Origin of the sequence: Sphingomonas sp. SFZ2018-12 (assembly GCF_022496715.1) — a bacterium.
Classification (GTDB): domain Bacteria; phylum Pseudomonadota; class Alphaproteobacteria; order Sphingomonadales; family Sphingomonadaceae; genus Sphingomonas.
Genome location: NZ_WTFM01000001.1, coordinates 1,251,810 through 1,364,218, shown reverse-complemented (window position 1 = coordinate 1,364,218; position 112,409 = coordinate 1,251,810). Strand labels below are relative to the sequence as shown.

The 112,409-nt window shown below is 67.5% G+C and carries 108 protein-coding genes, 3 tRNA genes and 1 pseudogene (2 of these 112 cut by a window edge); 59 read left to right on the top strand and 53 right to left on the bottom strand.

What is annotated here, in order from left to right:
- Positions 1 to 66, bottom strand: the beginning of a protein-coding gene (locus tag GO308_RS06325) for an aminotransferase (protein ID WP_240884626.1). 1,101 nt of this gene lie to the left of the window's left edge; only the first 66 of its 1,167 coding nucleotides appear in the window; it begins with the start codon at positions 64 to 66; the stop codon falls past the left edge of the window.
- The gene (locus tag GO308_RS06320) at positions 63 to 914 is read right to left on the bottom strand and encodes a class I SAM-dependent methyltransferase (RefSeq protein WP_240884624.1); all 852 of its coding nucleotides are present in this window, start codon (positions 912 to 914) and stop codon (positions 63 to 65) included. The genes GO308_RS06325 and GO308_RS06320 overlap by 4 nt, the downstream gene beginning before the upstream one ends.
- Before the next feature lie 42 nt (positions 915 to 956).
- Between GO308_RS06320 and GO308_RS06315 the strand changes: the two genes are divergently transcribed.
- From GO308_RS06315 to GO308_RS06285, 8 genes are all read left to right on the top strand, one after another.
- Positions 957 to 1,715, top strand: coding sequence for a ComF family protein (locus GO308_RS06315; protein WP_240884622.1), 759 nt, complete (start codon positions 957 to 959; stop codon positions 1,713 to 1,715).
- Between the two features lie 32 nt (positions 1,716 to 1,747).
- Positions 1,748 to 2,005 (top strand): glutaredoxin 3, encoded by a 258-nt coding sequence (gene grxC / locus GO308_RS06310; RefSeq protein WP_066479533.1) that lies wholly within the window; start codon positions 1,748 to 1,750, stop codon positions 2,003 to 2,005.
- Positions 2,002 to 2,826: a carbon-nitrogen hydrolase family protein gene (locus tag GO308_RS06305; RefSeq protein ID WP_066672825.1), complete on the top strand. Its 825-nt coding sequence runs from the start codon at positions 2,002 to 2,004 to the stop codon at positions 2,824 to 2,826. Before grxC ends, GO308_RS06305 begins: the two co-directional genes overlap by 4 nt.
- Positions 2,823 to 3,308, top strand: a complete 486-nt coding sequence (locus GO308_RS06300) for a DUF1178 family protein (RefSeq protein ID WP_066549776.1) — start codon at positions 2,823 to 2,825, stop codon at positions 3,306 to 3,308. Before GO308_RS06305 ends, GO308_RS06300 begins: the two co-directional genes overlap by 4 nt.
- Before the next feature lie 34 nt (positions 3,309 to 3,342).
- Positions 3,343 to 3,419 (top strand) — tRNA-Arg (locus tag GO308_RS06295).
- Positions 3,420 to 3,630: 211 nt separating this feature from the next.
- The gene (locus GO308_RS18600; protein WP_269450237.1) at positions 3,631 to 3,756 is read left to right on the top strand and encodes a hypothetical protein; all 126 of its coding nucleotides are present in this window, start codon (positions 3,631 to 3,633) and stop codon (positions 3,754 to 3,756) included.
- A 477-nt stretch (positions 3,757 to 4,233) separates the two neighbouring features.
- Complete coding sequence (dksA, locus tag GO308_RS06290) at positions 4,234 to 4,701, top strand: RNA polymerase-binding protein DksA (RefSeq protein WP_066479526.1); 468 nt, start codon at positions 4,234 to 4,236, stop codon at positions 4,699 to 4,701.
- Between the two features lie 66 nt (positions 4,702 to 4,767).
- The gene (locus GO308_RS06285; protein WP_066479520.1) at positions 4,768 to 5,139 is read left to right on the top strand and encodes a PilZ domain-containing protein; all 372 of its coding nucleotides are present in this window, start codon (positions 4,768 to 4,770) and stop codon (positions 5,137 to 5,139) included.
- Between the two features lie 130 nt (positions 5,140 to 5,269).
- Here the strand turns inward: GO308_RS06285 and GO308_RS06280 are convergent, their stop codons facing one another.
- Entirely contained in the window at positions 5,270 to 5,425 is a 156-nt protein-coding gene (locus tag GO308_RS06280; protein ID WP_082730952.1) for a YdcH family protein, read from the bottom strand.
- Between the two features lie 200 nt (positions 5,426 to 5,625).
- On the opposite strand from GO308_RS06280, the gene GO308_RS06275 reads away from it, so the two are divergent.
- Together GO308_RS06275 and GO308_RS06270 are read left to right on the top strand one after the other, a co-directional pair.
- Positions 5,626 to 5,823: a DUF465 domain-containing protein gene (locus GO308_RS06275; protein ID WP_066480109.1), complete on the top strand. Its 198-nt coding sequence runs from the start codon at positions 5,626 to 5,628 to the stop codon at positions 5,821 to 5,823.
- A 99-nt stretch (positions 5,824 to 5,922) separates the two neighbouring features.
- Positions 5,923 to 6,384 (top strand): DUF1465 family protein, encoded by a 462-nt coding sequence (locus GO308_RS06270; RefSeq protein WP_066479511.1) that lies wholly within the window; start codon positions 5,923 to 5,925, stop codon positions 6,382 to 6,384.
- A 21-nt stretch (positions 6,385 to 6,405) separates the two neighbouring features.
- Here GO308_RS06270 and GO308_RS06265 read toward each other — a convergent pair whose 3' ends face one another.
- From GO308_RS06265 to GO308_RS06220, 10 genes are all read right to left on the bottom strand, one after another.
- A complete protein-coding gene (locus tag GO308_RS06265; RefSeq protein ID WP_066480106.1) occupies positions 6,406 to 7,371 on the bottom strand; it encodes a nitronate monooxygenase family protein in 966 nt (321 codons plus the stop codon).
- A 70-nt stretch (positions 7,372 to 7,441) separates the two neighbouring features.
- Positions 7,442 to 7,966 carry a gamma carbonic anhydrase family protein gene (locus GO308_RS06260; protein ID WP_240884620.1) on the bottom strand — a complete coding sequence of 175 codons (525 nt, stop codon included), beginning with the start codon at positions 7,964 to 7,966 and terminating at the stop codon, positions 7,442 to 7,444.
- A gap of 3 nt (positions 7,967 to 7,969) precedes the next feature.
- A complete protein-coding gene (locus GO308_RS06255) occupies positions 7,970 to 8,821 on the bottom strand; it encodes a MoxR family ATPase (RefSeq protein WP_066480104.1) in 852 nt (283 codons plus the stop codon).
- A gap of 89 nt (positions 8,822 to 8,910) precedes the next feature.
- A complete protein-coding gene (locus tag GO308_RS06250) occupies positions 8,911 to 9,519 on the bottom strand; it encodes a hypothetical protein (protein ID WP_240884619.1) in 609 nt (202 codons plus the stop codon).
- 167 nt (positions 9,520 to 9,686) lie between these two features.
- Complete coding sequence (locus tag GO308_RS06245; protein ID WP_240884617.1) at positions 9,687 to 10,580, bottom strand: hypothetical protein; 894 nt, start codon at positions 10,578 to 10,580, stop codon at positions 9,687 to 9,689.
- Positions 10,581 to 10,622: 42 nt separating this feature from the next.
- Positions 10,623 to 10,865 carry a hypothetical protein gene (locus GO308_RS06240; RefSeq protein WP_240884615.1) on the bottom strand — a complete coding sequence of 81 codons (243 nt, stop codon included), beginning with the start codon at positions 10,863 to 10,865 and terminating at the stop codon, positions 10,623 to 10,625.
- 62 nt (positions 10,866 to 10,927) lie between these two features.
- A complete protein-coding gene (rpoD, locus tag GO308_RS06235) occupies positions 10,928 to 12,961 on the bottom strand; it encodes an RNA polymerase sigma factor RpoD (RefSeq protein ID WP_066673045.1) in 2,034 nt (677 codons plus the stop codon).
- 46 nt (positions 12,962 to 13,007) lie between these two features.
- Positions 13,008 to 14,891, bottom strand: coding sequence for a DNA primase (gene dnaG, locus GO308_RS06230; RefSeq protein WP_240884613.1), 1,884 nt, complete (start codon positions 14,889 to 14,891; stop codon positions 13,008 to 13,010).
- On the bottom strand, positions 14,888 to 15,241 hold the full coding sequence (locus GO308_RS06225; protein WP_240884611.1) for a hypothetical protein: 354 nt from the start codon (positions 15,239 to 15,241) through the stop codon (positions 14,888 to 14,890). Before GO308_RS06225 ends, dnaG begins: the two co-directional genes overlap by 4 nt.
- A 7-nt stretch (positions 15,242 to 15,248) precedes the next feature.
- Entirely contained in the window at positions 15,249 to 15,701 is a 453-nt protein-coding gene (locus tag GO308_RS06220; RefSeq protein ID WP_066546546.1) for a GatB/YqeY domain-containing protein, read from the bottom strand.
- A 124-nt stretch (positions 15,702 to 15,825) separates the two neighbouring features.
- Here GO308_RS06220 and carA point away from each other — a divergent pair, with 124 nt between their 5' ends.
- The 5 genes from carA to GO308_RS06195 all read left to right on the top strand — a co-directional run bounded on the left by carA (position 15,826) and on the right by GO308_RS06195 (position 21,839).
- The gene (carA, locus tag GO308_RS06215) at positions 15,826 to 17,082 is read left to right on the top strand and encodes a glutamine-hydrolyzing carbamoyl-phosphate synthase small subunit (RefSeq protein WP_240884609.1); all 1,257 of its coding nucleotides are present in this window, start codon (positions 15,826 to 15,828) and stop codon (positions 17,080 to 17,082) included.
- On the top strand, positions 17,082 to 17,306 hold the full coding sequence (locus tag GO308_RS06210) for a hypothetical protein (protein ID WP_066673051.1): 225 nt from the start codon (positions 17,082 to 17,084) through the stop codon (positions 17,304 to 17,306). Before carA ends, GO308_RS06210 begins: the two co-directional genes overlap by 1 nt.
- Complete coding sequence (gene carB, locus GO308_RS06205; RefSeq protein WP_066546539.1) at positions 17,306 to 20,641, top strand: carbamoyl-phosphate synthase large subunit; 3,336 nt, start codon at positions 17,306 to 17,308, stop codon at positions 20,639 to 20,641. The genes GO308_RS06210 and carB overlap by 1 nt, the downstream gene beginning before the upstream one ends.
- 83 nt (positions 20,642 to 20,724) lie before the next feature.
- Positions 20,725 to 21,201 carry a transcription elongation factor GreA gene (gene greA, locus GO308_RS06200; protein WP_066479483.1) on the top strand — a complete coding sequence of 159 codons (477 nt, stop codon included), beginning with the start codon at positions 20,725 to 20,727 and terminating at the stop codon, positions 21,199 to 21,201.
- An 11-nt stretch (positions 21,202 to 21,212) separates the two neighbouring features.
- Positions 21,213 to 21,839 carry a rhomboid family intramembrane serine protease gene (locus tag GO308_RS06195; protein ID WP_240884581.1) on the top strand — a complete coding sequence of 209 codons (627 nt, stop codon included), beginning with the start codon at positions 21,213 to 21,215 and terminating at the stop codon, positions 21,837 to 21,839.
- Positions 21,840 to 21,860: 21 nt separating this feature from the next.
- Here the strand turns inward: GO308_RS06195 and GO308_RS06190 are convergent, their stop codons facing one another.
- From GO308_RS06190 to GO308_RS06170, 5 genes are all read right to left on the bottom strand, one after another.
- A complete protein-coding gene (locus GO308_RS06190) occupies positions 21,861 to 22,088 on the bottom strand; it encodes a DUF4170 domain-containing protein (RefSeq protein WP_066479481.1) in 228 nt (75 codons plus the stop codon).
- A gap of 133 nt (positions 22,089 to 22,221) precedes the next feature.
- Positions 22,222 to 22,674: a hypothetical protein gene (locus tag GO308_RS06185; protein ID WP_066546537.1), complete on the bottom strand. Its 453-nt coding sequence runs from the start codon at positions 22,672 to 22,674 to the stop codon at positions 22,222 to 22,224.
- On the bottom strand, positions 22,671 to 23,021 hold the full coding sequence (locus GO308_RS06180; RefSeq protein WP_240884579.1) for a hypothetical protein: 351 nt from the start codon (positions 23,019 to 23,021) through the stop codon (positions 22,671 to 22,673). Before GO308_RS06180 ends, GO308_RS06185 begins: the two co-directional genes overlap by 4 nt.
- Complete coding sequence (locus tag GO308_RS06175) at positions 23,018 to 23,365, bottom strand: phage holin family protein (protein ID WP_066760200.1); 348 nt, start codon at positions 23,363 to 23,365, stop codon at positions 23,018 to 23,020. Before GO308_RS06175 ends, GO308_RS06180 begins: the two co-directional genes overlap by 4 nt.
- 28 nt (positions 23,366 to 23,393) lie before the next feature.
- Positions 23,394 to 23,960, bottom strand: coding sequence for a hypothetical protein (locus GO308_RS06170; protein ID WP_240884577.1), 567 nt, complete (start codon positions 23,958 to 23,960; stop codon positions 23,394 to 23,396).
- A gap of 167 nt (positions 23,961 to 24,127) precedes the next feature.
- Between GO308_RS06170 and eno the strand changes: the two genes are divergently transcribed.
- Entirely contained in the window at positions 24,128 to 25,405 is a 1,278-nt protein-coding gene (gene eno, locus GO308_RS06165) for a phosphopyruvate hydratase (RefSeq protein ID WP_066673057.1), read from the top strand.
- 203 nt (positions 25,406 to 25,608) lie between these two features.
- On the opposite strand, the gene GO308_RS06160 is transcribed toward eno, so the two are convergent.
- Entirely contained in the window at positions 25,609 to 26,076 is a 468-nt protein-coding gene (locus GO308_RS06160) for a DUF1203 domain-containing protein (RefSeq protein WP_240884575.1), read from the bottom strand.
- A 161-nt stretch (positions 26,077 to 26,237) separates the two neighbouring features.
- Here GO308_RS06160 and GO308_RS06155 point away from each other — a divergent pair, with 161 nt between their 5' ends.
- On the top strand, positions 26,238 to 27,200 hold the full coding sequence (locus GO308_RS06155) for a hypothetical protein (RefSeq protein ID WP_240884573.1): 963 nt from the start codon (positions 26,238 to 26,240) through the stop codon (positions 27,198 to 27,200).
- Positions 27,201 to 27,323: 123 nt separating this feature from the next.
- Here GO308_RS06155 and GO308_RS06150 read toward each other — a convergent pair whose 3' ends face one another.
- Complete coding sequence (locus GO308_RS06150; RefSeq protein ID WP_197417036.1) at positions 27,324 to 28,199, bottom strand: formate/nitrite transporter family protein; 876 nt, start codon at positions 28,197 to 28,199, stop codon at positions 27,324 to 27,326.
- Positions 28,200 to 28,398: 199 nt separating this feature from the next.
- On the opposite strand from GO308_RS06150, the gene GO308_RS06145 reads away from it, so the two are divergent.
- From GO308_RS06145 to GO308_RS06135, 3 genes are all read left to right on the top strand, one after another.
- Positions 28,399 to 28,710, top strand: coding sequence for a septum formation initiator family protein (locus GO308_RS06145; RefSeq protein WP_066479466.1), 312 nt, complete (start codon positions 28,399 to 28,401; stop codon positions 28,708 to 28,710).
- A 147-nt stretch (positions 28,711 to 28,857) separates the two neighbouring features.
- Positions 28,858 to 29,904, top strand: coding sequence for a pyruvate dehydrogenase (acetyl-transferring) E1 component subunit alpha (gene pdhA, locus GO308_RS06140; protein ID WP_066479463.1), 1,047 nt, complete (start codon positions 28,858 to 28,860; stop codon positions 29,902 to 29,904).
- A 1-nt stretch (position 29,905) separates the two neighbouring features.
- Positions 29,906 to 31,309 (top strand): pyruvate dehydrogenase complex E1 component subunit beta, encoded by a 1,404-nt coding sequence (locus tag GO308_RS06135; protein WP_240884571.1) that lies wholly within the window; start codon positions 29,906 to 29,908, stop codon positions 31,307 to 31,309.
- A 72-nt stretch (positions 31,310 to 31,381) separates the two neighbouring features.
- Here GO308_RS06135 and GO308_RS06130 read toward each other — a convergent pair whose 3' ends face one another.
- From GO308_RS06130 to GO308_RS06120, 3 genes are read right to left on the bottom strand one after another with little or no spacing between them, the layout of a single operon-like run.
- A complete protein-coding gene (locus tag GO308_RS06130) occupies positions 31,382 to 32,026 on the bottom strand; it encodes a TadE/TadG family type IV pilus assembly protein (RefSeq protein ID WP_066546675.1) in 645 nt (214 codons plus the stop codon).
- Entirely contained in the window at positions 32,023 to 32,742 is a 720-nt protein-coding gene (locus tag GO308_RS06125; protein ID WP_240884569.1) for a TadE family protein, read from the bottom strand. Before GO308_RS06125 ends, GO308_RS06130 begins: the two co-directional genes overlap by 4 nt.
- The gene (locus GO308_RS06120) at positions 32,739 to 34,736 is read right to left on the bottom strand and encodes a TadE/TadG family type IV pilus assembly protein (protein ID WP_240884563.1); all 1,998 of its coding nucleotides are present in this window, start codon (positions 34,734 to 34,736) and stop codon (positions 32,739 to 32,741) included. The genes GO308_RS06125 and GO308_RS06120 overlap by 4 nt, the downstream gene beginning before the upstream one ends.
- A 73-nt stretch (positions 34,737 to 34,809) precedes the next feature.
- Between GO308_RS06120 and GO308_RS06115 the strand changes: the two genes are divergently transcribed.
- The gene (locus tag GO308_RS06115) at positions 34,810 to 35,499 is read left to right on the top strand and encodes a squalene/phytoene synthase family protein (protein WP_240884561.1); all 690 of its coding nucleotides are present in this window, start codon (positions 34,810 to 34,812) and stop codon (positions 35,497 to 35,499) included.
- Between the two features lie 71 nt (positions 35,500 to 35,570).
- On the top strand, positions 35,571 to 36,044 hold the full coding sequence (locus tag GO308_RS06110) for a histidine kinase (protein ID WP_240884559.1): 474 nt from the start codon (positions 35,571 to 35,573) through the stop codon (positions 36,042 to 36,044).
- A gap of 3 nt (positions 36,045 to 36,047) precedes the next feature.
- Here GO308_RS06110 and trmFO read toward each other — a convergent pair whose 3' ends face one another.
- The 7 genes from trmFO to yaaA form a co-directional block, all read right to left on the bottom strand.
- Positions 36,048 to 37,364 carry a methylenetetrahydrofolate--tRNA-(uracil(54)-C(5))-methyltransferase (FADH(2)-oxidizing) TrmFO gene (gene trmFO / locus GO308_RS06105; RefSeq protein WP_240884557.1) on the bottom strand — a complete coding sequence of 439 codons (1,317 nt, stop codon included), beginning with the start codon at positions 37,362 to 37,364 and terminating at the stop codon, positions 36,048 to 36,050.
- A gap of 207 nt (positions 37,365 to 37,571) precedes the next feature.
- Positions 37,572 to 38,567 (bottom strand): SRPBCC family protein, encoded by a 996-nt coding sequence (locus tag GO308_RS06100; RefSeq protein ID WP_240884555.1) that lies wholly within the window; start codon positions 38,565 to 38,567, stop codon positions 37,572 to 37,574.
- A 74-nt stretch (positions 38,568 to 38,641) separates the two neighbouring features.
- The gene (locus GO308_RS06095) at positions 38,642 to 39,181 is read right to left on the bottom strand and encodes a MarR family transcriptional regulator (RefSeq protein ID WP_240884553.1); all 540 of its coding nucleotides are present in this window, start codon (positions 39,179 to 39,181) and stop codon (positions 38,642 to 38,644) included.
- Positions 39,182 to 39,625: 444 nt separating this feature from the next.
- Positions 39,626 to 39,967, bottom strand: coding sequence for a DUF952 domain-containing protein (locus tag GO308_RS06090; RefSeq protein ID WP_066672130.1), 342 nt, complete (start codon positions 39,965 to 39,967; stop codon positions 39,626 to 39,628).
- 399 nt (positions 39,968 to 40,366) lie between these two features.
- Positions 40,367 to 43,156, bottom strand: coding sequence for a DNA gyrase subunit A (gene gyrA / locus GO308_RS06085; RefSeq protein ID WP_240884551.1), 2,790 nt, complete (start codon positions 43,154 to 43,156; stop codon positions 40,367 to 40,369).
- A gap of 186 nt (positions 43,157 to 43,342) precedes the next feature.
- On the bottom strand, positions 43,343 to 44,041 hold the full coding sequence (locus GO308_RS06080) for an SDR family NAD(P)-dependent oxidoreductase (RefSeq protein WP_240884549.1): 699 nt from the start codon (positions 44,039 to 44,041) through the stop codon (positions 43,343 to 43,345).
- A complete protein-coding gene (gene yaaA / locus GO308_RS06075; RefSeq protein ID WP_240884547.1) occupies positions 44,038 to 44,805 on the bottom strand; it encodes a peroxide stress protein YaaA in 768 nt (255 codons plus the stop codon). Before yaaA ends, GO308_RS06080 begins: the two co-directional genes overlap by 4 nt.
- 206 nt (positions 44,806 to 45,011) lie before the next feature.
- Here yaaA and GO308_RS06070 point away from each other — a divergent pair, with 206 nt between their 5' ends.
- Positions 45,012 to 46,295 (top strand): hypothetical protein, encoded by a 1,284-nt coding sequence (locus GO308_RS06070; protein ID WP_156437609.1) that lies wholly within the window; start codon positions 45,012 to 45,014, stop codon positions 46,293 to 46,295.
- A 66-nt stretch (positions 46,296 to 46,361) separates the two neighbouring features.
- Here the strand turns inward: GO308_RS06070 and GO308_RS06065 are convergent, their stop codons facing one another.
- Positions 46,362 to 46,820, bottom strand: a complete 459-nt coding sequence (locus GO308_RS06065) for an Lrp/AsnC family transcriptional regulator (RefSeq protein WP_066476279.1) — start codon at positions 46,818 to 46,820, stop codon at positions 46,362 to 46,364.
- Positions 46,821 to 46,996: 176 nt separating this feature from the next.
- On the opposite strand from GO308_RS06065, the gene GO308_RS06060 reads away from it, so the two are divergent.
- The 4 genes from GO308_RS06060 (at position 46,997) to GO308_RS06045 (ending at position 50,076) form a co-directional block, all read left to right on the top strand.
- A complete protein-coding gene (locus GO308_RS06060; protein WP_240884545.1) occupies positions 46,997 to 48,769 on the top strand; it encodes a HAMP domain-containing histidine kinase in 1,773 nt (590 codons plus the stop codon).
- Positions 48,770 to 48,771: 2 nt separating this feature from the next.
- Positions 48,772 to 49,824 (top strand): WalW protein, encoded by a 1,053-nt coding sequence (locus GO308_RS06055; protein WP_240884543.1) that lies wholly within the window; start codon positions 48,772 to 48,774, stop codon positions 49,822 to 49,824.
- Positions 49,825 to 49,844: 20 nt separating this feature from the next.
- A tRNA-Ile gene (locus GO308_RS06050) sits at positions 49,845 to 49,919 on the top strand.
- Between the two features lie 80 nt (positions 49,920 to 49,999).
- Positions 50,000 to 50,076, top strand: a tRNA-Pro gene (locus GO308_RS06045).
- Positions 50,077 to 50,187: 111 nt separating this feature from the next.
- On the opposite strand, the gene GO308_RS06040 is transcribed toward GO308_RS06045, so the two are convergent.
- Positions 50,188 to 50,433: a hypothetical protein gene (locus GO308_RS06040; RefSeq protein ID WP_066480987.1), complete on the bottom strand. Its 246-nt coding sequence runs from the start codon at positions 50,431 to 50,433 to the stop codon at positions 50,188 to 50,190.
- Between the two features lie 156 nt (positions 50,434 to 50,589).
- Positions 50,590 to 51,978 carry a M28 family peptidase gene (locus GO308_RS06035; protein WP_066480985.1) on the bottom strand — a complete coding sequence of 463 codons (1,389 nt, stop codon included), beginning with the start codon at positions 51,976 to 51,978 and terminating at the stop codon, positions 50,590 to 50,592.
- A gap of 151 nt (positions 51,979 to 52,129) precedes the next feature.
- Here GO308_RS06035 and ettA point away from each other — a divergent pair, with 151 nt between their 5' ends.
- The gene (ettA, locus tag GO308_RS06030) at positions 52,130 to 53,809 is read left to right on the top strand and encodes an energy-dependent translational throttle protein EttA (RefSeq protein WP_066551028.1); all 1,680 of its coding nucleotides are present in this window, start codon (positions 52,130 to 52,132) and stop codon (positions 53,807 to 53,809) included.
- Between the two features lie 13 nt (positions 53,810 to 53,822).
- Here the strand turns inward: ettA and GO308_RS06025 are convergent, their stop codons facing one another.
- From GO308_RS06025 to GO308_RS05990, 8 genes are all read right to left on the bottom strand, one after another.
- Complete coding sequence (locus tag GO308_RS06025) at positions 53,823 to 54,536, bottom strand: Uma2 family endonuclease (RefSeq protein ID WP_240884542.1); 714 nt, start codon at positions 54,534 to 54,536, stop codon at positions 53,823 to 53,825.
- Between the two features lie 23 nt (positions 54,537 to 54,559).
- Positions 54,560 to 56,053, bottom strand: a complete 1,494-nt coding sequence (locus GO308_RS06020) for a M48 family metalloprotease (RefSeq protein WP_066551025.1) — start codon at positions 56,051 to 56,053, stop codon at positions 54,560 to 54,562.
- A 23-nt stretch (positions 56,054 to 56,076) separates the two neighbouring features.
- Positions 56,077 to 57,537 carry a sodium/proline symporter PutP gene (gene putP / locus GO308_RS06015; protein ID WP_240884540.1) on the bottom strand — a complete coding sequence of 487 codons (1,461 nt, stop codon included), beginning with the start codon at positions 57,535 to 57,537 and terminating at the stop codon, positions 56,077 to 56,079.
- A gap of 51 nt (positions 57,538 to 57,588) precedes the next feature.
- Positions 57,589 to 57,867 (bottom strand): acylphosphatase, encoded by a 279-nt coding sequence (locus GO308_RS06010; RefSeq protein ID WP_066480976.1) that lies wholly within the window; start codon positions 57,865 to 57,867, stop codon positions 57,589 to 57,591.
- Positions 57,867 to 58,625 carry an NYN domain-containing protein gene (locus GO308_RS06005; RefSeq protein ID WP_066480975.1) on the bottom strand — a complete coding sequence of 253 codons (759 nt, stop codon included), beginning with the start codon at positions 58,623 to 58,625 and terminating at the stop codon, positions 57,867 to 57,869. The genes GO308_RS06010 and GO308_RS06005 overlap by 1 nt, the downstream gene beginning before the upstream one ends.
- A 100-nt stretch (positions 58,626 to 58,725) precedes the next feature.
- The gene (gene greB, locus GO308_RS06000; protein WP_240884538.1) at positions 58,726 to 59,208 is read right to left on the bottom strand and encodes a transcription elongation factor GreB; all 483 of its coding nucleotides are present in this window, start codon (positions 59,206 to 59,208) and stop codon (positions 58,726 to 58,728) included.
- Positions 59,205 to 59,618 carry a GNAT family acetyltransferase gene (locus tag GO308_RS05995; protein WP_240884536.1) on the bottom strand — a complete coding sequence of 138 codons (414 nt, stop codon included), beginning with the start codon at positions 59,616 to 59,618 and terminating at the stop codon, positions 59,205 to 59,207. Before GO308_RS05995 ends, greB begins: the two co-directional genes overlap by 4 nt.
- A gap of 2 nt (positions 59,619 to 59,620) precedes the next feature.
- Entirely contained in the window at positions 59,621 to 61,681 is a 2,061-nt protein-coding gene (locus GO308_RS05990; RefSeq protein ID WP_240885203.1) for a lytic transglycosylase domain-containing protein, read from the bottom strand.
- Between the two features lie 74 nt (positions 61,682 to 61,755).
- On the opposite strand from GO308_RS05990, the gene dapA reads away from it, so the two are divergent.
- From dapA to GO308_RS05950, 8 genes are all read left to right on the top strand, one after another.
- A complete protein-coding gene (gene dapA / locus GO308_RS05985) occupies positions 61,756 to 62,634 on the top strand; it encodes a 4-hydroxy-tetrahydrodipicolinate synthase (RefSeq protein WP_066675099.1) in 879 nt (292 codons plus the stop codon).
- Between the two features lie 212 nt (positions 62,635 to 62,846).
- Positions 62,847 to 63,329 carry an SsrA-binding protein SmpB gene (gene smpB, locus GO308_RS05980; protein ID WP_066481008.1) on the top strand — a complete coding sequence of 161 codons (483 nt, stop codon included), beginning with the start codon at positions 62,847 to 62,849 and terminating at the stop codon, positions 63,327 to 63,329.
- Positions 63,330 to 63,333: 4 nt separating this feature from the next.
- Positions 63,334 to 63,897, top strand: a complete 564-nt coding sequence (locus GO308_RS05975) for a DUF2062 domain-containing protein (RefSeq protein WP_240884534.1) — start codon at positions 63,334 to 63,336, stop codon at positions 63,895 to 63,897.
- A gap of 57 nt (positions 63,898 to 63,954) precedes the next feature.
- The gene (locus GO308_RS05970; protein ID WP_240884532.1) at positions 63,955 to 66,018 is read left to right on the top strand and encodes a M13-type metalloendopeptidase; all 2,064 of its coding nucleotides are present in this window, start codon (positions 63,955 to 63,957) and stop codon (positions 66,016 to 66,018) included.
- Positions 66,019 to 66,116: 98 nt separating this feature from the next.
- Positions 66,117 to 68,510 (top strand): ATP-binding protein, encoded by a 2,394-nt coding sequence (locus GO308_RS05965; RefSeq protein ID WP_066480965.1) that lies wholly within the window; start codon positions 66,117 to 66,119, stop codon positions 68,508 to 68,510.
- Between the two features lie 39 nt (positions 68,511 to 68,549).
- Entirely contained in the window at positions 68,550 to 68,918 is a 369-nt protein-coding gene (locus GO308_RS05960) for a response regulator (protein WP_240884531.1), read from the top strand.
- Between the two features lie 128 nt (positions 68,919 to 69,046).
- Entirely contained in the window at positions 69,047 to 70,123 is a 1,077-nt protein-coding gene (recA, locus tag GO308_RS05955; RefSeq protein ID WP_066480960.1) for a recombinase RecA, read from the top strand.
- Between the two features lie 136 nt (positions 70,124 to 70,259).
- Positions 70,260 to 70,886, top strand: coding sequence for a glutathione S-transferase (locus GO308_RS05950; protein ID WP_240884528.1), 627 nt, complete (start codon positions 70,260 to 70,262; stop codon positions 70,884 to 70,886).
- Positions 70,887 to 71,278: 392 nt separating this feature from the next.
- Here GO308_RS05950 and GO308_RS05945 read toward each other — a convergent pair whose 3' ends face one another.
- Positions 71,279 to 72,607 (bottom strand): dicarboxylate/amino acid:cation symporter, encoded by a 1,329-nt coding sequence (locus GO308_RS05945; protein WP_240884527.1) that lies wholly within the window; start codon positions 72,605 to 72,607, stop codon positions 71,279 to 71,281.
- A gap of 177 nt (positions 72,608 to 72,784) precedes the next feature.
- Here GO308_RS05945 and alaS point away from each other — a divergent pair, with 177 nt between their 5' ends.
- Complete coding sequence (gene alaS, locus GO308_RS05940; protein ID WP_240884525.1) at positions 72,785 to 75,457, top strand: alanine--tRNA ligase; 2,673 nt, start codon at positions 72,785 to 72,787, stop codon at positions 75,455 to 75,457.
- 60 nt (positions 75,458 to 75,517) lie between these two features.
- The gene (locus GO308_RS05935; protein WP_240884523.1) at positions 75,518 to 75,997 is read left to right on the top strand and encodes a hypothetical protein; all 480 of its coding nucleotides are present in this window, start codon (positions 75,518 to 75,520) and stop codon (positions 75,995 to 75,997) included.
- Here the strand turns inward: GO308_RS05935 and GO308_RS05930 are convergent.
- Positions 75,994 to 77,826: a cation:proton antiporter gene (locus GO308_RS05930; RefSeq protein ID WP_240884521.1), complete on the bottom strand. Its 1,833-nt coding sequence runs from the start codon at positions 77,824 to 77,826 to the stop codon at positions 75,994 to 75,996. The two genes, GO308_RS05935 and GO308_RS05930, sit on opposite strands and share 4 nt — an antisense overlap.
- Before the next feature lie 143 nt (positions 77,827 to 77,969).
- Positions 77,970 to 79,193 (bottom strand): NADP-dependent isocitrate dehydrogenase, encoded by a 1,224-nt coding sequence (locus GO308_RS05925; protein ID WP_066480953.1) that lies wholly within the window; start codon positions 79,191 to 79,193, stop codon positions 77,970 to 77,972.
- Positions 79,194 to 79,382: 189 nt separating this feature from the next.
- Between GO308_RS05925 and GO308_RS05920 the strand changes: the two genes are divergently transcribed.
- Both GO308_RS05920 and pssA read left to right on the top strand, forming a co-directional pair.
- Entirely contained in the window at positions 79,383 to 80,111 is a 729-nt protein-coding gene (locus GO308_RS05920) for a phosphatidylserine decarboxylase (RefSeq protein ID WP_066480951.1), read from the top strand.
- A 10-nt stretch (positions 80,112 to 80,121) separates the two neighbouring features.
- Complete coding sequence (pssA, locus tag GO308_RS05915) at positions 80,122 to 80,910, top strand: CDP-diacylglycerol--serine O-phosphatidyltransferase (RefSeq protein ID WP_240884520.1); 789 nt, start codon at positions 80,122 to 80,124, stop codon at positions 80,908 to 80,910.
- Here pssA and GO308_RS05910 read toward each other — a convergent pair.
- Positions 80,852 to 81,082: a hypothetical protein gene (locus tag GO308_RS05910; RefSeq protein ID WP_066670554.1), complete on the bottom strand. Its 231-nt coding sequence runs from the start codon at positions 81,080 to 81,082 to the stop codon at positions 80,852 to 80,854. The two genes, pssA and GO308_RS05910, sit on opposite strands and share 59 nt — an antisense overlap.
- A 214-nt stretch (positions 81,083 to 81,296) precedes the next feature.
- On the opposite strand from GO308_RS05910, the gene rpsB reads away from it, so the two are divergent.
- The 12 genes from rpsB to rpmE all read left to right on the top strand — a co-directional run bounded on the left by rpsB (position 81,297) and on the right by rpmE (position 92,729).
- Complete coding sequence (gene rpsB / locus GO308_RS05905; protein WP_066480945.1) at positions 81,297 to 82,100, top strand: 30S ribosomal protein S2; 804 nt, start codon at positions 81,297 to 81,299, stop codon at positions 82,098 to 82,100.
- Positions 82,101 to 82,287: 187 nt separating this feature from the next.
- Positions 82,288 to 83,220 carry a translation elongation factor Ts gene (gene tsf, locus GO308_RS05900; protein WP_066481004.1) on the top strand — a complete coding sequence of 311 codons (933 nt, stop codon included), beginning with the start codon at positions 82,288 to 82,290 and terminating at the stop codon, positions 83,218 to 83,220.
- Positions 83,221 to 83,344: 124 nt separating this feature from the next.
- Complete coding sequence (pyrH, locus tag GO308_RS05895) at positions 83,345 to 84,070, top strand: UMP kinase (RefSeq protein WP_066480943.1); 726 nt, start codon at positions 83,345 to 83,347, stop codon at positions 84,068 to 84,070.
- A 25-nt stretch (positions 84,071 to 84,095) separates the two neighbouring features.
- Positions 84,096 to 84,653: a ribosome recycling factor gene (gene frr / locus GO308_RS05890; protein WP_066480942.1), complete on the top strand. Its 558-nt coding sequence runs from the start codon at positions 84,096 to 84,098 to the stop codon at positions 84,651 to 84,653.
- The gene (locus GO308_RS05885; RefSeq protein ID WP_082731050.1) at positions 84,650 to 85,390 is read left to right on the top strand and encodes an isoprenyl transferase; all 741 of its coding nucleotides are present in this window, start codon (positions 84,650 to 84,652) and stop codon (positions 85,388 to 85,390) included. The genes frr and GO308_RS05885 overlap by 4 nt, the downstream gene beginning before the upstream one ends.
- Positions 85,387 to 86,190, top strand: a complete 804-nt coding sequence (locus tag GO308_RS05880; RefSeq protein WP_346769010.1) for a phosphatidate cytidylyltransferase — start codon at positions 85,387 to 85,389, stop codon at positions 86,188 to 86,190. Before GO308_RS05885 ends, GO308_RS05880 begins: the two co-directional genes overlap by 4 nt.
- A complete protein-coding gene (gene dxr, locus GO308_RS05875) occupies positions 86,187 to 87,344 on the top strand; it encodes a 1-deoxy-D-xylulose-5-phosphate reductoisomerase (protein ID WP_240884518.1) in 1,158 nt (385 codons plus the stop codon). The genes GO308_RS05880 and dxr overlap by 4 nt, the downstream gene beginning before the upstream one ends.
- Positions 87,341 to 88,474 (top strand): M50 family metallopeptidase, encoded by a 1,134-nt coding sequence (locus tag GO308_RS05870; RefSeq protein ID WP_240884516.1) that lies wholly within the window; start codon positions 87,341 to 87,343, stop codon positions 88,472 to 88,474. Before dxr ends, GO308_RS05870 begins: the two co-directional genes overlap by 4 nt.
- A gap of 58 nt (positions 88,475 to 88,532) precedes the next feature.
- On the top strand, positions 88,533 to 91,196 hold the full coding sequence (gene bamA, locus GO308_RS05865; RefSeq protein WP_240884514.1) for an outer membrane protein assembly factor BamA: 2,664 nt from the start codon (positions 88,533 to 88,535) through the stop codon (positions 91,194 to 91,196).
- Positions 91,196 to 91,831, top strand: a complete 636-nt coding sequence (locus tag GO308_RS05860; protein WP_066480938.1) for an OmpH family outer membrane protein — start codon at positions 91,196 to 91,198, stop codon at positions 91,829 to 91,831. Before bamA ends, GO308_RS05860 begins: the two co-directional genes overlap by 1 nt.
- Positions 91,828 to 92,307, top strand: coding sequence for a 3-hydroxyacyl-ACP dehydratase FabZ (gene fabZ / locus GO308_RS05855; protein WP_066480936.1), 480 nt, complete (start codon positions 91,828 to 91,830; stop codon positions 92,305 to 92,307). The genes GO308_RS05860 and fabZ overlap by 4 nt, the downstream gene beginning before the upstream one ends.
- 191 nt (positions 92,308 to 92,498) lie before the next feature.
- On the top strand, positions 92,499 to 92,729 hold the full coding sequence (gene rpmE, locus GO308_RS05850) for a 50S ribosomal protein L31 (RefSeq protein WP_066480934.1): 231 nt from the start codon (positions 92,499 to 92,501) through the stop codon (positions 92,727 to 92,729).
- Positions 92,730 to 92,780: 51 nt separating this feature from the next.
- Here rpmE and GO308_RS18710 read toward each other — a convergent pair whose 3' ends face one another.
- Positions 92,781 to 93,842 carry a radical SAM/SPASM domain-containing protein gene (locus tag GO308_RS18710; protein ID WP_240884507.1) on the bottom strand — a complete coding sequence of 354 codons (1,062 nt, stop codon included), beginning with the start codon at positions 93,840 to 93,842 and terminating at the stop codon, positions 92,781 to 92,783.
- Between the two features lie 262 nt (positions 93,843 to 94,104).
- Between GO308_RS18710 and GO308_RS05840 the strand changes: the two genes are divergently transcribed.
- The 7 genes from GO308_RS05840 to GO308_RS05810 all read left to right on the top strand — a co-directional run bounded on the left by GO308_RS05840 (position 94,105) and on the right by GO308_RS05810 (position 103,475).
- On the top strand, positions 94,105 to 96,261 hold the full coding sequence (locus tag GO308_RS05840) for a bifunctional TVP38/TMEM64 family protein/FAD-dependent oxidoreductase (RefSeq protein ID WP_240884500.1): 2,157 nt from the start codon (positions 94,105 to 94,107) through the stop codon (positions 96,259 to 96,261).
- The gene (locus GO308_RS05835) at positions 96,258 to 97,061 is read left to right on the top strand and encodes a DUF547 domain-containing protein (protein ID WP_240884499.1); all 804 of its coding nucleotides are present in this window, start codon (positions 96,258 to 96,260) and stop codon (positions 97,059 to 97,061) included. Before GO308_RS05840 ends, GO308_RS05835 begins: the two co-directional genes overlap by 4 nt.
- 125 nt (positions 97,062 to 97,186) lie before the next feature.
- Positions 97,187 to 97,888 carry a DUF3047 domain-containing protein gene (locus GO308_RS05830; RefSeq protein ID WP_066480931.1) on the top strand — a complete coding sequence of 234 codons (702 nt, stop codon included), beginning with the start codon at positions 97,187 to 97,189 and terminating at the stop codon, positions 97,886 to 97,888.
- A 56-nt stretch (positions 97,889 to 97,944) separates the two neighbouring features.
- A complete protein-coding gene (locus GO308_RS05825) occupies positions 97,945 to 100,986 on the top strand; it encodes a TonB-dependent receptor (protein ID WP_240884498.1) in 3,042 nt (1,013 codons plus the stop codon).
- 12 nt (positions 100,987 to 100,998) lie between these two features.
- Positions 100,999 to 102,267 carry a nucleoside transporter C-terminal domain-containing protein gene (locus tag GO308_RS05820; RefSeq protein WP_240884491.1) on the top strand — a complete coding sequence of 423 codons (1,269 nt, stop codon included), beginning with the start codon at positions 100,999 to 101,001 and terminating at the stop codon, positions 102,265 to 102,267.
- Positions 102,268 to 102,276: 9 nt separating this feature from the next.
- Positions 102,277 to 102,888, top strand: coding sequence for a CDP-alcohol phosphatidyltransferase family protein (locus tag GO308_RS05815; protein WP_240884489.1), 612 nt, complete (start codon positions 102,277 to 102,279; stop codon positions 102,886 to 102,888).
- Entirely contained in the window at positions 102,885 to 103,475 is a 591-nt protein-coding gene (locus GO308_RS05810; protein ID WP_240884487.1) for a TIGR04282 family arsenosugar biosynthesis glycosyltransferase, read from the top strand. The genes GO308_RS05815 and GO308_RS05810 overlap by 4 nt, the downstream gene beginning before the upstream one ends.
- A gap of 298 nt (positions 103,476 to 103,773) precedes the next feature.
- On the opposite strand, the pseudogene GO308_RS05805 reads toward GO308_RS05810, so the two are convergent.
- The 7 genes and pseudogenes from GO308_RS05805 to cysS form a co-directional block, all read right to left on the bottom strand.
- Positions 103,774 to 104,148 (bottom strand): annotated as a pseudogene (locus tag GO308_RS05805) (glycosyltransferase family 2 protein); the annotation flags it as partial.
- Entirely contained in the window at positions 104,145 to 105,500 is a 1,356-nt protein-coding gene (locus tag GO308_RS05800) for a glycosyltransferase 87 family protein (protein ID WP_240884485.1), read from the bottom strand. The pseudogene GO308_RS05805 and the gene GO308_RS05800, both read right to left, overlap by 4 nt.
- 47 nt (positions 105,501 to 105,547) lie before the next feature.
- Positions 105,548 to 106,462, bottom strand: a complete 915-nt coding sequence (locus GO308_RS05795; protein WP_066480912.1) for a DUF547 domain-containing protein — start codon at positions 106,460 to 106,462, stop codon at positions 105,548 to 105,550.
- A 138-nt stretch (positions 106,463 to 106,600) separates the two neighbouring features.
- The gene (locus GO308_RS05790; protein WP_240884477.1) at positions 106,601 to 108,268 is read right to left on the bottom strand and encodes a formate--tetrahydrofolate ligase; all 1,668 of its coding nucleotides are present in this window, start codon (positions 108,266 to 108,268) and stop codon (positions 106,601 to 106,603) included.
- A gap of 430 nt (positions 108,269 to 108,698) precedes the next feature.
- Positions 108,699 to 110,288: a 3-deoxy-7-phosphoheptulonate synthase class II gene (locus GO308_RS05785; protein WP_066551315.1), complete on the bottom strand. Its 1,590-nt coding sequence runs from the start codon at positions 110,286 to 110,288 to the stop codon at positions 108,699 to 108,701.
- A gap of 169 nt (positions 110,289 to 110,457) precedes the next feature.
- Positions 110,458 to 111,393, bottom strand: a complete 936-nt coding sequence (locus GO308_RS05780) for a D-2-hydroxyacid dehydrogenase (protein WP_240884475.1) — start codon at positions 111,391 to 111,393, stop codon at positions 110,458 to 110,460.
- Positions 111,394 to 111,680: 287 nt separating this feature from the next.
- Positions 111,681 to 112,409: the 3' portion of a cysteine--tRNA ligase gene (gene cysS / locus GO308_RS05775; protein WP_240884474.1), read on the bottom strand. The gene runs 720 nt beyond the window's last position; the window shows 729 of its 1,449 coding nt (coding positions 721-1,449); its start codon lies beyond the right edge, outside the window; its stop codon occupies positions 111,681 to 111,683.

Below are 112,409 nucleotides of genomic sequence, written 5' to 3'. Positions count from 1 at the left end.
GGCACGCGCGCGGGCGGACATCGCCTCGAACACGGTCGTCGGCATAGCGGCATAGATCGGGTTCATTCGGTCGGTGCTCCGGGCGGGCGCAGCGCATCGGCGAGCGAGCGCGACGCGCTGCCCCGGCGCGCCGGACGCGGTTGCGAGGGATCGGGTGCCCAGCCGGTCAGATAGACGAGGTTGAAGGTTTCGGTCGTCCGCCCGTCCGCGTCGGCCGCCTGGGCAAAGGCGGCTGCGGCGCGGGCCAACGCGGCTGGCGCCAGCGCGCGCCGATCGCGCAGGATGTTGGTCGCGGCCATCGCGCGCAGATCGTCGAGCAAGCGGCCGAGGTCGCGATAGCGCACCGCCAGCGGCTCGACATCGGCGACCGGCAGCGCAAAGCCCGCGCGCATCAGCAAGTCGCCCGCCGCGCGCACCTCGACCTGCGGATGTAGGCGCGGCGCCGGGCGATCGGGTTCGGCGGCGCGCAGCGCGGCGCGCAATGCGGGCAGCGATCCCGCGCCGGTGAACGCGCCCAGGAACAGCCCGTCGGGTCGCAGCACGCGGCGGATCAGCGCGAGCGCACCGGGCAGGTCGTTGACGCTGTCGAGCACGCCCAGGCTGACCACAAGGTCGAAGCTCGCATCCGCAAAGGGCAGGCGATCCTCATCCGCCTGAACCGCGGGACCGCTTGCGCGTCGGGCAAATCCGAACCCCGCGTCGCAGCGGACGATGCGCGTGCCCGGCAGGTCGAAGTCCGCCGCGCCGCAACCGAGATCGAGAATGTCGGTGAAACGCCGGGCGACCGCGTCGAGCCGGTCGACAATTCCCTCGATCATCTGCGCGCGCAGAAAATCCCCACCCGGCGTCGCCGTTGCCGCACGGTCGCGTCGCAGGCGTCGTGCGCGCCGGTCGAAGATTTCCGCCTGGTCCATGCCGGCGCTTGTGCCGTTGCCGGCCGCGGGCGACAAGCGGGGATGTTGGTTCGCGCCCGCATCCTCGCCCGTCCGCTCCACCGCCTGGTCAACCTCGCGCTGCCGCCGCGCTGTCCCGGCTGCGGGGAGGTGGTCGAGGCGGATCACCGGCTGTGCGCGGCCTGCTGGCGTGACCTTGCGTTTCCCGGCGCACCTGCATGCGCGGGCTGCGGCACCCCCTTTGCCTTCGACCGTGGCGACGCTGCCCGTTGCGCGGCGTGCCTGTCGCACCCGCCCGCACATGACGGCGTGACCGCTGCGGTCGCCTATGGGCGGGTGGCGAGCATCCTCGCGCTCAAGCTCAAATATGGTCGCCGGCTGGGCGTGGCGGTGACGATGGCGCGGCTGATGGCCCGCCATCTCGATCGGTCGACCGAACATGGCCCGCTGCTGGTGCCGGTGCCGCTGCATCGCTGGCGGCTGTGGTCGCGGGGATTCAACCAGTCGCTGCTGATCGCGCGCGCGCTCGCCCAATCGACCGGGCTGAGCGTCGCGCCCGCGGCACTGGTCCGCACGCGATCCACCCGGGCGTTGCGCGGAATGGGACCAGGGCAGCGCGCGCGGACGCTGGCCGGGGCGTTTGCGGTCCCGGCGGCGGCGCGGGCGACGGTCCGGGGCCGCGACATCGTGCTGATCGACGATGTCTACACGACCGGCGCGACGGCCGACGGTTGTGTCCATGCGCTCAAGCGGGCGGGTGCCGCGCGCGTCCAGGTGCTGTGCTGGGCGCGCGTGCTCCGCGACGCAGAGGTCGGCGATTGACAAGCGGGGTGCGGCACCACAACTCTTGGCGGATGGCGCACATCGAAATCTATACCAAGGCATTCTGCCCCTATTGCAGTAGGGCGAAGAAGCTGCTCGGCGACAAGGGCGCGAGCTATGACGAGATCGACCTGACGATGGGCGGCCCGCGTCGCGCCGAGATGGTCGACCGCGCCGGCGGGCGGACAACCGTGCCGCAGATCTTCATCGACGGCCGTCACATCGGCGGCTCGGACGACCTCGCCGCACTCGACCGGCGCGGCCAGCTGGACGAACTGCTCGCGCAATGAAGATTGCGCTGGCCCAGCTGACCAGCGGGATCGATCCCGCCGCCAACGCGCATGCGCTCGCTGCCGCGGTCGCAGAGGCCGCCGCCAACGGCGCGACCCTGTTGTTCACGCCGGAAATGTCCAACCTGATCGACCGGGACCGCGCGCGCGCGTCGGCCAGCATCGTCGCGGAGGAAGCGGACGCGACGCTCGCGGCGGTGCGCGCGGCGGCGGCAACGCACGGTATCTGGGTACATCTCGGCTCGCTCGCGCTCCTGCGCGCAGACGGACGCTTCGCCAATCGCGCGTTCGTGATCGACGCGACGGGATCGATCCGCGCGCGCTATGACAAGCTGCACCTGTTCGACGTCGACCTGCCGACCGGGGAAAGCTGGCGCGAATCCGCGGTCTATGCCGCGGGGGAGGGGGCGACCGTGGTGGCAACGCCGCTCGGCCTGCTGGCGCCGACCATCTGCTACGACCTGCGCTTTCCCGACCTCTACCGGGCGCTCAGCGACGCGGGCGCGCAGATCATCGCGGTGCCGGCGGCATTCACCCGGCCGACTGGGGCGGCGCACTGGCATGTCCTGCTGCGCGCGCGTGCGATCGAGGCAGGGTGCTTCGTCGTCGCTGCCGCCCAGACCGGTGTCCATGCCGATGGCCGCGCCACCTATGGACACTCGCTGGTCATCGATCCCTGGGGCGAAGTGCTGCTCGACATGGGGGAAGAATCCGGCATCGGCTACGCCGACATCGACCTCGCGCGGCTGGAAGAGGTTCGTGCCCGCGTGCCGGCACTCCGGCATCGCCGGACCATCCCGCCCGTGGTGCAGGTGTCATGATCGTCTTCGATCTGCGGTGCGGCAACGCGCACGTGTTCGAAGCCTGGTTCGGATCGAGCGCGAGCTATGAGGCGCAGCGCGCCGAGGGCCTGCTGTCCTGCCCGATCTGCGGCGACGACCGCATCGCCAAGGCGGTGATGGCGCCCAATGTCGCCGCCAAGGGGAACCGCCGCAAAGAGGCAATGCCGGCGTCGGTTCCGGCGGTAACCGGGGCTTCCGGTTCCGCGGTGCCGACCACCGAAGACCAGGCGGCCAAGCTGGCGCTGGCCATGGTCGCCAGGGCGCAGGCCGCGCTGCTCGAACGCTCGCAATGGGTCGGCCGGTCATTTGCAGACAAGGCGCGCGCGATGCATCTGGGCGACGAACCCGAAGCGCCGATCCATGGCCAGACGACCGTCGAACAGGCTCGCGCGCTGATCGACGAAGGCGTGCCCGTCGCGCCGCTGATCATCCCCGTCGCCGCCCCCGACACGCTGAATTGACCCGACCGGGTGCACGCGATACCTGCGACCCGCCGCCCCGGTAGCTCAGCAGGACAGAGCAACGGTTTCCTAAACCGCAGGTCGGGAGTTCGAGTCTCTCCCGGGGCACCACATTCCCGAAATTTCCACTGCCAGTCGCAGCATCGGCAGCGTCATCGATAAGGCGATAGCCGCCGGGGATAGGCCAAACCAAAATTCAAACATCACGCGCCGCGCAGGATATTGGCTCGGTGAAAGAGACTCGGGTGTCCGGAAAGGCGTGAAAGATTGAGCTGGTTAGGAGAATGAAAGTCACGAATGTAAGGGTGAGGGTGGTAGAACCATGATCGCGAAGCAAGTTGCGCATATCATTGCAGATTATGTCGTATTTCTTGAACTGACCGATGAGGGCGAGCTCAATCTCGATACGGCCGTTCAAATGATGGAGGTCCTAGCCGGACAGCTCTAGGAGCTTGATAAGGGGTTTCTTCGGGAATTAGTCGACGCCTTTGCGGTGATCAGCGAAGAGTATAGCGGCGAAGCCAAAGAGGTGGTGCAGAACATTGCGCACAATTTCTACCTTGAGGAGGCGTTGGCAGCCGATGACCCCGTCAGGCTAGCCGAGTTGGACGCGTTACGCGAAGCGCGGGAGTGAGGGGCGCAGCGTCGGCAAGGCTAATGGGAGGGAAGCGCATACCCAGGGACCCATGCCTCCCTGACCGTGGCGCCTGACAGAAAGTAACCGACGAACCGATCGCGTCGTCTCCTGCCCACGGGAACACGACCGTGCCGACATCGCCATGTCCGCCGCGTCGGCACGGGTCGATAACGATCAACGTGCCGAAATTGCTCGCTTGTGGTGTGCTTTGCGCCGCTCTATAGGCCGCGGCGTGGAAAGGCGGTGTCCGCCGGCTCGGGTTGGCGGGGAACCGGGACGGAGAGTGGGATGGCGACGGCTTTGGATCATATGCAGCAATCTGAACGGGATCATGCGCCGGCGAATGACGCGGCGGCGCAGGGGTATCGGCCCAGCGCCGACGAGCCGTTCATGAACCCCCGGCAACTCGACTATTTCCGGCAGAAGCTGCTGGACTGGAAGGACGCCATTCACCGCGAGGCGCAGGGTACCCTGTCGCAGCTCCAGTCGGAGCCGCTGCGCGAGGCCGACCTGACCGATCGCGCGTCGAGCGAGACCGACTGGTCGATCGAACTGCGCACCCGCGACCGCCAGCGCAAGCTGATCTCAAAGATCGACGCGGCGCTGCGTCGCATCGACGACGGCGAATATGGCTATTGCGAAGTGACCGGCGAGCCGATCTCGCTGGCCAGGCTGGAGGCCCGTCCGATCGCAACGATGACGGTCGAAGCGCAGGAGCGCCATGAACGCAACGAGAAAATCTCGCGCGACGAATAGTCGTTTAACCGCTTGATGCGTTTGTGGTAGATATCCGCGGACTAGTCTCGGCAGGCAGAGCAGGCGATGGAACAGGACAAGACGCGCGCAAGGAGTGAGGCAGCGGCCTCCAGTCGCCAGGTGCGATCGGCGCCGCGCGAGACCGCTTCGCTCAGCGCGAAGTTGCGGGTCGAGGGCGGGCGCGCGGTCACGACCCGGGTCCGCAATCTTTCGACCGGCGGGATCATGGCCGATTATGCCGCGCCGCTGATCGCGGGTACGCCCGTTGAAATCGATCTGCGCGGGCTTGGCCTCGTCTCGGGGACGATCGCGTGGTCGACCGACGGCCGCATCGGAATTTCGTTCGATCGCCCGGTCGATCCCAGCCTCGCGCGGCGTCAGTCGTCGCGTCCGGCGCGCGGGTCGGCCTATGGCGAAGCAGGCGTCGCACACGGCTGAGCGACGTCGCGCGACCGTGAGATCCGCCGCTCATCGTGGATCCGGCGCTTAGCGAGCGAGCGATGCAAACCGCTCGATTTGAGAAATGTCCGGGCGAGCGCGTTTGCGGCCCGCCCGGTGTGGGTGTGGCTCAGCCGGCGGTCATCTCTTCCTTGACGCGGAGCTTGCGGCGCTTCAGATCGCGCAACACCGCCTGGTCGGGCAGCGGACGGAGCGATTCGTCCTGAATCCGACGGTCGAGTGTGGCGTGCTTGCTCTGCAAAGCCTCGAAATGGGCGTCCTGCATTGGCCTTTTCCTCCTTCGTTTTGGGGATGAGGGTCGGCAAGTAAATCATGAACGGGCGGGTTTGTCGCCCACCACTTTGCCGCTATTCGATGGGCGGAGCGGAATTTGCTGCGGCGCGTGGCGACTGCCGGTGTTTCGGCGCCGATGCGGGCACCGGTGGCAGCAGGGGCGGGGGCGCGGACGTCGTGGAGGTTCGATCATTGGACGATACGGAACTTCGCCAACGTCTTGAAATCCTTCGGGTCGAGCATCGTGACCTCGACGCGGCAATCGAGGCGCTGCGGGCCGCTGGCTCCCAGGACCAGCTCCAGCTCGCGCGGCTGAAAAAGCGCAAGCTTCGCCTGAAGGACGAAATCGCGCTGATCGAGGACTGGCTGCTGCCGGATATCATTGCCTGAACCCGGCGGCCCGCGAGGCGCTCCAGTTATGCACAGCTTGTTGATCCGGCCGCAAAAACGAATGTTCCGGCGAACGGCAAGCTGTGGCAATCATGCGCGATGGACGAAAGCCCCTATCCGGCCCGCCTCGAACCCAGGCTGATCGACGCGCTGTATGTCGAAGCGATGCTTCTTGCGGACGAAGCGCGCGGCTATTTCGACGAGGTCGGGCGGGGCCAGCGCGATACGCTCGATCCGCTGACCAAGGTTGCCTTTTCATGCGAGTCGCTCAAGGTGACGACGCGGCTGATGCACGTTATCGCCTGGCTGCTGACCCAGCGGGCGGTCATGGCCGGCGAAATCCCCCGCCGTGATGCGATGGACCCCTCGCGGCGGCTGGGTGAGGCCCCCACAAGCGATATGAGCGTCGTCGAGCGCATGCCCAGTGTGGCGCGCGACCTGATCGCGGCCAGCGCGGAGCTGCATCGTCGCGTCGCCCGGCTCGACGTCGCACAGGCCGAACCCGCGGTCGCGGGCAGCCCGGCACGGGCCATGATGGAAAGGTTGCGGCGCGCGATCTGATCGCGCGGCGTGCCGGCGGGGTCAGCCGCCGATCTGGAGCCGGGTGCGCGCCGCCTGGTATTCGCTGGCCAGTCGGTCGACACGATCCGCCACCGATTCGACCGCGGTGACCGCGCCGATTCCCTGGCCCGACCCCCAGATGTCGCGCCACGCCTTGACCTTCTGGTTGCCGCCCGATCCGAAGTTCATCGCACTCGGATCGCTCTCCGGCAGATTGTCCGGGTCGAGCCCTGCGGCCTCGATCGATCCGCGCAGATAATTGCCGTGCACGCCGGTGAACAGATTGGTGTAGACGATGTCGCTCGCCCCGCCCGCGACGATCGCATTCTTGTACGCGGCGTCGGCATTCGCCTCGACCGTCGCGATGAACGGCGACCCGATATAGGCGAGGTCGGCACCCGCCGCCTGCGCGGCCAGCACCGCGCCACCATTGGCGATCGCGCCCGATAGGGCGATCGGTCCGTCGAACCAGCCGCGAACCTCCTGGGTGAAGGCGAACGGGTTGAGCAGGCCGGCGTGACCGCCCGCACCCGCGCAGACGAGGATGAGGCCGTCCGCACCCTTTTCGACCGCCTTGCGGGCAAAGCGGTCGTTGATCACGTCGTGGAGCGTGATGCCGCCCCAGCCGTGGACGGCGGTGTTCAACTCTTCGCGCGCGCCGAGCGAGGTGATCACGATCGGCACCTGCCACTTGGCGCAGGTCATCAGGTCCGCTTCGAGCCGGTCGTTCGATTTGTGGACGATCTGGTTGACCGCAAAGGGGGCGGCGGGGCGGTCCGGATTGTCCCGGTTCCAGGCCGCCAGTTCCTCGGTGATCTGGTGCAGCCATTCGTCCAGCAGCGATTGCGGACGGGCGTTCAGCGCCGGAAAGGACCCGACGATCCCCGCCTTGCACTGCGCGATGACGAGCTCGGGAACCGAGATGATGAACAGCGGCGAGCCGATGACGGGAAGCCGGAGGCGATCGAAGAGCGGGGGAAGGGCCATCCCCGTTTCATAGCGCAACCGGAATAGCTGTCCAGTTCGCTACGGAAAGCACGATGTCCGGCGTCGCCCGTCAGTCGACTCGCTTCAACGTGCGGGCGTAGCTGGCGCTGCGGTGCGCATAATGCTGCGCGGAAAGGCGCAGCATCGCGCGTGCCCCGTCGTCCAGCGTGCGGATGGCACGGGCGGGGCTGCCGACGATCAGGCTGCCCGGCTCGAACGTCTTGCCCTCGGTGACCAGCGCGCCCGCGCCGACGATGCAGTCGTCCGGGATGATGGCATGATTGAGCACGATCGCGCCCATGCCGATGAGCACGCGGTCCCCGATGGTGCAGCCGTGCAGGATGGCGTGGTGGCCGATCGTGCACTCCGCGCCGACCGTGGCCGGCGCGCCGGGGTCGGAATGCAGCATCGCGCCTTCCTGCACATTGCTGCGTTCGCCGACGACGATGGCGGTATTGTCCGCGCGGATGACCGCACCGAACCACACGCTCGCCCCCGCACCCAGCACGACCTCGCCGATCAGGTCCGCGCTGGGCGCCACCCATGCATCGGTGGGAACGACCGGGCGCTTGCCGTCGATCTCATAAAGCGGCACGCGTCAGGCCTTGGGCGCCTGGCGCCGCGCCATGAAGGCAAGCCGCTCGAACAGCATCACGTCCTGCTCGTTCTTGAGCAGCGCGCCGTGCAGCGGCGGGATCGCCTTGGTCGGGTCGCGCGACTGGAGGACGTCGAGCGGCATGTCCTCGTGCAGCAGCAGCTTGAGCCAATCGAGCAGTTCGCTGGTCGACGGCTTCTTCTTGAGCCCCGGCACCTCGCGGACCTCGTAGAAAATGTCCATTGCCTTGCCGACCAGGATCTTCTGGATGCCCGGGAAATGAACGTCGATGATCGCCTGCATCGTGTCGCGGTCGGGAAACTTGATATAGTGGAAGAAGCAGCGGCGAAGGAATGCGTCGGGCAATTCCTTTTCGTTGTTGCTGGTAATCACGACGATCGGGCGCTCGACCGCCTTCACCGTCTCTCGGGTCTCGTAGACATGGAATTCCATGCGATCGAGCTCCTGGAGGAGGTCGTTGGGAAATTCGATGTCCGCCTTGTCGATCTCGTCGATCAGCAGCACGGGCAGGGTGGGGGAAGTGAACGCCTCCCACAGCTTGCCGCGCCGGATATAGTTGGCGATGTCATGGACGCGCGCGTCGCCGAGCTGGCCGTCGCGCAGGCGGGCGACCGCGTCATATTCGTAAAGGCCCTGCTGCGCCTTGGTGGTCGATTTGACATTCCATTCGATCAGCGGCGCGCCGACCGCGCGGGCGATTTCGTGCGCGAGCACCGTCTTGCCCGTGCCGGGTTCGCCCTTGACCAGCAGCGGGCGGCGCAGCGTCACCGCGGCGTTGACCGCAACCTTCAAATCCTCGGTTGCGACATAGCTGGACGTGCCCTCGAACCGCATCGACATCCTCGATCTCCGTACCGATTGTTCGAAGCCGATACCGGTCGGAGGTGGCAATGCGCAAGCGATGATCCGCGTGCGCCGCGGTTTCAGCTCCGGCCGCGCGCCTCGGCCCGGGCCTCGAGCAAGGTCCACAGGCCCTGATGCTGGAGCAGGAGCTGCTGCGCACCGAACAACACCGCGCGTTCGATCGCGGGGCGCGTGACGAGTTCGCTCACCACCGCGGCAGTCGCGGTCGACGCCGGCAGCATGGTGCCCGGCGGGTCGATCAGCCCCAGCCGGTCCGCCGTCGTGTCGAGCAGGCCCCGGATCTCCGCCCAGTCAAGGACGAGCGCCGCCGCCGCCCCCAGGGCGCAACCCGTGCGGTCCGATCGGCCGAGCATCTCGACGGCGTGGCGCTGGGCGATGACGGTCGCTTCGGATTCCGCCTGCCCCGGCGTGCTGGGCATCGGCCCGGCGGCAACCGCGATGCGGACGAGATAGGCCCGCTCGAACGCGAAGCCCGCGCGTGCATTCTGGACCCACGGATGATCGGCGGGAATGCCCGAATGCGATGCGACCAGATCGATGACGCCCGGAAACTGACCGTGGAGGATGCAGATCAGGTGGATAGCGTCGGCCAGGTCGCGCAGGACCGGCGCGCCCGCGACGAGCCGCTTGAAGGCGCGGTGACGACCGCTGCCCTCTGCCGCCGCCAAAGCGGTAAGGGCTTCCCAAGACGCGCCTGATACTACGCTTTCTGCGCGCTCCACCCATACCCCCAAATTCGTTCGTCCGGTCCGGCAAACCGCCGCACCGACGGGCTTGCCGAAACTCGGTAAACCAAAGGGCGTAAAGACGCGGTGTATTGCCCGTTAACCCCTGCTTAGCTGTGGATAAGCGCGGGTGGCGACTGACGCGCGATCACGACCTGCAACGCGGTGATCGCGGCCGCCTCACGGATCGGGGCGAGCCCGATCGAAACCGCGATCGGGTCGGCGCGATTGACCCGCAGATAGGCTTCGGCGCGTGCCGGGGTGCCGGTCCGAAACGTTTCGTCGATCAGGTCGCCGACGGTGACGCGACTGGCGATGTCGATCAGGCTGACAAACCGCATGTCGATCGTCGCGGCCAGCGCGATCCCAGTCATCGCGGCAAGCGCAGGTGAAGGGACCGACAGATAGCCGCGCGGGGTGAGGAGCGCGGACGCGACATCCGGCGCGACCTGGTCGATCGCACGCTGCATGGCGTCGAGCGCGCTGATGCGATCCTGCAGTTGTTGGCCGAGCGACGCATTGTCGATGCGGACCAGCACATGGTCGAGCCAGGGCTGGAGCGCGATTTCGAACGTGCCGTTCCCGTCCGCACCGCCACGCACGACGACCCGCTCGGCGATGCGGTGGCGCGCCACATCGGCGATCGTCGCCTGCAACGGCGCGAGCCAGGCGTCGGCGGGGGCCATCCACGATACCGCCGCCGCATTCTTTGCCACGATCGCGCCCATATGATCGAGAAGTAGCAACGGCGTCGCAAAGCCGTTGAGCAATGCCTCCACCGACGGCAGACCCGGTCCGGGCGACCGGCCGATCGCTTGCCACTGCCGGACCTGTTCCATGCTGGCCAGCACCAGCTTGGCACGCCCGCGGTGATGGATGAAGACCGGCGCGCGCCCCGCGCGCTCCTGCCATATGCCGAATTGCCGGACCAGTTGCGACGCCGTTACCTGCGCGTCCGCGAAGCCCGATCCCGCCGTTGATTCGATCGCCGATTCAAATCCCATGCCGCCCCCCGTTCGGTCGTGCGGGGACCACAAATGCGTAATTCACAGCCGCGCGTCGCGCGATCGGTCGAAACCGGCGAGATTGATCACGTTATTTGGTCCGGAACGGAGCGGATCATCGCGCGGAATACGCGATCGGCGCCCGCGCATGGCGTAGCGCGATCGCAAGCCCAGGTGGCGCAAAAGGGGCCGGCGCCACAGCGCCTGATCCCCGCTTTCCGGAAGGAACCCCGGTCCCTCCTTCTTCCGGAAACCCTGACGTCGGGCCATCCGGTCCAACGTCAACGCCCCGGGCGCCGCATCCAGCGCCCGGGGCGTTCAAGCGCGTCGCGGACCGACCAGCGACGCTATTGGTCGAGGAAGCTGCGCATCTTGCGGCTGCGGCTCGGGTGCTTGAGCTTCCGCAACGCCTTCGCCTCGATCTGGCGAATGCGCTCGCGCGTGACCGAGAATTGCTGCCCGACCTCCTCGAGCGTGTGATCGGTGTTCATGCCGATGCCGAACCGCATGCGCAGCACGCGCTCCTCGCGCGGGGTGAGGCTGGCGAGCACCCGCGTCACGGTTTCCTTCAGATTGGCCTGGATCGCCGCATCGACCGGAATGATCGCGTTCTTGTCCTCGATGAAGTCGCCGAGATGCGAATCCTCCTCGTCGCCAATCGGCGTTTCGAGGCTAATCGGTTCCTTGGCGATCTTCATCACCTTGCGGACCTTCTCCAGCGGCATCGACAGCCGCTCGGCCATTTCCTCGGGCGTCGGCTCGCGGCCCTGCTCGTGCAGGAACTGGCGACTGGTCCGAACCAGCTTGTTGATCGTCTCGATCATGTGGACCGGGATACGGATCGTGCGCGCCTGGTCGGCGATCGAGCGGGTGATCGCCTGACGGATCCACCAGGTCGCATAGGTGCTGAACTTGTAGCCGCGGCGATATTCGAATTTGTCGACCGCCTTCATCAGACCAATATTGCCCTCCTGGATCAGATCCAGGAACTGCAGCCCGCGATTGGTGTATTTCTTGGCGATCGAGATGACGAGGCGCAGGTTCGCCTCGACCATCTCCTTCTTCGCGATCCGTGCCTCGCGCTCGCCCTTCTGCACCATGTTGACGATGCGGCGGAACTCGGCGAGCGACATGCCCGTCGCCTGCGCGATCTCGGCGATTTCGGTGCGGATCCGGTCGACGGCATCCGCCTCGTTCTCCGCGAACGCCTTCCACTTCTTGTCGATGCCCTGGACCGACTGCAGCCAGTTTTCGTCGAGCTCATGGTCGACATAGCTGTCGAGGAAAGACTTGCGATTGACCTTGTGCCGCTCGGCGAGGCGCAGCATCTGGCCGCCCAGCGCGGTCAGGCGACGGTTGTAGCTGTAGAGCTGGTCGACCAGATATTCGATCTTGGCCTGGTGGAACTGGACGCTTTCGACCTCGGCAGTCAGCTCCTCGCGCAGCTTCTGGTATTTGCGTTCTTCGGCACCCGGAAACTCGTTGCCCGCCGACATCGATTCGATCCGCGCCGCCTGCACCTTGGCGAACTTCTTGTAGACCGACGTGATGTTGGCGAACTTCTCGAGCGCCTGCGGCTTCAGCTGCTCCTCCATCTGCGCGAGGCTGAGGGTATTGTCCTCCTCCTCGTCGTCGGACGGGCGCGGCGTGCGCCGCTCGGTCATCGATTCCTCGTCGTCGTCGTCGGCCGACGCTTCCTCGGGCTCTTCCTCTTCCTTGAAGGTCGGGCCGGCGTTCTTCTCGGAAATCTCGCCGTCGCCGCCATCGTCGTCGTCGCTCAGGCTCTCGGGCGCGGGATCCTTCGACAGCATCGCGTCGAGATCGAGGATCTCGCGCAGCTGCATCGTGCCTTCGTTGAGCGCGTTCGACCAGTTGATGATCGCGTTGAACGTGATCGGGCTCTCGCAGAGCCCCAGGATCATCGTGTCGCGCCCGGCCTCGATGCGCTTGGCGATCGCAATCTCGCCCTCGCGGCTGAGCAGTTCGACCGCGCCCATCTCGCGCAGGTACATCCGCACCGGATCATCGGTGCGGTCCATCGTTTCCTTTTTCTTGGTCGTCTCGAATGCAGGCGCGGCGTCGTCCTGACCTTCGGATGCCTCGATCTCGTCGGCACCGTCCTCGTCGGGCTCGGCATCCTCGCCGGCGTCCTCGTTCTCGACGACGTTGACGCCCATGTCGTTGAGCGCGGACATGATGTCCTCGATCTGCTCGGACGTCATCTGGTCCTGCGGCAGCATCTCGTTCAACTGGTCGACGGTGATGTAGCCGCGCTTCTTGGCGCGCGCGACCAGCTTCTTGATCGATCCCTCGTTCAGGTCGATCAGCGGCGCGTCACCCACTTCCATCGTTTCGTCGCCGCCACCATTCGTCTTCGCCATCAATTGCCCTTCGCATTCAGCCGCCTCGATCGAGGCGCGTGCAATTTTAATCGTCGAGTCGCGAACCGTCTTTGTCCGCCAGCACCAGATTTGCAAGACGCGCGTCCAGCGCCTGGCGTTCCTTCACCAGCGCGACCTGGCGCGCGAATGCCGCTTCGTCGAAATCGGCCTGCATTTCCGCCGTCGCGCGTGCCAGTGCCGCATCCACCCGGGGACGCGCCGCCAGCACCGCAATCGCCTCGCCCAGATCGGCGACCGCGCGCACGCGATCGTCCGCCGCATTCCGTGTGAACGAAAAGGGGAGCGAATCAGCCCGAAGCAACTCCGCCGCCATCTGATCGAAGCCCGACCGAGCCAATATGGTGCGCACGCCGTCGCTATCAAGCGCCTGATCCTCGACCGCCAGATCGATCACCGCCTCGAACAGCCGCCCGAGCGCACCGTTGGCGATGCGCAACGATGACAGCACCTCCAGGTGCCGGGCGATCTCGGCCGGGTGCCGGATCAGCCCGGCGAGCACCGCCTTTGCCAGCACCGGGTCGAGCCCGCCCGCCTGAACCGCGTGCGCGGCGGGCGAAGGCGGGGGGTCGGGGGGTGCCCAGCCGCTCCATTTCTGGCCGCGCCGTCCACCCGGCTTGCCCGGTGCGCGGGGCGTGAAGGGCGCGCGCGGCGGTGGCGCGAACGCGGCGCGGGCGCGCTCGCGAAATTCGTGCGCATATTCGTCGCGCACCATCGGATCGCCGATCGTGCTCGCCAGCTCGGCCAATCGTCGCTTCAGCCCGGCGCGCGCCTCGGGCGTGGTCAGCGGCTCGGCGGCGAATTCATGCGCCCACAGCCGGTCGACCAGCGGCTGGGGCGTGGCCAGCAGCGCCTCGAACGCCGCCGCCCCGGCCGTGCGCACGACGTCATCGGGGTCCTGGCCCGGGGGCAGGGTGACGAAAGCCAGGCTGCGTCCGGCGGGCAGCACCGGCAGCGCGCGGTGCGCGGCACGGATCGCGGCCTTCTGTCCCGCCGCGTCGCCGTCTAGGCACAGCAGCGGCACGTCGGCGAGCCGCCACAGCCGCTGCAGCTGCTCCTCGGTCATCGCGGTGCCGAGCGGCGCGACCGCTTCGTCGAACCCCGCCTGGGCGAGCGCGATCACGTCCATATAGCCTTCGACCGCGATCACGCGCCCCGCCTTGCGCGAGGCGGCGGCGGCGCGGTCGAGATTGTAGAGCTGACGCCCCTTGTCGAACAGCGGCGTCTCCGGCGAGTTCAGATATTTGGGCTCGCCATCCCCGATGATCCGGCCCCCGAATGCGATCACCCGCCCGCGCGGGTCGCGGATCGGGATCATCAGCCGGCCCCTGAAGCGGTCATAGGGTTCCTTGCCCTCGACCTGGATCAGCAACCCCGCCTCGATCAGCAGCGCGTCGCCATAGTCCTTGAGCGCATCGCGCAGCCCCCGCCGGCTATCGGGCGCGAAACCCAGGCCGAATGTGCGCGCGGTTTCCGGCCGAATGCCGCGGCGCTGCAGCAGCGCGCGCGCCTCCGCCCCCGCCACCCCGTCGAGCTGTTCGGTGAACCAGCGCGCGGCATCGGCACAGGCTTCGTGCAGCCCCTTGGCCTTTTCGGCGCGTTCGGCGGACCGCTTGTCGGGCGCGGGCACCTCCATGCCCGCCATCGCCGCCAGTTCCTTGACCGCATCCATGAAGGGCAGCCCGCGCTGATCGGTCATCCATCGGATCGCATCGCCATGCGCCCCGCAGCCGAAGCAGTGATAGAATCCCTTGTCGTCGTTGATCGTGAAGCTCGGCGTCTTCTCGTTATGGAAGGGACAGCACGCCTTGTACTCGCGCCCCGCGCGCTGGACCTTCACCGTGCGCCCGATCAGCGCGGACAGCGTGGTACGCGCGCGCAGCTCGTCGAGAAAGGCGGGGGTGAGGGTCATGCCGTCTGACGCCGCTCGAAGATCGTCTGCGGATTGGCAGCGAACGCCGGGAACATCACCGCCAGCTTCCATTCGGGCGTGATCGCCAAGGCGGTGTGCATCGTCGCATCGAACTGAGGATAGCCGGGCATCTCCCCCTCGACCTCGATGACCTGCCCGTCAGTGAACAGCGCGATGCAGATCAGATCGACCGTCCCCAGATCACGTTTGAACGCCGCGACGCGCTCGACGGCCTGCCAGCTCGCGCCCACCCGGACGCCGCGCCGGGTCACGCCGAACCCGTCCGCGTCGCAGTCGAGGACCGATATGTTCCGCAACCGCCACGCCAGATATCTGCGCCACAGGCCCATTGGCCCCTCAGCCCAACGCCGCCTTCACCGCGGCACTCGCCTTGCTCATGTCGAGCGTGGTCGCGTGGCGTGCCTTCAGCTCGGCCATCACCCGGCCCATGTCCTTCATCGAGGTCGCGCCAAGTTCCGCCTTGATCGCCTCGATCGCTGCGGCGGTCTCCGCCTCGCTCATCTGCTGGGGCAGGAAGCGTTCGATCACCGTCACTTCCGCCTGCTCGGCCGCCGCCAGCTCGGGCCTACCGCCCTTTTCATACATCTCGATCGATTCGCGGCGCTGCTTGACCATCTTCTGCAGCACCTCGACGACCAGCGCGTCGTCGTCCACGGGCGCGCTGCCGGTGCGCAGTTCGATGTCGCGATTCTTGATCGACGACTGGATGAGGCGCAGCGTCGCGGTCGTCTCCTTCTCGCCCGCTTTCATTGCAGTGACGAGCGCGGTCTTCAGGTCGTCTCGGATCATTCGGCTTCTTTCGGAAAATGAATCTTCGCCAATCCTGTTAGCGCGGTTGACGCGCAAAGGGCAGGGGTCTAGCGGGCGAGCCTTAGCGACATTGCCGGACCCCGTACGAGGAGCGACCACCCCCATGGCCGAAGCCAAGCCCCTGCCTGCGCCCGAAGGAGCGACGGGCGTGCTCGTCCTCGCCACTGGCGATGTGGTCTGGGGCCGGGGCTTCGGCGCGGAGGGATCGGCGGTGGGCGAGGTGTGCTTTCACACCGCGATGACCGGTTATCAGGAGATCATGACCGACCCGAGCTTCGCGGGTCAGCTCATCACCTTCACCTTCCCGCATATCGGCAATGTCGGCGCGAACCCTGAGGATATCGAAGCCGACGACCCCCATGCGCTCGGCATGATCGTGCGCCAGGACGTGACCGACCCCAGCAATTTCCGCAGCGTCGAGCGGCTGGACGACTGGATGCGCAAGCATGATCGCATCGGCCTGTCCGGCGTCGATACCCGCGCGCTGACCCGGCGAATCCGCACGGGCGGCGCGCCCAATGGCGTGATCGCGCATTCGGCGAACGGCGACTTCGACATTCCCGCCCTGTTGGACCGCGCCCGCGCCTGGCCGGGGCTGGAAGGCATGGACCTCGCCAAGTCGGTGACGCGCGAAACGCACGGGACGTGGGACGGCGGCGTGTGGCGGCTGGGGTTCGGGTACGAGGGTGAGGCGGGTTTCTCGACTTCGCTCGAAACCAACGGGGAAGCAGCCGTCTCCGCTCCTGAAGACTCACGTTTATCTCCACCGTTCGTTTCGAGCGAAGTCGAGAAACGCCCCCACGTCGTTGCCATCGATTACGGCGCCAAGCGCAACATCTACCGCAACCTGGTCCGCGCCGGCGCGAAGGTGAGCGTGCTGCCGGCCGATGCGACCTATGACCAGATCATGGCGCTGAAGCCCGACGGCGTATTCCTCTCCAACGGCCCCGGCGATCCCGCGGCGACGGGCGAATATGCGCTCGCGCCGATCAAGCGGCTGCTCGACGACAAGCTGCCGGTCTTCGGCATCTGCCTCGGCCACCAGCTCCTCGCCCTCGCGGCAGGCGCGCGCACGACCAAGATGTTCCAGGGCCATCGCGGCGCCAATCATCCGGTCAAGCGGCTGGACGACGGTGTGGTCGAGATCACCAGCATGAACCACGGCTTCGCGGTCGAACGTGACAGCCTGCCCGCCAACGCCCGCGAAACGCATGTGTCGCTGTTCGACGGCAGCAACTGCGGCCTCGAACTCACCGACCGCCCGGCATTCAGCGTGCAATATCACCCGGAAGCCAGCCCGGGGCCGCAGGACAGCTTCTATCTGTTCGAGCGGTTTGTGGGGATGCTTGGAGCGAAGTAATGGCAATAATTAGATCGTTTGAGGAGCTTGAGCTCAAAGCTCACGCCCGCCACACCGAGACAAAGGGCGGCTTTTCAATTCAGGGGCAGGATGGCGAGAAGTTCGTTCAGATCAACACATTTGGATCCGACGACCGCATGATGCCTGGAAAAGTCTCTCAGACGCTGCGCCTCAGCAAAGAAGCCATTGAGCAATTGGCCGAACTCGCTCGAAAGCACCTGTAATGCCCAAGCGCACCGACATCTCCTCCATCCTCGTGATCGGCGCGGGGCCGATCGTCATCGGCCAGGCGTGCGAGTTCGATTATTCGGGCACGCAGGCGATCAAGGCGCTGAAGGAGGAGGGCTATCGCATCGTCCTGGTCAACTCCAACCCGGCGACGATCATGACCGATCCCGAGCTGGCGGACGCGACCTATGTCGAGCCGATCACGCCCGGAATTGTCGCCAAGATCATCGAGAAGGAGCGCCCCGACGCGGTGTTGCCGACGATGGGCGGCCAGACCGCGCTCAACACCGCGCTCGCGCTGTTCAACGACGGCACATTGGCGAAATACGGCGTGCAGATGATCGGCGCGGATGCGGAGGCGATCGACAAAGCCGAGGACCGGATCAAGTTCCGCAACGCGATGGACCGGATCGGGCTCGAATCCGCGCGCTCGGCGATCGCGCATACGGTCGACGAGGCGCTGGCCGCGCTCGACCACACCGGGTTGCCCGCGATCATCCGGCCCAGCTTCACGCTCGGCGGCACCGGCGGCGGCGTCGCCTATAATCGCGAGGAGTTCATCCAGATCGTCACCGGCGGGCTGGATGCATCACCGACCACCGAAGTGCTGATCGAGGAATCGCTGCTCGGGTGGAAGGAATATGAGATGGAGGTCGTCCGCGACCGGAACGACAACTGCATCATCATCTGCTCGATCGAGAATGTCGATCCGATGGGCGTCCACACCGGCGATTCGATCACCGTCGCGCCCGCGCTGACGCTGACCGACAAGGAATATCAGATCATGCGCAACGCCAGCATCGCGGTGCTGCGCGAGATCGGTGTGGAAACCGGCGGATCGAACGTCCAGTTCGCGGTCAACCCGAAGGACGGCCGGCTGATCGTCATCGAGATGAACCCGCGCGTCAGCCGGTCATCGGCGCTGGCGTCGAAGGCGACGGGCTTTCCGATCGCCAAGGTCGCCGCCAAGCTGGCGGTCGGCTACACGCTGGACGAGATCACCAACGACATCACCGGCGTCACGCCCGCGTCGTTCGAACCGACGATCGACTATGTCGTCACCAAGATCCCGCGCTTCGCCTTCGAGAAGTTCAAGGGTGCCGAACCGCTGCTCTCCACCGCGATGAAGTCGGTCGGCGAAGTGATGGCGATCGGCCGGTCGATCCATGAATCGATGCAGAAGGCGCTGCGCGGGCTGGAAACCGGCCTGTCGGGCTTCAACGATGTCGACCGGCTGGTCGGCGCGCCGCGCGCCGAGATCGAGGCGGCGCTTTCGCAGGCGACGCCCGACCGCCTGCTCGTGGCGGCACAGGCGCTGCGCGAGGGCTTCACCGTCGAAGAGGTCCACGCGATCGCGAAATATGATCCCTGGTTTCTTGAGCGGATGAAGGAGATCGTCGAGGCCGAGGCGGAGGTAATCGCCAACGGCCTGCCACGCGATGCGGCGGGCATGCGGCGGTTGAAGGGGATGGGCTTCAGCGACAAGCGGCTCGCCTATCTCGCGCTCAAGTCCGCCAATCTGCGCGGCGGCATGGCGCGCGGCATCGCGCGCGGATCGGGGCTGGTGCGCGACGCGGTCGTGGCGATGACCGGCGGCATCACCGAGCGCGAGGTGCGCGCACTACGCCACCGGCTGGGCGTGCGCCCGGTCTTCAAGCGGATCGACACCTGCGCGGCGGAGTTCGACGCGAAGACGCCCTATATGTATTCGACCTACGAGGCGCCGAGCTTTGGCGCGCCCGAGAATGAGGCGATGCCGTCGGACGCGCGCAAGATCGTCATCCTGGGCGGCGGGCCGAACCGGATCGGGCAGGGGATCGAGTTCGACTATTGCTGCTGCCACGCCTGCTTCGCCCTGGCAGAAGCGGGGTATGAGACGATCATGGTCAACTGCAACCCGGAAACGGTCAGCACCGACTATGACACCTCCGACCGGCTTTATTTCGAGCCGCTGACCGCGGAGGACGTGCTCGAAATCCTCAATGTCGAGCAATCGAACGGCACGCTGGTCGGCGTCATCGTCCAGTTTGGCGGCCAGACGCCGCTCAATCTCGCCCAGGCGCTGGAGGATGCCGGCATTCCCATCCTGGGCACCAGCCCCGATGCGATCGATCTGGCCGAGGATCGCGAGCGGTTTGCAGCACTGGTCGCCAAGCTGGGCCTGAAGCAGCCCGCCAACGGCATTGCGCGCAGCCGTGACGAGGCGGTCGCCGTCGCCAACCGCATCGGCTATCCGGTGCTGATGCGCCCCAGCTATGTGCTAGGCGGCCGCGCGATGGAGATCGTCGACGGCCAGCAGCAGCTCGACGACTATATCCAGACCGCGGTTCAGGTGTCCGGCGACTCACCCGTGCTGATCGACCAGTATCTGCGCGACGCGATCGAGGTCGATGTCGATGCGATCTGCGACGGCGACGATGTCGTCGTCGCCGGCGTGCTCCAGCATATCGAGGAAGCCGGCGTCCATTCGGGCGACAGCGCCTGCTCGATTCCGCCGCACAGCCTTTCGCCCCAAATCGTCGCGGAGATCGAGCGCCAGGCCGATGCGCTCGCCCGCGCACTCTCGGTCCGCGGGCTGATGAACATCCAGTTCGCGGTCAAGGACGGCGAGGTCTATCTGATCGAGGTCAATCCGCGCGCCAGCCGCACGGTGCCCTTTGTCGCCAAGGCGATCGGCGCACCCATCGCCAAATATGCCAGCCGCGTGATGGCGGGCGAAAAGCTGCGCGACCTGCCGCCGATCGACCGGCACATCGATCATATCGCGGTCAAGGAAGCGGTGTTCCCCTGGGGCCGCTTCCCCGGCATCGATCCGGTGCTGAGCCCCGAGATGAAGTCGACGGGCGAGGTGATGGGGATCGACCGCGACTTTGCGACCGCGTTTGCCAAGGCGCAGCTCGGCGCGGGCGTCACGCTGCCGCAGTCGGGGACGCTGTTCGTCAGCGTCAAGAACAGCGACAAGGACGTGATCCTTCCGGGCGTGCGGCTGCTCGCCGATCACGGCTTCACGATCATCGCCACGTCGGGCACCGCCGACTTCCTCGCGGCACAGGGAATCGCGGTCGAACGCGTCAACAAGGTGGCACAGGGTCGCCCGCATATCGTCGATCGCATCCTCGACCGCGACGTGGCGCTGATCTTCAACACCACCGAAGGCTGGCAGTCGCTGAAGGACTCGGCATCGATCCGCCGCTCGGCACTGGCCCAGAAAGTGCCCTATTTCACCACCGCGCCTGCCAGCGTCGCGGCGGCGCGTGCGATTGTGGCGCTTTCGCGGCAGTCCCTTGAAGTGCGGCCGCTTCAATCCTATTATTCGCCGTCGCAGCATTGATCCCATCAAATCGGAGTTGATGTGCGGGCGGGCCTCTCCACCGGGTCCGCTTGATCGGGGCTTGTTCAGTGAGGGATACATAAATGGCGACCGTCGAAAAGCTGCCGATGCTGGCCGAGGGCTATGAAAAGCTGAGCGCGGAGCTGAAGCGGCTGCGTGCCGAGCGTCCGTTGATCGTCGATGCAATCGAGGAAGCGCGCGCGCATGGCGACCTGTCGGAAAACGCCGAATATCATGCGGCCAAGGAGCGTCAGGGCCAGATCGAAGCGTCGATCTCGGATATCGAGGACAAGCTGAGCCGCGCACAGGTGATCGATCCGCGTGACCTGTCGGGTGACAAGATCGTGTTCGGCGCGACCGTGACGCTGATCGACGAGGACGAAAAGCCCGTCACCTATCAGATCGTTGGACAGGCCGAGGCGGATGCGACCGCGGGCAAGATCAGCTACAACTCGCCGCTTGGCCGTGCGCTGATCGGCCGTCGCGTCGACGACGAGGTCGAGGTCACCGTGCCGTCGGGCGATCGCTACTATCTCATTTCGAAGATCGAGTTCATCTGATCCGAGAGCGCATGGCCGTGATGACGTGGGTGATCGTCGCGGTCACCTGCGCGGTCAGCCTCGCGCTGACCTTCTCCGGCAACGAAAATCTTGCGATCGCGGCCGGCGGCGTCATCCCGGCGCGGGTGAGCGGCCTGATCGTCATGCCGCCTTATCTGGCGGTGGTGCCGGCATGGCTGACCCCGCTCAGCGCGACGCTGGTCCATGCCGGTCCGGTGCATCTTGGCTTCAACATGCTGATGCTGGCCCAGACCGGGCGGCTGGTCGAACGGCTACTGGGGCCGGCATGCGTCGCGCTCATCTACCTGCTGGGCGCCTATGCTGCGGCGGCGGCGCAATGGGCGCTCGATCCGGCATCGATGTCGCCGATGGTCGGCGCGAGCGGGGCGGTTTCCGCCGTCCTCGGCAGCTATGCGATGTTCTTCAGCCGCCGGAAGGCGCGGGCAATCGGGCCGATCCCCGGACGCGTCGTCGACATCGCCTGGATCGCCGGCGGCTGGATCGTTCTCAACATCGTCGTCGCGCTCGTCAGCACCGCGGCCGGCTTTCCGATCGCGGGTGCCGCGCATATCGGCGGGTTCCTGCTCGGCATGATCCTCGCGTTTCCGCTCCTCCCGCGCCGGCGCCGCCCAAGCTGACCCGTTTTCGCGACCGGCGGATCAGGCGGCGGGCGGACCCTGATCGGGCTCGAGCAGCCGGTGAAGGTGGACGACGACATATTTCATCTCGGCGTCGTCGACGGTGCGTTGCGCGGCGGCGCGCCACGCCTTCTCGGCGCTGGCATAGTCGGGATAGAAGCCGACCACCTCGATCGCCGAAAGGTCGGCGAAATCGAGCGTCATCGGATTGGTGACCCGACCGCCGAAGACCAGATGCATCTTGCTCAAAACCGCTACTCCAACATGCCGGGTGGATGGCGGCGCGACCGGAATCGCGCCGCGTTTGCGTGAGGGAATAGCGGGATCGGCGCGCGGCTCAAGAGCGCGTCGCGCCGAAGCCGCGTCGCGAGCTGCGCTAAAATCAGGGCTGGGAGGTGCCGCCCGCCTTCGCGGCTTCGCGACCGCTTTCCTTTGCGGCCGTCACGACCTGGCCGATCGCGTCCGACAGCTTGTTGCGAATCGCATCCTTGGGGGCGAGTTCGTTGAGCTGCTCGCGTCCCGCATCGCGCGCCGCCGCCAGCGCGGCCGCGGTCGTTCCCGCGATTCGCTTGCCCACCGGGGCCAGCGCCTGGCGCTCGCGCTCGCTGCGCGGCAGCAGCGCGCCGACGAGCGCACCGACCGCCAATCCACCGACCAGTACCGCCATCGGCGCATTCTCGACGCTTTCGCCAGCGCGTTGCGCGACATCGCCCGCCCGCGCGCGGCTTTGCGAATAGGCCCCGCCGGCACGTTCCTTGATCGTACCGACCGCCTCCTTGATCCGCTCGGTGCGCGGGGTCCGGGTATCGCCGGTGGCGTTCACTTCCTCTGTCATCGCTCGGTTCCTTTCAGGATGTCGTCGTTGGATTCGGGTGGAAAGCGATCAACGCCGCTGTTGCGCCGTCGCTCCCACCAGTTGCGGGCCGCCGCGATCAGCGGTCGCCGCGCGATGATCACCACCGTTGCGACAAACCCCGCAGCGGTCAGCCCCGGCTGGCGCTTCATTGCCGCCAGCCCGTGTTCCGCAGTCGCCTCCGCCCGTGCGCGCAGGCCGGCGACCGCGTCGTCCCGAAGGCGGGCAGGCGCCACCCGCCCCCTGAGTTCCGTGATCGTCGCATTCATCCGCTGGCGCGCCAGATCGGCGGCGAGCCGTGCGGCGCGGGGGTTCGTTGGGGCGGTCATGTAATTTCCTTGGTAGGCAAAGTGACCCGCCGCGCGCGCTGGATGGCCGCACGACCCAGCAGCGCGACAATGACAAGCCCGACGACGAGTACGATCAGCGTCGCCCACGCCAGCCCGACCATCTGGGCGAGCAGCAGCAGCACCCCGACCAGCGTGGCCGTCACCACCGCCATCAAAAGGAACAGGGCCGCCGCCGCCAGTCCTGCCGCAATCCCCGCATGGGTTGCGCGCTCGGCGGCAAGCGCGCGGTAATAATCGCCTTCCGCTCGCGCATAGGCGCGTGCGTCGTGCAACAGTCTCGAGATCAACGTTCCGATGCCTGCCGCATCGTCTGGTTCGTCCACGGTCCCTGCCCCCTGTCGGCGATCTCGTTCAGGCGTCGCGGCGACCGTCCTCGCCGTCGAACCCCGAGCGCAGGATGCGCGCGAGAACGAATCCGACCGCAGCGGCGGTGCCGATTGCGACCGCCGGGCTCTTGCGCACGAATTCGCGCACATCGTCGACGATCTCGTCGACCTCCTTGCCGCGCAGATTTTCGGCAAAGCCGGACACCGCACCGGCGGCGGAGCGGGCATACCGCCCATATTGTTCGCCGACGCGCTCATCGACGGTGCCGGCCGCATCGTCGATCATCCGCGCCAGTTCATCGAGCACGCCGGTCGCGCGTTCCTTGCCCTGCGCGGCAAACCCCCGGGCCTGCTCGGTCGCCTTGCCGGTGAGTTTCTCCGCCTGCTCGCGCACGGCCTCGCGCGCCTTGCTGGTGCGGGTGCCGTCGCTCGTGCCCGCGTCGGCCATCGCCATGTCGCCACCGGCGGTATCCGCGGCCAGCGGGTCGATGGTCGGCTCGGCCGGGGGCGTCGCCAGCGCGGCATCATCGAAGGCCGGCGTGACGGGCAGGGGGACGGCGGGGGTTTCCTCGGGGGCGTTCTGATTGGCCATGACTTGGGTTTCCCTCAAAAGAATAAATTCGCGCTCGTTTCAGACAACATCGTCCGAAGGCGGGGGTTCCGTCCGGCACGGCGGCAATTGCTCCGCTCCGCGACAGCCGATACAGGCAGCGCCGGGTGGCCCGTCCGTCCACGGCCAATACCTAGGGAGATCATTCCATGACCGCAATCATCGACATCCACGCGCGCCAGATTCTGGACAGCCGCGGCAACCCGACGGTGGAGGTCGATGTGATGCTGGAGGACGGCAGCTTCGGCCGCGCCGCGGTCCCCTCCGGCGCGTCGACCGGCGCGCATGAGGCCGTCGAGCGGCGCGACGGCGACAAGAGCCGGTACCTGGGCAAGGGCGTGCTGGCGGCGGTCGAGGCAGTGAATGCCGACCTTGCGGAAGCAGTGCTGGGCATGGACGCCGAGGACCAGAGCGACATCGACATGGCGATGATCGAGGCGGACGGCACGGAGAACAAGGGCCGGCTGGGCGCCAACGCGATCCTGGGCGTCAGCCTGGCTGTGGCAAAGGCGGCGGCGGATGCGCGCGGCCTGCCGCTCTATCGCTATGTCGGCGGGGTGTCGGCGCATGTCCTGCCGGTGCCGATGATGAACATCATCAATGGCGGCGAACATGCCGACAATCCGATCGACTTCCAGGAATTCATGGTGATGCCGGTCGGCGCGCCCAGCCTGGCCGAGGCGGTGCGGTGCGGCGCGGAGATTTTCCACACGCTCAAGAAGAAGCTGCATGACAAGGGGCTGGCGACCGCGGTCGGCGACGAGGGCGGCTTCGCCCCCAACCTGGCGAGCACCACCGACGCGCTCGACTTCATCATGGCGAGCATCGAAGCGGCGGGCTACACGCCCGGCGACGACGTCATGCTGGCGCTCGACTGCGCGGCGACCGAGTTTTTCAAGAACGGCAAGTACGAGATGGTCGGCGAGGGCAAGTCGCTGACCCCGCACGAAATGGCCGATTACCTGGCCGATCTGGCGGCGCGTTATCCGATCCTGTCGATCGAGGACGGGATGGGCGAGGATGATTTCGAGGGCTGGAAGGCGCTGACCGACAAGATCGGCAACAAGGTCCAGCTGGTCGGCGACGATCTGTTCGTCACCAATCCCAAGCGGCTGGCGATGGGCATCGACAAGGGCCTGGCCAATTCGCTGCTGGTCAAGGTCAACCAGATCGGCACGCTGACCGAGACGCTGGCAGCGGTCAGCCTGGCGACGCGGTCGTCCTACACTGCGGTGATGTCGCATCGTTCGGGCGAGACCGAGGATGCGACGATCGCCGACCTGGCGGTCGCCACCAATTGCGGGCAGATCAAGACAGGCAGCCTCGCGCGCTCCGACCGGCTTGCCAAGTACAACCAGCTGATCCGCATCGAGGAAGAGCTGGGCGATGCCGGCGTCTATGCCGGGCGGAGCGTGCTGCGCGGGTGACGGGCTGACGCTGAGCCGCCACCGTCTCGGCAAACCCTCGCAAATCCGTCGAAGTTGCGGAAGTTGCGGGCTGTGCAAGGTCTCGCGCGGATGGGTGCGGCGGGACGATGATGCAGGGGTGACGGGAGAAGATGCGAACCGCGCCATGCGGGGCGGTTGGCATGGTAGTGCGGTGTAGGATAAGGTGCAAAGGGCCTCCGACCTCAAGTTGCGCGGGTGACCCGGGCGGCGAAGCATCCCCGCTTGGCGAAATGGATATGCAGATAGGCGGCACAGGGATCCGCGAACTGGCGCTCGATCAGATCGACCGCGCGCGTGCCGTCGATGACGTCGGCGTCGACCATCATCCCGCTCGTGTCGAACGCGCGGATCGACAGCAGCCGTGCGGCGATCACCGGGGGGATGGTATCCACGAACTGCGCCGCCGCTCGCGAGCCACTGGCGACATAGATGGCGTGGGCCGAGCGATAGGGTGACAATGCCGGCTGGTGCTCGAAATTGAGCAGCAGCAGCCGATCGCCCCTTGCCGCGCCGGCGAGGGATATGCGGCAGGGATAATCGTCATTGTCCGCGTAAGCCGCCACAATGCCGCCGCGTGCGAGCGCCGCGTCGCTCTTGGCAAAGAGTGGCGCAAACTGCGCCGGGGCGAGTCCCTCGATCCGAAACGACATCTGTGTCTCCTTTCGGACATGTCATTGGCATGGGGCGGGTGGCGGCGCGTCCCGGTTGTTGCGGCCAATGCACCGCGCGCCTGCTTCGGGCGCAAGGAACGGGATGTCATTGCGGGCAATGCTGCCAGCAAGAGCGCGTCACATCGTCCAACGGGGGAAGTATGCGCAGCACTGAAAAGGGGATGGCGTCCTCGCTCGGGATCGCCAGCCTGATCGGCTTCGTCGCGTCACAAGCGGTTCGTGATGTTTATCTCGGCCATCTTTTCGGTCAGCTTGGCTTGTTCGAAGTAGCCGCGCTCGCTTTCGGGACCGCCGCACTGGTGTTCGGGGCGGCGTTGCTGGTGTTCAGCCCGGATCAGCTTCGGTTGCTGATCCGTGGCTGGCGGACCGTGTTGCTCCTCAACCTGACAACGGCGATGGCCTGGCTAAGCTATTTCCAGGCACTGCGCTTGGTGGAACCGGCCGCAGTGAACCTGGCGTTCAGCGGAATTGCGCCGGTCGCCGTCATGGCGCTGGGTGCGCTCGGCCTGACCAGCCAAGGCGAGCGACGGCCGGGTAACGCCGAGCGGGCTATGCATTGGGGCCTGGCCTGCTGTGTATTGGAGCTTGCCTTGACCATCGGGGCGATCGGTGTGTCGCTCGCCGCGATGGCCGGGACTGCCATCGCCGCTGAAACCATTTACGCCAAGCGCTTCAATCATCTTGGCGTGTCGCCGCTCGCCATCGTGGGCTCCCGCTTTTTGTTGGTCGCGGTGATCGCCGGATCGGTTGCCGCGACGCTCCCCCAGCCGTTCAACGGCATGTCCGCAATCGAGATGGGGGGACAGGCGGTTATCTTTCTCGCGATCCTCATCGGCCCGATCTATCTGGCACAGGCCGGAGTGGCGCTGACGTCGCCCCTTGTGGCCGGCGCGATCTGCGCGCTCGGCCCGGTCGCCACGCTGGTGCTGCAGACGGCGTCGGGGGAGGCGGAGTTGTCCGCGACGATGCTGGCAATCACGGCGATTTACGCAATCCTGGCGGTCATTGGCTCGGTACTCGCGTCACGAGGCGCCGGTCGAGGCGGCGCTGCGTCGGCCGCTCGGACCGCGAGCGAGGCGCCGGGGTCAATGGCCGTAGAGTGAAGGGGGCGCAGGCCCCCCAGACCAACCACCCGCCAGCCTGTTTTCGGCTTTGCAGACTTCCGGGCCGCCAAGAACCTCGGCAAAGTCGCTCAGCGGTGCGGCCTGGGCTGAGCGGCTGAGCGGCTAAAGCTCCCGTCGGACCTGGGCGTAGGCGAAAAGCGCGAATAGGCCGGTCCCGCCGATGATGTTGCCGGCAAGGGCGGGCAGGATGAAGTCGCGGACCGCCCAGACGAAGGTCGCCTCGCCCGACCAGGCGAGCAGGAACGCCTCCGCCGCGCCGGCGACGACGTGGCTGAACCCGCCAAGTGCGATCACATAGGTGATGACGAGCACGAGCGCGAAATGGTCACTCTTGGTGCTCGCCAGCAGCCAGGCGATCGAAGCGATCAGAAAGCCCGCGGGTATCCCCTGCAGCAGCACGTCGCCCGGCGACTTGCCCAGCAGGCTCATCGAAATCTCGACCATCGCCTGTTGCAGCGGCGGGGCGGCCAGCCCGCCGGCCGCTGCCACCCCGGCGACGGCGAAGGCCCCGATCATGTTGGCCCCGAACACGATCGCCCACAGCCGCCCGAGCCGCGCGAGGTTGGATCGCGTGGGGCGACGCGCGACCGACAGGACGGGAACGACCGTCTGTTCGGTGAACAGCTGCATTCGCCCCAGGATCACGATCAGGAAGCCGACCGAATAGCCGAGATCCGCGATCGCCTCGCGCCCGACCATTTCGGGCAGCTTCTCATGCAGCGCGCCCTCCGCGATCACCGATGCGAAAATCGCGACGCCTGCCGCCAGGCCCGACCAGAACAGCGATCCGGACGGCCGTCGCATCTCCTCGTCGCCCGCCTGGCTGATCGACGCGAACAGGGCAGGGGAACGCAGCGGGGCCTGATCATCGATCTTTTCCTGCTCGGCTTCCGACAGGCCGGAATCGTCCTTCGCCGCGTCGCCCGCGACCAACGCGTTTCGGGCGACGGGTGATTTGCCGGTTTTCTGCTCGTCCACGACATCCCCCCAAAATAGCTGAAGCCGTAACGTTTGGCCGGGCGGTCGGTTGCGGTGGCCCCTTGTCGATTGCGCGCGGGCCATTGGCCAAGCCGCAGATCCGCTCAAGGGTGCAGCCTCTGCGCTCGAAGCGCGGGCGCATCGCGTCATGGTTACCAAAAGCTGTTGATCGCGGGCGCGGCTTGCGTAATGACGGGACATGGCACGATCAGCAAATATTCGATCCCTGGTCAGCCGGGCCGGCGTGCCCGCGCTGTCGATGATCTTCATGCTGTTCTTCGGCTATTATGCGGTGCTCGGGCCCAATGGCGTGTTGCGCTATGGCGACTATGTCCGCCAGCGCGAGGTCAAGGCCGCGCAGTTTGCCGAGCTGCAACAGGCCCGCGCCGAACTTCGCAATCGCGTCCGCCTGCTCGACCAGAAGCGCGCCGATCCCGACATGGTCGACGAGCTGGTTCGCACCAAGCTGAACGTCGTGCATCCCAACGAAGTCATCATCCCGCTCGAATAGCCGCGCTGCGGCGGTCCGGATCGCGTCGCATACGAATGGATCGCGATGCGGCGAGGGTGACGTTTGCGTGAACATTGCACGCGGCCGCGCTTCGCGCTTATAGGCGGGCACATCTTTCCCTTCCCCAGGAACGAGGACCCTCGACACGTGGCCAAGGCACCGGCGCAGCGCGCGAAAAGTGAACCCGCCATCCCCAATCGCGAGCGCCCCGACGAACCGGTGCGGTTCGAGGCGAGCAAGGACCAGCTGCTCGACTTCTACAAGCAGATGCTGCTCATCCGCCGGTTCGAGGAAAAGGCCGGTCAGCTTTACGGGCTCGGCCTGATCGGCGGCTTCTGCCACCTCTATATCGGCCAGGAGGCGGTCGCGGTCGGCCTGCAATCGGCGCTGACCGACAAGGATAGCGTCATCACCGGCTATCGCGACCACGGCCATATGCTGTTGTGCGGCATTCCGCCGCGCGACGTGATGGCCGAACTGACCGGGCGCCAGGCGGGCATTTCGAAGGGCAAGGGCGGCTCGATGCACATGTTCAGCGTCGAGCATAAATTCTATGGCGGCCACGGCATCGTCGGCGCGCAGGTGTCGCTGGGCGCGGGCCTGGCGTTCAGCCACAAGTACAACGACGACGGTGGCGTGTGCCTTGCCTATTTCGGCGACGGCGCGGCCAATCAGGGTCAGGTGTACGAAAGCCTGAACATGGCCGAGCTGTGGAAGCTGCCGATCATCTTCGTCATTGAAAACAACCAGTATGCGATGGGCACCAGCGTCAATCGCGCGTCGGCCGAGGACCAGCTCTATCGCCGTGGCGAGAGCTTTCGCGTGCCGGGACTCCAGGTCGACGGCATGGACGTGCTGGCCGCGCGCGGTGCTGCCGAGACCGCGCTCGCCTGGGTCCGCGCGGGCAAGGGGCCGATCATCCTGGAGATGAAGACCTATCGCTATCGCGGCCATTCGATGTCCGATCCGGCCAAATACCGCTCGCGCGACGAAGTGCAGTCGGTGCGCGAAAAATCCGACCCGATCGAACAGTGCAAGCGCGAGCTGGAAGCGATCGGCGTCAAGGAAGACGAGCTGAAGGCGATCGAGGCGGAGATCCGCAAGGTGGTGAACGACGCCGCTGACTTCGCCGAAACCACGCCCGAGCCGGATGCGGCCGAATTGTACACCGATGTGCTGGTGGAGACCTATTAAGATGGCGATCGAACTGAAGATGCCGGCGCTGTCGCCCACGATGGAAGAAGGCACGCTGGCCAAGTGGCTGGTCAAGGAAGGCGACACGGTCAAGTCGGGCGACATCCTGGCCGAGATCGAGACCGACAAGGCGACGATGGAATTCGAAGCGGTCGACGAAGGCACGATCGCGCAAATCCTCGTTGCCGAGGGCACCGACGGGGTGAAGGTCGGCGCGGTGATCGCGACGATGGCGGGCGAGGGCGAGGATGCCGCTCCCGTCGCCCCGGCGCAGGCCGGGGCCGATGGGGACGGCGCGCAACAGCCAGCGGCCCCGGCCTCCGCCGGGGCGACGGAAGGGGCGGGCGAGAACGGCGCACGCACGCCCGAGCCGCTCAAATCGACCGCGCGCACGCCCGACCCGGAGGTCCCCACCGGCACCGAAATGGTCAAGCAGACCGTGCGCGAGGCGCTGCGCGATGCGATGGCCGAGGAGATGCGTGCCGACCCGCGCGTGTTCGTGATGGGTGAGGAAGTCGCCGAATATCAGGGCGCGTACAAGGTGACCCAGGGCCTGCTCGACGAATTCGGGCCAAAGCGGGTGATCGACACGCCGATCACCGAATATGGTTTTGCCGGCGTCGGCACCGGCGCGGCGATGGGCGGCCTGCGCCCGATCGTCGAGTTCATGACCTTCAACTTCGCGATGCAGGCGATCGACCACATCATCAATTCGGCGGCCAAGACCAATTACATGTCGGGTGGCCAGATGCGCTGCCCGATCGTGTTCCGCGGCCCCAATGGCGCGGCGAGCCGGGTGGCTGCGCAGCACAGCCAGAATTACGGGCCGTGGTATGCCAGCGTTCCTGGCCTGATCGTGATCGCGCCTTATGACGCCGCCGATGCCAAGGGGCTGATGAAGGCGGCGATCCGCACCGACGATCCGGTCGTTTTCCTGGAAAACGAGCTGCTCTACGGCCGCAGCTTCGAAGTGCCCAACATCGACGATTATGTCCTGCCGATCGGCAAGGCGCGGATCATGCGCGCGGGCAAGGATGTCACGATCGTCAGCTACTCGATCGGCGTCGGCCTCGCGCTCGAAGCCGCGGAGAAGCTGGCGGGCGAGGGGATTGACGCCGAAGTCATCGACCTGCGCACGCTGCGCCCGCTCGACACGCAGACGGTGCTCGACAGCCTGAGGAAGACCAACCGCATGGTCGTGGTCGAGGAAGGCTGGCCGACCTGCTCGATCGCGTCCGAGCTTGCCGCGGTGGCGATGGAACAGGGCTTCGACGATCTCGACGCCCCGGTGCTGCGCGTGACGAACGAGGACGTGCCGCTACCCTATGCCGCCAATCTGGAAAAGCTGGCGCTGGTCAGCGCCGACCGCGTGGTCGCGGCGGTGAAGAAGGTGACCTATCGCTGATCCGGTTGACGTGTTCGGAGAAGGCGGGGCGGCGGTGTCGCCCCGCCTCGCCCCAGTCATCCGGTCGAAGCGTCAGCAGGTCGACGGCGTGAGGCCGGAAACCGGATAGACCTGGGACAGGTCGCGGCGGTCGCGAACCATCATCGCCGCATATTCCATCATCAGCGAATCCGGCGCGAATTCCGTCTCGATCAGCGGCTGATATTCGTAAAAGATCTGCACGAACATCGTTGCGTTGTTGTCCGTCACGGTCGCCTGTCGGCCGATGGGTCCAATTCCGTCGAGGTTGGCGTCGCCCTCGTCACCGAAGGTCGAGGCATGCTCGACCTTGGCACCGGTGCAGCGTTGCCAGCGGATGCGGTATTTGCCCGCATTGGCGGGATCGTTCTCCAGGCTGGACAGGATGATGCGGCCATTATTCGCGATGTCGAGCGTGCCCGACTGCAGAGCCGCGCCAATGAATAGATCGTTGATGTCGCCCTCGTTGATCTGCTTGGCCTGGAGCTGCGTGCCGCGGCCGATCCGCGCGGCATTGTCGACGACCTGAAGGGCGAGCTGGCTCACCCGCATCCGCGTCGTGATGTAGTTGGTCAGCTCCGCGCCGCTCAGCGACAGCAGCAGCATGAAGGGCAGAGTATAGGCGAACTCGATCAGCGCCACGCCGCTCCGGTCGCGGCGCAGCGTCGACAGCCGACGGAACATGACAGCGCGGCTCATGTGCAATATCTCGTCTGCGGGGTGGCGAAGGCTTCCTGGTCACCATAGGGCTGGTTGCGCAGCACCGTCGTGGCGGTCACGGTCTTCGATTCCGATCCACCGACAAAGGCGTAGAATGGAAATACCGACGGATAGGTGACCCTGACGCTGTAGATCACGGCGTCCTTGGCGCCGCCCTGGCCGTCGCGGCCCAGATTGGCTTCCCAAGTGCCGTTGCTATTCTCGTCGGTATAGGCCTCGCCATTGTTGCAGGCCCCATTCGGCTCCGACAACGTGTCTTCATAGGGTTCGCCGGTATTCCACTCACCGTCGCCGTTCGAGTCGGTGAATACCTCGCCATAGGTATAGCGCCCGTTGGCACCGCCCTCGGGCATGTCGGTGAAGGGCTCGTAGCGACGCTGTGCCTGCTCGTAGGTCGTGAAGAATTGACGCGAGATTTGCACGACCGCCCGGTTGTTGAGCTTGCCGATTTCGGTGCGGACCAGCCCGTCGAGCACGGTTTGCCGCGCATCGAGCTGGCCGCCCTCAAGCGTCCCGTCGCGCGCGGTCTTCTGGACGATCCCCTGCGTCATCGACGTCATGTACAGCGTGTGCGCAATGTCCATGCCGCCGAGCAGCAGCACGGTCATCACCGGTGCGATCATCGCGAATTCGACCAGCGTCGTTCCCCGCTCGTCGCGGACCAGCGCTGTGCCGAGGCGATCGGACCACGTCATTGCGTCAGCCTCAGCTGCGAGATCTGGTTGGCGATGTCGTTGAACGTCTGCTGGAGCTGCGTCGAATTACGCGCGCTGAAGAAGCGGCTCGGGCTGGCGCAGCTCGTCATCTGGCCCTCGATCGTCGGGTTCGACGTCCCGAACCAGATCACCCACAGCGTGATGTTCTTGTTCTTGATCGCCGAACAGATTGCCTGGGTGCGCGCGTTGACCTGCTGGGTCAGCGTGCCGGTAGTGCTGCAGCCTTCGGTCGGCTCGACGGCCGGATCGGTCTGGCGGCGATCGTACCAGGACAGACCATAGGCCTGGTAATTGGCCACCGAGGTGCACGCGTCGCCGTCGGTCATGAACACCAGGTGCCGTTCGATTTCACCGCCTTCGGGCGTGAAGCGGTTGTCGTCGGCGAACAGGCCGGTCGGCGACATCAGTCGTCCGCCCCAGATCAGCCCGATGTCGTGATAGGTATTGCCGCCCGCCGTCAGCGAATCGACATAGCCCTCAAATGCCGATGCCGTCGTCCATTCAGTCAACCGGGTCGCGGGCGTGCTGCAGGCGAAACTCCCCGCGCTGAAATTGTTGAAGCTGCGGATTTCATTCAGCGACCGCGCGCTTGTGTTGTCGTAGTTTTCCTTGCGCTGATAAGTCACGGGAAGCGCCGGACGCCACCGAGTCGAGGGGCTGGTCAGCTCTGGAACACGATCGATATCGAGGTCGAGCGCGTTTGGATCGATCGGATAATAGCTCGTCGCGCGCACCGTGTCGCGTTCCTCGATACACCCTGCCCAGCTGATCGCGCTTGTGCTGAGCGGCAACGTGATAGAGTCGTTCCACCCGGTGCCGTTTTTCAGCCCCGACACGTCGAACTCGACCGGCTTGTACATCCATGCGTTCAACGTGACCGACGACGGCGTGCCGACCGGAACCTCTGTCAGCGTGAACGTACGGTCATAGCTGCGTGTGCGCGTGCGGTATTTGCACCCGTTGTTGCCCACCGCGTAGGAGACGAATTGATACTCGCGGTCGCGCCATTGCCGCTTTGATTTGAAGGTGCCGACAGGCAGGTTGGCTTCGGAATCCTCGAAGCCGGCGCCCCAGTTATTGTTCCGTGGCTCGTCCCGCACCGCCGGGTTAAGGAATGCATCGCACAATTCCCTGGTGGCGGTGGTGGTGCTCTGGTTGTTGGACCAGTTGCTCCAATTGCCCTTGGTTCCGTCGACATAGCCGCCAGGCATCCCGCCAACGTTCACCCGCTCGCGCGATTGGTAGGTCCAGCGGTCGACCAGCCACTCCGGCCGGAGCAGCTTTCCGACATTGGCGTTCGTCGAATAGGGGACAAAGCCGAACCGGATCTGTGTTTCCCCGCCCGTGCCGCCGCTCGGGTCGCCCGCGACGCAGGCGGCGGCAGTGTTGAGTCGCGCCAGCGTCTCATAGAAGCACTTCACTGCGACCTTCAGCCCGGTCAGCTTGCTTTCGCTGTCGCCGGGGAGCGTCGAGTCCATCGACCCGGTGACGTCGAGCACGAACATCACATCGGTGTTCGGCAGACGCATTTCGGCGTCGCAGCTGACCGACAGCGAGCGCTGTTCGCTGCCGAAGACGCGCATGAGCGTCATCGGCACCTGGGCGGTGGCGACGCCCGTTACCTTGCCTGCCGATTCAGTATAAGTCGCCGCGATGTTCGACGCGCCATAGGCGCTGGTGCCGATGTTCGACGAGAAGAAGCGCTGGGCGACCCCGTTCGGCATGTTGTTGCTCTGGGTCCACAGGCCGCCGCCCATCGCCTTGCGCCCCGCCAGCGCACCGGCGTCGCAGGCATGCTGAAGCCGCGTCTTGACGAGGTAGAGGCGGCTGAGGTCGAGCCCGCCACCGATCATGCCGGCCATCGGAAAGATCGCCGCCGCCATGATCGCCATGGTGTTGCCGCGCGTGTCGCGCGCCAGCCTGACGAGGAAGGGGCGCGACGCATCCGTGCTTGCAATAGCGCGCTTTTTCATTCCTGTGCCTAATCCAATTCCCGGTTCAACGACCTTCTGTGGCACGCCAATGGATAAGTACGGTTGAAGACGCGTGGTTAATCCCGAGGAAAGCTTTGCGGGGCGCGATCCGGAGCGCGCGATCGTGCTCGCCTATGCACCGTCGGCGGCGCGGGCGGGTTTCGCGGCGTTGCTGGACCTCGATGACACACTGGCCGCGGTCCTGCGCGGCAAGGGCGAACCGATGCTGGCGCAGATGCGGCTGACCTGGTGGCATGACGCCATCAGCAAGCTCGACTCCGCGCCGCCGCCCGCACAGCCCGTGCTGCAGGCGCTGGCCGCAGCCTGCGTCGCACGCGGCGTGCCGGGCGGCAACATGGCGGGGATGATCGAGGGGTGGGAGACGCTGCTCGATGCCCCCGTGCTCGATGACGTCACGCTGTCCGCCTATGCCGAGAAGCGGGGCGCGGTCCTGTTCGACTGCGCGGCGCGGCTGGCGGGGGCGGAGGCGCGCGCTCCGACCGCGGCGGGCGGGCGGGGATGGGCGCTTGCCGACCTGTCCCGGCACACGACAGATCCCGCCCAGCGCGCCAGCGCGGCCGCCCTGGCGCGCGCCGAGCTGGACGAGGCGTTTGCCCGACCCTGGCCAGCGCCGCTGCGCGGGCTGGGCGCGCTGGCGCTGCGGGCGCGCATGGACCTGGCGGTGCCGCACGACCAACCGGTGCCGCACGGCGCGCCGCGAAGGGTCGCGCGGCTGTTGTGGCATCGCATGTCAGGGCGATAAAGCCGATTGCCGCCACGCGATCGTCGCGCCACAGTGACGCCAAGCGGTCACGATCGGGAGAGGGGACGCCAATGCTACGCTGGATCGCGGGTATCGGCGCGCTCGTCCTGCTGGGCATTGGCGGGGGGCTGTTGTTCTTCAGCGGCGCGAACAGCCAGACCCCGGCGCTGCCGCCACCGCCGGCCCCGGCAGCGGCGGAGGCACCCGTTGCGCCGATGCCCGAGAGCGTCCCCGCCGCGCCGGCCGCATCGCGCGAGGAGCGGCGCTTCAAGCGCTATGACAAGGACCGTGACGAGGCGATCACGCGCGCCGAATATCTCGCCAGCCGGCGCAAGGCGTTCGCGCGGCTGGACGTCAATGGCGACGGGCGGCTGAGCTTCGAGGAATGGGCGGTCAAGACGACCGAACGCTTTGCGAAGGCCGACGCCAACCGCGACGGCGCGATGAGCCGGGCGGAGTTCGCCACCACCGCGGTCAAGCGCAAGCCGGCGGCGGCGCGCTGCGCGTGCCCGCCCGCAGCGGCTACGGACGCCGACGGCGAGTGAGCTTCACGCTGCGGCCCAGGCGCTGAACGCGTCGCGGGCGCGGGCGGTGTAGAGCAGCTTGCGATCGGCCTTCTTGCTGCGCACCGTGATCGGCGGCATCAGCCCGAAATTGACGTTCATCGGCTGGTAGCTTTCGACCGCCGCGCCGCCGGTGATGTGGCCGAGCAGCGCGCCCAGCGCGGTTTCGACGGGCGGCGGCGTCAAGACCTCGCCCTTCAGCTCGGCGGCGGCGAAGCGCCCGGCAATCAGGCCGATCGCCGCGCTTTCGACATAGCCCTCGCACCCCGTGATCTGGCCGGCGAAGCGGACGTTGGGCCGCGATTTCAGCCGCAGCGTCGGATCGAGCAGTTCGGGCGAGCGGATGAAGGTGTTGCGGTGCAACCCGCCCAGCCGTGCGAACTCCGCCTGCTCGAGTCCCGGAATGGTGCGGAAGATGCGCACCTGTTCGGCATATTTGAGCTTGGTCTGAAAACCGACCATGTTCCACAGCGTGCCGGTCGCATTGTCCTGGCGCAGCTGGACGACGGCGTGCGGCCAGCGCCCGGTGCGCGGATCGTCGAGCCCGACCGGCTTCATCGGGCCGTAGCGCAGCGTGTCGAGCCCGCGCTCGGCCATCACCTCGATCGGCATGCAGCCCTCGAAATAGGGGACATCCTCCCACTCGCGGAACTCGGTCTTCTCGCCGTCGAGCAGCGCCTGGTGAAAGGCGCGATACTGGTCCTGGTTCATCGGGCAGTTGATGTAATCGCGCCCCTCGCCCTTGTTCCAGCGCGACTGGAACCAGGCGGTATCCATGTCGATCGTGTCGAAATGGACGATCGGCGCGATCGCGTCGAAGAAGGCGAGCGAGTCCTTGCCCGTCTCAGCACCGATCGCATCGGCGAGCGCGGGGGCGGTGAGGGGGCCGGTGGCGACGATCGCGGGGCCGTGTGGCAGCGCATCGACGCGTTCGCGCACCACCGTGATGTTGGGATGTTGGGCCAGCGCCGCCGTCACCGCATCGGCAAAGCCGTCGCGATCGACCGCGAGCGCCGAGCCGGCCGGCACCTTGTGCGCGTCGCCCATCGCCATGATGAGCGAACCGAGCGCGCGCATCTCCGCATGGAGCAGCCCGACCGCGTTGCGCTCCGCATCGTCGGAGCGGAAGCTGTTCGAGCAGACGAGTTCGGCGAGCCGGTCGCTCTGGTGCGCCGGCGTCATCTCCCCCGAACCGCGCATTTCCGACAGCCGGACCTTGAGCCCCGCGCTGGCGAGCTGCCAAGCCGCCTCCGACCCGGCGAGGCCGCCGCCGATGATGTGGATGTCGTGGGTGTGGGTCATGCGTTCGTTTCGGGTGGAAGTTGACACTAGGTTGACACTGTGGGGGTCGCTTCGATGGGGCCGAAGCGCGTCCGGGTGGGATGCGTCGTCGCGATCTCCCACCCGGCAGGTTTCGGACTGCCCCCGCGATGCGCGCCACCCGGTCAGGGACGAGCGACCGGCAATAGCGACCCGCACGCGTGTAGGAAAGGGCAGGGCAGGGCCGCGTCAGTCCGGGGCCTTGCCTTCGGCGCGCTGCTTGACCAGCGCGAGCAGATTATTCTCGACATCGCCGAGCAGGAATTCACCCCAGAAGCTGGAATAATCGTTGACCGCGGTCTGCATCCAGTAGCGGGTGGTCAGCGTCACGCGCGTCCGTCCGGGTGCCACCGGGTCGAGGCGATAGCCGCCAGTGGTGATCCGAAAATAGGGGCTTTTCGGCATCAGATGACGGTCGGTGAAGGCCCAGCCGTTCAAATCGTCGAACACGAAACGCCACGACAGGCGACGGCCCGGCTGCCATTCGGTCACGATCTCACGAAACCTGATCTGGTTTTCCCACCGCGCGATGCGCTGCGCACCGACACCGGCCCCGAGCAGTTGCGCGCCGACCGGACGCGGAATGCCGATCACGTCCTGCGACAGATTCCAGCCGCCTTCATCGGGGCGGACGTCGGGAATGCCCTCCAGCAAGGGCCAGATCTGCGCCGGCGTCGCCGAGACGACGATCGACCGGGTTACCGCGCGCTCGGTCTGCGGAAGAGGAATATATGGCTCGACCTGCATTGCGACCAAAGGCAGCGCCAGCATGGCGACCGAGTAGGTTCGGGCATCACCGTGCCGATGGCGATGACGGTACATGCGCGTCGCAGTCGCCCCGACAAAGCTGCTGGTCATCCATAATGGCGAGAGCATCAGGATGCAGATGGTGCCTTCGTGGAGGATGAAGATGCTCGCGAGCACCACCAGTCCCATCAGGATCAGCGGGACGCTGTGATAATATTTGCGCGGGCGCGTGTTCAGCGGATCACCGACATAGCAGATGAACGACGTCACCGCCGCCGGCAGGATGAGAAGAAAGGTGAAGCTGACGACGCCGAACCCCGGCTGAACCGCCTGGACCAGGACATAGACGCCCAAAAGGAAGGCAGCGGCGACGGCGAAAGCGACCAGGACGCGCCCGATGGCATGTTCATGTGGCGGCGTTGGCGGCTCGACGTCCATGATTTATCTCCATTACCGTTGTTTCTGTAATCACCGAAAATACGAGATATGGCTGTGCGTCATTCCGCGTCGCGCTAGCCCTTGCTGCCGGGAATGAACCGCGCGACGCGGGCGCCCATTTTCATGAGAGCGACCAGCGTCGGCTTGGGCAGGCCGCGGACCTGATCATACCAGCCCGACAGGGTGCCGATGAATTCGTGCATCCGCATCACCCGCTCGCGCAGGTGCGGCGGGGCGGTCTTGTCCTCCCCGAGCCGGGCCGAGAGTTCAGCGAGCAGCTGGATCGTCGGATCGATCTCGCGCCGTTTGCGCTCGCTGCTAATCCGCATCAGCATTTCCCACAGATCGGTTTCCGCGACGAAATGATCGCGACGATCGCCCTCCACATGGACGCGGCGGATGATCGAATAGCTCTGAAGCTCCTTGAGCGCCGTCGAAACGTTGGAGCGCGCAAGCCCCAGCGTGTCACAGATGTCCTCGGCCGTGATCGGTAACGCGGAAAGATAGAGCAGGGCATGGACCTGGGCGACCGAGCGGTTGACCCCCCAGTGCACGCCCATCTCCCCCCAATGGAGGATGAACGCCTTGGCATCGGGATGGTCGAACAACGACACTGTCTTCTCCGATTTCTGTGAAAACAGAAATGTCGGAAATTGACGTGCATGTCAAGCGGGAGGATTTCGCACCTCCGGCTTGGTCCCGATCGGCTCGGTTGGCGAGCAGATCGTTTTCGTTGTGCTTGCGGACAGGCCCCGCACCCTCTCCGCTGAAGGGCGCATGAGAATTCTCGTCCCTCGATACGCGCCTTCGCATTCGCTCAGTCGCACCTCAGAATGAGCGATAACGGAAACTTTCACAAAGGTCGGCCATCTTTCCCTCGTCGCCCCGGCCTTGAGCCGGGGGCCGCTGCCTGATCCGGCGCGCGAGAAAGCGGGACCCCGGTTCAAGCCCGGGGTGACGGGAAGAGTCCTGCCGCGCAGCGATCAACATGCGCTTTCTGACTCAGACGCTCAGGATGAGCGGTGCCTACGGACGTTATCTGGTGATCAATCCCGGGCTCATCCGGGAAGCTGGACCGTGCCGTCGCCATCCCGGCTGAGCGGGGCGTGGACGGTGATGCTGGCCATGGTCAGGCGGCCGTAGAGATGCGGGAACAGGGCGCCGCCGCGCGAGGCTTCCCAGCGGATGGCGTCGCCCAGGGGCACCAGGTCGACCGCGGCGATCCAGAGGTCGGACTGGCCGGCGAAATGCCGGTCCACCGTCTCGGTCACCTGATCTGCGGTGGAGAGGTGGATGTAGCCGTCGGCGAGGTCGACCGGCGCGCCGTCGAAGCGGTCTTCGCGCAGTGCCGCCATCTGGTCGGCAGTCAGGATCTTGTAGGCGGTGGCGGGGTGGGTCATCGCGCGGTCATGCCCACCCCCGGCCCCTCCCGCAAGCGGGAGGGGTGGATTCGGGGTGGCGCGTCCCGGAAGCGGGAGGGGGGGGTCGGGGCGGCCCGGTTCCGGAAGGGGGCTATGGGGCGGCCTACGCCTATTTCTCGTGTTCCGTTCGTTTCGAGCGCAGTCGAGAAACGTCTCGGTGCGCGTGCCATTCGCGTTTCTCGACTTCGCTCGAAACGAGCGGGGTTTGGTGCGAAACAAACGAGGGTCCGCTCGAACCAGCGGGGAGTGACGGGAAACAAGCAGCGGTTTGCTCGAAACCACCGGGTAGCAATGCGGCGTGATGTCGTGCGCGGTGGACAGGCCCCACCCCAACCCCTCCCCTGAGCCGAAGGCGAGCGCAGCTCAACGGGAGGGGCTCTACTCCGCCTCTTCCTCGTCCGCCGGATCTTCCGTCCCGGTGCCGTCGTCGACCTGGACCGACTTGGCGGGATCGGTGTCGATCGCGACGTCCTGGGCGACCATCGCCTCGGCCTCGTTCTCGGGCTCCTGATCCTCGTCGATGCGGGCGACGCCGACGACATGCTCGCCGGGCGCGACGTCGAAGAGGCGCACGCCGGCGGTGCCGCGGCCGATGACGCGCAGCGACGCGAGCGGGATGCGGATCAGCTTGGCCTGATCGGTGACGAGCATCAGCTGGTCGGCGACGCGCGCGGGGAAGCTGGCGACGACGCGGCCGTTGCGGGCGATGTTGTCGATGTTGACGATCCCCTGGCCCCCGCGCCCGGTGCGGCGATATTCATAGGCCGAGCTCAGCTTGCCATAGCCATTGGCGCAGACGGTCAGGATGAACTGCTCGCGCTCGACCATCGCGGCGAAGCGGTCGGGGGCGAGCGCGCATTCGCCCTCGCGCTCGCCCTTCCACGGGGCGAAACGCAGATACTCCTCGCGCTCCTCCGCGCTCGCGCCCGAGCGGTGGAGGATCGACAGCGAAATGACCTCGTCTCCGTCGCGGAGCGTCATGCCGCGCACGCCGGTCGACGCGCGGCTCTGGAACGCGCGGACATCGTCGCCGGGGAAGCGGATCGCCTTGCCGTCGCGCGATGCGAGCAGCACGTCGTCATTCTCGTCGAGCAACGCGACGCCGATCAGGCGGTCGTCGGCGTCGTCGCCCTCGAACTTCATCGCGATCTTGCCGTTCGAGGGCACGTTGGTGAACGCGTCCATCGAATTGCGCCGCACCGAGCCCCGGGCGGTGGCGAACATGACGTGGAGCTTGCCCCACTCCGCCTCGTCCTCGGGCAGCGGCAGCACGGTCGAAATCGTCTCGCCATTGGCGAGCGGCAGCAGGTTGATCATCGGCCGTCCGCGCGTGGCCGGGCCGCCCTCGGGCAGCTTCCACACCTTCATCCGATAGACCTTGCCCAGCGTCGAGAAGAACAGGACGGGGGTGTGCGTCGAGGTGACGAACAGGTTGGTGACCGCGTCCTCGTCCTTGGTCGCCATGCCGGCGCGGCCCTTGCCCCCGCGCGCCTGGGCGCGGAAGGTGTCGAGCGGGGTGCGCTTGATATAGCCTTCGAGCGTGACGGTGACGACCATCTCCTCGCGCTCGATCAGATCCTCGTCCTCGATCCCGTCGGCAGCGGCGGCAATCTCGGTGCGGCGGGGGGTGGCGTACTGATCGCGCACCGCGCGCAGCTCGTCGGTGAGCACCGCATAGAGGCGGGCACGGTTGGCGAGGATCTCGAGCAGCTCGGCGATCGATTCGGCCAGCGTCTTCAGTTCGTCGCCGATCTCGTCGCGGCCGAGCGCGGTCAGCCGGTGAAGGCGCAGGTCGAGGATGGCGCGGACCTGGGCATCGGAGAGGCGGTAGACGTCGCCCTCGACCTCATGCTCGACCGCCTCGACCAGGCGGATATAGGGCGCGATTTCCGCCACCGGCCATTCGCGCATCAGCAGCTTCGTGCGTGCCTCCACCGGCGAGGCGGAGCCGCGGATGATCCTGACCACCTCGTCGAGATTGGTGACCGCGATGACGAGGCCGAGCAACAGATGCGCCCGCTCGCGCGCTTTCGCGAGCTCGAACTTCGAGCGGCGGGTGATGACCTCCTCGCGGAACTTGACGAACGCCTCGATGATGTCGCGCAGGTTGAGCAGCTCAGGCCGGCCGCCGCGGATCGCCAGCATGTTGGCGGGGAAGCTCGACTGGGCGGGCGTGTGCCGCCACAGCTGGTTGAGCACGACGTCGGGGGTCGCGTCGCGCTTGAGGTCGATGACGATGCGGACGCCCTCGCGGTTCGATTCGTCGCGGATGTCGCTGACGCCCTCGATCCGCTTGTCCTTGGCGGCCTCGGCGATCTTTTCGACGAGGCCCGACTTGCCGGTCTGGAACGGGATTTCGGTGAGCACGATCGAACGGCGCTCGCCGCGCGTCTCGGTGATGTGGCGCGAGCGCACGATGATCGAGCCGCGCCCGGTTTCATAGGCCGAACGGCAGCCCGAGCGACCGAGGATCACCGCACCGGTCGGAAAGTCGGGGCCGGGCACGATCTCCATCAGCTCCTCGAGCGAGATCGGGCCGTCGCCGTCGAGCATCCGCTGGATATGCGCCAGGCACGCGTCGATCACCTCGCCCAGATTGTGCGGCGGAATGTTGGTCGCCATGCCGACCGCGATGCCGCCGGCGCCGTTGACGAGCAGGTTGGGAAAGCGCGCGGGCAGGACCGACGGCTCGCTCTCCGACCCGTCATAATTGGGGACGAAGTCGACCGTATCCTTGTCGAGATCGTCGAGCAGCGCGTTGGCGATCCGGGCGAGGCGCGATTCGGTGTAGCGCATCGCGGCGGGCCGGTCGGGGTCCATCGACCCGAAATTCCCCTGGCCGTCGATCAGCGGGACGCGCATCGACCAGTCCTGGGCCATGCGGGCCAGCGCCTCGTAGATCGAGCTGTCGCCGTGCGGGTGGTATTTACCCATCACGTCGCCGACGATGCGCGCCGATTTGCGATACGGCTTGCCCGCGACATAGCCGCTTTCATAGGCCGAATAGAGGATGCGGCGGTGCACGGGTTTCAGCCCGTCGCGGACATCGGGCAGCGCGCGCGCGACGATGACCGACATCGCATAGTCGAGATAGCTCGACCGCATTTCGTCGACGATCGAGATGGGCGTGATGTCGGAGGGGTCGGCGAGGAGCGTCTCGTCGGTCAAATGCTGGCGCTTTCGGAAGAGTGTGTCAGTTCTGGGTCGGTCTTAGACCCTGGCGACGTGACTGCCAAGTCTCGCGCGTGCGCGCGTGCGCGTGAGAAGCCGTCGCCCCGGCGGAGGCCGGGGCCGCTGGCCAGTAGAGCTCTTCTTTCTGCCAGAGGCCCCGGCCTCCGCCGGGGCGACGCCTCGTCAGAACGGGACTTCCTCGCCGTCCCAGGCGAAGAGCTTGCCGCTGTCCTGGGGTTTGAGCCCCTCGATCACGTCGAGCAGTTGCAGCGCGGCGCGCTCCGCATCGAACAGCTTGCCCGGCGCGACATTGCCCTGGAACGGCCGGCTGAGCGCGGTGTCGACGGTGCCGGGATGGAGCGCGACGACGATCGAACGGTCGCTGCGCCGCTTCGATTCGATCGCGAAATTGCGGATCAGCATGTTGAGCGCGGCCTTCGACGCGCGATAGCCGTGCCAGCCGCCGAGCCGGTTGTCGGCGATGCTGCCGACGCGCGCGGAGAGGGCGGCGAACACCGGCTTGCCCTCGCGCGGGAGCAGCGGGAGGAAATACTTGGCGACCAGCGCGGGGCCGATCGCATTGATCGCGTAGACCCGCGCCAGCCAGTCGCCGTCGAGATCGCGCAGCGCCTTTTCCGGGCCGCGCGCATCGTCGTGGAGGATGCCGGTCGCGACGAACACCAGCGTCGGCGCGGGCCCGGTGGCGACGCGGGCCGCGGCGGCGGCGATGCTCGCCTCGTCGGTCAGGTCGAGGTGGCGATCGCCGTCGAAGCTGCGGGCGAAGCGCCAGACGCGGGCGAACGTCCCCTCGGCCTCGATCGCGTCGGCAAAGGCACCGCCGATCCCGCCCGACGCGCCGATCACCACCGCGCTGCCGGTCATGCGCCGGCCCCGCGCACGAAGCGCCACGCATCGTCGGTGCTGGCGGCGGTGTCGAAGCGATAGCCGTCGCTGTCGAATCCGCGCATCGCGTCGACATCGGTGACGCGATGCTCGCACATCCAGCGCGCCATCATGCCGCGCGCGCGCTTGGCGTCGAAGCTGACGAACTGCGGGCCGTCCGGGGTGGCGCGGCGGAAATCGACCTCGATCACGCGCAGGCGGGCGGGGAGCCTGCCGGCGACGGCGCCCCAATATTCCTGGCTGGCGAGGTTGAGGATCGTGTCGGTACCCGCCGCGTCGGCGTCCGCGGCGATTTCCCGCGCGATGCGGTCCTGCCAATAGGCATAGAGATCCCTGGCCCTGCCGGGTGCCCAGCGCGTGCCCATTTCGAGGCGATAGGGCCGCATCGCGTCCAGCGGGCGCAGCAGGCCGTAGAGGCCGGACAGGATGCGGACATGATCCTGGGCGAAGGCGATCGCTTCCGGCTCGAGGCTCGCGGCCTCGAACCCGCGATAGACGTCGCCGGCAAAGGCGAACAGTGCCGGGCGCGAAGGCGCGTCGTCAAAGCCGCGAAAGCGACCGGCGTTGAGCGCGGCCAGCTTGTCGGAAATGTGCATCAGCTTCGACAGCCGGGCGACCGAGAGGCGGGCGGCACCGCGCGCGATCGTCGCCGCATCCTCCGCGAAGCGGGGCGTGGAGGCCGGCCGGTCGGGGAGCGGCCCGGAATAGTCGAGCGTCTTGGCAGGGGACAGAATGGCGATCATGCCGCCGCAGCTAGCGGGTGCGGGTGCGCCGGTCAAAACGGCCAAGGGGTCAGGGTTGCCCCGCCAATCCGGCGTCCGGTCATTCAACCACGGTTCAGTGGTGGGAACCGAAAGGCGGTGCGAGCGTCGATCGCTTGAAAGCCCCCGTTGCGCGAATTACAGCGGCGTCAACGGGTGACCGCATGCAGGAACTGGAGATATCGAAAATGAAGTTGCTTTCGTCAGCCGCGATCGCGTCGGCCCTGGTGCTCGGTGCGGCTTCCGTCGTCGCGACCGCGCCCGCCGAAGCGCAGAAAAAGAAAAAGGAAGAAGCGCCCAAGGTCGAGATCAGCAAGGAATTCCGTGACGCGATCGTCGCCGGCGACACCGCCGCCAAGGCGGGCGACATCGCCACCGCCGAGACGCAGCTCGCCGCCGCGGAGGCGGTGATGAAGAGCGAAGACGAAAAATACTTCGCCGCGCAGCTGCGCCTGCAGATCGCCAACAAGAAGAACGACACGCCCGGCATGGTGCGCGCGCTCGACACGCTGATCGCCAGCCCCAAGACGCCGGCGACCGACCTTGCCCGTTTCAACTATGTCCGCGGGGTCACGACGCTGGAGGGCAAGCAGCCCGCACAGGCGCTGCCCTATCTGATCAAGGCGCGCGAGCTGGGTTTCCAGGATCCCGACCTGAACCTGCGCATCGCAGGCGCAAAGGTCGACAGCGGGGACCTGAACGGCGGGATCGCCGACCTGGAGCGCGCGATCGCCGAGCGCGAGGCCGGCGGCGCGGCCAAGGCCCCCGAACAATGGTATCGCTATGCCGCGAGCAAGCTGCAGGCGGCGAAGGACGAAGCGCAGCTCGCCGAATGGCTGCGGCGGCTGGTCCGCGCCTATCCCACCGCCGAAAACTGGCGCACCGCGATCAACATCTATCGCACCAGCGGCTCGCGCGGGGTCGACGATCTCGACCGCGAGGGCCGGATCGAGCTGTATCGCCTGATGCGCGCGACCAACGCGCTCGCCGACCAGAACGACTATATCCTCTATGCCGACGCCGCCAACAACGCGGGTCTGCGCTATGAGACGGTCGCGGTGATCGACGAGGGTCGCGCGTCGGGCAAGGTCCCGGCGTCGAGCAACCTGAACGGGCTCTACACCGCCGCCAAGCAGGCGATTTCGCGCGAGGGATCGCTCGCCACGCTGGAGAAGGAGGCGATGGCGGCCAAGGACGGCAAGCTCGCGCTGCTGGCGGCCAATTCCTATCTGGGCACCAAGCAGTTCGCCAAGGCGGTGCCGCTGTATCGCGCCGCGCTCCAGAAGGGCGGGGTGAACACGGCGGCCGCGACGGTGAGCCTGGGCGCCGCGCTCGCCCAGTCGGGCCAGCAGGCCGAGGCGAAGCAGATCCTGGCGGGGGTCAGCGACCCGCTGCGCAAGGAGCTTGCAGCATTCTGGACGCTCTATGCGGATACCCGCGCGGCCGCGCCGGCGCCGGCGGCCGCATCCTGAGCCCAACGTAAACGACCGGCCGGCGGAACCCATGTTCCCCGGCCGGTGATCGTTCCGCCGGGCAGTCTAGACCGGAATCCCCGGCAGCTGCTTGGCCGTGCGGATGGTCAGCGACGTCTTGACGCTGGCGACATTGTCCGCGGTCAGCAGCTGGGTGGTCAGCATTTCCTGGAAGCTGCGCAGGTCGGTCGCGACGATCTTCAGGATGAAATCGATCTCGCCGTTGAGCATGTGGCATTCCCGGACCTCGGGGATCTGGCCGACATGCGCTTCGAACGCCGCCAGATCGGCCTCCGCCTGGCTTTTCAGGCTGACCATTGCGAACACGGTGATCGAATAGCCGAGCTGGGTGGGATCGAGCGCGGCGTGATAGCCCTTGATCGCGCCCGCCTCTTCCAGCGCGCGCACGCGGCGCAGGCAGGGCGGGGCGGTGAGCCCAACCCGTTCGGCCAGATCGACGTTCGTCATCCGGCCATCGTCCTGCAACAGGGCCATGATCTGGCGGTCGATCCGGTCGAAGGCCATGTGTCGTAACTCCGAAATCGTCGAACAGCGGGGGATGCCGTTCCTATAAGATAATTGCGCGCCAACGCAATTGTCCCACTATGCGACGTGCCAAAAATGAGTGGTTCCGTCATCGGACCGGCGTCGTTAAGGATTCGTCACGCCCCGAATCAACGGCGCGGCTCCGGGCTCCAAGCGTGCGCTTCGACGACACTTTCGCCACCGTTCTCGCGACCGATCTGAGCCATTCGCTCGCGCGCGAAACCGCGTGGCGCCAGCTCGTCGATCTGATCGCACGGGGCCGTGCGCCGCTCGATGACGGGACGCTGGGCCTGTTGCACGACCTGCATCGCGAAATGCCCGAATCGGTTCGGGCCGCGGGCGGTCGCATGCTCCAGCTTGCCCGCCCGCCCGCCCCGCTGGTCCGATTGTTCGCCGCCGATGTCGCCACCGTGTCGACGCCGGTGCTGCGCGCGGTCACGCTCGACGCGGCGGACTGGCTGGACCTGCTGCCGCATCTGTCGCCGGTCGGGCGCGCGGTGCTGCGCCATCGCACCGACCTGCCCGCCGCGGTCGGCCGGGCGCTCGAAGCGTTCGGGGCCACCGATTTCGTGCTGTCGGACGACCGTGACGGCATCGACGATCCCGGTGCGGAAGCGGTTGCCGCCGCGCCCGCGCCACCCCCGGCCACGCTGTCGTCCTTTGCAACGATCGGATCGATCGCACGCGGCCTGCCCTTTGTCGCGCAGGCACCCGCGGCAGAAGCGTCCGCGCGCGAGCAGGCCGAGGCCGCGCCCGGCACGGGCGAGGCGCGCGCGGCCGGCCCGTTCCGGATCGCCGACATCGTCGCGCGGATCGACGCCTATCACCAGCGGCGCGCGCGTGCGCGCGATGCGGGCGAGCCGGTGGTCGCCGATCCGGCGCCTGCGACCCCGGCGGCCGCCGCCGCCCCGCCGCCGGGCACGTTCCGGTTCGAGGCCGACGCCAACGGTGTCATCCGCTGGGCCGACGGGATCGAGCGGGCGATGCTGATCGGCCTGTCGCTGCATCATCCCGCACCCGCCAACGGCACCGGGGTCGACGGCGTCGCCGCCGGTGCGGTGCAGCGCCGGGCCGGGTTCGACGATGCGCGGCTGCAGATCGCCGGCCGGACCGCGGATGCGGGCGACTGGCTGATTTCGGGCGTCCCCGTGTTCGAGCGGCAATCGGGACGCTTCACCGGCTATCGCGGCACCGCGCGCCGGCCGCGCGCCGACGAGCGCGCCGATCATGCGCGGCGATCGGGCGATTCGCGGCGGATGGAGACGCTGCGCGAGCTGGTCCACGAGCTGCGCACGCCGATCGGGGCGATTTCGGGCTTTGCCGAGATGATCGCGGGCGAGATCCTGGGGCCGGTGCCGCCGATCTATCGCGAGCGCGCCCAGACGATCCGGGCCAATGCCCGCGAATTGCTGGCGATCATCGACGATATCGACCTGGCCGCGCGGATGGACGCGCATGCGCTCGACCTGCGGCCCGGCCGCGTCGCGATGCAGCCGGTGCTTGCGGGCATCGTCCGCGACCTGAGCCAGCTGATCGCGCTGCGCGCCGCCGAGATCGTCATGCCCGAAACCGACGCGGCGGTGCGCGGCGACCGGCGGGCGGTCGAGCGGCTGCTCGCGCGGCTGATCGCGACGGTGGTCGCGGTGACGGAGGCGGGCGAGCGCATCGCGATCCGGCTGGTGCGCGACGGCGACCGCGAAGTGGTGGTCGCGATCGATTGTCCGCGCGAGCTGCGGCTCAGTACCGGGGAGGCGCGCGCGACGATCGACCTGGAGGACGAGGGCCTGGTCAGCACCGGATTTTCGATGCGGCTGGTCACCAACCTCGCCCGCGAGCTGGGCGGGGCGCTGGCGATCGACGCGGATCGCTTGACCTTGCGCCTGCCCGCCGCCGATGATCCCGACATGGAGAAGGTCATCCGTTCCTGACGATGGCGTCGCCGCCGCCTCCCGCCGCCGCGCCGGGGCAGGCGCGCGCGCGACCGTCGTCGCTGTGGCCCGACGAGCTGGGGTGGCGCTTCGCGGTCACCGTCGACACCGAGGAGGAGTTCGACTGGCACGCACCGTTCAGCCGCAGCGCGACCGCGACCACCGCGATCGCCGCGCTGCCCGCCGCGCACGCACGCTTCGCGGCGGCGGGCGTCCCGATCATCCTGCTGGTCGACTATCCGGTCGCCGCTGATCCGCACGCGGTCGACACGCTGCGCGGCCTGATCACGCCGGGCGGATCGGCGATCGGCGCGCAGCTTCACCCCTGGGTCAATCCGCCGTTCGAGGAAGCGGTGACGGCGCGCAACAGCTTTCTCGGCAACCTGCCCGTCGCGCTGCAGCGCGCCAAGCTGGCGGCGCTGACCGACCGCATCACCCTGAGCTTCGGCGCGCCGCCGCGCATGTTCCGCGCCGGGCGCTACGGGCTGGGGCCGGACACGATGCGGTTGCTGGCCGAGCACGGCTATCTGATCGACACGTCGGAGCGCCCCGGGTTCGATTATCGCAAGTTGGGGGGCCCCGACTTTTCCGACCGACCGACCGAGCCGCGCCGGCCGCTGGCCGACCATCCGCTGGTCGAGCTGCCGCTGTCGACGGTCTATATCGGGCGGTGGCGGCGGCACGGGGCGGCGCGATACCGCAGGATCGTCGGCTGGCCGGGCGCGCGATCGATCGCCGCGCGGCTGGGCCTGCTGTCGCGCGTGTCGCTCAGCCCCGAGGCGATGCCGATCGCCGACGCGCGCGAGGCGGTGCAGCGCGCGGTGGCGGACGCGCCGGCGGGCCTGCTCAACTTCTCGTTCCATTCGCCGTCGCTGGTGCCCGGCCACACCCCCTATGTCCGCAATGCCGGCGACCTGAAGCGGTTCGACGCGTGGTGGGACGCGATGCTGGCGCTGCTCGACCGGCTGGGCGTGCGGGCGATCGGCGAGGCCGAGCTGATCGCGCAGCTGGTGGGGAATGCAAAGGACTTGCCGGGTTCCGCCCGCCTCCGCTAGGTGGGCCGGGCAGCGACAGGGGGCCTGTAGCTCAATGGTAGAGCCGGCCGCTCATAACGGCTAGGTTGCGGGTTCGAATCCTGCCGGGCCCACCACGCGGCGCGGCGCTGCGCCGATCGCGCCGCAGGAAAGATTTGCCTTTTCGTCCGCCGAACGGCTAGAGCGCGGCTCCGGTCGGGGAGTGGCGCAGTCCGGTAGCGCGCCTGCTTTGGGAGCAGGATGTCGCAGGTTCGAATCCTGTCTCCCCGACCAACACGCCGCACCGCCGCGTCGATCCGACGACAAAAAGGGCGCCCCGAACCGGTCGGGACGCCCTTTCGTGCAGTTGCGATCCGCCACCCGCCGGGGCGGGGGCGAAAGCGATTACATCGCCGCGTTTTCGGCGGTCGCTTCCATCGCGTCGGCGGCATTCTCGGTCGCGTCGGCGGCGTTCTCGAGCGCCATCGCGGCGTCGTTGGTGGCGCCGTCGGCCATCGCGTCGAAGTTTTCAGCCATCGCGTCCAGGTTTTCCGCGGTCGCTTCGGCAGCGTTTTCCGCCGGCGTTTCGGAGTTGCACGCCGCCAGGGACATCAGGCCGGCGGCAGCAGCGACAAGAACGATCTTCTTCATTCGGTTGCTCCCAAGCAATATCAGTTTCGCGTCCGACCCGAACGCCGGTGCGAAGCTGCCCCATTAGCGGGACTTCGCATCGCGTCAATCGGTAATTCATATTCCCGTAATCTGAAATGGGATGAACGACCGCCCCGCATCCACGCCGGAGTCGCGTCAGGGGCGCGGCGTCACCCGCCCGATATCCTCGGGCGCATTCGCCGCTACCGCAATCACCGTCGTCCATGCCGCCACGTTCTGGCGCAGCTGATCGGGGTCGATCTTGTCCAGCGTGTCGTCGGGGGTGTGGTGGAGGTCGAAATAGCGTGTGCCGTCCTGGGCCAGATCGACCGCGGGCACGCCGGTTTTCAGGATCGCCTGAATATCCGCGCCGTCGCCCGCGACCTCATTGCCCCGGATGATCCCGAGCGGCGCGAGCAGCTGGCCGAGCCGGGTGCCGATCGCTTCGGCACCCGCGGGCAGGTTGACGTCGAAACGGTAGATGCGATCGGCCCCGAAGTCCGATTCCGCGGCAAGGTCATGGCGTTCGTCCTTGTGCGCGGCACCATAGGCCGCGCCGCCGAACAGCCCGACTTCCTCCGCGCCGGCCCACAGCACGCGGATGGTGCGGCGCGGCTGGCCGGCGTCCATCACCCGCTTGGCCGCCGCCGCGACGATGCCGCAGCCCGCCGCGTCGTCGAACGCGCCGGTCGCCAGATCCCAGCTGTCGAGGTGGCAGGCGACGAGCACCATGCCCGCTTGCGGGTCGCTGCCCGGCACCTCGGCAATGACGTTGCCGGATTGATGCGTCCCCGTCTGGCGCGGCGTCATCACCAGCTTGAGCGACACGGGCTTGCCGCGGCTGAAGATGCGCTCGAGCTGATCGGCATCGGGGAGCGACAGCGCACCCGCGGGAATCGGCGTCACGCCCTTGGGGAAACTGGTGCCGCCCGTGTGCGGATTGCGATGATAATCGGTGCCTATCGCGCGGATCAGGATCGCGGCCGCACCCTTGCGCGCGGCGATCGCCGGGCCGGCGCGGCGGACCTGGCCAACCGGGCCGTAGTGCGAGCCGTCCTGCGTCGCTTTCATCGCATGGCTGACAAAGGCGATCTTGCCCTTCAGGCTGCCGTCGGGCGCGGCCTGGAGATCGGCGAGCGTGGGGAAATAGACGACTTCGGCGGTCAGCCCGGCGGCGGGCGTCGCGCCCGAATTGCCGAGCGCGGTAACCGCGAGCCGCTGCGGGAAGGGCGCAATCACTTCGGCGCGTTCCTCGCCGCGCACCCACACCGCCATGTCGAAGGGCTCGACCCGCACGTTGCGGAAGCCGAGCTGGTTGAGGCGGACGACCGCCCAGTCGCGCGCGCGCTTCTCCGCTTCGGTGCCAGCCAGGCGGGCGCCGACCTCGGTCGTCAGCCCTTCGACGATCGAATAGGCGACATCGTCCCGGAGCGCGGCGTCGCGCAATGCGACGACGGGGTCGGCGGCATCGGCGGCCGACTGCGCGGCGGCGGGAAAGGGCAGGGCGAGGGCGGCAGCAGCCGCGCACAGGGCATATCGGTTCATGGAAAGAGACTGCTACCGGCAAATCGCCGGGGGGCAACCCCGCACGTGGATTTCAAGCGCAAGCGCGCCACCCATGGTTTGCGTTCGGCCATGCGCGTCGCTATGTCCCCGCGCGACTTTCCATCCCTTTCCTGGCAAGAGGTTCACGGCAATGGCCGCGCAATACGCCTTCGTGATGAAGGACATGACCAAGACGTTCCCCGGTGCGCCCAAGCCGGTGCTGAACAACATCAACCTGCAATTCTATCAGGGTGCGAAGATCGGCATCGTCGGCCCCAACGGCGCGGGCAAGTCGACGCTGATGAAGATCATGGCTGGCGTCGACAAGGAGTTCACCGGGGAAGCCTGGCCGGGCGAGAACATCACCGTCGGCTATCTGGAGCAGGAGCCGCAGCTGGACCCGAGCAAGACGGTGCTGGAGAACGTCAAGGACGGCGCGCGCGAGACGGCCGACCTGGTCGAGCGTTTCAACGCGATTTCGGCGGAGATGGGCGATCCCCAGGAAGATACCGATTTCGACGCGCTGATGGAGGAGATGGGCGACCTTCAGGCGAGGATAGATGCGGTCGACGGCTGGACGCTCGACAACCAGCTCGAAGTCGCGATGGAGGCGCTGCGCTGTCCGCCCGGCGACTGGTCGGTCGAAAACCTGTCGGGCGGCGAGAAGCGCCGCGTCGCGCTGACCCGGCTGCTGATCCAGAAGCCGTCGATCCTGCTGCTCGACGAACCGACCAACCACCTGGATGCCGAAAGCGTCAACTGGCTGGAGCACCACCTGAAGGAATATCCGGGCGCGGTGCTGATGATCACCCACGACCGCTATTTCCTCGACAACGTCGTGGGCTGGATCCTGGAAATCGATCGCGGCAAATATTTCCCCTATGAGGGCAATTATTCGACCTATCTGGAAAAGAAGGCCAAGCGCCTGGAGCAGGAAGAGCGCGAGGAATCGGGTCGGCAAAAGGCGATCCGCGACGAGCTGGAGTGGATTCGCCAGGGCCCCAAGGGCCGCCAGACCAAGTCCAAGGCGCGTATCGCCAAGTTCGACCAGCTGGTCGAGGCGCAGCAGAACCGCACGCCCGGCAAGGCGCAGATCGTCATCCAGGTGCCCGAGCGGCTGGGCGGCAAGGTTATCGAGGTCGAGAACATCTCGAAAGCCTATGGCGACAAGCTGCTGTTCGAAAACCTGTCCTTCACGCTGCCCGCCGGCGGGATCGTGGGCGTGATCGGGCCGAACGGCGCGGGCAAATCGACGCTGTTCAAGCTGATCACCGGCCAGGAACAGCCCGACACCGGCACGATCGAGATCGGCAGCACGGTGCGGCTGGGCTATGTCGACCAGAGCCGCGACCATCTCGACCCCGCCAAGAATGTCTGGGAAGAGATTTCGGACGGGCTCGACTATATGAAGGTCAACGGGCACGACCAGTCGACGCGCGCCTATGTCGGCGCGTTCAACTTCAAGGGCCAGGACCAGCAGAAGAATGTCGGCAAGCTGTCCGGCGGCGAGCGCAACCGCGTGAACATCGCCAAGATGCTGAAAAAGGGCGGGAACGTCCTGCTGCTCGACGAACCGACCAACGACCTGGACGTCGAGACGCTGGGCGCGCTGGAGGAAGCGATCGAGAATTTCGCGGGCTGCGCGGTGGTGATCAGCCACGACCGCTTCTTCCTCGACCGGCTGGCGACCCACATCCTGGCGTTCGAGGGCAACAGCCATGTCGAATGGTTCGAGGGCAATTTCGAGGCGTATGAAGAGGACAAGCGCCGCCGCCTGGGCGACGCCGCCGATCGCCCGACCGCGCTGGCGTACAAGAAACTGACGCGCTGACCCGCGCGCGCGATCAAAGGGCTGAGGTGTCGATCCTCAGCCCGGCGATCGTCGAGGCTTCTATTGCGTCGCCGAAGGGATGGGTGGTGGTGACGCCATAGGTTTCGCCGGTGGGCGTGGTCATCCGGTAAATGATCCGCGCGTTGACATCGACAACCCAATATTCGGCAACGCCGGCCATGGCATAGACCCCGGCTTTCGCATCAAGGTCGAACCGGACCGTCATGTCGGAGACTTCCACGATCAGCCGGACGGTACCGCCGGGAATCGGCCCCTCGCCCCGTGGCTCGGTGGTCAAAATGATGTCGGGCTGCGGTTCGCTATGGGCCGACAGGGTTATCGATTGGTCCGTCGCTACATGTACGTCGAGCGCCAATTTCTCCAACGCTCGACGCATTCGATATGCGAGCTCATCCTTGGCATAACCGTGCGGCCGATATTGCGGGCTCATCGCATAGATATCGCCGTCGATGAGTTCGGTTCGGCCATAGGGTTCCAATTCGTGCGATCGTTGAAGCAGCCCGTAATCTTCCACCCGCAGCTTGATTGGAACGGATGCATCCGATTCGGGTTCGTCGGGTTCCTGTCGAGGCACGCCGCTAATTTCGCCGTCCAGAAGTTCGGACTTTTCATACGCAGCGAAGGCGCCCGAACGCTTCAACGTCAGGAATGCGGAGCAGGTCAGCTTGACCGGCAGTCGCTTCTCGAATTGAACATGTGCGTTCATGCGGTGAAGGTACCGCGTCCGGGTCAATAAGTCACGATCTTGACCCGCTGGCCCGGCGTCAGCGCGGCGTTGGCCTGCAGCCCGTTGAGCACCAGGAAGCGTTCGAGGCGATTGTCGTCGAACACCATCCGGCCGGCGAGCGACTGGACGGTGTCGCCGCGCCGAACGGTGACGACGCGCAGATATTTGGCGCGGACCTGTGCCGCCTGCGCCGGGGTGAGCGTGCGGAACGAGCCGACCAGCGATTCGAGCGCGCCCAGCCCCCGCCCGGCGGGGGTGATGAGCGTGAAGTGGAAGGCCTGACGCTGGCCGGTCGCATAGGCGAAAACGGTCGCGTCGACGGGCGTGCGGCCGCTCGATGCGCGGATCGTCGCATAGGCGGCGGGAATGCCGTTGACGGTGGTGCGCGCGACGCGGACGTCGGGCAGGCGCGCGTTGCCGCCCCCCAGCGACTGCATGACCGCGCGGACATAGCCGTCGAGATCGCCCGAATAGGGCGCGGTGGTGAACTCGGCCTGGCCCTGCTGGCCGGTGATCGTCACCGACCAGCTGCCGTTCTGCATCTGATAGCCCTGGGGGACGGTGAAGCCGATGCGGAAGACGGGGTGAAGGAACTCGCGGCCCTGAATGATCCCCTGCTTGGGATTGTCGCCATAGACCATGCCATCGATCGCGTTCAGATAGGCATCGCGGTTGCGCGGCAGGGTGGTGCCGCCGACACGTGCGGCGTCGGCAAGCGCGGCGCGAACGCGCGACTGGGGATCGGGGTGCGTGCTCGCCCAGGCGGGTGCCGAGCGGACATTGCCGGCTATGCGCTGGTTGAGGGTCGATTGCGCCGACAGGCTGCCGAGCATCGAGGCGAGCGAATCGGTGTCATAGTCCGCGCCGGCGAGGTAGCGCACGGCAAGCCGGTCGGATTCGGTTTCCTGGCTGCGCGAATAGCCGAGCGTGTCGAGTTGCGCGCCGGCGCCGACCGCGCGGGTGGCGAGGTTGCCGATCGTCGAATCGCCGAGCACCGCGCCCGTCACCATCTGGCCCAGCACGCCGAGGATCGTGTTGCGCGTGGCGCGCTGCTGCCGGCGCTGGCCGTGGCGGGCGGCGACATGGCCGACCTCATGGCCGAGCACGGCGGCGAGCTCGGCCTCGTCGTTCATCAGCGCCATCAGGCCGCGGGTGACGTAGACATAGCCGCCGGGCGTGGCGAAGGCGTTGTCGATCGGGCTGTCGAGCAGAGTCACGGTGAACTGGCGCGGATCGGCGGAGAGGCCGCTTTCGACTGCAACGCGACGCGCGATGGTTTCGACATAGCGCGCCTGGGGTCCATCATAGCTGCCGCCGAACTGCGCGATCAGCTGGGCGCTGGCCTGTTCGCCCTGCTGGCGCTCCTGCGCGCTGATCGGGGCGACGCGCAGCGGCAGATCCTGCTGGCGCTGGGCGCGGGCGGTGCCGTCGTCGAGATTGGCGGCCAGCAATGCGGCCGGCGCGATCCCCGCGGCGAACAGCCATTTGCGCATCATGTCGTTTCCTCCCGAAATCCCGTTCAATCGGTGGCAGGAATGGCCGATGACCGGGATCGTTCCACTGGCGACGCGATTCCGGCCCGGCTGACGAGCAGGATCGCGACCGTGCTGGCGACGAAGCCGGGCACGATTTCATAGAGCCAGCCGCTCCACCCGAGCGCGATCCAGCCGATCACGACGAGCGCGCCGACGACGATGCCGGCGAGCGCGCCGTTGCGCGTCATCCGGGGCCAGGTCAGGCTGAGCAGGATCGCGGGGCCGAATGCCGCACCGAAACCCGCCCAGGCGTTGGCGACGATGTCGAGCACCGAGCTCGACGGGTCGATCGCCAGCGCGATGGCGACGAGCGCGACGGCAAGCACCGACAGGCGACCGGCGCGAACCAGTTCGCGCTGGCTCGCGTCGCGGCGCAGGAAGCGGCGGTAATAATCCTCGGTAATCGAGCTGGAGACGACGAGCAGCTGCGACGAGATGGTCGACATGATCGCCGCGAGGATAGCCGCGAGCAGGAACCCGGCGATCCACGAACTGAACAACAGCCGCGACAACAGGATGAAGATGGTTTCGGGATCGGCGACCGCGATGCCGTTGCGCGTCGCATAGGCGAGGCCCGCAAAGCCGACGCCGAGCGCACCGATCAGGCTGACGATCATCCAGCCCATGCCGATGCGCCGCGCGACGGGCAGGTCGTCGACCGAGCGGATCGCCATGAAGCGCACGATGATGTGCGGCTGACCGAAATAGCCGAGCCCCCACGCGAGCGCCGAGATCACGCCCAGCAGGCTCGCATCGCGGAACAGGTCGAGCCGGGCGGGGTCGACCGAGCGGACGGCGGCGACCGAGGCGTCCCAGCCGCCGGCCAGGTCGAGCGCGACGACGGGCACCAGGATCATGGCGACGAACATGATGATGCCCTGGACGAAATCGGTCAGGCTCACCGCCAGGAAGCCGCCGAACAGCGTGTAGGCGACGACGACGCCCGCGGTCAGCCACACGCCGAACGCATAGGGCTGGCCAAACGCGCTTTCGAACAGCTTGCCGCCGGCGACCAGCCCCGAGGCGGTATAGACGGTGAAGAACAGGATGATGACCGCCGACGCGATCACGCGCAGCGGATCGCCACCCGCGCCGAACCGCTTGCCGAGGAAATCGGGGATGGTCAGCGCATCACCGACGCTGACCGTCTGGGCGCGCAGCCGCGGCGCGACGATCCGCCAGTTGAGATAGGCGCCGACCGTCAGTCCGACCGCGATCCACGTCGCCGACAGGCCGGTCGCGAACATCGCGCCGGGCAAGCCCAGCATCAGCCAGCCCGACATGTCGGAGGCCCCCGCCGACAGCGCGGTCACCGCCGGGCCGAGCGAGCGCCCGCCCAGCATATAGCCGTCGATGTCCGACGTCGATTTGCGCCATGCATAGACGCCGATGCCCAGCATCAGCGCGAAATAGACGGCAATGGTGACGATTTCCCCGGTGCGCATGGCCACGGGCTAGCAGCATTCGGCCCCGCCGCGCCAGAGCGCGAGCGGAACTCACGCAGTGAAGCGTTTGGTGAATCCCTTTGCCCCGTTGAGCTCGCCCGGCGCGGTTTCGACATTGTCGACCTCCGCACTCGCCGGGCCGGTGCGGCAGGCGTCGACCAGCGCCGCCAGCGCCGCATCCTCGCCCGACGCCAGGATCTCGACCCGCCCGTCGCGCAGGTTGCGGACCCAGCCGATCAGGCCCAGCCGCTTGGCGGTGCGCACCGTCCAGTCGCGAAAGCCGATCCCCTGAACCCTGCCGGACACGTAAATCAGCTGTGTTGACGCCATCACCTTACTCTCTTCACGAACACGCGGCCCCCCTCGCGCCGCTCGGTCTGGAAATTGGGGACGGCTTCGATCAGGTCGGATAGCCGCGCATAGCCGTAATTGCGGGTGTCGAAGCTGGAGCGATTGCCCGCGCGCTGGCCGACTTCGGACAGGCTGGCGAAACCGCGCTCGTCACGCCGGGCCGCATTATAGGCATCGACGATCAGCTTCACCAGTTCGGCATCGATCGGCGTCGGCTGCGCCTTCGCGCCTTCGACCGGGGCGGGCGCGGCCGTCCCGGGGACGGCGGGCGCGGCGTTGTCGATGAGCGCGGACACGTCGATGAAGCGGGTGCATGCCTCGCGAAAGCCTTCAGGCGTCTGCGCGCTGCCGAAGCCGTAGACCGGCAGCCCTTCCTGCTTGATGCGCAGCGCCAGCGGCATGAAGTCGCTGTCCGACGACATGATGCCGAAGCCGGTTACCCGGCCGCGCCACAACAGGTCCATCGCATCGATCGTCATGCGCATGTCGGTCGCGTTCTTGCCCTTCGTCACGTCGAACTGCTGGAAGGGTTCGAGCCCGTGGCGCAGGGTGAGTGCGGCCCAGCCCTTGAGCGCGGCCTTGCTCCAGTTGCCATAGACGCGCCGGATGTTGACGGTGCCCAGTTCCGCCAGGACATTGAGCACCGGGTCGATATAGGCGGGCGATGCGTTGTCCGCGTCGATCAGCAACACGATGTTGCCGCCCGGGGTCGTGCCGTTGCGTGTGCCCTGTTCCATCCCGTCCGCTGTAGGGCAGGGCGCGCAAAGCACAAGCAGCGCACGGCCACGTCCGCCGATGCTTTGGCACGGCCAGCCGAGCGCGCGGTCGCCCGGCGGCTCAGGGATAGCGGATGTCGATCACCTCATATTCGCGCTCGCCCGCGGGCAGGGTGACGCGGCGCAGGTCGCCCACCGCGGCACCGCGCAGCGCGCGCGCGATCGGCGCGTTCCAGCCGACCTGGCCGGCGCTCGTGTCGGCCTCGTCATCGCCGACGAGCGTGAGGACGCGGCGGGCGTCGTCCTCGTCCGCGATGGTCACGGTTGCGCCGAACCAGACGCGGGTGCGGTCGGGCTGCTGTGCCGGATCGACGACGCGCGCCGCCTTCATCCGGCGGGCGAGCCAGCCCAGCCGCCGATCGATCTCGCGCAGGCGCTTTCGCCCATAGATATAGTCGCCATTCTCCGAGCGGTCGCCATTGCCCGCCGCCCAGGAAATGGTCTCGACCAGCTGCGGGCGTTCGGTGGCCAACAGCGTGTCATATTCGGCCTTGAGCCGTGCATAGCCCGCCGGCGTGATATAGTTGGGCGGCGCGTCGCTCATGCGATCCGCTTGCCGAAGCTGATCCGCGGCTCCTCGCCATAGCCCAGCCGTTGCCAGAAGCCGGCGGCGGGATTGCCGGCGCGCACCTGAAGATTGACCTTGGCGCAGCCGAGCGACGCCAGCCTCGCCTCCGCTGCGCGGACCAGGGCCGCGCCGATGCCCCGGCCGCGATGTGCGGGGGCGACGGCGAGCTTGTAGAGCCAGCCGCGATGCCCGTCCCAGCCCGCCAGCACGGTGCCGGCGAGATGCCCGTCGACCACCGCGATCAGGAACAGCTCGGGATGCACGCCGGCCTTCGCCGCGATAACGGGCGCAGCCGCACTGTAGGGCGGATCGTCGGGGAACACCTGTCGCCACAGCGCCTCGACATCGTCGAAACGGTCGGGGGTATAGACCTGAATGTCGATCAAGCTCAGCCCGGACGCTGCTTGCCGAGGTACCAGGACAGTTGCGCGGTCCCGCGCGACCGCGCGTACGCCGGGTGCATCAGGTCGTAGACGACCGCGTTTTCCAGCACGCGCTGGACATAGTTGCGCGTTTCGAAAATCGGAATTGCCTCGATCCAGTCGATCATGTCGACGCCGGGCATGCGCGGATCGCCGTTCGCCTTGATCCATTTGTTCACGTTACCCGGCCCGGCGTTGTACGCGGCGACGGCGAGCGGGTAGCTGCCGCCGTAATAATCCAGCATCCGCTGGATATAGCTGGAGCCGAGCTGGATATTATAGTCGGGGTTGCTGGTCAGCGCGCCGACATCATAGCCGAGCCCCAGCTTGCCCGCGGTCTCACGCGCAGTGCCGGGCATCAGCTGCATCAGGCCCCGGGCACCGGCGCGGCTGACGGCGGCGCGGTCGAACTGGCTTTCCTGACGCGCAATGGCGTGGATGATCGTGAAATAATCGCGCTGGCTGTCGGGCAGCTTGACCGACGGGAAACCGGCGGCGCTGTGCGCGGCGAGCCCGTTCAGCTGGGCGGAACGCCCGACCATCACGCCCAGGTCGAGCCGGTCGATGCGCCGGGCAAATTCGGCGGCGAGCGCATGATCGGCGGGCGTGGTTGCATCCTGCGCGATCTGGCGGACGAACAGGCTCTGGTCCTGGCGGTTGCCGGTGCGCCCGAGATATTCGGTGGCGCGCACGATTTCCCGATTGAGGAACGCGGTCCGCGTCGCCGCGTCGATGCCCGCCGTGCTGCTGGGCGGCGGCGCCTTGAGCGGCATGCCGGTGCGTTCGGCAGCGAGCTGGCCGTAAAAGAGATCGGAATAGGCCGCCGCCTGGGCGTAATAGCCATTCGCGGTGGCGCGATCGCCCGCCGCCTCGGCCGCGCGCCCGGCCCAGTAAAAGCCCTTTGACCGCGTTTGCGGCGTGCGCGAACCGCCGGCATAGCGCGCGAACATGCCGATCGCGTCATTTGGCCGGCCAAGCGATTTCATCGCGGTCTGCCCGGCCAGCCAGACCAGGCTGGTATAGTCGTCGCGCACGCCCAGCGACTGGGCGCTGACATCGGTGCCGGCGGCGAAGGCGTCGTCGACCTGGCGCGCAATGTCGTAGGCAACCGTGTATTGCCGATCGGCCGCCGCCGCGCGCGCCTGGGTCAGCAGGACCTCGTACCATTTCTCGATATTGCCGGGCAGCGCGGTCAGGCGGCGCGGCTGCGCAAGATAGGCGCGCGCCGCCGCGCTCTGGCCGGCGTTGCGCAGCCAGGTCGCGCGATCCGCGATATAACCCGCCTCATTGCGCCCGGCATTGTCGACGGCATCGCCCAGCACCGCGGCATCGGCGGCGTTGGTACGGAAGGCGAGCCGCGCGGCAAAGGTGGCGCGGCGTGCGGGCGAGGTGAGGGCAAGCTGACGCTGCCCGGCGCTGGTCGCGCCCTGCCACAGCAGCGCATCCATGCGGGCGTCGTGGTCGGCGGGTCCGATCGCGCCGGCAAAGCCGCCGATCAGCCGCGCCTCGTCCGCCGTGCGCAGCACGCCCAATCGCCACGCCTGTCGTGCCTGATCGCGCGCGGCATCGCTGCGCCCGCCGGCCTGCAAGGCTTCGGCGTAGCGCAGATGCCCGGCTGCGGTCAGCGGCGGAAAGCGTTCAAAGAAGCGCGTGACGAGCTGGGGCATTTCCGCCCCCGAGCCCAGGATCGTCTCCGCCGCGGCACGCCGGCTGCGCTCGCCCGGCCAGCCGGGGTGCGCGAGCAGGAAATTGGCATAGTCGCTGAACGGCCAGTTGTCGGATTGCTGAAGCCGCTTCCACTCCCCGATCGGCGCGGCGATCGGGTCGCTCGCGATCGGCTGGACGACCTCACGGCTGGCGGCGGGGACCGGCGCCGGCACCATTTGCGGGGGCAGCAGCAGCTCCTGCATCCCGGTGGCGATCGGTGCCACCACCGGGGCGACCGCGCGCTCCATCGCCTGCCCGCTGAGCGCGAGCCCCGAAATGCCTGCGGCCACGATGCCGCCCTTGATCACCAACGCCACCATACTGGACATGATACGTCATCTCCGACTATCTGCCAGCCCTCTTTTCCGCTTTTGTTCGGAGTTTGATCGCCCCCATGTTCACCGGCTCGATCCCGGCGTTGGTCACGCCCTTCCGCGACGGCGCGTTCGACGAGCCCGGCTATCGCGACCTGGTCGACTGGCAGATCGAAAGCGGGTCGTCGGCGCTGGTGCCGTGCGGCACCACGGGCGAGGCGGCGACGCTGACGATGGCGGAGCATTTCCACATCGTGCGCGTCTGCGTTGATCAAGCCGCCGGCCGGGTGCCCGTGATCGCGGGCGCGGGATCGAACGACACGCGCGTGGCGATCGGCAACATCCTGGCGGCGCGCGAGGCGGGGGCGGACGCGGCGCTGATGGTGCCGCCTTATTACAACCGCCCCAACCAGGAAGGGATTTTCCGGCATTTCGAGGCGATCGTCGCGGCATGCGACCTGCCGATCGTGCTTTACAACGTCCCCGGGCGGACGGTGACCGATTTCGCGGTCGAGACGATCGCGCAGCTGGCGCACAGCTTTCCCAGCATCGTCGGGATCAAGGACGCGACCGGGGCGATCGCGCGTGTTTCAGCGCAGCGTGCGGCGTGCGGGCCGGAATTCTGCCAGTTGTCGGGCAATGACGACATGGCGCTCGCGTTCAACGCGATGGGCGGGGTGGGGTGCATCTCCGTCACTGCCAATGTCGCGCCCGCGATGTGCGCGGCATTCCAGACCGCGTGCCAGGCGGGCAATTATGCCCAGGCGCTGACGCTGCACGACCGGCTGTTCGCGCTGCACACCGCGCTGTTCAGCGACGCGTCGCCCGGCCCGGTCAAATATGCGCTCGGCCGCGTGCGTCCGGGCTTTCCGACCGAGCTGCGCCTGCCGATGACCGAGCCGGGCGAGGCGAGCCGCGCGGCGGTGGACGCGGCGCTGGTGCTGGCGGGGCTGGTCTAGGCCCCCAATAGCCCCCCCGAGAGACCCGTTCGTGTCGAGCGAAGTCGAGACACGTTTCCGAGCGAGCGTGCGTTTCTCGACTTCGCTCGAAACGAACGGAGAGGCTTCTTCCAGATCGGCGAGGAAGTTGGTCTGAAATAGCCGGGGTGGGTGCGAGGCCGCGCATAACCCCGCTTTCAATCCGCTGCGGCAGCGCCTATGTCGCGCCTCCCATGGCTCGCCCGCGTCCCGCCACGTTCGACAAGGTCAAGACCGTCGCCGAGAACCGGCGCGCGCGGTTCGATTATGCGATCGAGACGGTCTATGAGGCCGGCATCGCGCTGACCGGAACCGAGGTGAAGTCGCTGCGCTTCGGGAGCGGATCGATCGCCGAATCCTATGCCGAGGTGAACGACGAGCAGGTGTGGCTGGTCAATTCCAACATCCCGGAGTTCAGCCATGGCAACCGGTTCAACCATGAGCCGCGCCGGCCGCGCAAATTGCTCCTCCACGAGCGCGAGATCAACAAGCTGCACGGCGCGGTCGCGCGCGAGGGGATGACGCTCGTTCCGCTGTCGATCTATTTCAACAGCCAAGGGCGCGCCAAGGTCGAGCTGGCGCTCGCCAAGGGCAAGAAGGCGCACGACAAGCGCGACGCGATCAAGGAACGCGACTGGAAGCGCGAGCAGCAGCGGCTGCTCCGCGACCGGGGTTGAGCCGATGACCGCGCCCGCGCGGCCGGGCTGGTTCGCCCGGCTGAAATCGCTGCTGCCCACCCGCGAACAGATCGAGGCGGTGCGCTGGCTGCGCCCGGTGTCGCATCGCGTGCTCGCGCCCGTCCTGTGGCGCTTCACCCGCCGGTCGGTCCCGCGCGGCGTGGCACTGGGCGTGATCGTCGGCATCCTGGTGCCGGTGGCGCAGACGCCGATCTCGGCGCTGTTCGCCTTTCCGTTCCGCGCCAACATTCCGGTCGCCGCGGCGACGACGTTCCTGACCAATCCGCTGACCACGCCGCCGATCTGGGTCGCGGCCTACTGGGTCGGCCGCTGGATCCTGCGCCTCGACGCGCAGGTGCCGGGCAATCCGATCTCGACCAGCATGGCGGCGGATGCGAGCTTTCTCGACTGGCTGCTGGTCGAGGCGGGGCCGGCGACCGCGACGGGGCTGGTCGCGCTGGCGCTGGGCGGGGCGATCGTCGGCTACGGGCTGGCGGTGCTCGGCTGGCGGTGGTGGATCGTCCGCAAGTGGCGGCGCAGCCGGCGGCAGGCCCCCCGGCGCGATTGACTGAGCGTATCAGTGGGCTAAGACAGCGGCATTCAAACCAGATGGGGATGCCAATCCATGCGTTTCACCTGTTCGTTGCTCGCGCTTGCCTCCACTGCCGCGCTGGTCGCGGGCTGCAGCACCGGGGGCGTGACGACGCTGGGTGCGGCGGCGCCCGCCCCGGTCGCGCCGGGCGCACCCGCCGCCGAAATCGGCACCTTCGGATTCGATGCTGCCGGCATGGACCGCAGCGTCGCGCCCGGTGACGACTTCTATGCCTATGCCAACGGCAACTGGGCGAAGAACACGCCGATCCCCGCCGACAAGTCCAATTACGGCATGTTCACCGTGCTCGACGAGCTGTCGAAGACGCGCACGCGCGCGATCCTCGAGGAGAGCAAGGGCGACGCCAATTCACGGATCGGCATGGCCTATGCCGGTTTCCTCGACCGCGCGGCGATCGATGCCAAGGGGCTGGCCCCGATCAAGCCGTGGCTCGACAAGATCAAGGCGCTGAAGGACAACAAGGCGGGCTATGCCGCGCTGGTCGCCGAAGCGCAGCGCAACGGCGCGGGCGGGCCATTCAGCGGCTATGTCGGCCCCGACGACAAGCAGCCCGACATCTATGCCGCCAATCTGGGCCAGTCGGGCCTGGGGATGCCCGACCGCGATTATTACCTGTCGACCGACGCCAAGCTGGTCGAGACGCGCAATGCGTATCTGGCGCACCTGACCAAGGTGCTGACGCTGGCGGGCGAGGCCAACGCCGCCGCACGCGCCAAGGCGATCCTGGACCACGAGACGAAGATCGCGACCGCGCACTGGACCCGGATCGAGAGCCGCGACGCCGACAAGACGTACAACAAGCTTTCGCTGGCCGAGCTGGCCAAGCTGGCCCCGGGCTTCGACTTCCCGACCTATCTGAAGGCCGCGGGCACCAATGTCGACAGCGTCATCGTCGCCCAGCCGAGCGCGGTCGCCGGCATCGCCAAGGCGATTTCGGAGGCGCCGGTAACGGTGCTGCAGGACCAGCTGATCGTCCGGTCGCTCGACAATTTCGCCGCGGTGCTGCCGAGCGCGTTCGATGCGGAAGCATTCAACTTCTATGGCACCACCCTGTCGGGCACGCCGCAGCAGGAGGAACGGTGGAAGCGCGCGGTCGATTTCGCCACCGGCGCGCTGAGCGACGAGGTCAGCCAGGTCTATGTCGCGCGTTATTTCCCGGCGTCGACCAAGGCGGCGGCGGACCAGCTGGTCAAGAACGTGACCGAGGCGATGGGCAAGCGCATCGACGCGCTCGAGTGGATGGCGCCGGAAACCAAGGTCAAGGCGCGCCAGAAGCTCGCCGCCTTCACCCCCAAGATCGGCTATCCCGACAAGTGGCGCGACATGTCGGGGCTGAAGATCGTCGCGGGCGACGCGTTCGGCAACGCGCTGCGCGCCAACCAGTGGGAATATGACTACAACATCCAGAAGCTGGGCCAGACGATCTACAAATGGGAATGGTTCATGACCCCCATGACGGTCAACGCCTATGCCAATCCGGTGATGAACGAGATCGTGTTCCCGGCCGCGATCCTGCAGCCGCCCTTTTTCGACCCCGACGCGGACCCCGCGGTCAATTACGGCGGCATCGGCGCGGTGATCGGACACGAGATCAGCCATCACTTCGACGACCAGGGCCGCAAATACGATCCCAACGGCGCGCTGACCGACTGGTGGACCGAGCAGGACGTCGCGCGCTTCACCGCGCTGACCGATCAGCTGGTCAAGCAGTATGACGCCTATGAGCCGCTTCCCGGCAAGCGGGTGCAGGGCAAGTTGACGCTGGGCGAGAACATCGCCGACCTGGCGGGACTGACGGTGGCGTATCAGGCGTACCAGGCGTCGCTGGGCGGCAAGCCCGCGCCGGTGATCGACGGCTTCACCGGCGACCAGCGTTTCTACCTGGGCTGGGCGCAGATCTGGCGGCGCAACTATCGCGAGCAGAATCTCGCGCAGCGGCTGCTGACCGATCCGCATTCGCCGTCGGAACAGCGGGTTGCGGTCGTGCGCAACCTGGAGCCGTGGTATGACGCGTACAAGCCCGCGGCGGCGAACAAGCTGTACCTCGCGCCCGCGCAGCGCGTGCGGATCTGGTAGCCCGCGAGATCGGCCCACCCCGATCGGATCAGCGGTGATCCGGGCGGGGTGAAGCCGCTTGACCCGCGATGCCGGGCGCAAGACAAGCGTCCGGTATCATGGCATCGCTTCCCGAACCTTCCCCCCCGATATCGTCGCGCGGTGCGTGGCTGATCGCGCTGATCGGTGCGCTGCTGGCGGCGGCGATCGTCCTGTTCGCGCTGCGCAACCCGTTGATCGCGGCCGGTTTCGGCGCGGCCGGCGTCTGTGTCGGTGCGATCGCGCTGGCCATCGCCAACCATGCCCGCCGCACGCCCGCCGCGCCGACCGCGATCACCGACTGGTCGATCGTCCGCACCATCGCCGACGCGAGCGACCACGCCATTGCCGTGACCGACCGCAGCGGCACGCTCGTTTGCGCCAATCCCCGCTTCGCCGACCTGTTCGACAGCTATGCCGCCCCGCCCGAGCTGCCCGTCGACGGGGAAGGGCGCGCGGCGCTGCGCGAAGCGGTGCGGACCGCGTGGCGCGACGGGGTGGCCGAACCCGTCGCGATCGAGCGCGAGGGGCGCCGGTTCCAGGTCAGCCTGTTCCGCGCGGGCGACCATGCGCTGGTGTGGCGCTTCGTCGGCACCGCCGCCGCCGACCTGGCCAGCCAGTTCGCCGCCCTTGTCAGCGGGCCGATGGGCGATCGCCTGGGCGCGGCGGGCATCATGGTCGTGCTGATCGAGCCCAATGGCCGGATCCGCGCCGCCAACCGCGTGTTCGGGACACGCGCGACGGGAAGTGCCGAGACATCCGCCGAAGGCCGCGACTTCGCCCGGTTCCTGACCGCCGATTCGCGCGGGCTGGTGCGGTTCGAGCGCGAGGGGATGGAGGGCAACCCGCTGCGCGTCGTGCAGCTGCCGCTGCTCGAGGGCGACAACATGCCGATGCCGGTCGCCATCCTGGACGACGAGGAGCCCGGCCCGACGGTGCCCGCCAGCGGATCGGCGGCGGTCGGGCAGCTGCGATCGCTGATCGCGATGCTGCCGATCGCGATCGCGCTGATCGACCGCGATGGGCGCTTCGTCCACATGAACGAGGGGTTCATGCGGGTCGCGTCGATCAACCCCGACGCGCCGCCCCTGTACCCCAGCGACCTGGTCGTGCGCGACGACAAGGCGGCATTGTCCGACGCGGTGCGGCGCTTTGCCAACGGGGCGGCCTATTCCACCGACATGGCGGTGCGGCTGAAGGACCGGCCCGACGATCCGGTGGCGGTGATGCTGGCGGGGGCGCGCGGGCTGGGCGATGCGGCGGTGGTGCTCGCGGTCCGCGACAGCGGCGAGGAATCGACGCTCAAGCGCCAGATCGCCCAGGCCAACAAGATGCAGGGCATCGGCCAGCTCGCCGGGGGCATCGCGCACGATTTCAACAACATCCTGACCGCGATCATCGGCCATTGCGACCTGATGCTGATGCGCCACACGCCGGGCGACAGCGACTATGACGACATCCAGCAGATCCGCGCCAATTCCAACCGTGCCGCGAGCCTGACCCGCCAGCTGCTCGCCTTTTCGCGCCAGCAGACGCTGCGCCCGCAGGTGTTGCAGCTGCCCGACATCATTTCGGAGGTGTCGAACCTGCTCAAGCGGCTGCTGGGCGAGACGGTCGACATGGTCGTCCAGCACGGCCGCAACCTGGGCCTGGTGCGCGCCGACCCGGGCCAGCTGGAGCAGGTGGTCGTCAACCTGGCGGTCAATGCGCGCGACGCTATGCTGGCGAAGAACCCGCAGGGCGGGGGCACGCTGACCATCGAAACGATGGGCGTGCCCGCATCGCAGGTGCGCGCGATGGACGAGGATGTCCTGCCGATCGGCGACTATACGGCGCTGCGCATCTCCGACACCGGCACCGGCATCCCCCCCGACGTGATGCCCAAGATCTTCGAGCCGTTCTTTACGACCAAGGAGGTCGGCAAGGGCACCGGACTGGGGCTGTCGACGGTCTATGGCATCGTCAAGCAGTCGGGCGGCTACATCTTTGCCGAATCGGTGCCGGGCGAGGGTTCCGCCTTCACCATTTATCTGCCCGTCCACGCCGCCGACACGCCGGGCAAGATCAGCGCCGCCGTGCGCGGCCGCGAAAAGGCCGCCGACATGTGGGGCACCGAGACGATCCTGCTGGTCGAGGACGACAGCATGGTGCGTGTCGTCGCGCAGCGCGGCCTGGGCCGACAGGGCTATACCGTACTGGTCGCCGAAAATGGCGAGGCTGCGCTCGAATTGCTGGAAACATGTCCGCGCCCGGACCTTTTGATCTCCGATGTGGTAATGCCGTCGATGGACGGGCCGACGATGGCCCGGCATGTGCGTGAGCGATATCCCGACCTGCCGATCCTGTTCATGTCGGGTTATGCGGAGGAGCAGCTGCGGCGTTCGATCGACCTTGACAACGTAACGTTTCTGCCGAAACCCTTTTCGGTACAACAGCTTGGCGAGGCGGCACGCGACGTGTTGCGCGGCAGCTAGAACAGATCGGGCATCGCCCGCGGTGGAGAAGGCGGGAAGATGACGAAACTGGAGCGCATATTGATCGTGGAGGATGAGCCGCTCATCGCCATGATGCTCGAGGATTTCATCGACGTGCTCGGCAAGCAGGTCGCCGGCGTGGCCGACACCGTCGAGGACGCGATCGCGCGGATCGATGCGGGCGACATCGACGCGGCAATCCTCGACCTCCATCTGCGCGGCGGCGAGCATAGTACGCCCGTGGCCGAGCGGCTGACCCGCGCGGGCATCCCGTTCATCGTCTCGACGGGCGGCAGCGGCGAAATGATCGGCGGCGGCCGGCACCCGGTGCTGGCCAAGCCGTTCACGCTCGACGCGGTCGGCGCGGCGTTCGATCGCCTGACCGAGAACATGACCGCCGGAAGCTGAATTCGGCGCATCGCCGGGGGGATCGCGAAGACCATAAGTTCCCCACTTGTTCTCACGGAACAAAGCATATACAACGTCGCCAGCGCATTGAACGTTTCGCGCGCTTGCTCTAGCGACGGAGGCTCCGCATGGCGGCTCAGCTCAAGGTGATTGATAGCAAGATGGCAGTCTCCAACGACAGGCAGAAGGCGCTCGACGCCGCGCTCGCCCAGATCGACCGCGCGTTCGGCAAGGGTTCGGCGATGAAGCTGGGCAGCCGGGAGAAGATCGAGATCGAGGCGATCTCAACCGGCTCGCTCGGGCTCGACATCGCGCTCGGCATCGGCGGGCTGCCGCGCGGGCGCGTGGTCGAGGTGTATGGTCCGGAAAGCTCGGGCAAGACGACGCTGGCGCTGCACGTGATCGCCGAAGCGCAAAAGATGGGCGGTACCGCCGCGTTCGTCGATGCCGAGCACGCGCTCGACCCGGTCTATGCCAAGAAACTGGGCGTCAATATCGACGAGCTGATCGTCTCGCAGCCCGATACCGGCGAACAGGCGCTGGAGATCACCGACACGCTGGTGCGATCGAACGCGATCGACGTGCTGGTCGTCGATTCGGTCGCGGCGCTGGTGCCGCGTGCGGAAATCGAGGGCGAGATGGGCGACAGCCATGTCGGGCTGCAGGCGCGGCTGATGTCGCAGTCGCTGCGCAAGCTGACCGGATCGATCAGCCGATCGCGCTGCATCGTCATCTTCATCAATCAGCTGCGCATGAAGATCGGCGTGATGTACGGCAATCCCGAGACAACGACGGGGGGCAATGCGCTCAAATTCTACGCCTCGGTCCGGCTCGACATCCGCCGCACCGGCCAGATCAAGGATCGCGACGAGATCATCGGCAACACGACGCGGGTGAAGGTGGTCAAGAACAAGGTGGCGCCGCCGTTCAAGCAGGTCGAGTTCGACATCATGTATGGCGAGGGCGTGTCGAAGATCGGCGAGATCCTCGACCTGGGCGTCAAGGCCGGGCTGGTCGAGAAATCGGGCGCATGGTTCAGCTATGACAGCATCCGCATCGGCCAGGGACGCGAGAACGCCAAGAATTTCCTCAAGGAGAATGCCGAGGTCTGTGCCCGGCTGGAAGCCGCGATCCGCGCGCGTACCGACAAGGTCGCCGAGGAATTGATGGTCGGCGGACCCGAAGACGAGATGGAAGACGCCTGATCACGCGCGCCCGGCCGTGAAGGGACGGGCGCACGCGACGCTGGGGTCAGCAAAGGACAGTCGGCATTTCCGGCTGTCCTTTCGCTTTGGGGCGAACCCGGTTAGCAGGTCGGGGCCGTCATCACCGGGGAACGCCATGACCATCGTCGTCCATCACCTCGAAAATTCGCGCTCGCAGCGCGTGCTCTGGCTGCTCGAGGAGCTCGGGCTGCCCTATGAGGTGCAGCGTTATGCACGCGATGCCGCGACGATGCTGGCACCGCCCGCGCTGCGCCGGGTCCACCCGCTGGGCAAGTCGCCGGTCATCCAGGACGGCGACACGGTGGTCGCGGAAACCGGCTCGATCGTCGAATATCTGGTCGACCGCGCCGATGGCCGGCTGGGCGCGCCCGCGCATCGCGACTCCGCGCTGCGCTACCGCTATTTCCTGCATTATGCGGAGGGGTCGCTGATGCCGCCGCTGCTGGTCAAGCTGGTGCTGAGCCGGGTGCCGCTGATGGGCAAGCCGGCGATGAAGCGTATCCAGCCGATGATCGACGTCCATCTCGACTATGTCGAGACCGAGCTGGCGGCGCGGCCCTATTTTGCCGGCGACCAGTTCACCGCCGCCGACGTGATGATGAGTTTTCCGCTCGAGGCGGCGCGCAGCCGTGCCGGGCTCGACGCGTCGCGCCCGGCGACGATTGCGTGGCTGGACACGATCCACGCCCGCCCGGCCTATCAGGCGGCACTGGCACGCGGCGGCCCCTATGCCTATGCGTGAGGGGTTAAGGCACTCCACCTGAGTGCATTTTACCGAAGCTCGCGTGTCGTGGCGGGGCTTTAGAGCAAGATGACTTTGCTCGGAATCAACGTTCGTCACCCCGGCCTTGTGCGGGGTCCAGCGAGCCGCGCAGTCCCGACGGTTGTGACGTGTCGCCCCGTGGCCCCCGGCACAAGGCTGGAGTGACGAGGAAGTCGCTAGAGAGGCGGGTCGATCTAACGTCATCAGGCTTTAGGGTCGGCAGCGTCTCGCGGTTTCCCGGCGGCCTTTGCGCGCCCTCCGATGCCCCCTGCACGGCGGCGCGGGCGACACGCAAACCGCGCGCGCGTGGGAATGCCGGCCAAGCGGGCAGTCACGATCCAGATCCCGCCCAGAAAGCGGGCGAGCCTGGGTCAGCCGCCGATCTGGCGGAAGCTGTCGGGGGCGTCGGGGCGGGGTTGTCCGTGCGGGGTCGGCAGCGGCTCGATCGTCGGCGATTCGGGTGCGTCCAGCCCGCCCTCCCACTTGGCGATGACGCTGGCGGCGATCGCGTTGCCGATGACGTTGGTCGCGGTGCGCCCCATGTCGAGGAAGTGATCGACCGCGAGGATCAGGAGCAGGCCGGCTTCGGGAATGTCGAACAGCGCGAGCGTCGCGGAGATGACCACCAGGCTGGCGCGCGGGACGCCCGCCACGCCCTTTGACGTGATCATCAGCACCAGCAGCATCGTGATCATCTGGCCCCAGCTCAAGTCGATGCCATAGGCCTGGGCGATGAAGATCGACGCGAAGGTCATGTACATCATCGACCCGTCGAGATTGAACGAATAGCCGAGCGGCAGCACGAAGCTGGCGATGCGCGGCGGCACCCCGAAGCGGTCGAGCGCCTCCAGCGTGCGCGGATACGCGGCCTCCGACGAGGCGGTCGAGAAACCGAGCAGGATCGGATCGCGCAGATAGCGGATCAGCTGGCCGACGCGCGGGCCGATGATCGCGAAGGCCACGCCGAGCAGGATCGTCCACAGCAGGATGAGGCCGATATAGAAGCTGGCCATGAAATAGGCGAGGTCGCCGATCACGCCCGGGCCGCGCTCCGCCAGCGTGCCCGCGACCGCGGCGAACACCGCGAAGGGGGCGAAACGCATCACATAGTCGGTGATCTGGAGCATCACTGCGACCAGCCCCTCGAGCGCGCGGACGAGCGGCGCGCCTTTCTCGCCCACCGCGGTGAGTGCCACGCCGACGAACACCGAGAAGACGACGATCTGAAGGATCTCGTTGCTCGCCATCGCCTCGATCATCGAGGCGGGGACGAGGTGCGCGACGAAATCCTTGAGGTTGAAGCCCGCCTGGGCGACCCCCGATGCGGCATCGGTGGGGGGCAGCGGCAGGTTGAGCCCGACGCCCGGCTGGAGCAGGTTGACGAGGACCAGGCCCAGCGACAGCGAGATGAGGCTGGCGCACACGAACCAGGCGAGCGAGCGGAAGCCGACGCGGCCCAGAGTCGAGCTGTCGCCCATATGTGCGATGCCGACCACCAGCGTGGAGAAGACGAGCGGCGCGATGATCATCTTGATCAGGCGCAGGAACACCGTGGTGATGATCGACAGATAGCCGGCAATCTCCTTGAGCTGCGCGGTGCCCGCGCCGCCGCCGTCGTCGATCGCCGCATTCAGCCCCCAGCCGACGATCAGCCCGAGCACCAGCGCGATCAGGATGTAATAGGTCAGCCGCTTGGCCATGCGTCGTCGTTCCTCTGGTCAATCATGCGTGGCGCGTTGCGGCCCTGTCAGTTCAAGGGGTGCCGCCCCGGGGCGCGAATGGCAACCCCCGGCGCGCCGCTCCGTCGGGACGGGGCGTAACGAAGGCGGCATTTCTGTCGCTTGAGGTGTGACGCGCCACCGCCTAGATCAGCGGGCATGACATCGACCAACGACATCCGCCGCACGTTCCTCGACTATTTCGAGCGGGAGGGGCATGCCCGCGTGCCGAGCGCACCGCTGGTCCCGCACAATGACCCGACGCTCATGTTCGTGAACGCGGGCATGGTGCCGTTCAAGAACGTCTTCACCGGGCTGGAAAGCCGGCCTTATTCGACTGCGGTGAGCAGCCAGAAATGCGTGCGCGCCGGCGGCAAGCACAACGACCTCGACAATGTCGGCTATACCGCGCGCCACCACACATTGTTCGAGATGCTCGGCAATTTTTCGTTCGGCGACTATTTCAAGGATCGCGCGATCGAGCTCGCGTGGAACCTGATCACCCGCGAATGGGGGATCGCGAAGGACCGGCTGACCGTCACCGTCTATCATACCGACGACCAGGCGTTCGATCTGTGGAAGAAGATCGCGGGATTGCCCGACGACCGCATCATCCGCATCGCGACCAAGGACAATTTCTGGGCGATGGGCGACGATGGCCCGTGCGGCCCATGCTCGGAAATCTTCTTCGACCATGGCGATCACATCCCCGGGGGGCCGCCCGGCAGCCCGGACGAGGACGGCGATCGCTTTGTCGAGGTGTGGAACCTGGTCTTCATGCAATATGTCCAGGCGGCGAACGAGATCGTCGGCGACCTGCCGCGCCCGTCGATCGACACCGGCATGGGGCTGGAGCGCATCGCCGCGGTGCTGCAGGGGGTGCACGACAATTACGACACCGACACGTTCCGCGCGCTGATCGACGAATCGGGCGCGCTGTCGGGCGCGGCGATCGACGGCGCGCACCGCGCCAGCCACCGGGTGATCGCCGACCATCTGCGCGCGTCGGGGTTCCTGGTCGCCGACGGGGTGCTGCCCGCCAATGAAGGGCGCGGCTATGTGCTGCGCCGGATCATGCGCCGGGCGATGCGCCACGCGCACCTGATTGGTGCCAAGGACCCGCTGATGCACCGGCTGGTGCCCGCGCTGGTGGCGGAGATGGGCGGCGCCTATCCCGAGCTGCTGCGCGCCCAGCCGCTGATCGAGGCGACGCTGTTGCAGGAAGAAACGCGGTTCCGCCAGACGCTGACCAACGGCCTGCGGCTGCTGGACGATGCGACGCGCGGACTGGGTGCGGGCGACACGCTGCCTGGCGAGACCGCGTTCAAGCTCTATGACACCTACGGCTTTCCCTATGACCTGACCGAAGATGCGTTGCGTGCGGCGTCGATCAGCGTCGACCGCGCCGGGTTCGATGCCGCGATGGCCGAGCAGAAGCGCGCCGCGCGCGCCGCCTGGAAGGGATCGGGCGCGAAGGCGAGCGACGAGGTTTGGTTCGACATCGCCGACGAGGTCGGGTCGAGCGAGTTCATCGGCTACACCGCGGATGCGGGCGAGGGCCAGGTGGTGGCGCTGGTCCGCGACGGCGTGCGCGTCGAGCGGGCGGGGGCGGGGGAGGCGGTGACGATCGTCACCAACCAGACGCCCTTTTACGGCGAAAGCGGCGGTCAGATGGGCGACGCTGGCACGATCGGCAACGACCGGGGCCTGTCCGCGGTTGTCGAGGACACGTCGAAGCCGCTGGGCCGGCTGCACGCGCATCATGCCCGGATCGACAGCGGCGAGATCGCGGTCGGCGATACGGTGCATCTGGCGATCGACGCCGATCGCCGCGCGCGGCTGCGCGCCAATCATTCGGCGACCCACCTGCTGCATGCGGCGCTGCGCCACCGGCTGGGCGGGCATGTGACGCAGAAGGGCAGCCTGGTCGCGCCCGACCGGCTGCGCTTCGACTTTTCGCAACCGACCGCGCTGAGCGCGGACGACATTGCGGCGATCGAGGCGGAGGTGAACGCCCAGATCCGGGGCAACGACGCGGTGACGACGCGGCTGATGACCCCCGACGACGCGGTGGCGGCGGGCGCGCTGGCGCTGTTCGGCGAGAAATATGGCGACGAGGTGCGCGTGCTGTCGATGGGACGCGGCACCGATGCGAGCTATTCGGTCGAGCTGTGCGGCGGGACGCATGTCAACGCGCTGGGCGACATCGCGCTGTTCAAGATCATCGGCGAAAGCGCGGTGTCGAGCGGGGTGCGGCGCATCGAGGCGCTGACCGGCGAGGCGGCGCGCCAGTGGCTGACCGCACGCGAGGACCGGCTGCGCGAGGCGGCAAGCGTGCTGAAGGCCGCGCCCGACGAGGTGCCGGCGCGCGTCGTCGCGCTGGTCGAGGAACGCCGGCGGCTGGAGCGCGAGCTGGCCGAGGCGAAGAAGGCGCTCGCCCTGGGCGGTGGCGCGGGCGGCGGCGCGGCTGCCGCGCCCGCCGGTGCCGAGGACATCGCCGGCACGCCGTTCCTGGGCCAGGTGGTCGACGGGCTCGACCCCAAGGCGCTGCGCGGCGCGATCGACGAGGCCAAGCAGCGGCTGGGTTCGGCGGTGATCGCAATGATCACGCTGAACGACGGTCGCGCATCGATCGCGGTCGGTGTGACCGACGACCTGGTCGCGCGGGTGAGCGCGGTCGAACTGGTGCGCGGGGCCGTGGCGGTGCTGGGCGGGCAGGGCGGCGGCGGCCGTCCCGACATGGCGCAGGGCGGCGGCCCCGACGGTGCGCGCGCGGCCGATGCCATCGACGCGATCCGCGCCGCGCTGGGCGAGGTGAAGGCGGCGGCCTGAACGATTCACGAGACGTTGACACTGCGCGGATAGGCCCGGGGTTTCAAAGGAGCCGATGCGATGATTGCCACCCTGCTCGCCATATCCATTCAGTTTGCCGCCGCCGTACCGGCGCAGTCTTCACCGCCGCCGGTCCGGATTGAGTCGATCTCGCCCGGCGCGCGCGAGATCGCGCCCTATGAGGTCGAGATCGACGTGCGCGGCGGCGACGCGCCGCTATGGTCGGGCACGCTTTTTGTTACGGGACGGACGCCCGCGAGCTATTCGTCCGAGCTTCGCGAGGCCGACCGTGCGTGTGGGGGCGAGGCCGCCGGGCGGGATGCACAGACGCAGAAGTCGTTGCGCGTGATGGTGCGCAACCTCGTGTTCGGCGAGTCCAAGGACCGGATTCAGGTGGATGTCACCTGGACACGTCCGGGAACGAGCTGCCCCGCCGTAAGGCAGACGGTGACCATTGGGGGGCAGGTCGACCTGCCGCCGCAAAGCGTGCGCGAATTGCGCGGCGACGGCGGCCTGCGCGTCACGATCCGCCGCCGCTAGCCCGGCGCTTCGGGTTTCGCGCCGGCATCGGGCATCTCGCCCAGCCGGGTGCGGCGCAGGCGCGGTTCGCGCTGCAGTTCGGACGCTTCCTTGATCGCCTGTCGCATCTCGTCGCGCTTTTCGTGGATGCTGGCGATGACCGGGCCGACCGCGACGCCCAGGTCGGTCAGCACGGTTTCGGACAGCTGGAGCGAGCTTTCCAGCGTTTCCGGCACCGCATCGGTGACGCCAGCGCGATAGAGCTCGGCGGCATGCGCGGCATCACGCGCGCGCGCGATGATCGGCAGATGGGGGACCCAGCCGCGCACGCGCCGCGCCAGCCGCGCGGTCAGCACCGGATCGTCCATCGTCAGGATGAGCGCATCGGCACGGCCGAGATTGAGACGATCGACCAGTTCGGGCCGCGACACGTCGCCGAAAATCATCGGATAGCCCGCGCGGCGGGCGTCGTTGACCGTATCAATGTCGGCATCGACCGCGACAAAGGTCTTGCCATGGACGCGCAGCATGTCGGCGACGGTGCGGCCGACACGACCGAAGCCGATGATGACGCTGCCCGGCCCCGCCATGCCGACATCGGCCTCGGGCGGGAGCTCGCCCGAGCGGTTCTCGATCGCGCGCGCGACCACACGGCCGGCAGCGGCGAGCAACGGGGTGATCGTCAGCCCGATCGCGGTTACCGTCGTCCAGAAGGCGGCGGTCGACGGCAGGATCAGCCCCGCCGCGCTCGCCACGCCGAGCACGATCAGCGTCGTTTCCGACGGGCTGGCCATCATCAGCCCGGTTTCCGCCGCCGTCGCGCGCCGCGCCCCGGACAGGCGCAGCAAGGTCGCGGTGACCAGCGTCTTGACCAGCATGACGCCGACGATCGCGGCGAGCAGCGCCATCCAGTCGGCCAGGATCAATCGCAGGTCGAGCTGCATCCCGATCGTGATCAGGAAGACGCCGAGCGCCAGGCCCTTGAAGGGCGCGGTGATCACCTCGACCTCGCTGTGATAGGGCGTTTCCGCGATCAGCAGCCCCGCGAGCAGCGCGCCGACGATCGGCGACAGGCCGGTTGCCCCGGTCGCGAGGCTGGCGACGATGACGACGAGCAGGCTGGCGGCGAGGAACAGTTCGGGGCTCTTGGTCCGCGCGGCCTGGGCGAACAGGCGCGGCAGCAGCAGCCGGCCGCCGATGAACAGCCCGGCGACGGTCAGCGCGCCGACCCCGAACACATTGGCCAAGCCCAGCCAGCCGGCCGCGCTGGCCATCGGTCCGGTCGCCGCCAGCATGAAGATGATCGGGACGAGCGCCAGATCCTCGAACAGCAGCATGGCAAAGGCGGCGCGACCCGCGGGGCGCTCCGTCCCGGCGATCGGCAGCACCAGCGCGGTCGACGACAGGGCGAGCGCGATCCCCAGCCCAAACGCGCCCGCCCATGCCTGGCCCATCAGGTTGAGCGCGATCGCAAGCAGCACGCCCGAGCCGAGCAGTTCGGCGGCGCCCAGCCCGAACACCTGCGTGCGCATCGCCCACAGTCGCTTGAACGACAGTTCGAGCCCAATCGAGAAGAGCAGCAGAATGATGCCGAATTCGGCATAGGGCTCGATCGCCTCGCCGTCGGTGATGGTGATATGATAGAGCCACGGATAACGGTCGACGAGCGTGCCGAGCCCGCCGGGACCGGCAAGCATGCCGACCAGGATGAACCCGATCACCGGGCTGATCCGGAATCGCGCAAAGGCCGGGATGATCAGCCCCGCCGCGCCGAGAATGACGAGCGCGTCGCTGAGTGCCGGGTTCTGCAGGTTGAACATCAGCGACTTTCGGTTGGTTCGTGCCGCCATGATGGCGGTCGAATGCGCGCACGGCAACCGCAGCGCCCGCGCACAGCCGCGTGATCACGCAAGGACGGACGCGCGCGCCCGACGACAGGCTGCCGCGACATCGCGCCGTTCGATCCGGATGGCGCGCGGCCACCCGGCGGACCTCACCCGATGATGCTGCCCATTTCCTGTTCGAGGTTGACGCGCACCGCCTCGAAGAACTGTTCGGTGGTCATCCAGGGCTGATCGGGACCGATCAGGATCGCGAGATCCTTGGTCATCGCGCCCTTTTCCACGGTTTCGATGCAGACGCGCTCGAGCGTCTCGGCAAAGCGCGTGACTTCGGGCGTGCCGTCGAACTTGCCGCGATATTTGAGGCCGCCGGTCCAGGCGAAGATCGACGCGATCGGGTTGGTCGACGTCGCCTTGCCCTGCTGATGCTGGCGATAATGGCGGGTGACGGTGCCGTGCGCGGCCTCCGCCTCGACGGTCTTGCCATCGGGGGTGAGCAGGACCGAGGTCATCAGGCCGAGCGAACCAAAGCCCTGCGCGACCTGATCCGACTGGACGTCGCCATCGTAATTCTTGCAGGCCCAGACGAATTCGCCGTGCCATTTCAGCGCGCTGGCGACCATGTCGTCGATCAGGCGATGCTGATATTCGATGCCGGCTTCCTTGAACTTCGCCTCGAACTCGGTCTCGAACACTTCGGCGAAGATGTCCTTGAAGCGGCCGTCATACGCCTTGAGGATCGTGTTCTTGGTCGACAGATAGACCGGCCAGCCGCGGCCCAGCCCGTAATGCATCGACGCGCGGGCGAAATCGCGGATCGAATCGTCGAGATTGTACATCGCCATAGCGACGCCGGAGGAGGGATACTGGAACACCTCCTCGTCGATCACGGTGCCGTCGTCGCCCTCGAACACCATGCGCAGCTTGCCGGGTCCGGGGACGCGGAAGTCGGTCGCGCGATACTGGTCGCCGAACGCGTGACGGCCGACGACGATCGGCTTGGTCCAGCCGGGGATCAGGCGCGGAATGTTGCTGATCACGATCGGCTCGCGAAACACCACGCCGCCCAGGATGTTGCGGATCGTGCCGTTGGGCGACTTCCACATCTTCTTGAGGCCGAATTCCTCGACGCGCTGCTCGTCGGGGGTGATCGTCGCGCACTTCACGCCGACGCCATATTTCTGGATGGCGCGCGCGCTTTCGACGGTGATGCGGTCGTCGGTCTCGTCGCGCTTCTCGATGCCGAGGTCGTAATAGTCGAGCTGGATGTCGAGATAGGGCAGGATCAGCCGCTCGCGAATCCACTGCCAGATGATCCGGGTCATCTCGTCGCCATCGATTTCGACAACCGGATTAGTGACCTTGATCTTCGCCATCGATGCTTGCTTTCCTGGGGAAGGTGAATGGGATTGCGCCAGCGTCTAGGGGCAAGCCCGGCCGGGATCAACCGCCTCGCCGGTCCGCGACAGCAAGAGTTCGCAGACGCGGCAGGGCGCGCGGCGCGCTTTGCCCGGGTTTCGGCATGAGTGATTGTGTTGCCGCGAACACACAGCTAGGCTTGGTGCATGGGATCGCTAGAAAAGCCGCCGGTCGTCACGACGACCGTGAAGTGGCGCTGGCCGGGCGTGCACCCGGAAGGGCACCGGTACATCGCCTTGTCGCTGGGGGTGGCATTCGTCGCGTGGCTGTTCCTGCCCGCGCTGACCTGGCCCCTGATCATCTTCACCCTTTGGGTCGCGGCGTTTTTCCGCGATCCGGTACGCGTCACGCCGCAGGGCGAGGGGCTGATCGTCTCGCCCGCCGACGGGCTGGTGACGATGATCGAGCGCGTCGCGCTGCCGCCCGAGCTGCGCGGCCCGCGCGGACTGGGCGAGGCGCCGCTGGTGCGCGTATCGATTTTCATGAGCGTGTTCGACGTCCACATCAATCGCACCCCGATCAGCGGCACGGTGCGCGAGGTCGTCTACATCTCCGGCAAGTTCCTCAACGCCGATCTCGACAAGGCGAGCGAGGAGAATGAGCGCCAGCACATCGTGGTCGAAGGCCGCGACGGCGTGCGTGTCGGCTTCACCCAGATCGCCGGGCTGCTCGCGCGGCGCATCGTCGGCTTCGTCAAGCCCGGCGACATCGTTGTCGGCGGCCAGCGCATCGGCCTGATCCGCTTCGGCAGCCGGGTCGACGTGTTCCTGCCCGAAGGCTTCACCCCGCAGGTCGCGCTGGGCCAGCGCGCGGTGGCGGGCGAAACCGTGATCGGTCGCCCGGCGCTGCCGCCCGCGCGCGGCCTCGCGCAATAGCCCGGCCCTGATGCGCCGACCGCGCCCCGCCCGGGGCATCCCGCTGCGCACGCTCGCCCCCAACGCGGTCACCGCGCTCGCGCTGTGTTCGGGGCTGACCGGCATCCGCTTCGCGATCGGCGGCGAGTGGGAACGCGCGGTGCTGATGATCCTGGTGGCCGGCGTGCTCGATGGGCTCGACGGCCGGGTGGCGCGAATGATGCGCGGCGAAAGCCGGTTCGGGGCCGAGCTGGACAGCCTGTCCGACGCGATTTCGTTCGGGGTGTCGCCCGCCTTGATCATGTATCTGTGGGCGATGGTCGAATTGCCGCGCTTCGGCTGGATGTGCGCGCTGATCTATGCGGTGTTCTGCGCCCTGCGGCTCGCGCGCTTTAACGCCGCGATCGACCTGAAGGACCAGCCGCACAAATCCGCCGGCTTCCTGACCGGCGTCCCCGCGCCCGCAGGCGCAGGACTGGCGATGCTGCCGCTTTATCTGTGGATCTGGTCGGGCGACGCCACGTTCCGCACGCCGTGGTTGGTGGCGCTGTGGGTCGCCTTCATCGCATTCCTGATGGTGTCGAGCCTCGCCACCTTCTCCTGGTCGTCGCTCCGGCTGCGCCAGAACATCCGGTTCGAGGCGATCGCGCTTGCGGTGCTGGTCGTCGCCACGATGCTGACCGCGCCGTGGCAGTCGCTGACCGTGATCTGCCTCGCCTATCTGTTGTCGATCCCGTTCAGCATCCGCGGCTATGGCCGGGTCAGGCGGCTGCGCGCAGCGCCGCCACCGGCAGCATCGCCGGACGCGGGGCCGGCGTGAAGCTGACCTGAACTACACGGCCCGGCGTCCGCGTATCGACGGGCGCGATCGCGGTGCCTTCACGCAGCAGCGCGATGATCCGCCGACGCGCGGGCCACACCGTGGCGGCGATGATGCCGAGCGACACCAGCCCGGCGACGAAGAACAGAAGCGTGCTCAGAAACCCGGTCATATCCGCCTCGCGATCGATGATGTTCGTTCTATGTTCCGTGGAACGTCTATGTTCGATAAATGTTCCAACTGTCAATCGCTGATTTTTCGACGTTGATTTTCGGGCGGCGGGCGGGTAAGCGCGCCGCTCATTCCACATGGGAAGCACATAAGCCGGTGTCCGGGCGTGCCTGGATATTCGCTTCCCAGAGGACCAACCGGAAGGAGTTATCCCTATGGCGGCACCTGTCGTCACCATGCAGCAATTGCTCGAATCGGGCGCGCATTTCGGCCACCAGACGCATCGCTGGAACCCGAAGATGAAGCCCTACATCTTTGGCGACCGCAACGGCGTCCACATCCTCGACCTCAGCCAGACCGTGCCGCTCTTCGCGCGCGCGCTCGAATTCGTCAGCGCCAGCGTCGCCGCGGGCGGCAAGGTGCTGTTCGTCGGCACCAAGCGCCAGGCGCAGGAGCCGATCGCCGACGCCGCGCGCCGTTCGGGCCAGCATTTCGTCAACCATCGCTGGCTGGGCGGCATGCTCACCAACTGGAAGACGATCAGCCAGTCGATCCGCCGCCTGAAGTCGCTCGAGGAGCAGCTGTCGGGCGACACGCACGGCCTGACCAAGAAGGAAGTGCTGCAGCTCACCCGCGAGCGCGACAAGCTGGAACTCAGCCTGGGCGGCATTCGCGACATGGGCGGCATTCCCGACATCATGTTCGTGATCGACGCGAACAAGGAAGAGCTGGCGATCAAGGAAGCCAACACGCTGGGCATCCCGGTCGTCGCGATCCTCGATTCGAACGTGTCGCCGGACGGCATCGCGTTCCCGGTGCCCGCCAATGACGACGCGAGCCGCGCCATCCGCCTGTATTGCGAAGCCGTGGCGATCGCCGCGACCCGCGGCGGCCAGGAGCGCCAGGCGAGCTTTGGCATGGACCTGGGCGCGATGGACGAGCCGCCGGCGGAGGAAGCGCTTGCGGTTGAGGCCGATGCCGACGTCGCCGTGGAAGGCGAACCGCAGGTCGAGGCGTAACGCCGTCTTTTTTGTGTAACGGGGCGGCCCTAACCGCCGCCCTGTCGCATCCGGCCCGGTTCTGGCGGGCATTGGATGGCAAGGCGGTCGCCGCGCTTCATCGGAAGGGCGGCGCATCGTCGTGACTGGAAACCCTATTTGCGAGCCGATCGCGCACATGCGACGGCCCGAACCGAAGGAAACGAACATGGCCGAGATCACCGCCGCTGCCGTCAAGGAACTGCGCGAGCGTTCGGGCGCTGGCATGATGGATTGCAAGAAGGCGCTGGCCGAAACGGGCGGCGACATGGAAGCCGCCGTCGACTGGCTGCGCACCAAGGGACTGGCCGCCGCCGCCAAGAAGTCGAGCCGCACCGCGGCCGAGGGCCTGGTCGGCATCGCGGTGGCGGGCACCAAGGGTGTCGCGGTCGAGGTCAACAGCCAGACCGACTTCGTCGCCAAGAACGAGATTTTCCAGAGCTTCGTCCGCGAAGTCACGTCGATCGCGCTCGACCAGGGCGACGACCTCGACGCGCTGCGTGCCGCGAAGATGGAATCGGGCGCGACCGTTGACGAAGTGCTGACCGCCAACATCGCGACGATCGGCGAGAATCAGGTGCTGCGCCGCGCGGCGCGGATCTCGGTCGGCCAGGGTGCGGTCATCCCCTATGTCCACAATGCCGCCGCGCCGGGCCTGGGCAAGATCGGCGTGCTCGTCGCGCTGGAAAGCGACGCGGGCGTCGACGTGCTCGAGCCGCTGGGCAAGCAGATCGCGATGCACATCGCGGCCGCGTTCCCGCTGGCGCTCGACGAGACGGGCCTCGACCAGGACGTGATCGAGCGTGAGCGCCAGATCGCGACCGAAAAGGCCGCAGAAAGCGGCAAGCCCGCCGACATCATCGCGAAGATGGTCGACGGCGCGATCAAGAAGTTCGCCAAGGAAAACGCGCTGCTGAGCCAGCCGATCGTCATGGACGGCAAGACCCCGGTCGCCGACGTGGTGGCCAAGGCCGCGAAGGATGCGGGCACCGCGATCGCGCTGACCGGCTATGTCCGCTACCAGCTGGGCGAGGGTATCGAGAAGGAAGAAAGCGATTTCGCGGCCGAAGTGGCGGCGACCGCGGGCCTCAAGAAGGATTGAGCCCGTACGGGATCGCCGCGCGACATGTGCGGCGATTGCTCGCTTGGCATGGCGGCGCGGCACCTCTAAGGTCCGCGCCGCTTCCTTTTGACCCAAAGCCGCTTCGGCCAGCCAGTTCGGAACCATGACCCAGCCCCGTTTCCAGCGCATCCTCCTGAAACTGTCGGGCGAAGTCCTGATGGGCTCCGGCCAGTTCGGCATCGACCCTGCCACCTGCGACCGCGTCGCGCGCGAGGTGAAGGCCGCGCGCGAAGCCGGGCATGAGCTGTGCCTGGTTGTCGGCGGCGGCAACATCTTTCGCGGGCTCGCCGGTGCGGCCAAGGGCTTCGACCGGGCGAGCGCCGACTATATGGGCATGCTGGCGACCGTCATGAACGCGCTCGCGGTGCAGAACGCGCTGGAAAAGCTGGGCGTCGACACCCGGGTCCAGTCGGCGATCCCGATGGCCTCGGTATGCGAGCCCTATATCCGGCGGCGGGCCGAGCGCCATCTGGAGAAGGGGCGGGTGGTGATCTTTGCCGCCGGCACCGGCAACCCGTTCTTCACCACCGATACCGGCGCGGCGCTGCGCGCGGCCGAGATGAAGTGCGATGCGCTGTTCAAGGGCACCAGCGTCGATGGCGTCTATGACGCCGATCCCAAGAAGGTGCCGACCGCCAAGCGGTACGACACGCTGAGCTTCAGCCGCGTGCTGGCCGACGACCTGAAGGTGATGGACGCAAGCGCGGTCGCGCTGTGCCGCGACAACGACATTCCGATCGTCGTATTCAACATCCGCGCGGAGGGCAATCTGGCCGCCGTGCTGCGTGGCGAGGGCACGTCGACGATCGTCCAGAACAATCCGAACTGAGCAAGAACAAGAAGAGGAGCCGCCGATGGCCGCATATGACAAGGCCGATCTGGAACGCCGCATGGCCGGCGCCGTCGAGTCGCTGAAGCACGACCTGGGCGGATTGCGGACCGGGCGCGCGTCGACCTCGCTGCTCGATCCGGTGACGGTCGAGGTCTATGGCTCGCACATGCCGCTCAACCAGGTTGCCACCGTCTCCGCCCCCGAACCCCGGCTGTTGTCGGTGCAGGTGTGGGACAAGTCGAATGTCGGCCCGGTCGACAAGGCGATCCGGTCGGCGGGGCTGGGCCTCAACCCGATCGTCGACGGCACCACGCTGCGCCTGCCGATCCCCGACCTGACCGAGGAACGGCGCAAGGAGCTGGCCAAGCTGGCCGGCCAATATGCCGAAAAGGCACGCATCGCCGCGCGCAACGTGCGCCGCGACGGGATGGACAGCCTGAAGGCGGACGAGAAAAAGGGCCTGATCAGCGAGGACGAGCGCAAGCGGATGGAAACCGAAGTCCAGAAGCTGACCGACGCGACGATCGCCGATCTCGATGCCGCCGCCGCCGCCAAGGAAAAGGAAATCCTGGGCAAGTGACCGCGGTTCCCGCCCATGCGGTGCCGTCGCCCGATGCGGGCGCACCCGCGCGTCATGTCGCGATCATCATGGACGGCAATGGCCGCTGGGCGAAGGCGCGGCGGCTGCCCCGCATCGCCGGGCACAAGCAGGGCGTGGAGGCGGTGCGCCGCGTGGTGCGCGCCGCGCGCGAACTGGGCATCGAGGCGCTCACGCTCTATGCCTTTTCTTCGGAGAACTGGCGGCGTCCCGCCGAAGAGGTCAGCGACCTGATGGGATTGCTGCGCCATTTCCTGCGCAGCGAGCTGAACGAACTGGTGCGCGAGGGCGTGCGGCTACGCGTCATCGGCGATTATCACGTGCTGTCCGACGACATCGTCGCGATGATCGACGATGCGGTCGCGCGAACCGCCGCGTTCGAGGACCAGACGCTGGTGATCGCGCTCAATTACGGCGCGCAGGCCGAGATCGTCGCGGCCGCACGCGCGCTGGCGACCCGGGCGCAGGCGGGCGAGATCGACCCCGACAGCATCGACGAAGCGGCGTTCGAGGCGGCACTGACGACGCGCGACCTGCCGCCGCTCGACCTGTTGATCCGCACGTCGGGCGAGCAACGCCTGTCCAATTTCCTGCTGTGGCAGGCGGCCTATGCCGAGCTGGTGTTCGTCGACACGCTGTGGCCCGATTTCGACGGCGCGACGCTGGCCCAGGCGCTCGATATCTTCGCGGGGCGTCAGCGGCGTTTCGGTGGTCTGTGACGTCGCAAGCGCCGTCGCCCCGCCGGTCCGACCTTCCCGTCCGCGCGCTCGTCGGCATGCTGCTGATCGCGGCGGCGGGCGCGGCGTTGCTGCTCGGCACCTGGGCCTTCTGGCTGCTGGTGGTCATCGCCAGCCTGCTGATGCTCGCGGAATGGGGTGGGCTGACGGGTGCCAGCGCGACGACGACGCGGCTCGCGCAGTTCGCGCTGTCGGTGCCGCTGGCGATCATGTGCCCGTGGGCGGCGGGCCCGGGCTTCTTCGCGCTGGGGCTGATCGCGGGGGCGGCATTCTTCGTCGTCATCGTGACGCGGCGTGCGCGGCTGGCGTTCGGCGTCGCCTATACCGGGCTGCCTGCGCTGGCGCTGCTGATGCTGCGCGACCGCATCGACGGCGTGCTGCTGGTCTTCTGGGCACTCGCGCTGGTGTGGGCCTGTGACATCGGTGCCTATTTCGCCGGGCGCGCGATCGGCGGACCGCGCCTGGCCCCGGCGATCAGCCCCAACAAGACCTGGGCCGGGCTGGGCGGGGGCGTCATCGCCGCCGGGGCATTCGGCGCGGTGATGCACGGCTTCGGGCTGCCCGTCCGCCTCGCCGCCGCGACGCCGCTGCTCGCCGTCGTCGCCCAGGCCGGCGACCTGTATGAAAGCGCGCTCAAGCGGCGGGCCGGCGTCAAGGATTCGGGCACGCTGCTGCCCGGCCATGGCGGCGTGCTCGACCGGCTCGACGGGCTGGTCCCCGTCGCGCCGCTCGCCGCGCTGTTCGTCGTCACGCCAGAATTGATTTCAGGGCTCCTGTCATGAAAACCGTTACCATCCTGGGCGCGACCGGCTCGATCGGCACCTCGACGCTCGACCTGATCGAGCGCGAGCCGGAACGCTTCCGCGTCGTCGCGCTGACCGCCAATTGCGATGTCGAGCGGCTGGCGACGGCGGCGATCCGCACCCGCGCGGCCTTTGCGGCGGTGGCGGACGCAAGCTGCCTGCCGGCGCTGCGGGAGGCGCTGGCGGGCACCGGCATCGCGGCCGGCGGCGGACCCGAGGCGGTGTGCGAAGCCGCGCGGATGCCGGTCGACTGGACGATGGGCGCAATCGTCGGCTGTGCCGGGCTCAGCCCGATCATGGCCGCGATCGAGCAGGGGAGCACCGTCGTCCTTGCCAACAAGGAGCCGCTGGTGTCGGCGGGCGACGTCATCCTGGCCGCCGCCGCGCGGTCGGGCGCGACGCTGCTGCCTGCCGATTCGGAGCATAACGCCATCTTCCAGTGCTTCGACTTCGCCCGGCCCGAGCGGATCCGCCGCGTCATTCTGACCGCGAGCGGCGGGCCGTTCCGCGATTTCACGCGCGACCAGATGGCGCAGGTGACGCCCGAACAGGCGGTGGCGCACCCCAACTGGTCGATGGGGGCCAAGATCTCGGTCGATTCGGCGACGCTGATGAACAAGGGGCTCGAACTGATCGAGGCGGCGCGGCTGTTTCCCGTCGCGCAGGCGCAGATCGAGATCGTGCTGCACCGCCAGTCGGTCATCCATTCGATGGTCGAATATGTCGACGGGTCGATGCTGGCGCAGCTCGGCCCATCAGACATGCGCGTGCCGATCGCGCACACGCTCGCCTGGCCCGACCGGATGGCGACGCCGATGCCGCCGCTCGACCTGGTCGCGGTGGGGCGGCTCGATTTCGAGGCACCCGACGCGGACCGCTTCCCGGCGCTGCGCCTCACCCGCGCCGCGTTGATCGCCGGCGGGGCCAAGCCGGCGATCCTGAACGCCGCCAACGAGGTCGCGGTCGCCGCGTTCCTCGATCGCCGGATCGGCTTCCTCGAAATTGCCGCAATCGTCGAGGATACCCTGGCGGGCTATGATCCGGAGGACCCGCTGACGCTCGAAGCCGTGCTGGGTGTCGATGCGGAAGCGCGCCGGGTCGCGCGGGAACGAGTAAAGGATTGCGTGCATTGACCGAAGCGCCGGGGTTCCTGTTGTACGCGGTCGCATTCGTGCTCGTGATCGGGCCGCTCGTCTTCGTGCACGAGCTGGGCCATTATCTGGCGGGCCGCGCCTTTGGCGTGAAGGCGGAGGTGTTCGCGATCGGTTTCGGCCATGAAGTCGCCGGCTTCACCGACCGGCGCGGCACGCGCTGGCGTTTCGGCTGGCTGCCGCTCGGCGGCTATGTCCGCTTTGCCGGCGACATGAACCCCGCCAGCCAGCCCGACCCGGAGTGGCTGGCGCTGCCCCCCGCCGAGCGTGCCCAGACCTTTCAGGCCAAGCCGCTGTGGCAGCGCGCGATCATCGTTGCCGCGGGCCCGGCGATCAATTTCGTCGCCGCGATCCTGATCCTGATGGGTTTTGCGCTGGCCTATGGCGAGGCGCGCACGCCGCCAGTGATCGAACGCGTGGTGGCGGGCAGCGCCGCGGCACAGGCGGGGCTGCGATCGGGCGACCGGATCGTCGCGCTCGCGGGTCGCCCGGTCGAGACGTTCGACGAGATCGCCCGCTTCGTCAAAATCCGTCCGGCTGAGACGGTCGGCATCGATGTGGTCCGCGCGGGCGCGCCGCTTCGCCTGTCGGCGAAGATCGGCGTGGAAACGCAGCAGGACCGCTTCGGCAACGTCTATCGCATCGGCCAGCTGGGCGTGGAGCGCGGCACCGCGGTGGCCCGGCCGGTCAGCCTGGTCGAGGCGCCGGCAGTGGCGCTGCGCCGATGCGGATCGATCGTGACGATGATGGTCGACACGCTGGGCCAGGTGATCACCGGACGCCGTTCGGTCAAGGAACTGGGCGGGCCGTTGAGCATCGCGCGCGCATCGGGCGAGCAGCTGGCGCTCGGCCTGCCGGACTTCCTGTTCCTGGTTGCGCTGGTTTCGATTAATCTGGGATTCATCAACCTGTTGCCAGTCCCGATGCTGGATGGCGGCCATCTGCTGTTCTACGCGTTGGAGGGCGTACGGCGGCGGCCGGTGGAGCCGCAGGTCATGGAATGGGCGTTTCGCGGCGGGCTGGCGGCGCTGCTGGCGTTGATGGTGCTCGTCACGGTCAACGATCTGGGATCGTTCGGGGTGTGGCGGAACCTGGCCGGGTTGATCGGCTAAAGCGGTTGGTGCAGGGCGTGCGCGACAAGCGCGGGCGGTTTTTCCGGTTTTGAGGTTTATGGTGAGAGCGAAGACGGTTTCCAAATATACGGCGTCGACCGCGATGCTGCTTGCCGGCAGCATGTTGGCGGGCGTCCCGCTGTCGGGCGACGCGCTGGCCCAGACCGCACCGGCCCCCGCGCCGGCACCCACCACGACCGCCCCCGAGCCGCCACAGGCCGCCGCGCCCGCGACCTCGCCCCAGGTGCGCACGATCCGTTCGCTGCGCGTCGAAGGGTCTCTGCGCATCGAGCCCGAGACGGTGCTGTCCTATACCAAGCTGCGCGTCGGCGAGCCCTATACCAGCGAGACGGTCGACCAGGCGATCAAGGACCTTTATGCCAGCGACCTGCTGGCCGACGTGTCGATCGAGGGCGTCGAGACGGGCGACCTGATCATCCGCACGCGCGAAAACCCGATCATCAACCGCGTCGTGCTGGAAGGCAACAAGCGGCTGAAGAACGACAAGATCCTGCCCGAGATCAAGCTCGCCCCGCGCCAGATCTTCACGCGCAGCGGCGTGCGGAGCGACGTTGCGCGCATCATCGAGCTCTATCGCCGCCAGGGCCGCTTCGCCGCGTCGGTCGAGCCGCAGATGGTGTCGCTCGACCAGAACCGCGTCGACGTGATCTTCGAGATCAACGAGGGCCCCAAGTCGAAGGTTCGCCAGATCAATATCCTCGGCAACGAGAAATATGACGACGACACGCTGCGCGGCGAGATGGCGACCAAGCAGTCGCGCTGGTTCCGCCTGTTCAGCTCGAACACCAGCTACGACCAGGACCGGCTGGCCTATGACCAGCAGAAGCTGCGCCAGTTCTACCTGACCGAGGGCTATGCCGATTTCCGCGTGATTTCCGCGGTCGCCGAGCTGACCCCGGACAAGGAAGATTTCATCATCACCTATGTCGTCGAGGAAGGCCCGCGCTACAAGTTCGGCGAGGTCACCGTCGACAGCGCGATCCGCGATTTCGACGACGAGGCGCTCGCCAAGACGCTGCCGATCAAACAGGGCGACTGGTACAACGCCAAGCTGGTCGAGGATTCGCTCGACCAGCTGAGCGAATATGCCGGCCTGTTCGGCTATGCCTATGCCGACGTCCGGCCCGAATATAAGCGCGACCGCGAAGCGCTGACGATGACGCTGTCCTTCCAGCTCGCGGAGGCCAACCGGACCTATGTCGAGCGTATCGACATCACCGGCAACACCTTGACCCAGGACAAGGTCATCCGCCGCGAGATGCGGGTGGCGGAAGGCGACGCGTTCAACACGTTCCTGGTCAAGCGTTCACAGGACCGCATCAACTCGCTCGGCTATTTCCAGGACAAGTTCGAGATCGAGCGCAAGGAAGGGTCGGCCCCGGACCGCGTCGTCCTCGCCGCCAACGTCGAGGAACGGTCGACGGGCGAATTGTCGCTGTCGGCAGGTTTCTCGAGCCTGGAGCGGTTCATCCTCCAGGGCGCGATCCGCCAGCGCAATTTCCGCGGGCGCGGCCAGGACCTGCGCGCCGAGGTCAGCTATTCCTCGTTCCAGAAATCGGCCGAGGTCGGCTTCACCGAACCTTTCCTGTTCGACAAGCCCATCCTGCTCGGCGGCACGATCTTCCGCCGCGACTTCAATTCGTTCAACTTCATCAACAACGATCGCAACACCACGTTCTCGCAGGTGTCGACCGGCTTCTCGATCGTCAGCGGCGTGCCGTTGACCGAGTTCTGGCAGCTGTCGGGCCGCTACACGCTGCAGCAGGACGACGTGACGCTGGACGAGGACCTGTTCTTCACCAACGGGGTGTGCGACCCGCTGCGCGCCGGGCGATTCCTGTGCGACCAGATCGGCAACCGGCTGACGTCGAGCATCACGCTGGCGCTGATCTTCAGCAACCTGAACAGCCGCCTTCGCCCGACGCGGGGGCAGCAGCTGTCGCTGTCCGGCGATTTCGCCGGCCTGGGCGGCGATGTCCGCTATCTGCGCGGCCGGGTCGATTTCGACAAATACTGGTCGTTCGGGCGCGGCTGGGTGCTCTCGGTCGGGGCCGAGGGCGGATATATCAAGTCGTTGCAGGATAGTCCGGGCGAAGGCATCGATCCGGTCCGGATCATCGACCGCTTCTATCTGGGCGAACCGCAGTTCCGCGGCTTCCAGATCCGCGGCGTCGGGCCGCGCGTCCAGCGCCTGTTCTTCTCCGGCATCGATCCGCAGACGGGCGTCCAGGAGCTGTTGACCGGACGTCGCGACCGGACCGACGATCCGCTCGGCGGTCGCGCCTATTATCTCGGCAAGATCGAGCTGGAGCCGCCACTGGGTGCCAGCGTGGCCGAGCTCGGGCTGCGTCCTTCGGTCTTCGTGCAGGTCGGCGCGCTGTTCGGCGTGACCCGCCCGATCCTCCAGGCGCCGCAGGCGACCGATCCGAACGGCGCACCGCTGTTTATCGGCCGCAATGCCGACGGCACCTTCTCGTCCACGACCGCGGCGACCGACGCGGCCGGCAACGCCAACGCGCCGCAGCTCCAGTTCATCGAGCGTTTCCTGGGGGATTCCCCGCGGCCACGCGTCTCGGTGGGCGTCGGCGTCAACTGGAACTCACCGTTCGGGCCGCTCCGGCTCGACCTTGCCAAGGACATCCTCTCGGTCGAGGGCGATGACCCCAAGCTCTTCACTTTCAACGTAGGGACTGCATTCTAATGCGTATTGCCAAGACTTCTCTTGTTGCCGCGGCGTCGTTCGCCGCGCTTGCCGCCACGCCGGCGATGGCCCAGCGGATTCCCGCGGCCACCGTCGCCGTGGTCGACAGCGAGCGCGTGCTGCGCGACTGCACCGCGTGCCGCGCCGCCAACACCCAGCTCCAGGGCCAGGTGACCTCGCTCCAGCAGCTCGCGCAGCAGCTGAGCACGCCGCTGCAGACCGAGCAGCAGCAGCTTCAGACCGCGATCGACGCCGCCAAGGGCAATCCGGACGCCGCGCTCCAGCAGCGTGTCCAGGCGTTCCAGACGCGCCAGCAGTCCGCGCAGCGCCAGGTCGCCGAGCAGGAAAACACCGTCCAGCGCAACGCCGCCTATGTCCGCCAGCAGATCGTCGAGAAGATGCTGCCGATCGTCCAGCAGGTCGCGCAGCAGCGCGGCGCGCAGATTGCGGTCGATCGCGGCAGCGTGCTGTTTTCCGCACCGACCGTCGACATCACCGACGGCGTGCTGACGACACTCAACCAGCAGCTCGCGAGCGTCAGCGTGACCGCGCCGCCGCCGCCGCAGCGTCCCGCCGCCGGCACCGCGCCCGCCGGCACCCCGGCACCGGCGACGCCGCGGCCCGAGGGTCGGTGAGCGACGCGGCCGATACCCCGACCGCCATCGGCCCGCTCGATATCCGGCGGGTGATGGCGGCGTTGCCGCATCGCTACCCGATGCTGCTGGTCGACCGGGTCGAGGACCTCATCCTCGACCGGTCGATCCGCGCGACCAAGGCGGTGACGATCAACGAGGGATTTTTCCAGGGGCATTTCCCCGACCGGCCGATCATGCCCGGCGTGCTGATCGTCGAGGCGCTGGCGCAGGCGGCCGGCATCCTGGCGGTCGAGAGCCTGGGCCTCGCCGGTTCGGGCAAGCTCGTCTACTTCATGGCGATCGAGCAGGCCAAGTTCCGCAAGCCCGTCGAGCCGGGCGTGCTGCTGACCCTCGACGTCGCCTTTGTCCAGAAACGCGCCACGGTGTGCAAGTTCGAGGGCCGGGCGCTGCTCGGCGATCAGCTCGCCGCCAGCGCCGCGTTCACCGCAATGATCGCCGACGCGCCGTCGGCGTGAAATTCTGGCTAATCGAGCACACGCCGTCATCGTGGGACCAGAACCTTCCGTCATCCCGGGTCAAGCCCGGGGTGACAGTCTTTCTTGGTGTTCTGCAACCCCGCGTGGTTGCAATTCGCAAAGTCGGCGTGTAGTGCGCCGCCTTCCTTGTCCGGCTGGTCGGAAACCAGCCACTGACGGAGCATGACGACGTGAAGAAAGATACCCACCCCGATTATCACATGATCAAGGTGCAGATGACCGACGGCACCGTGTTCGAAACGCGCTCCACCTGGGGCAAGGAAGGCGACACGATGCAGCTCGACATCGACCCGCTGGCGCATCCGGCGTGGACCGGCGGCAACCAGCGCCTGCTCGATTCGGGTGGCCAGGTCGCGCGCTTCAACAAGCGGTTCGGCGGGCTCTCGCTCGGCAAGAAGTAAGGCGGGAAGCGGCCGCCGCGCCATGCGCGGTGCCGCCCCGGCCTTCGGCCCTCACGCAATCGGGACTGGTCGCTCGACCGCGAGGTCGGGCGGGCCACGTCGCGCCAGTCGCTGGCGGCGCCGCTCGGCGAGCACGGGGCCAAGCCGCTCGGCGAAATAGCGGTCGCACCCGATACAGGGGTTGGCAAACGCGCGCCCCAAAGGATCCGCCGTCGCGGCGCGTGCGCGGAAGTCGTCGCGCGACCATCCCGACGCCAGCCCCATCCCCTCGGGATCGCCGCGATTGATCGACTGGAGCGCAGCTTCGTCGCGCAGGTCGGCGAGAATGTCGAGCAACCGCTCCTCGGTCAGATTGCCGAGCGGCGCGGCGGTCTTGAGACAGCAGGGATAGAGCGAGCCGTCGGGTTCGATCGCCACTTCCGATCCCGCGCGACCGATGTCGAGGAAGCCCTTGCCCCCCGACCAGCGCGCGCAGAAGTTTGTCGTATAGTCCGCCGTGGACAGGCCGTTCAGCCATGCCCGGCCGCGCGGCCAGATCTCACCGATCCACAGGTCGGGTTGCGCCCCGAAGAAGAGGAAGGTTGGCGTGGCGCGCGGCACCGGGCGCGGGTCGCCGGGCGTGATTTCGACCATGCCGTGATGCGTCATCATCGCGCGCAGCCGGTCCATCAGGCGGAACTTTGCCTGACCTGCATGGCCCGCGTGGTGATCGTCGATGCTGGCAACCGCGACCGTGTCGACCCCGCGCGCCAGCATGTCCGCAAGCAGGTCGTCGGTCAGGATGTCGCCCGTCGTCTGGACCGAGATGCGCGGACGTGCCGCGCCCCAGCGATCCGCGATCCCGGCGAGGAGGGGGTGGAACAGCCGCTGGCGCACCCCGTCGATCAGCAGCTCGCCGCCGGCAAGGACGAGCTGGGTCGGGTGCCAGCGTCCGCCCGCGTCACGCCAGCGCATGTCGTCGGGCAGATTGGCGAGAATGCGGGGAATCGCCCGCTCGCCCTGCGCCAAGACCGCATCGAGCGCGCCGCGAACATAGGGGCGGAAGCGGTCGTCATAGCAGTGCCGGCAGCGCCGATGGCAGGCGAAGGTCACCACCCAGTAGATCGATTGCACGCACGCCCCCAATTTGTCGCCCGCCCGACACGCCCGATGCCTTGACGGGACCGGACGAACTGCTGACGATCCCGCTCAACGAACAAAAGGGCGAACAATGTGGTTCGACTCCCTTACGCAGAAGGTTACAACGGTCGAAGATATACTTTGTGTTGGCCAATCCGCTGGACACCGCTTACACCGTAAAAGGAACAGGGCCGAAGGTTCCATCGTATCGGCACGGGTATTTTTCAAATTCTTGCGTTGATTTGAGGAGAGGGCGTTGATCAGAAGAATCGCGATCCTGGGACTGATCGGCGTACTGGTCGTCGCGTTTTTCTACTTCGATATCGGCAGCTTGCTGACTCTCGAAAGCCTGAAACGCAGCCAGTCGGAGTTTGCGGGCTATTACGAGCGGTCGCCGCTGACCGTGATCGCGGTCTTTTTCCTGGTCTATGTCGCGGTGACCGGCGCGTCGCTGCCGGGCGCGGCGATCCTGACGCTGGCGGCTGGCGCGCTGTTCGGACTCGTGCTCGGCACGGTCATCGTCTCGTTCGCATCGTCGATCGGTGCCACGCTCGCCTTCCTCGCGTCGCGCTACCTGTTCCGCGACCTGGTGCGCGCGCGCTTCGGCGACCGGCTGCGCGCCATCGATGCGGGCGTGGCGCGCGACGGGGCATTCTATCTGTTCACGCTGCGGCTGGTGCCGGCATTCCCGTTCTTCCTAGTCAACCTGCTGATGGGCCTGACCACGATCCGGGTCGGGACCTTCTATCTGGTCAGCCAGGCCGGGATGTTCGCGGGCACGGCGGTGTTCGTGAATGCCGGCACCCAGCTGGCCGCCATCGAGTCGCTCGCGGGGATCGCGTCGCCGGGGTTGATCGCGTCGTTCGTCGCGCTGGGCATCTTTCCGTGGATCGCGCGCGGCGTGGTCGGTTGGATCAAGGCGCGGCAGGTCTATGCCAAATGGCAACGCCCGCGACGGTTCGACCGCAATCTGGTGGTGATCGGCGCGGGGGCGGGCGGGCTCGTCTCCGCCTATATCGCCGCGGCGGTGAAGGCGAAGGTGACGCTGGTCGAGGCGCACAAGATGGGCGGCGACTGCCTCAATTATGGCTGCGTGCCGTCAAAGGCGCTGATCCGCAGCGCCAAGACCGCGCACCAGATGCGTAGCGCCAGCCATTACGGCCTGACCGACACGCCGCCGATCGTCCCCTTTCCCGCGGTGATGGCGCGCATCCAGCAGGTGATCCGCGACATCGAGCCGCACGACAGCGTCGAACGCTATACCGGGCTAGGGGTCGAGGTGATCCAGGGCTATGCGACGATCGTCGGTCCCTGGACCGTCGCGATCAAGCGCAACGACGGCGGCGAGGAACGGCTGACCACGCGCGGCATCGTCATCGCGACCGGCGGCACCCCGTTCGTCCCGCCGATCCCGGGGCTGGAAGACGTGAGCTACGTCACCAGCGACACGATGTGGGACCGTTTCGCCGAACTCAGCGAGATGCCGGCGCGGATCGTCGTGCTCGGCGGCGGGCCGATCGGATGCGAGCTGACCCAGAGCTTCGCGCGGCTGGGCGCACAGGTGACGCAGGTGGAGATGGCCCCGCGGCTGATGACGCGCGAGGACCCCGACGTGTCGGAACTGGTCGAAACGCGGTTCCGGGCCGAGGGCGTCGATGTCCGCACCGGCAGCCGGGCGGTCCGGTGCGAGCGGCGCGGCGACGGCACGCAATGGCTGATCGTCGAGCGCGACGGCGCGACCGAGGAAATCACGTTCGACCAGTTGATCGTCGCGGTCGGGCGCGTCGCCCGGCTGACCGGCTATGGCCTGGAGGCGCTGGGGATCGAGACCGGGCGGACCGTGATCACCAACGAATATCTCCAGACGCTCTATCCCAACATCTACGCCGCCGGCGATGTCGCCGGGCCGTACCAGTTCACCCATGTCGCCGCGCATCAGGCCTGGTATGCGGCGGTCAATTCGCTGTTCGGCCAGTTCCGCCGCTACAAGGCGGATTACCGGGTCATTCCGTGGGTGACCTTTACCGACCCCGAAGTCGCACGCGTCGGCTTGAGCGAGAGCGATGCACACGAAAAGGGCGTGGCGCACGAGGTCACCCGGTTCGAGCTGCACGAACTGGACCGTGCGATCGCCGACGGGGCGACGCACGGCTTCGTCAAGGTGCTGACCCCGCCGGGCAAGGACCGGATCCTCGGCGTGACCATCGTCGGCGACCATGCCGGCGAGATCATCGCCGAATATGTGCTGGCGATGAAGCACGGCATCGGCCTCAACAAGCTGCTCGGCACGATCCACAGCTATCCGACGATGGCCGAGGCCAACAAATATGTCGCGGGGGAATGGAAGCGCGCGCACGCACCGCAGGGCGTGCTGCGCTGGCTGGAACGCTATCATGGCTGGATGAGAGGATGACGACGATGCGCCGGTTGCTGTTGGTCCTGTTGATGCTGTTCGCGCCCGCCGCCGCGCAGGCGCAGGGGTTCGACCATGGCGGATGGGACGCGCTGGTGAAGCGGCACGTGGTCGTCGTCCGCGGCGGCGCGTCGTCGCAGGTCCGCTATGACGGCATGGCGCGCGACCGCGCCGCGCTGAAAGGCTATCTGGCCTCGGCGGCGAAGGTCAGCCGCGCGACCTTTGACGGCTGGTCCAAGCCCGATCAGCTCGCTTTCCTGATCAACGTCTATAACGCCGCGACGGTCGATCTGGTGCTGACCGGCTATCCGGGCATCGCGTCGATCCGCGATCTGGGCAGCCTGATCCAGGGCCCGTGGTCGAAGCCCGTCGTCAGTCTGTTCGGCAAGATGGTCACGCTGGACAATATCGAGCACGACATGATCCGCGGCAGCGGGCGTTACAACGATCCGCGCATCCACTTTGCGGTCAATTGCGCGAGCATCGGCTGTCCGGCGCTGGCGACCTCCGCCTATCGCGGCGCGACGCTCAACGCGCAGCTGGAGGCGGCGACGCGCGCCTTTCTGGGCGACCGGACTCGCAACCGCGTGCAGGGCAACGGGGTCGCGGTGTCGAGCATCTTCAAATGGTATCGCGGCGATTTCGAGAAGGGCTGGCGCGGCGCGCGCAGCCTGCCGGCGTTCCTGGCGCTTTATGGCGACCGGCTCGGGCTGAGCCCCGCCGCGACCGCGCAGGCCAAGGCCGGCAAGCTGAGCATCAGCTATCTCGATTACGACTGGCGGCTGAACAAGGCGGGCTGAGCGCGGCCGCGTCCATCAGTCGCGCCGCGCCGTAGCTGCCCCGCGTCCGGCTTCCATCGGAAAGACCTTCCTTGCGCATCGCAACTATCCGTTCCCGTCTACGCCGACCGTCGCTCGCGATCCTCATGCTGGGCGCGGTCGCGGCCGGCGCAGGGCCGGCGACCGATGCGGACGATTTCGGCCGGTTCGACATGGGCAGCGCGGGCTGGTCGGTCGTGGCGATCGACAAGCGGGTACCGAAGACCGAGTATCGGCTGGTGCGTGAGCGCGGCATCGCGGCCATCGCCGCGCGCGCGGTGCGCAGCCAGGCGCTGTTCGCGCGCGAGGTCGACTTCGCGCTCGACGCGACGCCGGTCCTGTGCTGGCGCTGGCGCGTGGCGGGCGTGATCGAGGCCGCCGACATCCGCAGCCGGAAGGGCGATGATCAGGCGGCGCGGATCTTCGTCGGCATCGACCTGCCGCGCGACGCGATGTCGGCGGGCACGCGGATGAAGCTGGCGATCGGCCGCGCGCGCTTCGGCAAGCTGCTGCCCGACGGGGCGCTCAACTATGTCTGGGACAACAAGGCCCCGGTCGGAACGGTGGTGCCCAATGCCTATACCGACCGCGCGCGCATGTTCGTGCTCCAGTCGGGCAATCTGCGCGCGGGGCAATGGGTCAGCGAGCGGCGCGACGTCGCCGCCGACCTGAAGCGCGCGTTCGGCACCGACATGGGCCGGATCGCGCTGATCGCGGTGGCGACGGATACCGACAATACCGGGGCGACGGCCGAGGCCGCCTTTGCCGACCTCCACCTCGTCAGGCGGGGTCAGCCGTGCCGGTTCTGACGCGAAAGGCCGGATGACCGGCGGGGCGGATCGATCGAAATGGGAAGAAGGGGGACATGTTGAAACACAACAGCTACCGGCGCGGACTGATGATCGCGGCGTGCATCGGCGTCGCGACCCCCGCCACCGCGATCGCGCAACAGGCGGGCATCCAGATCACGGTGCTGCGCGACGATGGCGGCGCACCCGTCGCGGGCGCACAGGTGACGGTGGAAAATCCCGATATCGGCCAGTCGCGGGTGGTCACCACCGATGCCAATGGCCGCGCGCGCATCGACGGCATCACCACCGCCGGACGCTATCGGGTCACGGTCGCGGCGGGCGACGACCACGGTCCGATCGCGGTCGACGGGGTCGAACTGCGTTCGGGCGACATCCGCGCGGTCACGCTGGCGGTCGGTCCGGGGGAGGGGGACGTGATCGTCACCGGCCGCCGCGCGGTCACCAACATCAACACCGTCAATGCCGAGATCGCGGGCACGTTGCCCGAGGAAACGCTGCGCGCACTGCCGATCGAGGGGCGCGACGTGATCACCGCGCTGGTGCGGCTGCCCAATGTCGTGCCGTCGACGGGCTTTTTTCCCGAAGCCCCGGTGATCTCAATCAACGGCGCCAATGGCCTGTTCACCAATTACCTGATCGACGGGCTCGACAATAACGAGAATTTCCTGGGCGGGCCGAAATTCCCGGTGCCGCTGGGCTTCACTCGCGAGGTGACCGTGCTGGCCAACAGCTATTCGGTCGCATACGGGCGCACCGCCAATGGCGTGGTGAACTATACCTCGCCATCTGGCAGCAACGACCTGCACGGCGAGACCTATCTGCTCGTGCGTCCCGGTAGGCCGCTCGACGCGCGGTCGGCCTTTCCGCGCCGCGACCTGACGGGCAATCCGGTGGGCGAGAGCTTCGAACGCTATCAGGGCGGCGGTGCGATCGGCGGCGCGCTGCAGCGCGACCGGACCTTCTTCTACGTCAATTTCGAATATACCCGCGACAGCAACACCAATATCGTCGATGCGCCGGTACTGGGCACGGTCGGCAACGTCACCGGGAACAACCGCTTCCTTCTCGGCTCTTTCCGCATCGACCACCGGCTGACCGAGGACTGGAACGTCGCGCTGCGGGGGAATTTCGGTCGCGTGTCGATCGAGCGGCCGGGGGGATCGCTGGGCGGCGGCAACGTCACCTTTCCCTCGGCGGGATCGAGCGAGGAGCGCAATTCGACGCTGGTCGCGCTGTCGGCGGCCTATGCGGGCGACGTGTGGAGCTATGACGGCGCGCTGCAATATAGTCGCTTTCGCTGGGACTATGGCCGGCCGGTCAATGGCGCGGGGCCGCAGGTGGCGATCCGCGACCAGAGCGGGCTGACCATCGGCGTGGTCGGGCACCCCGGTTTCGTCTTCGACGACCTGGAGGAAACGTGGCAGACGCGCCATCGCCTGCAGCGCCGGTTGGGCGACCACCGGGTGTCGGCGGGGATCGACGTCATCCATTCGGACTTCGCGCTGCTGGGCGGCGGCAATGTCGACGGCAATTTCACCGTCGAGCTGACCCCCGCGCAGATCGCCACGCTCAACGCGCGCGGGCTGGGCCTCGACCTGGCGGCCGCCGACGTGCTCACCCTTAACCCGCGCGTCATCGACTATTCGGTCGAATTGCGGCCACAGACCTTTGGCACCGGCCAGACGCTGTTCGCCGCCTATGTCGAGGATGAATGGCAGATCGGGCCGAAGCTGACCGCGACGCTGGGACTGCGCTGGGACTATGACAGCCTGACCGAACAGGGCGGGGGCGGCGCGGATTTCGACAATGTCGCGCCGCGCCTGGCGCTCAATTACAAGCTCGATGCGCGATCGGCGCTGCGTTTCGGGGCGGGACTGTTCACCGGCAAAATCCCCTACACGATCATTTCCGACGCGCTTCAGCGCAACACGACCGCCGCCGCGCTGCGCGCCCAGCTTGGCCAGTTGCAGCAGCGCGGGATCATCCGCAGCGGCGTCGATCTGGCCGCGCTGACCTTTGACGGCAACCTGACCGTGTCGCCGGGCTGCGCGACGGTCAGCGCCTGTCCGCCGCCGCAAGCGGTGCAGGGGCTGCGCGACACCGCGCTGATCAACGAAGCGCGCATCCTGAACCCGGATGGCTATGACAATCCCTATGCGCTGCAGCTCAGCGGCGGGTATCAGTTCCAGGCGTCGGCCAAGCTGTCGATCGCGGTCGATCTGATCTACAACCGCTCCTATGATCTGGTGCGGCTGCGCGACCTGAACGCGCCCGCGCCGTTCACGCCCAATCTGGCGGCGCTGACCGAGGCCAATATCGCGCGGCTGCGCGCATTGCCCGACAATGCCGCGCGGATCGCGCTGGCGAGCCAGCTGGGGCTGGTGCGCACCCAGGCTGTGGCCGATGCCAGCCGGCCGGTGGCGCTGGTGCCCGGTGGCGCACGCCAGATCACCGTCACCGAGAGCGGCGGGCGGTCGACCTATCGGGCGCTCAACCTTCAGGTGAACAAGGTGCGCGGCGGCGATTTCTATGATTTCCGGCTGTCCTACACCTGGTCGCGGCTGACCAACGATACCGACGACCTGAATTTCCGCGCGTCGAACAGCAATGACTTCGCCGCCGATTTCGGCCCGTCGGCCAACGACCGCCGCCATGTCGTCTCGGCATTCGGATCGCTCTATCCCGTCGACGGGCTGACGCTGACCGCCGCCGGGCTGTTCCAGTCGGGCCAGCCGGTCAATTTCATCCCCGACGCCGGCATTTTCGGGACGCAGGACCTGAACGGTGACGGCCAGTCGTTCGGCGAGGCGTTTGTCGGCAATTCGGACCGCTATCCGGGTGTCGGGCGCAACAGCGGGCGGCTGCCCTGGTCGACGCAGGTCGATATCGGCGCGCGCTATGCGCTCGATATCGGGCGCGGCGCGATCGAGTTCAGCGCGGACATCTTCAACCTGTTCAACGCCAACAACCGCTCCGGCTTTGCCAATGCGGCGAGCACGTCCAACCAGGTGCAGTTCGGCGGCGGCGCGCCGTTCGTACAGCGCAATGCCGGGCCGCCGCGCCAGTTCCAGTTCGGCGCGGCGTGGAAGTTCTGATAGGCCGGCCGCATGCTTGACGGGGTGGCGCAGTTTCGGGGGCTGATCGGCATCGCGCTGCTGCTCGGCCTCGCCTGGGCACTGTCGGAGGACCGGCGGGCGCGACCCGGCTGGCGATGGATGGCAGGTGCGCTGGCGCTGCAGCTGGTCATCGCCGTCGTGATCGTGCGCGTGCCGCCAGTGTGGGCGGCGATCGGGCTGGCCAACCGCGCGGTCACCGCGATCGAACAGGCAACGCGGGTCGGATCGAGCTACATGTTCGGCTATCTGGGCGGGGCGCCGTTGCCGTTCGAGCTGGCATCGGGGGCCGCGCCACCGGTGATCATCGCGTTCCAGATCCTGCCGCTGGTCATCGTGTTTTCCGCGCTGTCGGCGCTGCTGTGGCACTGGCGCGTCCTGAGCGTCATCGTGCGCGCGCTGTCCTGGGCATTGCAGCGCACGCTGGGCGTCAGCGGCGTGGTCGGGCTGGGGGCGGGGGCGACGGTGTTCTTGGGCGTGGTCGAATCGCCGCTGGTGCTGCGCGGCTATTTCGCCAGGATGCAGCGGTCGGAGCTGTTCGCGGTGATGGTGCTGACGATGGCAACGATCTCCGGCGCGATCCTGGTGCTCTATGCGCAGACGCTGGCAAAGACGGTGCCCGATGCGGTCGGCCACATGATCGCCGCCTCGCTCATCTCGCTGCCCGCCGCGCTGCTGGTCGCGCGGCTGATGGTCCCGGGCGGCGGCGATACGGCGGAGGACAGGGACGCGCCGGTGCTGCGCTATGACAGCAGCCTGGACGCGGTGATCCGCGGCACGATGGACGGGTTGCAGCTGTTCCTGGCGGTGATCGCGGTCATCATCACGGTGTTCGCGCTGGTCGCCCTGGTCGATCAAATGCTGAGCGCGCTGCCGCTGGTCGAGGGCGCGCCGGTGACATTGCGCCGCGCGCTGGGCTGGCTGTTCGCGCCGGTGATGTGGCTGCTGGGCGTGCCTTGGGAGCAGGCGGGAGCGGCGGGCGGGCTGATGGGGACCAAGGTCATCCTGAACGAATATGTCGCCTATCTCGATCTGGCCGCGCTGCCCGTCGATACGCTCGACGCGCGCAGCACGCTGATCGTCACCTATGCGCTGTGCGGTGTCGCCAATCTGGCGAGCATCGGCTTGCTGGTGTCGACCATCGCGACCTTGTGCCCGGAGCGGCGCGCCGAGGTGTCGGCGCTGGGCTTTCGATCGTGGATCGCGGGCAATTGTGCATCGGCGATGACCGGCGCGGTCATCGGCCTGGTCCATTTCGGCTAAGGTCGCGCGATGTTCGACGCGCGCCTGCGCCCGCTGATCGATCCGCCGCTCAACGCGATCGGGCGCGGGCTGGCACGCGCGGGCCTGAGCGCCAACATGGTGACCATCGCGGGGCTCGCGGTCGGGCTGGGCGGCGCGGCAGCGGTTGCGTGGCGGCACTACCTGCTCGCGCTGGCGCTCATCCTGGTCAGCCGGATGCTCGACGGGCTCGACGGCGCGGTGGCGCGGGCCACCACGAAAAGTGATTTCGGCGGCTATCTCGACATCGTCTGCGACTTTGCCTTCTATGTCGCGGTGCCGGTCGGCTTCGGGCTGGCGACGCCCGCCAACCTGCCCTCCGCGCTGGTGCTGGTCGCGACCTTCACCGTCACGGGCATCAGCTTCCTCGCCTTTGCCGTGCTGGCGGCGCAGCGGGGGATCGAGACGACCGCGCACGGCCAGAAGAGCTTTTTCTACAATAGCGGCCTTGCCGAGGGGGCGGAGACGATCGCGACCTTCGCCGCCATGTGCCTGTGGCCAGCGGGGTTCGCGTGGCTGGCGAGCGGCTATGCGGTGCTGTGCGTCCTGACCGTCGTGCAGCGCACGATCGCCGCGCATCATTTCCTGAAGCACGCGCCATGAGCGCGCCGCGCATCGTCCTGTTCGCGCGCTGGCCCGAGGCGGGGCAGGCAAAGACCCGGCTGATCCCCGCGATCGGTGCCAAGGCGGCGGCGGCGTTGCACGCGCGGCTGGTCGAACGCACGCTGGCGACGATGCGGCACAGCGGGCACCGTTTCGAGGTGCATTTCACCGGCGCACCCGCCGAGCAGTTCGCGCAATGGCTGGGCGACGATGTCACGCTGGTCGCGCAGGCGGCGGGCGATCTGGGCCGGCGCATGGCCGCGGTTGCGCCGCCCTGCGTCCTGATCGGCGCGGACATTCCGGACCTTGGCGCAGATCACCTGAACGATGCGGCGGATGCGGTCGCACGGGGGCGGACGGTGATCGGCCCGGCGGCGGACGGGGGCTATTATCTGATCGGGCTGCCCGCATCCGCGCCCGACCTGTTCACCGACATGGCGTGGGGGACGGCGCGGGTGCTGGCGGAAACGCTGGATCGGCTGGCGCGACGGGGTGTGGCCCCGGTGATGCTGCCGGCGCTGCACGATCTGGACCGGCCCGAGGATCTGGCGCGCTGGCAGGCGCTGGTGCCGCTGGCGGCGCCGTGAGCGCGGCGCGCGCGATCATCGCCAGGATGTGCCAGCTTGCCAGCACCACGCCGCGCAGCGTTCCCGACACTTTCGACCGGCCGATGCGGACGCGATAGTCGACCGGCACCTCAAGGCTGCGCAGGCCGTGCTGGGCGGCGCGGATCTGCATCTCGACCGTCCAGCCATAGGTCATCTCTCGCATCGCCAGCCGCCGCAGCGCGTCGGCGCGGATGGCGCGGAACGGCCCCAGATCGGTGTAGCGCACCCCCCAGATCCGCGCGATCAGCCAGCAGGCAAGCGCGTTACCCCAGCGTTGCTGGGGGGTCAGCGCGCCCGCCATCCGCCGCCCGCGCACGCGCGAACCGATCACCATGTCGGCATCGCCCGCACGAATCGGGTCGATCAGCCGCGCCATTTGTTCGGGATAGTCGCTGTGATCGCCGTCGAGGAAGACGAGGATGTCGGCACCGAGCCGACCGGCCTGCGCGATGCCGGCGCAGCAGGCGCGGCCATAGCCGGCGCGCGGCTCCGTCACCACGATGGCACCGCCCGCGCGCGCCACGGCAGCGGTGCCATCGGTCGAGCCATTGTCGGCGACGATGACATGATCGGCACAGCGCGGGATGGCGGCCAGCACATGCGGCAGCGCGGCGGCCTCGTCCCGGGCCGGGATGATGACGACGACGGTCACGCGCGGGCCCGCGTCCGTGCCCGTGTCTCATGCGCCAGCAGCAGCCAGGCCGGGCCGGCCGACAGCGCGGGGGCGAACCAGAACCATGCAGCCGGATCGGGGCGCAGCTGGACCCAGAAATCGAGATAATAGGCCGGGGCGCACGCCATCAGCGCGATCAGGCTGGCGCGCGGCTGGACGGTGGCGACCGGAACCAGCCACAGCGCGTACCAGGGATAGCCGGTCGGCCCGAGCAGCAGCAGCAGCAGGATGGCGGTGCCGGTGGCATGGATGCGCGCCAGCGGCTCAGCCGGGATGCGAAGCCAGACATGCGCGACATAGCCGGTCAGCAGCGCGGCGACGGCGAGCCGGACGGCCGCCCCGGGATCGGCGACCCACCCCTGGAGCAGCGCGACCGCGGCGGGGAAGGCGAGCGCGTTGCGCTGCCAGTCGGCGCTGTAGCGCGCCAGCCCGGAGTCGTCGGTCGCGACCGCGAGTTGCGGGGCGACGAGGAGCAGGGCAGCGGCGGCGATCGCGATGCCCGTCGCGATCGCGCGACGATCGCGGCGCAGCATCAGCGGCGCGACGAGCAGCGGCCACAGCTTGACCGCCGCCGCACCGGCGAGCGCGGCGGCCATGCGCCGGGTCCGCCCCGCGGCGAGCATCCACAGCGCGGCGGCGAGGAAGGGCAGCAGCAGCGCATCCATATGCGCGCTGTTCGCCAGTTCCTTGAGCGCGAGCGGGTGCCACCAATAGATTGCAAGCCATTGCGGCGGCCGCTTCAGTCTGGCCAGCGCGCCCAGCAGGAGCCCGGCGGTTGCCAGTTCGGCGATAAGCACGACGATCTTCCACCCGGTCAGCCGCCAGGGCGTCAGCCAGTGGCCGAGCGCAAAGCCGATCTGGGCGAGCGGGGGATAGATGGTCGCGATGTGCGGGTTGTTGATCCGCAACAGAATGTCGTGCCCGTCGCGCGCCAGCGTTTCATGGCCCGGCGGCGGCGGGGTCGGACGCAGACCCGCCTGCGCCAGCAATCGCTCGGCGAGCGGTGACGTCACGAACCGGGCGGGCGGGTGGCGATAGGGATTGCCCCCGTTCGCCACCACGGCACCGTCCCATTGATAGCGGTAGAAATCGTCCTCCAGAATGGGGACGCTGGGGATCAGGGCCAGGCGCGCGACCAGCCCGACCGCCAGGATGAACGCGACCGACCGGGCGGGCGTTGGATGGCCTTGCCGCGTCTCCCTGGAAAGAACGGCGATGAACCCGGCGAACAACAGGCCGGTGAGCGCGAATGCGGCGGTGAAGGCGAGCACCGGGCGTTCGCCCAGCGGGATGTCCCAGGCGAAGTGCGGCGCGAAGCCGATCAGCAGCACCGCGGTGCCGAGCGGGACAAGCGCGCCGGCGCGAACCGCGGTTGGCGTCAGGAACCGGCTCCGCCGCCGGCACCTGCGGTCGGGCGGAACCCGCCGTGCAGATCCTGGTCCGCGAAGCTGCGCTCGGCGAAGGCATTGAGGGTCAGCCGGTTGTCGGGCGCCAGCCGGGTCGCTGCGCCCAGCTTTGCCCCCAGCTTGTTGTCGGCGAGCGACCGCAAATGCATGAGCAGCGCGGCGTCGTCGCCGCCCAGGTGCGCGCGGCGATCGAGCACGAAGCGCGGGATCGTCGCGGCGTCGGCCTTGGTCCGAACGACGCCGGAGCGGTTGATGAAGCCGCGCGCCGCCGCCGCGAGATCGGCATCGAGCGTCGCGCCGCGATAGGCCTGGCGCGGAAAGGCAGGCGCTTCGCGTACCGGCAACGGAAGGCCGTAGACGATGTGGGGGTGCCCCGCGGCGCGGGCCAGCACGATCGCGTCGATGTCGGCGATCGAGAGGTCGACGCCGGCCACGTTCGCCATGCGGGCGGTCAGGAACGCGTTGCCGGGTTCGAGCCACTGGGCGGGCTTGGCCGACGGAAACTGCTGGGCGGTCGCCTTGATCAGCAGCAGCGTGCGAAAGTTGAGCCAATAGGCCAGCTGCTCATCGGCGTTCAGACCCCGCGGGTCGATACCGCTGAACGCCGAAACGAGCTGGTCGATGACTCGTTCGCCGTCGCCCTTCAGCGCGCTGTAGCGCACCGTCGTGGAGCTGCCCTCGTCAACCACGATCGCGTTCAGCACGTCGTCGACGACCTTGTAATTGATCGGTGCGCTTGTGGCGGGGGCAGGGGCGACGAAGGGGGCCAGATGCGCCTGATCGACGGTCAGTTCGCCCGCCGAGGGCATTGCTGTGCCGATAAGGGCGAGAAGCGGTGCGGCGGCGAGCAGAAGCGCCGGGCGATAGGATCGGGTGAAGCTGGGCATCGAGGGGTCTCCTGCTGGCAGGCGCGTTGCCCGAGGGTTCGCCGGCGCGGCCGAAACGGTTACGCCGGGCGTCGTCAGAATTAGCATGCCGGCGCTCGCCCGGCTTTGCGCAACCCTGCTAAATTCGTGGCGGCCGGTTCAGAACAGGCCGTCGATCTGGCCATCGGCGTCGATCCGGATCGCCTCGGCAGCGGGCGTGCGCGGGAGGCCGGGCATCGTCATCAGGTCGCCGCAGATCGCGACGACGAACCCCGCGCCCGCCGCCAGCCGCACCTCGCGCACCGTCACGACATGGCCGGTCGGCGCGCCGAGCAGCGCGGGGTCGGTCGAGAAGCTGTATTGCGTCTTGGCCATGCAGACGGGCAGGCGGCCGTGGCCTTCGCTTTCCCAGCGTTTCAACTGGGCGTGGACGGCGGGGGAGGCCACCGCTTCCTCGGCGCGGTAGATGCGGGTGGCGACCGTGTTGATCTTGGCGAACAGCGGCAGGTCGTCGTCATAGAGCGGCGCGAACTGGCCGGCGTCCCTGTCGGCAAGTGCGGCGACCGCATCGGCCAATTCGACCGCGCCCGCGCCGCCCTCGGCCCAGTGGCGGCACAGGATCGCGCGACTGCCGTGCGCGGCCGCGACCTCATTCAGCACGGCGAGCTCGGCATCGGTGTCGGTGCCGAAATGGTTGATCGCGACCACGGCAGGAACGCCGAACTGGCGGATATTCTCCAGATGGCGGATCAGGTTGACCGATCCGCGCCGCACCGCGTCGACATCTTCGCGCGCCAGATCGCCCTTGGCCACGCCGCCGTTCATCTTGAGCGCGCGCACGGTCGCGACGATCACCGCCGCGCTGGGGGTAAGCCCCGCCTGGCGGCATTTGATGTCGAAGAACTTCTCCGCGCCCAGGTCCGCCCCGAATCCCGCTTCGGTGACGACATAATCGGCGAGGCCCAATGCGGCGCGGGTCGCGATCACCGAGTTGCAGCCATGCGCGATGTTGGCGAACGGGCCACCATGGATCAGCGCGGGATTGCCGGCGAGCGTCTGGACCAGGTTGGGCTTGATCGCCTGGGCCAGCAGCACCGCCATCGCGCCGCTCGCCTTCAGGTCGGCGGCGGTGACCGGGCGGCGATCGCGCGTGTAGGCGACGACGATGCGCCCCAGCCGTGCCTCCAGATCGTCGAGATCGCGCGCGAGGCACAGGATCGCCATGACTTCGGACGCCACGGTGATGTCGAAGCCGCTTTCGCGCGGGAAGCCGTTGGCGGTGCCACCGATCGACTGGACGATGTCGCGCAGCGCGCGGTCGTTCATGTCGAGGACGCGCCGCCACACCACGCGGCGCACATCGATATCGAGCGCGTTGCCCCAATGGATATGGTTGTCGATCATCGCGGCGAGCAGGTTGTGCGCGCTGGTGATCGCGTGGAAATCGCCGGTGAAATGGAGGTTGATGTCCTCCATCGGCACCACCTGGGCATAGCCGCCGCCGGTCGCGCCGCCCTTGGTGCCGAAGCACGGCCCGAGCGAAGGTTCGCGCAGCACCAGCATCGTGCGCCGCCCGTTCAGGTTGAGCGCGTCGGCCAGGCCGACCGACGTGGTGGTCTTGCCCTCGCCGGCGGGCGTGGGGTTGATCGCGGTGACGAGGATCAGCCTGCCCGCGCGGCCCTGTGCGGCGGGGAGCCGATCAAGCTCGATCTTGGCCTTGTGGCGGCCATAGGGCTCGATCGCCGCCTCCGGAATGCCGGCGCGCGCGGCGATCGCGTGGATGGGCTGGAGCGTGGCGGCGCGCGAGATCGCGATGTCGGAGAGCATGGCGTGGGTGTAGCGGGGCGCGGGGCCTACAGCCAGATGATGTTCACGTCGCCCCGGCGAAGGCCGGGGCCGCTGGCAGATGGTCCGCGACACTGGCCAGAGGCCCCGGCCTCCGGGATTCCCCGCAAAGTATTACTTTGCGGGGGGTCCCTCCGCCGGGGCGACGGCTCATTGGCGAGGCAGGACGCATTTCAAACGTCACCCCGGCGAAGGCCGGGGTCTCTGGCAAAAGGAGCGCCACCCGCCCCACCGGCCCGGCCCACGCGGGGTGACGAGTAGCTTTGGTCCGCCCCCACATTCCTTCGTCACCCCCGCGAAGGCGGGGGTCCACCGGGCTGTCAGGCTGTCCGCTCAAGGTCGAGCGCTTCGCATGCTGGGCGGTGGACCCCGGCCTACGCGGGGTGACGATCATTACAGGAGCGGCAGGCGCTTACGCAGCCGCGCGGCGGCGTTCCTGCATTTCCTCGTTGAGCATCTCCGCGAGCAGGAAGGCGAGTTCCAGGCTCTGGCTGGCGTTGAGGCGCGGGTCGCAATGGGTGTGGTAGCGATCGGCCAGCGACTGCTCGGTCACCGCGACCGCGCCGCCCGTGCATTCGGTGACGTTCTGGCCGGTCATTTCCGCATGGATGCCGCCGGCGATCGTCCCTTCGGCGCGGTGCACCGCGAAGAAGCCGCGCACTTCGGCGAGGATGCGGTCGAAGGGCCGCGTCTTGTAGCCATTGGCGGCCTTGATGACGTTGCCGTGCATCGGGTCGCAGCTCCAGACGACCGGATGCCCCTCGCGCTTCACCGCGCGCACCAGCTTGGGCAGCCCGTCCTCGATCTTGTCATGGCCATAGCGGGTGATGAGCGTCATGCGGCCCGGCACCCGCGCGGGATTGAGCGTGTCGAGCAGGCGCAGCAGCACGTCGGGCTCCAGGCTTGGCCCGCACTTCATCCCGATCGGGTTGCCGATGCCGCGCAGGAATTCGACATGCGCCGACCCCTCGAAGCGGGTGCGGTCGCCGATCCACACGAAATGCGCCGAGGTGTCGTACCAGTCGCCGGTCAGCGAATCCTGCCGGGTCAGCGCCTGCTCATAGGGCAGGAGCAGCGCTTCGTGGCTGGTGTAGAAGCTGGTGCCCTTGAGCTGCGGCACGGTGTCGGGACTGATCCCGCACGCTTCCATGAAGTCGAGCGCTTCGCCGATGCGGTCGGCGACGTCGCGATATTTCTTGGCCCAGGGGCTGGAGCCGAGGAAATCATGCGTCCAACGATGGACCTGGTGAAGATTGGCATAACCGCCCTGCGCGAAGGCGCGCAGCAGGTTGAGCGTGGCGGCGGACTGGAGATAGCCCTGCACCATGCGCTGCGGATCGGGGATGCGCGCTTCGGGGGTGAAGGCGATGTCGTTGACATTGTCGCCGCGATAGCTGGGCAGCTCGACGCCATCGATCACTTCGGTCGGCGCCGAGCGCGGCTTGGCGAACTGGCCCGCCATGCGACCGAGCTTCACCGTCGGCAGCTTGGACGCAAAGGTCAGCACCACCGCCATCTGGAGGATGACGCGGAACGTGTCGCGGATGTTGTTGGGGTGAAACTCGGCAAAGCTCTCCGCACAGTCGCCGCCCTGGAGCAGGAACGCCTTGCCCGCCGCGACCTTGGCCAGTTCCGCGGTCAGCTCGCGCGCTTCGCCCGCGAACACCAGCGGCGGGTAGCTCGACAGCGTGTCGGTCGCGGCCTTCAATGCGGCCGCGTCGGGATAATCGGGCAATTGCCGCGCGTCGGCGGCGGTCCAGCTGCCGGGGGTCCAGCTACTCATGTCATTCTCCGAAATGCGGGCGGTCACGAACCAGTCGGCGTGATGGGCGATGCCGTTGGCCGCGATCTGGTTGACCGCGGCGGCGGACGCGCGCTTGCCATCCTCCTCCCAGCCCTGAACCGTGCTGCCCGGCGCGCCATACCACGCACCGAAGGCGGCGCGGCTGATGCCACGTTCCTCGCGAAACCGCCTGATCTTGATGCCTGCCAGTGTCGTCATGGCGGATGCATTTACGCTAACGGGGTAAATGTGCAAGGGGGTGGAGGGGGTGGCACGTTTCTCGACTTCGCTCGAAACGAACGACGTTCTGGTTGGGTAGATTTCAGCTTAACCGTGCTCCTCCTTCCCGTTCGTTTCGAGCGAAGTCGAGAAACGCGAAGCAGTCCGCTCAGTAACCCGCGTCGAGATCCACGACATTGCGCATCGGTCGGCCGGCCAGGAACGCCCCCAGATTCTCCAGGAACAACGCCCCCGCCCGCTGGAACATCGTCGTCTGCGCGCGGCCCGACAGGTGCATTGAGTGGAGCACGTTGGGCGTCGTCCACAGCGGGTGGTCGGCGGGCAGTGGCTCGGGCGTGACCGTGTCGAGGAACGCACCGCCGATCCGGCGGGCGGTGAGCGCGGCGATCAGCGCGTCCTGATCGATCATGTCGCCGCGCGCCATGTTGACGATCCAGGCGGTCGGCTTCATCGCCGCCAGCTCGGCCGCGCCGATCATCGCGCTGGTCTCGCAGGTCGAGGGTGCGGCGAGGATGATCCAGTCGAATTCGCCGAGCCGCGCGCGCCACTGGTCCGGGGTCAGCGTGCCGTCACGGCCCGATCGCGTGACGCCGGTCACCTCCATCTCGAACGCGCGCAGCCGTGACGCGATCAGCCCGCCGATCGTCCCCATGCCGATGATCAGCGCGCGCCCGCCGGCCAGCTCGATCGTGCCGGGTGAGGCAACCGTCCATTCGTGGCGGTCGGCGATGCGGACCACCTCGTCATAGCGCTTGGCGGCGGCGAGCATCCCCATGACCGCATATTCGGCGACCGCATTGGCGTTGATGCCGGTGCCGTTGGTGACGATCGTGCCGCGCGATTTCAGCAGCGCGGTGTCATAGGCGTCGACGCCCGCGCGCAGCGTGAACAGCCATTTGAGCTTCGTGCCCGCGGCGGCGATCGCGGCGCTGTCCTCCGACGACTGCACGTCGGCCCAGGCGATATCGGCATCGCCGATCGCGGCCTGTGCATCCTCGACCGAGGTGAACCAGTGCGGGGTGAGGGCGGAAGGGAGATGCGGCTCGAGCAGCGGGCGGGCGATGGCGGGGAGCACGGCTTTCATGGAAGCCAGTTTATGCTGTGGGGTGGGGAAGGGAAGGGGCCGCTGATGATCCACGCGTCACCCCGGCGGAGGCCGGGGCCTCATGCAGAAGTAGCGCTATTTCTGCCAAAGGCCCCGGCCTCCGCCGGGGCGACGGCTGCCTTTTAGTGACGCTGCAACAACTGAACCGTCACCCCGGCAAAGGCCGGGGTCCACTTTGCCGCCCGCGCCGCCCTCAGGTCGTTGCGAAGCACTCGCCGCCCGGTGGACCCCGGCCTGCGCCGGGGCGACGAGGGATAGGTTGGAGCCTATTCGCCCAGCTTCCAGTCCCAGCCGAGCGGGTCGCCGTCCATCACTTCCACCCCCGCTGCCGTGAGTTCATCGCGGATCGCATCCGAAGTGGCGAAGTCCTTGGCTGCCCGCGCCTCCTTGCGGCGGGCGAGTGCGGCTTCGATTTCGGCTTCGGTGATGGTGGCGGATTTGGGGCGGATGCGCAGGTCGGCGCGGGTCACGTCCATTAGGTCGAGCCCGAGCACCTTGTCGCATTCAGCGATGGCTTTAAGCCGATCCCCCGCATAGCCCTTCGATGCTGCAATCGACTCTGCAATCACCAGCGCCCTCGCCGTATTCAGGTCGTCGGAGATCGCTTCACCGATCTGATGGAGGCTCATATCGGCCTGACCGGCTGGCTCAGACTCAACACGCTGCTTGAGCTTCTCGATCCCCATCACCATCCGCTTCAACCGTGTCAGCGCCGCGCCAAGGCCCTCCCACGAAAACTCAAGCTCGCTCCTGTAATGCGCCTGCAGGCACATCAGCCGGTAGGCGAGCGGGTGATAGCCCCGGTCGATCAGCAGTTGCAGGCGCAGGAACTCACCCGACGACTTCGACATCTTGCCCGAGCGTTCGACGAGGAAGTTGTTGTGCATCCAGATCTTCGCGCCGGAATTGCGCGGATCTTCGAGGCCGTTGGTGCAGCAATAGGCCTGGTTCTGGGCGATCTCATTGGGGTGGTGGATCTCGCGGTGGTCGATGCC

What these genes read in the sequence shown, in the direction of transcription:
- GO308_RS06320 (WP_240884624.1), bottom strand. Translation starts at nt 914, where the DNA reads ATGGACCAGGCGGAAATCTTCGACCGGCGCGCACGACGCCTGCGACGC.
- GO308_RS06315 (WP_240884622.1), top strand. Translation starts at nt 957, where the DNA reads ATGTTGGTTCGCGCCCGCATCCTCGCCCGTCCGCTCCACCGCCTGGTC.
- grxC (WP_066479533.1), top strand. Translation starts at nt 1,748, where the DNA reads ATGGCGCACATCGAAATCTATACCAAGGCATTCTGCCCCTATTGCAGT.
- GO308_RS06305 (WP_066672825.1), top strand. Translation starts at nt 2,002, where the DNA reads ATGAAGATTGCGCTGGCCCAGCTGACCAGCGGGATCGATCCCGCCGCC.
- GO308_RS06300 (WP_066549776.1), top strand. Translation starts at nt 2,823, where the DNA reads ATGATCGTCTTCGATCTGCGGTGCGGCAACGCGCACGTGTTCGAAGCC.
- GO308_RS18600 (WP_269450237.1), top strand. Translation starts at nt 3,631, where the DNA reads ATGATCGCGAAGCAAGTTGCGCATATCATTGCAGATTATGTCGTATTT.
- dksA (WP_066479526.1), top strand. Translation starts at nt 4,234, where the DNA reads ATGGCGACGGCTTTGGATCATATGCAGCAATCTGAACGGGATCATGCG.
- GO308_RS06285 (WP_066479520.1), top strand. Translation starts at nt 4,768, where the DNA reads ATGGAACAGGACAAGACGCGCGCAAGGAGTGAGGCAGCGGCCTCCAGT.
- GO308_RS06280 (WP_082730952.1), bottom strand. Translation starts at nt 5,425, where the DNA reads ATGCAGGACGCCCATTTCGAGGCTTTGCAGAGCAAGCACGCCACACTC.
- GO308_RS06270 (WP_066479511.1), top strand. Translation starts at nt 5,923, where the DNA reads ATGGACGAAAGCCCCTATCCGGCCCGCCTCGAACCCAGGCTGATCGAC.
- GO308_RS06265 (WP_066480106.1), bottom strand. Translation starts at nt 7,371, where the DNA reads ATGGCCCTTCCCCCGCTCTTCGATCGCCTCCGGCTTCCCGTCATCGGC.
- GO308_RS06255 (WP_066480104.1), bottom strand. Translation starts at nt 8,821, where the DNA reads ATGCGGTTCGAGGGCACGTCCAGCTATGTCGCAACCGAGGATTTGAAG.
- GO308_RS06245 (WP_240884617.1), bottom strand. Translation starts at nt 10,580, where the DNA reads ATGGGATTTGAATCGGCGATCGAATCAACGGCGGGATCGGGCTTCGCG.
- rpoD (WP_066673045.1), bottom strand. Translation starts at nt 12,961, where the DNA reads ATGGCGAAGACGAATGGTGGCGGCGACGAAACGATGGAAGTGGGTGAC.
- dnaG (WP_240884613.1), bottom strand. Translation starts at nt 14,891, where the DNA reads ATGACCCTCACCCCCGCCTTTCTCGACGAGCTGCGCGCGCGTACCACG.
- GO308_RS06225 (WP_240884611.1), bottom strand. Translation starts at nt 15,241, where the DNA reads ATGGGCCTGTGGCGCAGATATCTGGCGTGGCGGTTGCGGAACATATCG.
- GO308_RS06220 (WP_066546546.1), bottom strand. Translation starts at nt 15,701, where the DNA reads ATGATCCGAGACGACCTGAAGACCGCGCTCGTCACTGCAATGAAAGCG.
- carA (WP_240884609.1), top strand. Translation starts at nt 15,826, where the DNA reads ATGGCCGAAGCCAAGCCCCTGCCTGCGCCCGAAGGAGCGACGGGCGTG.
- GO308_RS06210 (WP_066673051.1), top strand. Translation starts at nt 17,082, where the DNA reads ATGGCAATAATTAGATCGTTTGAGGAGCTTGAGCTCAAAGCTCACGCC.
- carB (WP_066546539.1), top strand. Translation starts at nt 17,306, where the DNA reads ATGCCCAAGCGCACCGACATCTCCTCCATCCTCGTGATCGGCGCGGGG.
- greA (WP_066479483.1), top strand. Translation starts at nt 20,725, where the DNA reads ATGGCGACCGTCGAAAAGCTGCCGATGCTGGCCGAGGGCTATGAAAAG.
- GO308_RS06195 (WP_240884581.1), top strand. Translation starts at nt 21,213, where the DNA reads ATGGCCGTGATGACGTGGGTGATCGTCGCGGTCACCTGCGCGGTCAGC.
- GO308_RS06185 (WP_066546537.1), bottom strand. Translation starts at nt 22,674, where the DNA reads ATGACAGAGGAAGTGAACGCCACCGGCGATACCCGGACCCCGCGCACC.
- GO308_RS06180 (WP_240884579.1), bottom strand. Translation starts at nt 23,021, where the DNA reads ATGACCGCCCCAACGAACCCCCGCGCCGCACGGCTCGCCGCCGATCTG.
- GO308_RS06170 (WP_240884577.1), bottom strand. Translation starts at nt 23,960, where the DNA reads ATGGCCAATCAGAACGCCCCCGAGGAAACCCCCGCCGTCCCCCTGCCC.
- eno (WP_066673057.1), top strand. Translation starts at nt 24,128, where the DNA reads ATGACCGCAATCATCGACATCCACGCGCGCCAGATTCTGGACAGCCGC.
- GO308_RS06160 (WP_240884575.1), bottom strand. Translation starts at nt 26,076, where the DNA reads ATGTCGTTTCGGATCGAGGGACTCGCCCCGGCGCAGTTTGCGCCACTC.
- GO308_RS06155 (WP_240884573.1), top strand. Translation starts at nt 26,238, where the DNA reads ATGCGCAGCACTGAAAAGGGGATGGCGTCCTCGCTCGGGATCGCCAGC.
- GO308_RS06145 (WP_066479466.1), top strand. Translation starts at nt 28,399, where the DNA reads ATGGCACGATCAGCAAATATTCGATCCCTGGTCAGCCGGGCCGGCGTG.
- GO308_RS06135 (WP_240884571.1), top strand. Translation starts at nt 29,906, where the DNA reads ATGGCGATCGAACTGAAGATGCCGGCGCTGTCGCCCACGATGGAAGAA.
- GO308_RS06130 (WP_066546675.1), bottom strand. Translation starts at nt 32,026, where the DNA reads ATGAGCCGCGCTGTCATGTTCCGTCGGCTGTCGACGCTGCGCCGCGAC.
- GO308_RS06125 (WP_240884569.1), bottom strand. Translation starts at nt 32,742, where the DNA reads ATGACGTGGTCCGATCGCCTCGGCACAGCGCTGGTCCGCGACGAGCGG.
- GO308_RS06120 (WP_240884563.1), bottom strand. Translation starts at nt 34,736, where the DNA reads ATGAAAAAGCGCGCTATTGCAAGCACGGATGCGTCGCGCCCCTTCCTC.
- GO308_RS06110 (WP_240884559.1), top strand. Translation starts at nt 35,571, where the DNA reads ATGCTACGCTGGATCGCGGGTATCGGCGCGCTCGTCCTGCTGGGCATT.
- trmFO (WP_240884557.1), bottom strand. Translation starts at nt 37,364, where the DNA reads ATGACCCACACCCACGACATCCACATCATCGGCGGCGGCCTCGCCGGG.
- GO308_RS06100 (WP_240884555.1), bottom strand. Translation starts at nt 38,567, where the DNA reads ATGGACGTCGAGCCGCCAACGCCGCCACATGAACATGCCATCGGGCGC.
- GO308_RS06090 (WP_066672130.1), bottom strand. Translation starts at nt 39,967, where the DNA reads ATGACCCACCCCGCCACCGCCTACAAGATCCTGACTGCCGACCAGATG.
- GO308_RS06080 (WP_240884549.1), bottom strand. Translation starts at nt 44,041, where the DNA reads ATGACCGGCAGCGCGGTGGTGATCGGCGCGTCGGGCGGGATCGGCGGT.
- yaaA (WP_240884547.1), bottom strand. Translation starts at nt 44,805, where the DNA reads ATGATCGCCATTCTGTCCCCTGCCAAGACGCTCGACTATTCCGGGCCG.
- GO308_RS06070 (WP_156437609.1), top strand. Translation starts at nt 45,012, where the DNA reads ATGAAGTTGCTTTCGTCAGCCGCGATCGCGTCGGCCCTGGTGCTCGGT.
- GO308_RS06065 (WP_066476279.1), bottom strand. Translation starts at nt 46,820, where the DNA reads ATGGCCTTCGACCGGATCGACCGCCAGATCATGGCCCTGTTGCAGGAC.
- GO308_RS06055 (WP_240884543.1), top strand. Translation starts at nt 48,772, where the DNA reads ATGGCGTCGCCGCCGCCTCCCGCCGCCGCGCCGGGGCAGGCGCGCGCG.
- GO308_RS06040 (WP_066480987.1), bottom strand. Translation starts at nt 50,433, where the DNA reads ATGAAGAAGATCGTTCTTGTCGCTGCTGCCGCCGGCCTGATGTCCCTG.
- GO308_RS06035 (WP_066480985.1), bottom strand. Translation starts at nt 51,978, where the DNA reads ATGAACCGATATGCCCTGTGCGCGGCTGCTGCCGCCCTCGCCCTGCCC.
- ettA (WP_066551028.1), top strand. Translation starts at nt 52,130, where the DNA reads ATGGCCGCGCAATACGCCTTCGTGATGAAGGACATGACCAAGACGTTC.
- GO308_RS06025 (WP_240884542.1), bottom strand. Translation starts at nt 54,536, where the DNA reads ATGAACGCACATGTTCAATTCGAGAAGCGACTGCCGGTCAAGCTGACC.
- GO308_RS06020 (WP_066551025.1), bottom strand. Translation starts at nt 56,053, where the DNA reads ATGATGCGCAAATGGCTGTTCGCCGCGGGGATCGCGCCGGCCGCATTG.
- putP (WP_240884540.1), bottom strand. Translation starts at nt 57,537, where the DNA reads ATGCGCACCGGGGAAATCGTCACCATTGCCGTCTATTTCGCGCTGATG.
- GO308_RS06010 (WP_066480976.1), bottom strand. Translation starts at nt 57,867, where the DNA reads ATGGCGTCAACACAGCTGATTTACGTGTCCGGCAGGGTTCAGGGGATC.
- GO308_RS06005 (WP_066480975.1), bottom strand. Translation starts at nt 58,625, where the DNA reads ATGGAACAGGGCACACGCAACGGCACGACCCCGGGCGGCAACATCGTG.
- greB (WP_240884538.1), bottom strand. Translation starts at nt 59,208, where the DNA reads ATGAGCGACGCGCCGCCCAACTATATCACGCCGGCGGGCTATGCACGG.
- GO308_RS05990 (WP_240885203.1), bottom strand. Translation starts at nt 61,681, where the DNA reads ATGGTGGCGTTGGTGATCAAGGGCGGCATCGTGGCCGCAGGCATTTCG.
- dapA (WP_066675099.1), top strand. Translation starts at nt 61,756, where the DNA reads ATGTTCACCGGCTCGATCCCGGCGTTGGTCACGCCCTTCCGCGACGGC.
- smpB (WP_066481008.1), top strand. Translation starts at nt 62,847, where the DNA reads ATGGCTCGCCCGCGTCCCGCCACGTTCGACAAGGTCAAGACCGTCGCC.
- GO308_RS05975 (WP_240884534.1), top strand. Translation starts at nt 63,334, where the DNA reads ATGACCGCGCCCGCGCGGCCGGGCTGGTTCGCCCGGCTGAAATCGCTG.
- GO308_RS05970 (WP_240884532.1), top strand. Translation starts at nt 63,955, where the DNA reads ATGCGTTTCACCTGTTCGTTGCTCGCGCTTGCCTCCACTGCCGCGCTG.
- GO308_RS05965 (WP_066480965.1), top strand. Translation starts at nt 66,117, where the DNA reads ATGGCATCGCTTCCCGAACCTTCCCCCCCGATATCGTCGCGCGGTGCG.
- GO308_RS05960 (WP_240884531.1), top strand. Translation starts at nt 68,550, where the DNA reads ATGACGAAACTGGAGCGCATATTGATCGTGGAGGATGAGCCGCTCATC.
- recA (WP_066480960.1), top strand. Translation starts at nt 69,047, where the DNA reads ATGGCGGCTCAGCTCAAGGTGATTGATAGCAAGATGGCAGTCTCCAAC.
- GO308_RS05950 (WP_240884528.1), top strand. Translation starts at nt 70,260, where the DNA reads ATGACCATCGTCGTCCATCACCTCGAAAATTCGCGCTCGCAGCGCGTG.
- GO308_RS05945 (WP_240884527.1), bottom strand. Translation starts at nt 72,607, where the DNA reads ATGGCCAAGCGGCTGACCTATTACATCCTGATCGCGCTGGTGCTCGGG.
- alaS (WP_240884525.1), top strand. Translation starts at nt 72,785, where the DNA reads ATGACATCGACCAACGACATCCGCCGCACGTTCCTCGACTATTTCGAG.
- GO308_RS05935 (WP_240884523.1), top strand. Translation starts at nt 75,518, where the DNA reads ATGATTGCCACCCTGCTCGCCATATCCATTCAGTTTGCCGCCGCCGTA.
- GO308_RS05930 (WP_240884521.1), bottom strand. Translation starts at nt 77,826, where the DNA reads ATGGCGGCACGAACCAACCGAAAGTCGCTGATGTTCAACCTGCAGAAC.
- GO308_RS05925 (WP_066480953.1), bottom strand. Translation starts at nt 79,193, where the DNA reads ATGGCGAAGATCAAGGTCACTAATCCGGTTGTCGAAATCGATGGCGAC.
- GO308_RS05920 (WP_066480951.1), top strand. Translation starts at nt 79,383, where the DNA reads ATGGGATCGCTAGAAAAGCCGCCGGTCGTCACGACGACCGTGAAGTGG.
- pssA (WP_240884520.1), top strand. Translation starts at nt 80,122, where the DNA reads ATGCGCCGACCGCGCCCCGCCCGGGGCATCCCGCTGCGCACGCTCGCC.
- GO308_RS05910 (WP_066670554.1), bottom strand. Translation starts at nt 81,082, where the DNA reads ATGACCGGGTTTCTGAGCACGCTTCTGTTCTTCGTCGCCGGGCTGGTG.
- rpsB (WP_066480945.1), top strand. Translation starts at nt 81,297, where the DNA reads ATGGCGGCACCTGTCGTCACCATGCAGCAATTGCTCGAATCGGGCGCG.
- tsf (WP_066481004.1), top strand. Translation starts at nt 82,288, where the DNA reads ATGGCCGAGATCACCGCCGCTGCCGTCAAGGAACTGCGCGAGCGTTCG.
- pyrH (WP_066480943.1), top strand. Translation starts at nt 83,345, where the DNA reads ATGACCCAGCCCCGTTTCCAGCGCATCCTCCTGAAACTGTCGGGCGAA.
- frr (WP_066480942.1), top strand. Translation starts at nt 84,096, where the DNA reads ATGGCCGCATATGACAAGGCCGATCTGGAACGCCGCATGGCCGGCGCC.
- dxr (WP_240884518.1), top strand. Translation starts at nt 86,187, where the DNA reads ATGAAAACCGTTACCATCCTGGGCGCGACCGGCTCGATCGGCACCTCG.
- bamA (WP_240884514.1), top strand. Translation starts at nt 88,533, where the DNA reads ATGGTGAGAGCGAAGACGGTTTCCAAATATACGGCGTCGACCGCGATG.
- GO308_RS05860 (WP_066480938.1), top strand. Translation starts at nt 91,196, where the DNA reads ATGCGTATTGCCAAGACTTCTCTTGTTGCCGCGGCGTCGTTCGCCGCG.
- GO308_RS05835 (WP_240884499.1), top strand. Translation starts at nt 96,258, where the DNA reads ATGACGACGATGCGCCGGTTGCTGTTGGTCCTGTTGATGCTGTTCGCG.
- GO308_RS05830 (WP_066480931.1), top strand. Translation starts at nt 97,187, where the DNA reads ATGCTGGGCGCGGTCGCGGCCGGCGCAGGGCCGGCGACCGATGCGGAC.
- GO308_RS05825 (WP_240884498.1), top strand. Translation starts at nt 97,945, where the DNA reads ATGTTGAAACACAACAGCTACCGGCGCGGACTGATGATCGCGGCGTGC.
- GO308_RS05820 (WP_240884491.1), top strand. Translation starts at nt 100,999, where the DNA reads ATGCTTGACGGGGTGGCGCAGTTTCGGGGGCTGATCGGCATCGCGCTG.
- GO308_RS05815 (WP_240884489.1), top strand. Translation starts at nt 102,277, where the DNA reads ATGTTCGACGCGCGCCTGCGCCCGCTGATCGATCCGCCGCTCAACGCG.
- GO308_RS05810 (WP_240884487.1), top strand. Translation starts at nt 102,885, where the DNA reads ATGAGCGCGCCGCGCATCGTCCTGTTCGCGCGCTGGCCCGAGGCGGGG.
- GO308_RS05795 (WP_066480912.1), bottom strand. Translation starts at nt 106,462, where the DNA reads ATGCCCAGCTTCACCCGATCCTATCGCCCGGCGCTTCTGCTCGCCGCC.
- GO308_RS05790 (WP_240884477.1), bottom strand. Translation starts at nt 108,268, where the DNA reads ATGCTCTCCGACATCGCGATCTCGCGCGCCGCCACGCTCCAGCCCATC.
- GO308_RS05785 (WP_066551315.1), bottom strand. Translation starts at nt 110,288, where the DNA reads ATGACGACACTGGCAGGCATCAAGATCAGGCGGTTTCGCGAGGAACGT.
- GO308_RS05780 (WP_240884475.1), bottom strand. Translation starts at nt 111,393, where the DNA reads ATGAAAGCCGTGCTCCCCGCCATCGCCCGCCCGCTGCTCGAGCCGCAT.